Origin of the sequence: Cytobacillus sp. FSL R5-0569 (genome assembly GCF_038007265.1) — a bacterium.
Classification (GTDB): domain Bacteria; phylum Bacillota; class Bacilli; order Bacillales; family Cytobacillaceae; genus Cytobacillus; species Cytobacillus kochii.
In genome coordinates this window covers 3,517,956-3,633,298 of sequence record NZ_JBBOWW010000001.1, presented here as the reverse complement: position 1 = coordinate 3,633,298, position 115,343 = coordinate 3,517,956, and the positions used below count along the sequence as shown (strand labels likewise).

105 protein-coding genes, 3 pseudogenes and 1 other annotated feature (2 of these 109 cut by a window edge) are annotated in these 115,343 nt (G+C 36.3%); of the genes and pseudogenes, 73 read left to right on the top strand and 35 right to left on the bottom strand.

From position 1 onward, the window contains the following. The 4 genes from MKX78_RS18300 to MKX78_RS18285 form a co-directional block, all read left to right on the top strand. Positions 1-115 carry the end of a hypothetical protein gene (locus MKX78_RS18300; protein WP_341051827.1) on the top strand. The gene continues 323 nt to the left of window position 1, outside the view, so the window shows 115 of its 438 coding nt (coding positions 324-438); the start codon falls outside the window, past its left edge; its stop codon occupies positions 113-115. An 87-nt stretch (positions 116-202) separates the two neighbouring features. Next, positions 203-919: an ABC transporter ATP-binding protein gene (locus MKX78_RS18295; RefSeq protein WP_307316675.1), complete on the top strand. Its 717-nt coding sequence runs from the start codon at positions 203-205 to the stop codon at positions 917-919. Further along, positions 919-1,653 carry an ABC transporter permease gene (locus MKX78_RS18290; RefSeq protein ID WP_233435207.1) on the top strand — a complete coding sequence of 245 codons (735 nt, stop codon included), beginning with the start codon at positions 919-921 and terminating at the stop codon, positions 1,651-1,653. The genes MKX78_RS18295 and MKX78_RS18290 overlap by 1 nt, the downstream gene beginning before the upstream one ends. Positions 1,654-1,662: 9 nt before the next feature. After that, positions 1,663-2,400, top strand: a complete 738-nt coding sequence (locus MKX78_RS18285) for a MerR family transcriptional regulator (protein WP_340975993.1) — start codon at positions 1,663-1,665, stop codon at positions 2,398-2,400. Here the strand turns inward: MKX78_RS18285 and MKX78_RS18280 are convergent. Beyond that, positions 2,397-2,753 (bottom strand): DUF3221 domain-containing protein, encoded by a 357-nt coding sequence (locus MKX78_RS18280; protein ID WP_095372183.1) that lies wholly within the window; start codon positions 2,751-2,753, stop codon positions 2,397-2,399. The two genes, MKX78_RS18285 and MKX78_RS18280, sit on opposite strands and share 4 nt — an antisense overlap. Before the next feature lie 88 nt (positions 2,754-2,841). Between MKX78_RS18280 and MKX78_RS18275 the strand changes: the two genes are divergently transcribed. Then, positions 2,842-3,024 carry a sporulation protein Cse60 gene (locus tag MKX78_RS18275; protein WP_095372184.1) on the top strand — a complete coding sequence of 61 codons (183 nt, stop codon included), beginning with the start codon at positions 2,842-2,844 and terminating at the stop codon, positions 3,022-3,024. Between the two features lie 13 nt (positions 3,025-3,037). Here MKX78_RS18275 and MKX78_RS18270 read toward each other — a convergent pair whose 3' ends face one another. Next, positions 3,038-4,318, bottom strand: coding sequence for a BaiN/RdsA family NAD(P)/FAD-dependent oxidoreductase (locus MKX78_RS18270; RefSeq protein ID WP_341052789.1), 1,281 nt, complete (start codon positions 4,316-4,318; stop codon positions 3,038-3,040). Positions 4,319-4,560: 242 nt separating this feature from the next. Between MKX78_RS18270 and MKX78_RS18265 the strand changes: the two genes are divergently transcribed. Further along, positions 4,561-6,177 (top strand): putative polysaccharide biosynthesis protein, encoded by a 1,617-nt coding sequence (locus MKX78_RS18265; protein WP_095372185.1) that lies wholly within the window; start codon positions 4,561-4,563, stop codon positions 6,175-6,177. Between the two features lie 150 nt (positions 6,178-6,327). Here the strand turns inward: MKX78_RS18265 and MKX78_RS18260 are convergent, their stop codons facing one another. The 4 genes from MKX78_RS18260 to MKX78_RS18245 form a co-directional block, all read right to left on the bottom strand. Further along, a complete protein-coding gene (locus MKX78_RS18260) occupies positions 6,328-6,618 on the bottom strand; it encodes a hypothetical protein (RefSeq protein WP_341051823.1) in 291 nt (96 codons plus the stop codon). Positions 6,619-6,699: 81 nt separating this feature from the next. Continuing rightward, positions 6,700-7,995, bottom strand: a complete 1,296-nt coding sequence (locus tag MKX78_RS18255; RefSeq protein WP_095372187.1) for a CitMHS family transporter — start codon at positions 7,993-7,995, stop codon at positions 6,700-6,702. Positions 7,996-8,041: 46 nt separating this feature from the next. Further along, positions 8,042-9,241, bottom strand: coding sequence for a CaiB/BaiF CoA transferase family protein (locus tag MKX78_RS18250; protein WP_341051820.1), 1,200 nt, complete (start codon positions 9,239-9,241; stop codon positions 8,042-8,044). 30 nt (positions 9,242-9,271) lie between these two features. Next, positions 9,272-9,916: a GntR family transcriptional regulator gene (locus tag MKX78_RS18245; RefSeq protein ID WP_095372189.1), complete on the bottom strand. Its 645-nt coding sequence runs from the start codon at positions 9,914-9,916 to the stop codon at positions 9,272-9,274. Between the two features lie 229 nt (positions 9,917-10,145). Here MKX78_RS18245 and MKX78_RS18240 point away from each other — a divergent pair, with 229 nt between their 5' ends. Beyond that, positions 10,146-11,936, top strand: a complete 1,791-nt coding sequence (locus MKX78_RS18240) for a cation:proton antiporter (protein ID WP_095372190.1) — start codon at positions 10,146-10,148, stop codon at positions 11,934-11,936. Positions 11,937-12,074: 138 nt separating this feature from the next. Beyond that, positions 12,075-12,197 carry a hypothetical protein gene (locus MKX78_RS18235; RefSeq protein ID WP_341051818.1) on the top strand — a complete coding sequence of 41 codons (123 nt, stop codon included), beginning with the start codon at positions 12,075-12,077 and terminating at the stop codon, positions 12,195-12,197. A 114-nt stretch (positions 12,198-12,311) separates the two neighbouring features. Here the strand turns inward: MKX78_RS18235 and MKX78_RS18230 are convergent, their stop codons facing one another. Then, positions 12,312-12,509 carry a hypothetical protein gene (locus MKX78_RS18230; protein WP_095372191.1) on the bottom strand — a complete coding sequence of 66 codons (198 nt, stop codon included), beginning with the start codon at positions 12,507-12,509 and terminating at the stop codon, positions 12,312-12,314. Positions 12,510-12,605: 96 nt separating this feature from the next. Between MKX78_RS18230 and MKX78_RS18225 the strand changes: the two genes are divergently transcribed. After that, positions 12,606-13,334, top strand: coding sequence for a pseudouridine synthase (locus MKX78_RS18225; protein WP_095372192.1), 729 nt, complete (start codon positions 12,606-12,608; stop codon positions 13,332-13,334). Positions 13,335-13,403: 69 nt separating this feature from the next. Here the strand turns inward: MKX78_RS18225 and MKX78_RS18220 are convergent, their stop codons facing one another. Beyond that, positions 13,404-13,625: a DeoR family transcriptional regulator gene (locus MKX78_RS18220; RefSeq protein ID WP_095372193.1), complete on the bottom strand. Its 222-nt coding sequence runs from the start codon at positions 13,623-13,625 to the stop codon at positions 13,404-13,406. Positions 13,626-14,032: 407 nt separating this feature from the next. Between MKX78_RS18220 and MKX78_RS18215 the strand changes: the two genes are divergently transcribed. From MKX78_RS18215 to ytvI, 6 genes and pseudogenes are all read left to right on the top strand, one after another. After that, positions 14,033-14,989: an ABC transporter ATP-binding protein gene (locus MKX78_RS18215; RefSeq protein WP_341051817.1), complete on the top strand. Its 957-nt coding sequence runs from the start codon at positions 14,033-14,035 to the stop codon at positions 14,987-14,989. Further along, a pseudogene (locus MKX78_RS24530) lies at positions 14,982-15,612 on the top strand (ABC transporter permease); the annotation flags it as partial. The gene MKX78_RS18215 and the pseudogene MKX78_RS24530, both read left to right, overlap by 8 nt. 62 nt (positions 15,613-15,674) lie before the next feature. Next, positions 15,675-16,496 (top strand): annotated as a pseudogene (locus tag MKX78_RS24525) (glycine betaine ABC transporter substrate-binding protein); the annotation flags it as partial. 230 nt (positions 16,497-16,726) lie between these two features. Then, entirely contained in the window at positions 16,727-18,142 is a 1,416-nt protein-coding gene (gene pepV, locus MKX78_RS18205; protein ID WP_341051812.1) for a dipeptidase PepV, read from the top strand. A 91-nt stretch (positions 18,143-18,233) separates the two neighbouring features. Next, entirely contained in the window at positions 18,234-19,100 is an 867-nt protein-coding gene (dat, locus tag MKX78_RS18200; protein ID WP_341051810.1) for a D-amino-acid transaminase, read from the top strand. Between the two features lie 423 nt (positions 19,101-19,523). Further along, a complete protein-coding gene (gene ytvI, locus MKX78_RS18195) occupies positions 19,524-20,654 on the top strand; it encodes a sporulation integral membrane protein YtvI (RefSeq protein ID WP_341051807.1) in 1,131 nt (376 codons plus the stop codon). A gap of 43 nt (positions 20,655-20,697) precedes the next feature. On the opposite strand, the gene MKX78_RS18190 is transcribed toward ytvI, so the two are convergent. The 3 genes from MKX78_RS18190 to MKX78_RS18180 all read right to left on the bottom strand — a co-directional run bounded on the left by MKX78_RS18190 (position 20,698) and on the right by MKX78_RS18180 (position 22,174). Next, a complete protein-coding gene (locus tag MKX78_RS18190) occupies positions 20,698-21,174 on the bottom strand; it encodes a GNAT family N-acetyltransferase (RefSeq protein WP_095372199.1) in 477 nt (158 codons plus the stop codon). Next, on the bottom strand, positions 21,152-21,508 hold the full coding sequence (locus MKX78_RS18185) for a DinB family protein (protein ID WP_307316702.1): 357 nt from the start codon (positions 21,506-21,508) through the stop codon (positions 21,152-21,154). Before MKX78_RS18185 ends, MKX78_RS18190 begins: the two co-directional genes overlap by 23 nt. A gap of 156 nt (positions 21,509-21,664) precedes the next feature. Beyond that, positions 21,665-22,174 carry a GNAT family N-acetyltransferase gene (locus MKX78_RS18180; protein ID WP_341051804.1) on the bottom strand — a complete coding sequence of 170 codons (510 nt, stop codon included), beginning with the start codon at positions 22,172-22,174 and terminating at the stop codon, positions 21,665-21,667. Positions 22,175-22,420: 246 nt separating this feature from the next. On the opposite strand from MKX78_RS18180, the gene MKX78_RS18175 reads away from it, so the two are divergent. From MKX78_RS18175 to MKX78_RS18160, 4 genes are all read left to right on the top strand, one after another. Beyond that, positions 22,421-24,358 carry an FUSC family protein gene (locus MKX78_RS18175; protein WP_341051802.1) on the top strand — a complete coding sequence of 646 codons (1,938 nt, stop codon included), beginning with the start codon at positions 22,421-22,423 and terminating at the stop codon, positions 24,356-24,358. Between the two features lie 208 nt (positions 24,359-24,566). After that, positions 24,567-26,609 carry a catalase gene (locus MKX78_RS18170; protein ID WP_307316711.1) on the top strand — a complete coding sequence of 681 codons (2,043 nt, stop codon included), beginning with the start codon at positions 24,567-24,569 and terminating at the stop codon, positions 26,607-26,609. A gap of 455 nt (positions 26,610-27,064) precedes the next feature. Beyond that, positions 27,065-27,298: a hypothetical protein gene (locus tag MKX78_RS18165; protein WP_341051798.1), complete on the top strand. Its 234-nt coding sequence runs from the start codon at positions 27,065-27,067 to the stop codon at positions 27,296-27,298. A 24-nt stretch (positions 27,299-27,322) separates the two neighbouring features. After that, positions 27,323-28,579, top strand: a complete 1,257-nt coding sequence (locus MKX78_RS18160) for an MFS transporter (protein WP_341051795.1) — start codon at positions 27,323-27,325, stop codon at positions 28,577-28,579. 78 nt (positions 28,580-28,657) lie between these two features. Here MKX78_RS18160 and MKX78_RS18155 read toward each other — a convergent pair whose 3' ends face one another. Continuing rightward, on the bottom strand, positions 28,658-29,530 hold the full coding sequence (locus MKX78_RS18155) for a TetR/AcrR family transcriptional regulator (protein ID WP_095372205.1): 873 nt from the start codon (positions 29,528-29,530) through the stop codon (positions 28,658-28,660). Between the two features lie 153 nt (positions 29,531-29,683). Here MKX78_RS18155 and MKX78_RS18150 point away from each other — a divergent pair, with 153 nt between their 5' ends. Then, the gene (locus MKX78_RS18150; protein WP_095372206.1) at positions 29,684-31,204 is read left to right on the top strand and encodes an MDR family MFS transporter; all 1,521 of its coding nucleotides are present in this window, start codon (positions 29,684-29,686) and stop codon (positions 31,202-31,204) included. 371 nt (positions 31,205-31,575) lie between these two features. Here MKX78_RS18150 and cysK read toward each other — a convergent pair whose 3' ends face one another. Beyond that, entirely contained in the window at positions 31,576-32,505 is a 930-nt protein-coding gene (gene cysK / locus MKX78_RS18145) for a cysteine synthase A (RefSeq protein WP_095372207.1), read from the bottom strand. Positions 32,506-32,686: 181 nt separating this feature from the next. Here cysK and thpR point away from each other — a divergent pair, with 181 nt between their 5' ends. The 4 genes from thpR (at position 32,687) to MKX78_RS18125 (ending at position 37,982) form a co-directional block, all read left to right on the top strand. Next, positions 32,687-33,247: an RNA 2',3'-cyclic phosphodiesterase gene (gene thpR, locus MKX78_RS18140; protein WP_307316718.1), complete on the top strand. Its 561-nt coding sequence runs from the start codon at positions 32,687-32,689 to the stop codon at positions 33,245-33,247. 12 nt (positions 33,248-33,259) lie between these two features. Next, positions 33,260-34,207 carry a nuclease-related domain-containing protein gene (locus MKX78_RS18135; protein ID WP_095372209.1) on the top strand — a complete coding sequence of 316 codons (948 nt, stop codon included), beginning with the start codon at positions 33,260-33,262 and terminating at the stop codon, positions 34,205-34,207. 710 nt (positions 34,208-34,917) lie between these two features. Then, positions 34,918-37,044: a type I pullulanase gene (pulA, locus tag MKX78_RS18130; protein ID WP_341051792.1), complete on the top strand. Its 2,127-nt coding sequence runs from the start codon at positions 34,918-34,920 to the stop codon at positions 37,042-37,044. A gap of 146 nt (positions 37,045-37,190) precedes the next feature. Beyond that, entirely contained in the window at positions 37,191-37,982 is a 792-nt protein-coding gene (locus MKX78_RS18125; protein ID WP_095372211.1) for a phosphotransferase family protein, read from the top strand. On the opposite strand, the gene MKX78_RS18120 is transcribed toward MKX78_RS18125, so the two are convergent. Next, positions 37,970-38,248: a YtzH-like family protein gene (locus tag MKX78_RS18120; RefSeq protein WP_307316725.1), complete on the bottom strand. Its 279-nt coding sequence runs from the start codon at positions 38,246-38,248 to the stop codon at positions 37,970-37,972. The two genes, MKX78_RS18125 and MKX78_RS18120, sit on opposite strands and share 13 nt — an antisense overlap. 216 nt (positions 38,249-38,464) lie before the next feature. Between MKX78_RS18120 and trmB the strand changes: the two genes are divergently transcribed. Both trmB and MKX78_RS18110 read left to right on the top strand, forming a co-directional pair. After that, positions 38,465-39,103: a tRNA (guanosine(46)-N7)-methyltransferase TrmB gene (gene trmB, locus MKX78_RS18115; RefSeq protein ID WP_095372213.1), complete on the top strand. Its 639-nt coding sequence runs from the start codon at positions 38,465-38,467 to the stop codon at positions 39,101-39,103. A gap of 419 nt (positions 39,104-39,522) precedes the next feature. After that, positions 39,523-40,365 carry a YtnP family quorum-quenching lactonase gene (locus tag MKX78_RS18110; protein ID WP_095372214.1) on the top strand — a complete coding sequence of 281 codons (843 nt, stop codon included), beginning with the start codon at positions 39,523-39,525 and terminating at the stop codon, positions 40,363-40,365. Positions 40,366-40,431: 66 nt separating this feature from the next. Here MKX78_RS18110 and MKX78_RS18105 read toward each other — a convergent pair whose 3' ends face one another. Beyond that, positions 40,432-40,743: a PepSY domain-containing protein gene (locus MKX78_RS18105; protein WP_095372215.1), complete on the bottom strand. Its 312-nt coding sequence runs from the start codon at positions 40,741-40,743 to the stop codon at positions 40,432-40,434. A 200-nt stretch (positions 40,744-40,943) separates the two neighbouring features. Here MKX78_RS18105 and MKX78_RS18100 point away from each other — a divergent pair, with 200 nt between their 5' ends. Next, positions 40,944-42,017: a M42 family metallopeptidase gene (locus MKX78_RS18100; RefSeq protein ID WP_095372216.1), complete on the top strand. Its 1,074-nt coding sequence runs from the start codon at positions 40,944-40,946 to the stop codon at positions 42,015-42,017. Between the two features lie 112 nt (positions 42,018-42,129). Beyond that, complete coding sequence (locus MKX78_RS18095; RefSeq protein ID WP_095372217.1) at positions 42,130-42,642, top strand: DUF84 family protein; 513 nt, start codon at positions 42,130-42,132, stop codon at positions 42,640-42,642. Between the two features lie 134 nt (positions 42,643-42,776). Here the strand turns inward: MKX78_RS18095 and MKX78_RS18090 are convergent, their stop codons facing one another. Further along, the gene (locus MKX78_RS18090; protein WP_095372218.1) at positions 42,777-43,223 is read right to left on the bottom strand and encodes a YtoQ family protein; all 447 of its coding nucleotides are present in this window, start codon (positions 43,221-43,223) and stop codon (positions 42,777-42,779) included. 516 nt (positions 43,224-43,739) lie between these two features. On the opposite strand from MKX78_RS18090, the gene MKX78_RS18085 reads away from it, so the two are divergent. The 7 genes from MKX78_RS18085 to MKX78_RS18055 all read left to right on the top strand — a co-directional run bounded on the left by MKX78_RS18085 (position 43,740) and on the right by MKX78_RS18055 (position 51,925). Further along, on the top strand, positions 43,740-44,774 hold the full coding sequence (locus tag MKX78_RS18085) for a PTS transporter subunit IIC (protein ID WP_095372219.1): 1,035 nt from the start codon (positions 43,740-43,742) through the stop codon (positions 44,772-44,774). After that, complete coding sequence (locus tag MKX78_RS18080) at positions 44,771-45,082, top strand: thioredoxin family protein (RefSeq protein WP_095372220.1); 312 nt, start codon at positions 44,771-44,773, stop codon at positions 45,080-45,082. The genes MKX78_RS18085 and MKX78_RS18080 overlap by 4 nt, the downstream gene beginning before the upstream one ends. A 338-nt stretch (positions 45,083-45,420) precedes the next feature. Next, entirely contained in the window at positions 45,421-46,230 is an 810-nt protein-coding gene (locus MKX78_RS18075; protein ID WP_224938783.1) for a DUF1444 domain-containing protein, read from the top strand. A gap of 163 nt (positions 46,231-46,393) precedes the next feature. After that, entirely contained in the window at positions 46,394-48,916 is a 2,523-nt protein-coding gene (locus tag MKX78_RS18070; RefSeq protein ID WP_341051790.1) for a DNA translocase FtsK, read from the top strand. 29 nt (positions 48,917-48,945) lie between these two features. Further along, complete coding sequence (locus MKX78_RS18065) at positions 48,946-49,623, top strand: hypothetical protein (RefSeq protein ID WP_095372222.1); 678 nt, start codon at positions 48,946-48,948, stop codon at positions 49,621-49,623. 273 nt (positions 49,624-49,896) lie between these two features. Beyond that, a complete protein-coding gene (gene murC / locus MKX78_RS18060) occupies positions 49,897-51,192 on the top strand; it encodes a UDP-N-acetylmuramate--L-alanine ligase (protein WP_095372223.1) in 1,296 nt (431 codons plus the stop codon). Positions 51,193-51,511: 319 nt separating this feature from the next. Then, complete coding sequence (locus tag MKX78_RS18055) at positions 51,512-51,925, top strand: acyl-CoA thioesterase (RefSeq protein WP_322910358.1); 414 nt, start codon at positions 51,512-51,514, stop codon at positions 51,923-51,925. An 80-nt stretch (positions 51,926-52,005) separates the two neighbouring features. On the opposite strand, the gene MKX78_RS18050 is transcribed toward MKX78_RS18055, so the two are convergent. After that, positions 52,006-53,121 carry an aminopeptidase gene (locus MKX78_RS18050; RefSeq protein WP_095372225.1) on the bottom strand — a complete coding sequence of 372 codons (1,116 nt, stop codon included), beginning with the start codon at positions 53,119-53,121 and terminating at the stop codon, positions 52,006-52,008. A gap of 317 nt (positions 53,122-53,438) precedes the next feature. Between MKX78_RS18050 and MKX78_RS18045 the strand changes: the two genes are divergently transcribed. The 3 genes from MKX78_RS18045 (at position 53,439) to ytxJ (ending at position 54,883) form a co-directional block, all read left to right on the top strand. After that, positions 53,439-53,924 carry a DUF948 domain-containing protein gene (locus tag MKX78_RS18045; RefSeq protein WP_095372226.1) on the top strand — a complete coding sequence of 162 codons (486 nt, stop codon included), beginning with the start codon at positions 53,439-53,441 and terminating at the stop codon, positions 53,922-53,924. A 23-nt stretch (positions 53,925-53,947) separates the two neighbouring features. Beyond that, complete coding sequence (locus MKX78_RS18040; RefSeq protein ID WP_095373626.1) at positions 53,948-54,430, top strand: YtxH domain-containing protein; 483 nt, start codon at positions 53,948-53,950, stop codon at positions 54,428-54,430. Between the two features lie 129 nt (positions 54,431-54,559). Next, positions 54,560-54,883 (top strand): bacillithiol system redox-active protein YtxJ, encoded by a 324-nt coding sequence (ytxJ, locus tag MKX78_RS18035; RefSeq protein WP_095372227.1) that lies wholly within the window; start codon positions 54,560-54,562, stop codon positions 54,881-54,883. Between the two features lie 31 nt (positions 54,884-54,914). On the opposite strand, the gene MKX78_RS18030 is transcribed toward ytxJ, so the two are convergent. Beyond that, positions 54,915-57,149: a cell division protein FtsA gene (locus MKX78_RS18030; protein WP_328198801.1), complete on the bottom strand. Its 2,235-nt coding sequence runs from the start codon at positions 57,147-57,149 to the stop codon at positions 54,915-54,917. A 239-nt stretch (positions 57,150-57,388) separates the two neighbouring features. Between MKX78_RS18030 and MKX78_RS18025 the strand changes: the two genes are divergently transcribed. The 6 genes from MKX78_RS18025 to MKX78_RS18000 all read left to right on the top strand — a co-directional run bounded on the left by MKX78_RS18025 (position 57,389) and on the right by MKX78_RS18000 (position 62,930). Next, complete coding sequence (locus MKX78_RS18025; protein WP_285840908.1) at positions 57,389-58,462, top strand: bifunctional 3-deoxy-7-phosphoheptulonate synthase/chorismate mutase; 1,074 nt, start codon at positions 57,389-57,391, stop codon at positions 58,460-58,462. 350 nt (positions 58,463-58,812) lie between these two features. Further along, complete coding sequence (gene ccpA / locus MKX78_RS18020) at positions 58,813-59,811, top strand: catabolite control protein A (RefSeq protein ID WP_224938773.1); 999 nt, start codon at positions 58,813-58,815, stop codon at positions 59,809-59,811. A 214-nt stretch (positions 59,812-60,025) separates the two neighbouring features. Then, positions 60,026-60,847, top strand: a complete 822-nt coding sequence (gene motP, locus MKX78_RS18015) for a flagellar motor protein MotP (protein ID WP_322910356.1) — start codon at positions 60,026-60,028, stop codon at positions 60,845-60,847. Further along, positions 60,834-61,580, top strand: coding sequence for a flagellar motor protein MotS (motS, locus tag MKX78_RS18010; RefSeq protein ID WP_341051784.1), 747 nt, complete (start codon positions 60,834-60,836; stop codon positions 61,578-61,580). The genes motP and motS overlap by 14 nt, the downstream gene beginning before the upstream one ends. A gap of 150 nt (positions 61,581-61,730) precedes the next feature. Beyond that, positions 61,731-62,375 (top strand): hypothetical protein, encoded by a 645-nt coding sequence (locus tag MKX78_RS18005; RefSeq protein ID WP_307316757.1) that lies wholly within the window; start codon positions 61,731-61,733, stop codon positions 62,373-62,375. Positions 62,376-62,390: 15 nt separating this feature from the next. Next, positions 62,391-62,930 carry a GrpB family protein gene (locus MKX78_RS18000; RefSeq protein WP_307316759.1) on the top strand — a complete coding sequence of 180 codons (540 nt, stop codon included), beginning with the start codon at positions 62,391-62,393 and terminating at the stop codon, positions 62,928-62,930. A gap of 26 nt (positions 62,931-62,956) precedes the next feature. Here MKX78_RS18000 and MKX78_RS17995 read toward each other — a convergent pair whose 3' ends face one another. After that, positions 62,957-63,844 carry a LysR family transcriptional regulator gene (locus tag MKX78_RS17995; RefSeq protein WP_095372235.1) on the bottom strand — a complete coding sequence of 296 codons (888 nt, stop codon included), beginning with the start codon at positions 63,842-63,844 and terminating at the stop codon, positions 62,957-62,959. Between the two features lie 143 nt (positions 63,845-63,987). Between MKX78_RS17995 and MKX78_RS17990 the strand changes: the two genes are divergently transcribed. Continuing rightward, complete coding sequence (locus MKX78_RS17990) at positions 63,988-65,208, top strand: MFS transporter (RefSeq protein WP_341052786.1); 1,221 nt, start codon at positions 63,988-63,990, stop codon at positions 65,206-65,208. Between the two features lie 296 nt (positions 65,209-65,504). On the opposite strand, the pseudogene MKX78_RS17985 reads toward MKX78_RS17990, so the two are convergent. Beyond that, positions 65,505-66,415: pseudogene (locus tag MKX78_RS17985) on the bottom strand (LysR family transcriptional regulator). A gap of 118 nt (positions 66,416-66,533) precedes the next feature. On the opposite strand from MKX78_RS17985, the gene MKX78_RS17980 reads away from it, so the two are divergent. The 5 genes from MKX78_RS17980 to MKX78_RS17960 all read left to right on the top strand — a co-directional run bounded on the left by MKX78_RS17980 (position 66,534) and on the right by MKX78_RS17960 (position 69,431). After that, positions 66,534-67,088, top strand: a complete 555-nt coding sequence (locus MKX78_RS17980; protein WP_095372237.1) for a flavodoxin family protein — start codon at positions 66,534-66,536, stop codon at positions 67,086-67,088. Positions 67,089-67,090: 2 nt separating this feature from the next. Next, on the top strand, positions 67,091-67,456 hold the full coding sequence (locus MKX78_RS17975) for a cupin domain-containing protein (protein WP_095372238.1): 366 nt from the start codon (positions 67,091-67,093) through the stop codon (positions 67,454-67,456). Between the two features lie 21 nt (positions 67,457-67,477). Next, a complete protein-coding gene (locus MKX78_RS17970) occupies positions 67,478-67,933 on the top strand; it encodes a DinB family protein (protein ID WP_095372239.1) in 456 nt (151 codons plus the stop codon). Between the two features lie 399 nt (positions 67,934-68,332). Continuing rightward, on the top strand, positions 68,333-68,779 hold the full coding sequence (locus tag MKX78_RS17965) for a DUF6376 family protein (RefSeq protein WP_307316769.1): 447 nt from the start codon (positions 68,333-68,335) through the stop codon (positions 68,777-68,779). 52 nt (positions 68,780-68,831) lie between these two features. Beyond that, positions 68,832-69,431: a hypothetical protein gene (locus MKX78_RS17960; RefSeq protein WP_341051781.1), complete on the top strand. Its 600-nt coding sequence runs from the start codon at positions 68,832-68,834 to the stop codon at positions 69,429-69,431. 324 nt (positions 69,432-69,755) lie between these two features. Here MKX78_RS17960 and MKX78_RS17955 read toward each other — a convergent pair whose 3' ends face one another. Genes MKX78_RS17955 through MKX78_RS17945 form a run of 3 tightly spaced genes read right to left on the bottom strand, consistent with a single transcriptional unit; the run spans position 69,756 to position 72,218 of the window. Further along, positions 69,756-70,913 carry an acetoin utilization protein AcuC gene (locus MKX78_RS17955; protein ID WP_180316943.1) on the bottom strand — a complete coding sequence of 386 codons (1,158 nt, stop codon included), beginning with the start codon at positions 70,911-70,913 and terminating at the stop codon, positions 69,756-69,758. A gap of 5 nt (positions 70,914-70,918) precedes the next feature. Continuing rightward, entirely contained in the window at positions 70,919-71,560 is a 642-nt protein-coding gene (locus MKX78_RS17950; protein ID WP_307316775.1) for an acetoin utilization AcuB family protein, read from the bottom strand. Between the two features lie 25 nt (positions 71,561-71,585). Then, positions 71,586-72,218 (bottom strand): GNAT family N-acetyltransferase, encoded by a 633-nt coding sequence (locus MKX78_RS17945; protein WP_095372243.1) that lies wholly within the window; start codon positions 72,216-72,218, stop codon positions 71,586-71,588. Positions 72,219-72,682: 464 nt separating this feature from the next. Here MKX78_RS17945 and MKX78_RS17940 point away from each other — a divergent pair, with 464 nt between their 5' ends. The 4 genes from MKX78_RS17940 to MKX78_RS17925 all read left to right on the top strand — a co-directional run bounded on the left by MKX78_RS17940 (position 72,683) and on the right by MKX78_RS17925 (position 76,154). Further along, entirely contained in the window at positions 72,683-72,823 is a 141-nt protein-coding gene (locus tag MKX78_RS17940) for a hypothetical protein (RefSeq protein WP_307316778.1), read from the top strand. 236 nt (positions 72,824-73,059) lie between these two features. Further along, entirely contained in the window at positions 73,060-74,778 is a 1,719-nt protein-coding gene (gene acsA / locus MKX78_RS17935; RefSeq protein ID WP_095372244.1) for an acetate--CoA ligase, read from the top strand. Positions 74,779-74,893: 115 nt separating this feature from the next. Continuing rightward, positions 74,894-75,346: an HIT family protein gene (locus MKX78_RS17930; RefSeq protein ID WP_341051774.1), complete on the top strand. Its 453-nt coding sequence runs from the start codon at positions 74,894-74,896 to the stop codon at positions 75,344-75,346. Further along, positions 75,339-76,154 (top strand): protein phosphatase 2C domain-containing protein, encoded by an 816-nt coding sequence (locus MKX78_RS17925; protein ID WP_341051771.1) that lies wholly within the window; start codon positions 75,339-75,341, stop codon positions 76,152-76,154. The genes MKX78_RS17930 and MKX78_RS17925 overlap by 8 nt, the downstream gene beginning before the upstream one ends. A 66-nt stretch (positions 76,155-76,220) precedes the next feature. Here MKX78_RS17925 and MKX78_RS17920 read toward each other — a convergent pair whose 3' ends face one another. Beyond that, positions 76,221-79,139 carry a transglycosylase domain-containing protein gene (locus MKX78_RS17920; RefSeq protein WP_307316783.1) on the bottom strand — a complete coding sequence of 973 codons (2,919 nt, stop codon included), beginning with the start codon at positions 79,137-79,139 and terminating at the stop codon, positions 76,221-76,223. 179 nt (positions 79,140-79,318) lie between these two features. Then, positions 79,319-79,542: a binding site (T-box leader), on the top strand. A 65-nt stretch (positions 79,543-79,607) separates the two neighbouring features. Between MKX78_RS17920 and tyrS the strand changes: the two genes are divergently transcribed. Next, entirely contained in the window at positions 79,608-80,858 is a 1,251-nt protein-coding gene (tyrS, locus tag MKX78_RS17915; RefSeq protein WP_095372248.1) for a tyrosine--tRNA ligase, read from the top strand. Positions 80,859-80,903: 45 nt separating this feature from the next. Here tyrS and MKX78_RS17910 read toward each other — a convergent pair whose 3' ends face one another. The 6 genes from MKX78_RS17910 to MKX78_RS17885 form a co-directional block, all read right to left on the bottom strand. After that, the gene (locus MKX78_RS17910; RefSeq protein WP_095372249.1) at positions 80,904-81,413 is read right to left on the bottom strand and encodes a glycosyl-4,4'-diaponeurosporenoate acyltransferase CrtO family protein; all 510 of its coding nucleotides are present in this window, start codon (positions 81,411-81,413) and stop codon (positions 80,904-80,906) included. Then, positions 81,410-82,543, bottom strand: a complete 1,134-nt coding sequence (locus MKX78_RS17905; protein ID WP_095372250.1) for a glycosyltransferase family 2 protein — start codon at positions 82,541-82,543, stop codon at positions 81,410-81,412. Before MKX78_RS17905 ends, MKX78_RS17910 begins: the two co-directional genes overlap by 4 nt. Positions 82,544-82,548: 5 nt before the next feature. Next, the gene (locus MKX78_RS17900; RefSeq protein ID WP_307316789.1) at positions 82,549-84,039 is read right to left on the bottom strand and encodes a phytoene desaturase family protein; all 1,491 of its coding nucleotides are present in this window, start codon (positions 84,037-84,039) and stop codon (positions 82,549-82,551) included. Positions 84,040-84,051: 12 nt separating this feature from the next. Next, on the bottom strand, positions 84,052-84,915 hold the full coding sequence (locus tag MKX78_RS17895; protein ID WP_341051769.1) for a phytoene/squalene synthase family protein: 864 nt from the start codon (positions 84,913-84,915) through the stop codon (positions 84,052-84,054). Between the two features lie 12 nt (positions 84,916-84,927). Next, positions 84,928-86,454, bottom strand: a complete 1,527-nt coding sequence (locus MKX78_RS17890) for a phytoene desaturase family protein (RefSeq protein ID WP_095372253.1) — start codon at positions 86,452-86,454, stop codon at positions 84,928-84,930. Between the two features lie 288 nt (positions 86,455-86,742). Further along, the gene (locus MKX78_RS17885) at positions 86,743-88,131 is read right to left on the bottom strand and encodes a sigma-54 interaction domain-containing protein (RefSeq protein ID WP_095372254.1); all 1,389 of its coding nucleotides are present in this window, start codon (positions 88,129-88,131) and stop codon (positions 86,743-86,745) included. A gap of 213 nt (positions 88,132-88,344) precedes the next feature. On the opposite strand from MKX78_RS17885, the gene MKX78_RS17880 reads away from it, so the two are divergent. From MKX78_RS17880 to MKX78_RS17845, 8 genes are all read left to right on the top strand, one after another. Continuing rightward, positions 88,345-89,667 (top strand): aminotransferase family protein, encoded by a 1,323-nt coding sequence (locus MKX78_RS17880; RefSeq protein ID WP_307316798.1) that lies wholly within the window; start codon positions 88,345-88,347, stop codon positions 89,665-89,667. After that, the gene (locus MKX78_RS17875) at positions 89,664-91,100 is read left to right on the top strand and encodes an aldehyde dehydrogenase family protein (RefSeq protein ID WP_307316800.1); all 1,437 of its coding nucleotides are present in this window, start codon (positions 89,664-89,666) and stop codon (positions 91,098-91,100) included. Before MKX78_RS17880 ends, MKX78_RS17875 begins: the two co-directional genes overlap by 4 nt. A gap of 11 nt (positions 91,101-91,111) precedes the next feature. Then, a complete protein-coding gene (locus tag MKX78_RS17870) occupies positions 91,112-92,503 on the top strand; it encodes an APC family permease (RefSeq protein ID WP_370873355.1) in 1,392 nt (463 codons plus the stop codon). Between the two features lie 250 nt (positions 92,504-92,753). Further along, positions 92,754-93,095, top strand: a complete 342-nt coding sequence (locus MKX78_RS17865) for a hypothetical protein (protein WP_095372256.1) — start codon at positions 92,754-92,756, stop codon at positions 93,093-93,095. 105 nt (positions 93,096-93,200) lie between these two features. Continuing rightward, positions 93,201-94,163, top strand: coding sequence for a ketoacyl-ACP synthase III (locus MKX78_RS17860; RefSeq protein WP_307316843.1), 963 nt, complete (start codon positions 93,201-93,203; stop codon positions 94,161-94,163). A gap of 381 nt (positions 94,164-94,544) precedes the next feature. After that, positions 94,545-94,907 (top strand): hypothetical protein, encoded by a 363-nt coding sequence (locus MKX78_RS17855; protein WP_307316803.1) that lies wholly within the window; start codon positions 94,545-94,547, stop codon positions 94,905-94,907. A 427-nt stretch (positions 94,908-95,334) separates the two neighbouring features. Then, the gene (locus tag MKX78_RS17850; protein ID WP_095372258.1) at positions 95,335-96,375 is read left to right on the top strand and encodes an NAD(P)-dependent alcohol dehydrogenase; all 1,041 of its coding nucleotides are present in this window, start codon (positions 95,335-95,337) and stop codon (positions 96,373-96,375) included. Between the two features lie 455 nt (positions 96,376-96,830). Continuing rightward, positions 96,831-97,244, top strand: a complete 414-nt coding sequence (locus MKX78_RS17845; protein WP_095372259.1) for a MerR family transcriptional regulator — start codon at positions 96,831-96,833, stop codon at positions 97,242-97,244. Positions 97,245-97,502: 258 nt separating this feature from the next. Here the strand turns inward: MKX78_RS17845 and rpsD are convergent, their stop codons facing one another. Further along, complete coding sequence (rpsD, locus tag MKX78_RS17840) at positions 97,503-98,105, bottom strand: 30S ribosomal protein S4 (RefSeq protein ID WP_095372261.1); 603 nt, start codon at positions 98,103-98,105, stop codon at positions 97,503-97,505. A 624-nt stretch (positions 98,106-98,729) separates the two neighbouring features. Between rpsD and MKX78_RS17835 the strand changes: the two genes are divergently transcribed. Next, complete coding sequence (locus MKX78_RS17835) at positions 98,730-100,586, top strand: sensor domain-containing diguanylate cyclase (protein ID WP_233435210.1); 1,857 nt, start codon at positions 98,730-98,732, stop codon at positions 100,584-100,586. 287 nt (positions 100,587-100,873) lie between these two features. Beyond that, positions 100,874-102,061, top strand: a complete 1,188-nt coding sequence (gene megL / locus MKX78_RS17830) for a methionine gamma-lyase (RefSeq protein WP_307316808.1) — start codon at positions 100,874-100,876, stop codon at positions 102,059-102,061. Between the two features lie 60 nt (positions 102,062-102,121). On the opposite strand, the gene MKX78_RS17825 is transcribed toward megL, so the two are convergent. Next, entirely contained in the window at positions 102,122-102,601 is a 480-nt protein-coding gene (locus MKX78_RS17825; RefSeq protein WP_095372263.1) for a GAF domain-containing protein, read from the bottom strand. Between the two features lie 178 nt (positions 102,602-102,779). Here MKX78_RS17825 and refZ point away from each other — a divergent pair, with 178 nt between their 5' ends. Next, positions 102,780-103,421 (top strand): forespore capture DNA-binding protein RefZ, encoded by a 642-nt coding sequence (refZ, locus tag MKX78_RS17820; RefSeq protein WP_095372264.1) that lies wholly within the window; start codon positions 102,780-102,782, stop codon positions 103,419-103,421. On the opposite strand, the gene hisJ is transcribed toward refZ, so the two are convergent. Further along, on the bottom strand, positions 103,407-104,213 hold the full coding sequence (hisJ, locus tag MKX78_RS17815; RefSeq protein ID WP_322910344.1) for a histidinol-phosphatase HisJ: 807 nt from the start codon (positions 104,211-104,213) through the stop codon (positions 103,407-103,409). The genes refZ and hisJ overlap by 15 nt on opposite strands. A 309-nt stretch (positions 104,214-104,522) precedes the next feature. Here hisJ and ezrA point away from each other — a divergent pair, with 309 nt between their 5' ends. Further along, the gene (ezrA, locus tag MKX78_RS17810) at positions 104,523-106,220 is read left to right on the top strand and encodes a septation ring formation regulator EzrA (RefSeq protein WP_307316816.1); all 1,698 of its coding nucleotides are present in this window, start codon (positions 104,523-104,525) and stop codon (positions 106,218-106,220) included. A 184-nt stretch (positions 106,221-106,404) separates the two neighbouring features. Here ezrA and brnQ read toward each other — a convergent pair whose 3' ends face one another. Beyond that, on the bottom strand, positions 106,405-107,748 hold the full coding sequence (gene brnQ, locus MKX78_RS17805; protein ID WP_095372267.1) for a branched-chain amino acid transport system II carrier protein: 1,344 nt from the start codon (positions 107,746-107,748) through the stop codon (positions 106,405-106,407). Between the two features lie 380 nt (positions 107,749-108,128). On the opposite strand from brnQ, the gene MKX78_RS17800 reads away from it, so the two are divergent. From MKX78_RS17800 to MKX78_RS17790, 3 genes are all read left to right on the top strand, one after another. Next, positions 108,129-109,271, top strand: coding sequence for a cysteine desulfurase family protein (locus MKX78_RS17800; protein WP_307316820.1), 1,143 nt, complete (start codon positions 108,129-108,131; stop codon positions 109,269-109,271). Beyond that, the gene (thiI, locus tag MKX78_RS17795) at positions 109,271-110,476 is read left to right on the top strand and encodes a tRNA uracil 4-sulfurtransferase ThiI (RefSeq protein WP_224935750.1); all 1,206 of its coding nucleotides are present in this window, start codon (positions 109,271-109,273) and stop codon (positions 110,474-110,476) included. Before MKX78_RS17800 ends, thiI begins: the two co-directional genes overlap by 1 nt. A 117-nt stretch (positions 110,477-110,593) precedes the next feature. Further along, positions 110,594-110,794, top strand: coding sequence for an alpha/beta-type small acid-soluble spore protein (locus tag MKX78_RS17790; protein ID WP_066191274.1), 201 nt, complete (start codon positions 110,594-110,596; stop codon positions 110,792-110,794). Between the two features lie 53 nt (positions 110,795-110,847). On the opposite strand, the gene MKX78_RS17785 is transcribed toward MKX78_RS17790, so the two are convergent. Beyond that, positions 110,848-111,732 (bottom strand): LysR family transcriptional regulator, encoded by an 885-nt coding sequence (locus MKX78_RS17785; protein ID WP_307316827.1) that lies wholly within the window; start codon positions 111,730-111,732, stop codon positions 110,848-110,850. A 154-nt stretch (positions 111,733-111,886) separates the two neighbouring features. Between MKX78_RS17785 and hutG the strand changes: the two genes are divergently transcribed. The 3 genes from hutG to mbcS all read left to right on the top strand — a co-directional run. After that, complete coding sequence (gene hutG, locus MKX78_RS17780) at positions 111,887-112,855, top strand: formimidoylglutamase (RefSeq protein WP_341051752.1); 969 nt, start codon at positions 111,887-111,889, stop codon at positions 112,853-112,855. Then, positions 112,852-114,057 (top strand): sodium/glutamate symporter, encoded by a 1,206-nt coding sequence (gene gltS, locus MKX78_RS17775; protein WP_095372272.1) that lies wholly within the window; start codon positions 112,852-112,854, stop codon positions 114,055-114,057. Before hutG ends, gltS begins: the two co-directional genes overlap by 4 nt. Positions 114,058-114,362: 305 nt before the next feature. Further along, positions 114,363-115,343 carry the 5' portion of an acyl-CoA synthetase MbcS gene (gene mbcS, locus MKX78_RS17770; RefSeq protein WP_095372273.1) on the top strand. 606 nt of this gene lie beyond the right edge of the window, so 981 of the gene's 1,587 nt are visible here — the first part of the coding sequence; the start codon lies at positions 114,363-114,365; its stop codon lies beyond the right edge, outside the window.

The following is a 115,343-nucleotide window of genomic DNA, read 5'->3' as shown; positions in this document are numbered from 1 at the left end:
ATATGATGAAGCAATCGCCATTCACTACAAAAACAAAAAACCTACTTTTTATAGAGTCCTAAATAAAGAACCACTCACACAAATCATCGATATCCTATTATCAGAAAATAAATAAAAGAGTTTTAAAAACCCTCCAATATACCACCACCCTTCATTTCTTTTGCTATGATGTGAATCTATTCTTAGAAAAGGGAGTGAGTTGATGGTTCTGAAGGTAAAAGAATTGTCCGTTAGTTATGGAGAGAAAACGGTAGTTGATAAGATTAGTTTCTCCCTTCAAAAAGGAGAGGTACTCGGAATACTAGGAGAAAATGGCGCAGGAAAGACATCGTTGATAGAAGCTGTGCTAGGAATTAGGCCTGCTGTTTATAAGGAAGTCGCTATATTAGGACAATCTCCAATTCATAATAGAAAGCAAGTTTTTGAGAAAGTGGGTGTGCAATTTCAGGAATCGCATTTTCCAGATAAAATGACCGTTTCTGAAGCATGTCAGCAATGGAGTGTGTTATACAAGGCAACCGCGCCATATCAATTTTTATTGACCAAATTTGGCCTACAAGATAAGGAGAAATCATTAGTTAAATCATTGTCAGGCGGTGAAAAGCAAAGATTAGCGGTGTTATTAGCATTGTTACCCAACCCAGAATTAGTCTTTCTAGACGAATTGACTACAGGTTTAGATACGAAAGCAAGAAAAAAATTGTGGCAAACGCTAAGAAATTATAAGCGTGAGGGATTATCTATTATCCTTACCTCTCACTATATGGATGAAGTTGAAGCACTTTGCGACCGCATTATGATTTTAAAGGGCGGACATATCATATGCGAAGGAACGATAGCAGAAGTGATCAATTATTCAGGACAAGCTTCGTTGGAAGCTGCCTATTTAACTTTAACAGATGAAGAGGGGGAAGGATGATGACATTCTATACTTTAACAAAAATAGAAGCGAAACTCGTTTGGAGAGGTTTAGATATACTGATCTTCGGTATCATTTTTCCAATCATTGTTGCCTTATTATTTGGTTATATTATGAATAATGAACTGTTTACCCAAGGAAATACTATGTTCCTCCATTCTTATCCGGCAGTTGTAACTATTAGTATATTAGCTACAGGTGTAATGGGACTGCCCCTTACCATTGCTGATTACCGTCATCGCCATATTTTAAAAAGGTTTCAGGTGACCCCAGCTTCGCCTTTAACTTTGCTTTGTGCGCAGGCATTGGTTCAGTTTATTGCCTCTATGTTGTCTTTCCTAGGGGTGACTGCGGTATATCTTTTTGTTTTCAATTATGAAATGGCTGGTTCCTTTGGTTTGTTTCTTTGTAGTTATTTATTTGTTTTAATGGCTATGTATAGCATTGGCATACTCATCGGGAGTATTGTTCCAGATCAAAAAGCAGCGAATTTATGGGGGTCGTTAGCCTATTTCGGCATGCTTCTTTTTTCAGGTGCTACTATACCTTTTGAGATTTTTCCACAAATTTTACAGAATGTCTTTGCATTCCTTCCTTTATCACAAGGTATTCAGTTGCTTAAGGAAGTAAGTTTAGGCGGAGTTCTAAGCGACATGATTTTTCCAATAGTGACAATGATGGCTTGTGTATTCATTAGTGGATTCCTTTCGATTAAATATTTTAGATGGAAGTAGTGAGATATCTTGGTTTATTCAACTAAAGAAATCGCTGATAGTATGGGCGTTCATCCTAATACTGTGAGAGTTTACGAGGAATGGGGATATCTTTCCCCTGCTCCTCGTGCTGATAATGGATACAGACAATATGATGACATACATCTTTTTCAATTAAAAATAGCGAGGTTCGCTTTTCGGTGTGAAATCATTCAAGGCAGTATTCGTAAAAATGCAAGAGAGATTGTGCTCCTTAGTGGTCAGAAGCAATTTCTGAAAGCGTACGAGCAGGCTGAAAAGCATTTACTGCATTTAACCAAGGAATATGAAAGAGCGGTTGAAGCAGCTGAGATTGCAGAGAGTTGGTTATATTCACCTAAGGAAATACAAAGTGAAGGATTGTCCAGACAACAAGTAGCTGAAAAAATTCAACTTCATCCAGAGCTAATAAGAAATTGGGAAAGAAACGGATTAATTACTATTCCTCGTAATGAAAAGGGGTATCGTGTTTTTACAGAAAAGGAAATTAATATGCTAAAGGTGATTCGAGTATTAAGGATGGCTCATTATTCTTATGCATCTATTTTACGCCTAGTCCAACAAGCAAAAATGGCTCATCCAATTCATGTCAGAAAGGTATTGAACATATCAGAAAATCAGGAGGATATTGTATATGTTACTGATCGCTTATTAATGTCTTTAAAAGAAGCAATCGCAGATACAAAAAAGATTCTTACCATGTTAAGAGAAAAAAATGACGGAGATTAATCAATTTTTTCTACGTCTACGATATTTATTCTCCCAGGATAAGACTCTAAAATGCTTGTATACCAAATGCGAACTTGATCCCCTGAATCGAATGAGTGGTAATCAAGCAAAAATGTCGGTCCATTCGGTATATAGTCAGGTTGATAGGTCGTGTTAGATGATGCCTCTTCATTTATCTGGACAGTGGGCCGTTTTTCTTCGTCGATAAAGTAAATCATGCCTTTTTCTTTTATCAAAATGGCGTCGATAAAACCAGCACCATTGTATTTAGTAATTGAATTACTGATATCTCCAATTACCCACAAGCCATAAAGACAAATGGTAGTTAAAAGTATTCGTTTAACGAAGCTCATTTCATCACCTCCTACCTATGTATATATTATGAATTTTCTGTTAATAATAAATAAAAATACTTATTCCCATGAAGGGAGTTTTCATCAAATGATCAAGGTAAAGTTATTCGACCAAGAGCATGAAAAAGATTTAGAGGTTGCGATGAACCGTTTTTTAGAAAAGGTGGAAGAACAAAAGCTTGTTGATATTAAGTATAATATTGCTGCGATGCAAGAAGAGGATGAAGAGCAAATTTACTGTTTTTCGGCGATGGTCATTTATAGAGCGTAACTACTTTTACTTATCAAGTAGTTACGCTTTTACATAGAGCCGCATTACTGCCAGCTAAACGTCCAGTTACAAGGGCTGAGGTAATATTGTAGCCACCGGTATAGCCATGAATATCAAGAATTTCTCCGCAGAAATATAAACCAGCCATTTTTTTTGACGCCATTGTTTGTGGTTCAATTTCTTTAACAGAAACGCCGCCACCAGTTACAAAGGCCTTTTCTAATGGTAATGTCCCATCGATTTCAACACGGAAATCATGTAGACGGCTAACGAATAAACGTAGCAGTTCATTCGTGATACTCACTGCTTGTGCCGTCGGATCAATACCCACTTCTTCTAAATGGAAGAGAAGATATCTCTCTGGAACGATCCCTTTTAGCAAGTTTTTGATACTCTTTTTTGGCTCTGATTTTTTTAGTGATATGATCTCTTGGAAGGTTTTCTCGCCATTTTGCCCAGGTAAGGCATTGATGCGTACGTTTACCTTTTTTAGCTTCCATTTTTTCATGGCTTTGACAACGAATTGACTACATCTTAAAATCGCAGGACCACTCAGTCCGAAATGGGTGAATATCATATCCATTTGATGTGTAATCAACGGCTTGTCTTTAGGGTTCAATACACTTACTTCTACATCGCGTAAAGAGAGTCCTTGTAGCGCTTTGTTCTTAATAAATAATTCACTTGACGTTAACGGGACTTCTGTAGGGAATAAGTCTGTAATCGTATGTCCAGCTTTATCTGCCCAACCATAGCCATCTCCTGTAGATCCTGTATGAGGAACAGATTTGCCTCCCACTGCTAGGACAACTGCTTTTGCATGAAACTGTTCACCGGAATGTAATTGGACTGTATGGCTTTTCTCCGGTTGGAATTGAATATCAGCAACAGGACTATTTGTTTTTATCGTTACTTTCAATTCGTCTAGTCGCATAAGTAGTGCATCGACAACGGATTGTGCTTTATTACTTACTGGGAACATTCTACCGTGGTCTTCTTCTTTCAAAGCAATGCCTAGGTCCTCGAAAAAACGGATGATATCTTCATTACTAAAAATAGAAAAGGCGCTATGTAGAAAGCGACCGTTACCAGGAATATGTTTAATGATTTCATCGATTGGGAGTCGATTAGTCACGTTACAACGACCACCACCTGAAATCGCCAGTTTTCTACCTAATTTATTGCCTTTATCAATAAGTAATACTTTTGCTTTATTCTCTGCAGCACCAATGGCAGCCATTAGTCCAGATGGTCCACCGCCAATGACAATGACATCATATTGTGTTTGTTTCATTTTCTTCACCAACTTTTTCCCTTTCAATGAAAATAGCATACCTTTGCTATTATAAAGCAAAAGATAAAACATCTAAACATCTTCTTAAAAAATCATCAAGAATGAAAAGGGTCTTCTGAGATAAAAATATGTCTATTATTGTCGTAACATATGGTAGAATGAGAAGTTGTATAGTTTAATTTTGCGAATGATAGAAAACACCACGCTTTTGGTAGCGCTTGGACAATAGAGGAAGGGATTATATGTCGTCTAAGCTTTTACGAGGAACATTTATTTTAACTCTTGGTACATTCATATCTAAGTTTCTTGGATTATTTTATGTGATTCCATTTTATCAAATCGTTGGAAACGAAGGAACAATCCTTTATAACTATTCTTATGTACCATACACAATCTTTATCAGTGTGGCGACTGCGGGTGTACCGCTTGCCGTCTCAAAGTTTATTTCAAAGTATAACGCATTAGAGGAGTATGCAGTTGGTAGGAAGCTATTCAAATCCGGTTTAATTATTATGCTTTGTAGCGGAATTGTCTGTTTCTTAATCATGTATATGGGAGCGCCTACTCTAGCAAAGATTTTTGTGGACCCAGAAGATGTAGCAATGCTACAAGATATTGTCTCCGTTATTCGAGCGGTCAGCTTTGCCTTAATCATTATTCCGTTTATGAGCTTAATTCGCGGATTCTTCCAAGGTCATCAATCCATGGGACCTTCAGCCGTATCTCAGGTCGTTGAACAAATTGTACGAATTGCCTTTCTACTTGCTGGGGCATTTGTCGTCCTTTATGTAATGGATGGCGATTTAGTTACAGCAGTCAGTGTAGCTACTTTTGCAGCCTTCATAGGTGGTATCGGTAGTTTAGCTGTTTTGTTTATTTATTGGTACAAAAGAAAGCCTTATTTAGATCAATTATTAGCTAAAGATAAAGGTACAATGGATATCTCTCTTACAGATATGTATAAAGAAATCATTCTTTATTCGATCCCGTTTGTCCTTGTCGCATTGGTTAATCCGTTATTCCAAATGATTGATTTATCAACATTTAATAAAGCGATGCAATCGATAGGATACTCTGGTAAAGAAGCAGGAGAAGCCCTTTCCGTATTGAACTATCAAACGCATAAATTAGTGATGATTCCTGTTACGTTAGCAACAGCATTTTCATTAACACTTGTGCCAACGATTACGAATTCCTTTATGAAAAATGATCGCTTGACGATGAATCGTCAGTTGAATCAAACGTTTCAAGTGATCTTGTTTTTAATTTTACCGGCAGTTGTTGGTCTTGCACTACTGGCAGAACCAGTATACACATTGTTCTATGAGCATAGTGAGTTAGGTACCGCTGTACTTCGAGCTTATGCCCCAGTGGCGATGTTATTTGCCCTTTATGCAGTGACAGCTGCTATTCTACAAGGGATCAATGAGCAGCGCTTTACCATTCTTAGTTTATTAGTAGGAATTTTAGTTAAGCTTGCATTAAATATACCCCTGATTAAGTGGTTAGAAACAGAGGGAGCAGTTCTAGCAACAGCACTTGGTTATGCTGTGGCGATCTTGATTAACTTAATTGTCATTAAAATATTCTCAGGCTATCAATTTAGATTAGTATTCAGACGCAGTTTATTAATTGTCATTCTTACGTTGGTTATGACGGTTATTACTTGGCTATTGTATCAAATGCTAATGATTTTCTTAGATCCAACATCCGGATGGCATGCAATAATGATTGTTTTTATTTGTGGAGGAGTAGGTGCAAGTGTATACTTCTATCTTGCAAATAGGATTCGTCTATTGCCCTTATTATTCGGAGACAGAATCGAGCGGATTTTAATTAAATTGAAGTTGAAGAAATAGTAATTTTTTTAGGCACCCGGCGTATGTATACTGGGTGCCATTGTGTTTGTTGATGTAGCCTTTTGACAAAAAGATAAGCGAATAGGGGTATAATTGTCGCAGACTTTGAGTAGGTCCAATCAATATATCCTTAGCTTTTTACGGCTTCAGTTAACAGATAGTAACTTCACTTGTAATGATTTTACCGCTTTGGTGGTTCATATGTTCAACCCCGCTTTCACAATTCTCTGGATTCTCCCATTTGATTATATATTTATTCCCTTTCTGTTCAATTGAAACGATAGTTACACTCCCAATTGTTCTTGTGTTTTTTTCAATAACGATGGACTTGGCTTGTTGTTCGGAAATTTTAGGTTCTGGTGCTGCTGAACAGCTACTTAAGAAGAGTAGTAATAGAAATAGCAGTAGACGAAATAGCAGTAGACGAGATGTTTTTTTCATCAAGTTCATTCCCCTTTTTATGAGTAGACGGAATGATGAGATGGAAGTTTCATAGGAGTTGGGAAATACTGAAAATCTTTACTAAAAGGAAATGGCACCCGTAAGTACGGCAATAATCGTCATCACAATCGTGGTCCCAAACGCCCACTTAAATAGGAACTTCTGATGCTCACCAAAGTCTACACCAGATAGCCCGATGAGAATAAAGGTCGCAGGAACTAAAGGAGACAGAGGGAAGCCTGTTGTTGAATGACCGAGTAATGCTGCTCTACCTATTTCCACTGGGTCGATGCCAAAGTTGGCTGCTGTTTCACTTATAATTGGTAAAATGCCAAAGTAATAAGCATCAGGTGGGAAAACAAATACTAACGGTAAACTCGTTATCGCAACGAGGACAGGGAGGTAAGGGCCAAGGCCTTCAGGTATGACAGAAACAATGGAAACAGCCATCGCGTCCATCATTTGCGTTCCATTTAGGACACCTAAGAATATCCCTGCAGCAAAGATTAATGTACTGATTAATACAAAGTTATTTGCATGACTTAAAATTTGCTCTTGTTGCGCTTTTGGATCCCGGAAGTTGACAAAAAGTGCGATAGAAAAAGCAATGGCAAATAAAATTTGTAATGGCAATACGTCCATAATAAGCATGATCATTAATGCGATTGTCAAAAGTAAATTAAACCAGAATAATGTGGGGGACGTTTTTTTCTGTTCTATTGTACTCGATTGTTCTGTGAAACTCTCAGTGTATATTTGAATGACACCGATTCTTTCTCTTTCCTTTTTACCTAGAATATAAGCAGAGAAAAATGTCCAGACTAGTCCGCCGATCATCGCTGGGATGAGAGGGATAAATAAATCACTCATTTCCACATTTAAACTAGCAGCGGCTCTAACTAAAGGACCTCCCCAAGGTATCATATTCATTACCCCTGCAGCTAAGGCAACAACACATGACAAAATAAGGCGGTTCATGCCTAACTTCTTATAAAGAGGTAGCATCGCTGATATGGTAATCATGAAAGTTGATGAGCCATCCCCGTCTAAACCAACAATCATTGTAATAAGAGCTGTAGCTATCACTATTTTTAATGGATCCCCTTTGACATACTTTAAAATACGTGAAATCATTGGGTCAAATAGCCCTACATCAATCATTAATCCAAAATATAGGATCGCAAAAACAATCATTATCGCTGTAGGGGTTACTTGGATAATCCCATCCATCATCAGTTGGCCCATTTCGTTGCTGAATCCTCCGATAATGGCAAAAGCAACTGCAACAAAGACAAAAGCAACAACAGGTGAAAGTTTTTTAGTCAGAACTAGAAGAAGAAAAGATATCATCATGCAGAAGCCTAATAGAGATAGCACGTTTACATTCACTCCTTTTTTATTTATAAGTTGATGTGTTTTACTTCTATATAATCCCTTTTTCTCTTAATTTTGCGATTTGTTCTTTTGTGAGCGATAATTCTGACATTAAAACATCTTCTGTATGCGACCCTAAGTTTGGACCGGCCCACTTAATCTCACCAGGTGTTTTACTCATTTTCGGTACGATTCCTGGCATTTTCAAAGTTCCGATTCCATCAATAGGTACTTCTTGTATCATATTTCTGTTTTGATAATGTGGATCATTTACAATATCTTCAATTGAATAAATCGACCCAGCTGGTACACCAGCCTCATCTAAGAGCTCTTTGACTACAAGTAGTGGGTGCTGACTCGTCCAAGCTTCAATCAGCTGATCTAAATACTTTGCATGTTTAGAGCGACCGATATTATTTTCAAAGCGAGAATCTTTTGAAAGCTCTTCTCTGCCAATGGTTTTCATTAACCTTTTGAAAATCGTATCCCCATTCGCACCAATGACGATATATTTGCCATCCGAACAAAGGTATGTATTGGAAGGAGTAATACCTGGTAGTGTGCTACCCGTACGCTCTCTGATTACCCTATTTCTTCCGTATTCAGGTAGGATGCTTTCCATTAAACTAAACACTGATTCATAAAGGGCTACATCAATGACTTGTCCTTCTTTTGAATGAGTTACGTCACGGTGATAAACCGCCATTAGTGCACCAATTACTGCATATAGAGCAGATAGGGAATCACCTATACTTATGCCTACCCTCACTGGAGGGAGGTCGGGATAGCCCGTTATAAAGCGAAGTCCACCCATTGCTTCTCCAATTGATCCAAACCCAGGTTTATCTTTGTAGGGTCCATCTTGTCCATAACCAGATACTCGTACCATAACCAATCGTGGATTAATTTTTTTTAATTCCTCATATCCAATACCCCATTTCTCTAGGGTACCTGGACGAAAGTTCTCAATTAGAATATCAATTTCTTTTACTAATGCGCGGAGAACTTTTTGACCTTCCTCTTTTTTTAAATCCAGTGTAATTGATTTCTTATTCCTAGATTGCACATACCACCAAAGGCTAGTCTCATCTTCTATTACTCTCCAAGTTCTAAGAGGGTCTCCTTTTGTAGGAGGTTCAATTTTAATGACATCTGCACCGAATTCAGCTAATAATTTCGATGCGAAGGGTCCAGCGATTAACTGTCCCAGTTCAAGAACTTTTAAACCAGATAACGCTTTATTGGACATTTTTTTCACCTCTATGATTAATAAATAAATTTACTTATAGATTGCTTGTAAAGAGAGTAAATCTTGTTCAATATGATTGTACATTTCATTGGCTGCTTTTAAGCTATCTCGTTCTTTAAGTGCGGCTAGAATTTGAGCGTGTTCCTCGATACAACTCTCGTCTCGTATGCCGATTTTAATCCCACTATTTCTGAAATAGGTTACTTTATCACGAATGGTATTAGTTAATGAAACTAAATGATCATTTCCAGATGAGCTTAAGATGATTTCATGAAACTGTATACTAAGTCTTACGACATCCTCTTTCGCCTGAGATAACCATGCTTGTTTCGTTTGATCAATAATGCTTTCTAAAAGTTCTAAGTCGGAATTTTCAATATTTTTAGCAGATAATTTTGCTGCGAACGACTCCAATTGCTGTCTAATTTGATAAATTTGTATCATATCCGTAAGGGAAGGGCTAAATACTTTAAGGGTGTTTCCGTTTTGTACAACTAATTCTTCTTGGATGAGCATTTTTAATGCTTCACGTACTGGCCCTCGGCTAACGTTAAATTCTTCAGCGATTTTTACTTCTATTAATCTTTCCCCACCAGGATAATATCCGTCTAATAATCTCTTTTTTAAATGCTGATACACTTGTACAGTTAATGTTTCTCTCATAATGGAAATCAAGTAAACCACTCCTTTCAACAAAAAAATGTAAGCGTATTCAATATGTACTTATCATAAGAATATAAATGTATACTGTCAACAGTAAATTTTCAGTATATTTAATATTTTCTAACTAAAGCATTCTTCCTACTTTTTATTGATAATGTGAATGAAAAACAAAATGAATTGTAATTACTAAAAAGGGAGAGAAGTGTATCCTTCGCGTATTTCGTTGAAAGAAGTGAATAAAATGGAATCATTTGGATTATTAGGAATTATTCTCGTTATTGCCTTAGGGGTCTTTTCTCAGTGGTTATCATGGAAAATTCAATGGCCTTCAATTGTGATTATGTCGATTGCTGGATTAGTAATCGGTCCAGCGCTCGGACTATTGAACCCAGAACAAGATCTAGGAAGTCTTTATAGCCCTATTATTTCTTTAGCTGTAGCTGTCATATTATTTGAAGGTAGTACAACGCTTGATATTCGTGAAGTTCGTAGTATTTCCAAATCTGTTTTTCGGGTAGTTACTGTTGGGGCTTTTCTTGCTTGGATACTTGGATCTTTGGCAGCTCACTATATCGCAGGCTTGAGTTTAGAGGTGGCTTTTATCATCGGTGGATTATTTATCGTTACAGGGCCAACTGTTATAATCCCTTTATTAAGGCAGTCCAAACTTAAACCACGAGTGAGTGCTTTATTAAAATGGGAAGGTATTATTGTCGACCCAGCAGGACCACTTCTAGCCTTATTTGCTTATGAGGTTATTAAAGTATTAGTAAGTGATACATTAGGCATGATGGAACTCGGAAAATTCTTGTTAGCTTCATTATTAGCGATAGTGATCGGTTACATATTTGCAAAGGTTTTGAGCTGGATGGCTAACAAAGGGTTGTTTCCAGAATACTTGAAATCCCCTATTACTTTATCTCTTGTGTTCATTTGTTTTGGCATAAGTGAAGTGATTATGCATGAAACAGGCATGCTTGCTGTGACAGTGATGGGACTTGTGCTAGCTAGAGAGAAGAAAAGAGTATCTGCCCTTGGGAATATTAGTCACTTCATTGAAAATGTCTCTGTAATCTTAACATCTACAATATTTATTCTATTAACAGCTTCTTTAACAAGAGAGACGATTGCAGAAGTGTTTAGTATCCAAATTATTGGCTTTGTAATCGTGATGTTATTTGTTGTTCGTCCACTATCGATTTGGATATCAACAATAGGGACAGAGCTAACCAACCGAGAGAAAACTTTAATTGGATGGATTGCCCCAAGAGGAATTGTGGCATTAACGGTCTCTGGTTATTTCGCAACTATATTAATGGATGATGGTTATCGAGAAGCAGGATTACTTACAACATTAACTTTTGCTCTCGTTTTTATTACGGTTTGTGCTCATGGTTTTACGTTAGCACCGCTGGCAAAAAAATTAAAATTAGCATCTGAATCAGAGCCAGGTGTACTGATTGTTGGAGCAAGTAGTTTTTCAATTGCTTTAGCATACAAGTTAAAAGAGTTGGGTAATCCTGTACTGATTAGTGACACATCAAGTGGCAAGTTAAAGCTTATCCGAAAAAAGGGGATTGAAACTTACTCGGGACAAATTCTAGATGAGCATAGTCAATTCGAAATCGACTTAACTCCTTACGAATTCATCCTGGTATTGTCTGATGACCCTAATTATAATGCCCTGGTTACACAGTCATTTCTTCCGGAGTTTGGCTATAATAAAACGTTTACCATTGCGACTGAGCGGATGGATGAGGAAAAGGATGGAGGGTTTCCCACAACTGTGAAAGCTCATATGCTTTTTGACGAAGAGCATGTGTTCACAGAGTTAAATAAGAAGATAAATACAACTTATTCGATAGAAAGTAAGCAAGCTAACGACAATTATGAAAAAATAGAGGAAGCACAAGTGGGCGGTTATCCTTTATGTGTTCGTAAAAAGGATGGATCGATTGCTTTTAAGACCTTAAAGGATTCACCTTCTGTTGATAAAGAAGACATTATCATTTATTTGGAGGAAGTAAAATAAGCATAAGATTGCATGATGAAACCATGCAGTCTTGTTTCATTTTCTATTGTTTTAATCACTTATTGAAGGACTTACATAGAATATTTAATAAAACTGAATGAAGAGGTGAGGAAAATGTTAGTTAACAGGAGAAAACACATGTCACATCACTATGGGCAACAGAAATTAGGTTCCCTTTGTCATTTAAATGAAAACAGACAAAAGCATGGAGATAACAAAGAAATAGAGAAAGGTCCTCTAACAAATAGTAAGGGTGTATGAGCCAGGATGTATGTGTAAGTTACATTATGTTAGGTAGATGATATACTAGGAGTAACTGACATAAAGAGGATATGTAGAAAGAGGAAAAACTTCCTCTTGGTCTTTCCTCCTTCCTTAATAAGGGCGAGGAGAGGGTGGCGGATGACTAATACCAATGCGTCGTTCCACTCTTTCTAATCTTCTTTCTAAACGATCGAATTGTTGCTCTAAGCGTTGTACTTGATTTTCTAAACGCTCTATTCTACGGTTGGTGTTGCTCGGCGGGAAGCCTGGAATAGGGAAAAACGTTGGTTGTTGACGATAGTAATACATGTTTCTTGCACTCCTTTATCGATAAACTATGATGTTAGTCTATGTTGATAAGAGCAATATGTGCGTAGGAACGATGATATAAAAGGAGTAAGTAAGATGAGAATAGATAAAATGTTAGCAAACTTAGGTTATGGAAGTAGAAAAGAAGTAAAGCAATTATTAAAGCAAGGAGCAGTAAAGGTAAATGGGGCGCAGATTAAAGATGCTAAACAACATATTGATCCAAAACAGGACGAAGTGGGTATTCATGGGGAGATAATTGAGTATAAAGAATACATATATTTAATGATGAATAAGCCTAACGGGGTAATTTCTGCCACAGAAGATACGATGCATCAAACTGTCATTGATCTATTAGAGCTGGAAGATATCGTTTATTCTCCATTTCCTGTAGGTAGACTGGATAAGGATACAGAGGGACTATTACTAATAACGAATGATGGGAAGCTTAGTCATCAGTTATTGTCACCAAAAAAACATGTGCCAAAAACATATTATGCCATTATTAATGATAGAGTAACAGAGGCTGATATTCATTCCTTTGCTAAAGGTGTGAAGCTTGATGATGGTTATGAAACGAAGCCAGCAAAACTAGAAATATTAAAAAGTGAGACAAACTCTGAAATTTATTTAACGATTACAGAAGGGAAGTTTCATCAAGTCAAACGCATGTTTGAGGCAGTAAATAAAAAGGTGATTTATTTAAAAAGGCTTACAATGGGTCCGCTTCAACTTGATGATTCTCTTGCGTTAGGAGAATATCGAGAATTAACGGATGAAGAATTAGAAGAATTATTATCTTATGATCCAAGTAATGAAATGTAAGTACTAAATATACTTTGTAACAAAAAAAGAAGCCTGAATAAGAGCTTCTTTTTTTCGCTTGTCATTTTCTTATGATGACATCTTCACTTTCTTTTGTGTAATAGTCCATTTTCCTCGGCTTGGACTTTTCACCAAGTCATTATAAGCTAAAACATTTAAATCTCGCTGTATCGTACGAGGAGTGATACCGAATTCCTCTACAAGCTCCTGAGTTGTTACAGTTCCGTTTTTCCGAATAAACATATAAACGGATTTGATACGGTTTAACATCCGGTTAGTCGAAGGTTTCAAAAAACCACTCCCTATCCAATTTATAAACCCATGGCAAGTGCCTGCAACCGACAGTTTCAGTTAAGAAACATGTCCTTTCAGTTATATGTAGTCTTCTTTTTCCCGAGACAACTCCTTTTTTGGTTTAACAGAAGAAATAATCAAGATGTCATACTAATTATTAATATTGTAAACCTATTTTCAGATAATTTCTAGTCACTTGCATGATTTTACATTATTTTTCTCTTTTTCCTCCTAAATATACAAAAGCATCCTCCATTCTTTTTAACATCATATATATGGCTAAAGGAGCCTGTTTTATGTTCTAAATATTCAAAAAAATAAAAGAAAAAACTTTTTTATTGGTTTAAAGAATGAAATGTTAGGGAAGTTATTATAGATTGAAATTATCTAGTTGGAGGAAACTCATGATTACATTTGCTGGTGTGTCTAAGGCTTTTGGAGAAAAAGAAGTCGTCACTTCTTTGGATTTCTCCATAGAAAAAGGGGAACTATTTGTATTAATAGGTCCAAGCGGCTGTGGTAAAACAACAACACTAAAGATGATTAACCGCTTAGAAGAAACAAGTGGTGGATCAATTACAATAAATGAAAGGAATATTAGTGATTATGCTCTTCATGATTTACGTTATGACATCGGCTATGTGTTGCAACAGATAGCTCTCTTTCCGCATATGACAGTAGAAGAGAATATAGCCATTGTACCAGAATTAAAAAAATGGAAAAAAAGCAAAATTCATCAACGTGTGACAGAATTATTAGACTTAGTGGGATTGGATGCAGGTACGTATCGGAACCGAAAGCCAGCTGAGCTATCTGGTGGTCAGCAACAAAGAGTAGGTGTCGCCCGTGCTTTAGCTGCCAATCCTGAAGTGATATTAATGGACGAACCATTTAGTGCGCTTGATCCGATTACGAGAGTGAAGCTACAAGATGATTTATTGTTAATGAAGAGAAATATAAATAAAACAATTGTCTTTGTGACACATGATATGAAAGAAGCGCTAAAGCTAGGTGATCGCATTGCTATTATGAATGAAGGAAAAATGGTCCAAATTGGTACACCCGAAGAGCTGAGGTATCAACCTGAAAGTCAATTTGTTGAAGAGTTCATCACTTCAACTGGCCAAACAGTTGATCGATTTGCCATTAATCATGTGATGATTCCTTTTGATACGAGCGATGTATCAATCACTGAAACAGTAACGTCAAACATAAGTAAAGAGCAAGTGCTAGATCAACTGGTCACACATGAAAAAATAGCAGTGGAAGAAAATGGTGTTATCGTTGGGATGATTACAAGGGAGAGTGTCATTCAGTTTTTAGCCACTCAAGCGAAAGATGTGGGTGGAGAGCATGAATGAAATTATAAACGTTTTATCAGAGAGACAAGACCAATTGCTCAGTGCATTAATTGAGCATATGCAAATTTCGTTTATTAGTTTATTATTTGCCGTGATTATTGCAATCCCATTAGGGGTTATCTTAACGAGGAATGAAAAGGTAGCAGAACCCATTCTTGGCATTGCGGCAGTTATTCAAACAATCCCTTCTTTAGCCTTACTTGGCTTATTAATTCCCTTATTAGGTATTGGTAAGATCCCAGCTATTATTGCTTTAGTTGCCTATGCTCTTTTACCAATCTTAAGAAATACATATACAGGAATTAAAGAAGTTGATCCAGCCTTAAAAGAGGCGGCCAGTGCGATGGGAATGAAATCTGCACAACGGTTGATGAAAGTTGAACTCCCTCTAGCGATACCTGTCATTATGGCTGGAATCCGTACAGGTATGGTTCTAATTATAGGAACGGCAACTCTAGCAGCACTTATAGGTGCAGGAGGCCTAGGAGATATTATTTTACTAGGGATTGACCGCAATGATTCTACACTAATTGTAATTGGCGCTATTCCAGCGGCCCTTTTAGCTATTTTATTTGATTTTATTTTAAGAAGGTTCCAGAAATTATCATTTAAGAAAGCGCTAGTAGGTGTCAGTATTGGAGCTATAATTGCCTTGTTTGTAACGGTGTCTCCTTATATCTTTCAACAAGAGAAAGACTTGAAGATTGCCGGAAAACTTGGATCAGAACCTGAGATTCTTATCAATATGTATAAATTATTGATTGAAGAAGAAACAGACTTAACGGTTGAGCTCCAGCCAGGACTGGGTAAGACTTCTTTTGTATTTAAAGCTTTAACTTCCGGTAGTATTGATATTTATCCTGAATTCACTGGTACAGTGATTGCTGAGTTTTTAAAGGAAGAAGCAGTAAGCACAGACCAAACAGCCGTCTATGAACAAGCGAAAGAAGGAATTCAAGAGGAATTCGATTTAGTTCTATTAGAACCAATGGAATATAATAATACCTATGCATTAGCTGTGCTTAATGAATTTGCCGAAGAACATGAACTTCAAACAATATCCGACTTAAAAGCAATTGAAAGCATGATGAAACCAGGATTTACACTCGAATTCTCTGATCGAGAAGATGGTTACATCGGTATTCAGGAGTTGTATGGCTTAAGTTTTTCTGAAGTGGTGACAATGGAGCCTAAATTAAGGTATACCGCTTTGGAAAATGGTGAAATCAATCTTGTTGATGCCTACTCAACTGATTCTGAGTTAGAAGAGTATGGACTAACTGTTCTAGAAGATGATCAATCACTATTTCCTCCTTATCAAGGTGCACCGTTATTGAGACAAGAAACAATTGAGAAATATCCGGAAATTGTTGATCCTCTCAACCAGTTGGCAGGGAAGATAACAGACGATGAGATGCGAAAAATGAACTATGCAGTGAATGTTGATGGGAAAAGTGCCAAAGAAGTAGCAGAAGAATATTTAAAAGAGAAAGGTGTTATCCAGTAGCGAACAAGAAAGATAAGAAAGTCCGAACAATGTGATGTGTTGTTCGGACTTTGAACGTTTATTAAAGAAATAATCAATAATGAATATAAGATGTAGACTTTGAAATAGAAACATACCGTACATATCGTTATATTTTTAAGGGTAGTGTTATAATAACCATGAAAGCACTTACTTTATTAATCCTTTTAAAAGAGAAGGATGTTGATTACATATAGCAGGAGGTTTTTACATTGGGTGATATTAATTGGCAAGAAGAAGTTATGAAAAGGAAGGACGACTTAATTAAAGATACACAAAAGTTATTGCAAATTAAAAGTGTGCTAGATGAGGAAAATGCCACATCTGATGCACCCCTCGGTAAAGAGGTAAAAGAAGCGTTAACCTATCTATTGAATTTAGGTGAATCCGATGGATTTATAGCAAAAAATGTTGAGAATCTTGCTGGTCACCTAGAGTTTGGACAAGGTGAAGAGTTACTCGGTATTCTTTGTCATGTCGATGTTGTTCCTGAGGGAGATGGCTGGTCCAGTGATCCTTATGGTGCCGAAATAAGAGATGGTAAAATCTTTGCTCGTGGAGCGATTGATGATAAAGGACCAACAATGGCTGCGTATTATGCAATGAAAATTGTCAAAGAGTTAGGTCTGGATATGAACAAGCGAGTAAGGATGATTATTGGTACGGATGAAGAGAGTGATTGGCGTTGTGTGGATCGATACTTTGAAGTAGAAGAAATGCCAACTTTAGGTTTTGCCCCAGATGCAGATTTTCCTATTATTTATGCAGAAAAGGGGATTGCTGACTTTGACCTTGTGCAAAAAGAAATTATTCGTGGTGTCGCTTCCTCACAAGTAAAAGTGCTCTCACTCCATTCAGGTAAAAGATATAATATGGTTCCTGACTATGCTAAAGCATCACTTATGGTTCAATATGAGCCAACCGAAGTTGTACAAATGTATGTTGACTTCTTAAAGGAAAAAGAACTTCAAGGTAAATATTATATGGACAATGGTGAACTTATTCTTGAGCTTGAAGGTGTATCTGCACATGGGATGGAGCCGAATTTGGGTAAAAACGCCGGACTATTATTAGCAGATTTTCTCTCAAGTTTAAAGCTAGATCAACAAGCAGACCAATTTATCGGTTTCATAGCGAAGCATTTTGCTAATGATTCTAGAGGTAATCAGTTAGGTATTGCCTTCTCGGACGATATCACGGGAGACTTGACAATCAATGTAGGTAAAATCTATTACAAACAACAAACTGGAGGTAGATTGGGTTTAAATATGAGATATCCAGTTACTACTGATATTGAATCTACATTGAAGAAAATTGAACAAAAAGCTCAAACATTGGGGATGCTATTTGAAAACCTAGATGATTCAAGACCACATCACGTAGATGGTGACTCTTTCCTCATTCAAACATTAAAAAAAGTGTATACAGAACAGACTGGGGAAGAAGCTGAATTACTTTCGATAGGTGGAGGAACCTATGCGCGTTCATTAAAAGCTGGAGTAGCTTTTGGTGCGTTATTCCCTGGGAGAGAAGATGTAGCCCATCAGAAAGATGAATATATGTATATTGAAGATTTATTGAAAGCAACAGCCATCTATGCAGAAGCAATATACGAATTAACAAAATAATCTATTGATAAATGCTGTTTTCCTTGATAAGATAGCGTTGAAGTTTAGCACTTTAAAGGAAAAATGAAATCGTTGAAGGAGATGCTCTATCATGAATTATGTCATTTTTAATGGCAATATCATTGAAAGATCGGAAGCAAATGTTGATATTGAAGACCGTGGTTACCAATTTGGTGACGGAGTGTATGAAGTCATTCGCGTCTATAATAGCAAAATGTTTACAGCGACAGAACATTTGGAGCGAATTATTTTAAGCGCAAAAAAAATTGGCATGGAGTTAACTTATACTGTTAAAGAAATGAAAGAGCTGTTAACACAATTAATAACAAAAAATTCATTAGAGCATGGAACGATTTATATGCAATTCTCAAGAGGAGTAGCTCCACGTAATCATCCATACCCTACTTCTGATGTAGCTCATTCATTTGTGGCTTATACGAAGGAAGTAGCGCGTCCGCTTGCGAATTTAGAAAATGGTGTCAAAGCCATATTAAAAGAAGATATTCGCTGGTTACTTTGCGATATTAAAAGCTTAAATTTACTTGGTAATGTAATGGCTAAACAAGAGGCTATCTCAAAAGGATGTTATGAAGCGATTCAACATCGTGGCGAAGTTGTAACAGAAGGTAGCTCATCTAATATTTCTATTATTAAAGATGGAACACTTTACACACATCCTGCTTCCAATCTGATTTTAAATGGCATCACTCGTCGTAAAATGATTGAGGTTTGTGAAAAGGATGGTATTCCGGTAGTGGAAGAGCCGTTCTCGTTAAATGATTTAAATACAGCGGATGAAGTATTTTTATCTAGCACAACTTCAGAAATTACACCTATTATTCAAATAAATGAAAAACTAGTAGGTGAAGGTGTACCTGGCGTTTTAACGAAGAGAATTCAAGGATTATTTGATGCAGCGATTGAAAGCGAATGCGGAAGATTAACAACGACAGTGTAATGATTATCAATATAAAGGGAAGATAGAATTCTTTCTAACGATAAGTAATATCAAAAACTGCACCCCACTTGTTAGACGGTATCTACAAGTGGAGGTGCTTTTTTATTGCTAGTAGGGCCTTTTCATGAATAAAGTCAGCTAATACCTTTCTTGATTGCACACAAATCATTAATCGTCTTCATGAGTATGAAGAATGGGCGTGGGGCTGTTTCTTTAGCTGCATAGAGATGCTCAAGGAATTTTTCACTTTCAAGGACATTATTGTAAAGTTACTAACTTTAATATCTCTAAATATCCAGCACTTTTCAAAAAAACGCACCAAATTTTTCATGGTTTTCGAGTGTAGACTTTTTGTTCTTTCAGAGGACTAGTATATAATTATGACATGATAAACAGTAGAATTGAATGAAAAGAGGATGTTTTATGAAAAGAAGTCATGCTTGGATGATTGTACGAGCTGGCGTGCTTATACTCACTTTGGTGTTGGTCGGCTGGTTCGTCATAAAAACATTCACCCTTACCTATCCTTTCTGGTTGGCTGCCTTATTTGCCTGGTTTTTACAGCCCCTTGTTCGGTTATTACAAAGTAAATTACGCTTTTCTTCAGGATGGGCAAGCTTCGTTGGCTTGTTAGGCGGTGTTCTTGTTATATGCGGTATGATTACTGGCCTACTGTTCTTACTAATCGCCAATTTTAAAACCTTTTTCTTGCAAATCCCTAACTGGATAGAGGGCGCTTCTATTAATGTGCAACACTTTTTTAATACGGTTATTTTACCTTTTTGGCAAGATGCGTCAGGGTTATTTAACTCAATTGGTTCGGGTAATAATCAGGCCATGAAGCAAGGAATAATGGAACTTGGTTCACAGGTTGGTTCTATTTTAGGAGATATTGGTCAAGGGGTTGTTGATTGGTTATCTCAGTTGCTACTCAGCTTGCCTACTTTTTTTGTTGCCTTTATTTTTTTCTTATTAAGCATTTACTTTATGGGAAAAGATTGGGGACAATATAGAAGTTTTTTTAGGAAAATCCTCCCTTTTCGTATGAGAGTGAAGGCAAAAGAGTTTAACTTTGCCATAAGAAACCGACTGTTTGGTTTTATACGAGCGCAGTTTATTCTAATGATCGCAACAGGAATTATTGTCTTCATTGGTCTTGCTATTTTGCGAGTAGAAAATATATTTACACTAGCGGTTATTATAGGTATCGCAGAACTTCTACCTTATTTAGGCACAGGGACAATCCTCATTCCTTGGAGTGTTTATCTTCTCATTACAGGAGATGTCAGACTTGGGGTTGGCATTGCCATTGTTTATGGTGTGACATTAGTCGTAAGACAATTGTTAGAGCCCAAAGTTTTATCGAGCAGCATGGATTTAAATCCGGTTGCTGTGTTAATCTCTCTTTTTGTTGGTCTCCAATTATTCGGAGCATTTGGCTTATTTATTGGTCCAGTCACACTTGTATTGCTTATCATTCTTCACGATATAAAGATTACACATAGTATTTATTACTTTATAAGAGATGGGTTTAAGAATGAAAAAGCTGGTTAGTTTGGTGAAATAGAAAAAACGAACAATTTGTTCGTTTTTTCATTTACAGTGGCTTTATGTACCAACGATCCATAGCTGAATGTTCTGACCCTTTTAGTGGCTCATGAAGTAATTCAAACCCATATGATTGGTATAGGCGATCCGCAATTGTTAGTGTATTGTGTGTTTCTAAATAACAATATTGATAATGTTGTTTTGCGAATGTCAGCGCAGTATCCATTAACTTTTTGGATAAGCCCAGTCCTTTAGCTTTAGGTGATACATATAGTTTTTGTAATTCACATATTCCTTCGTCTAAGTCAAAAGGAGCAATGCCGATACCTCCAATGATTTCTTTTTCCATTTCAACAATCCAATAGGCTGAGCCTGGGGTTTCTTCATAGTATTGATGGAGCGAATCTAATTGAGGATCGTAATAAGCCGTTCCTGGAATAGCTAAATTGGCTGACTCTAATGCTTCTTTTATAATTGCTGCAATCTTTAAGTTATCTTTCTGCTTAATTTTTCGAATATTGGTCATAGGAACCTTCCTTAATTAAACGGATAATTATATTGATTGTTTGCATGTGGATTCCCTCAGGACAGATGGTTCTGATGAGGACATCCTCAATGGTGCACATACCCATATCAATAGGTTGATATTCGCGATTTAAGATATCACCATAATGCTGTTCAATAACTGTCGGTTGGTCACGAAGTAATCTGATAAGATCTTCATAAGAAGGGGTGCATTCATTGAAATCAGTTGGTGTTGTACCGAAACCAAAGAATGAATGATAGGCTGATAAGTCTATGCTAACCTCTCTTGTTAACGATTGTATCCATAAAAACTGATCAAGGTAAATATGCCCCATATGTCATCTGATGTTATTGCGGAAACCGGCAGGAATGATTTCTGCTTGCTATGCAGATACATTCTTGAGGATTGATAGCACTTCCTCACGATACGTGTGTAATTGATTCAAAAGAACAGTAAGACGTCTTATCAACGGAATCACCTCGTAATATTTTTAAACCATCTTGTACATTAAAACATCGTCAACATACACATCATGACTAAGTTTAATATCTTTTATTTTTCGTCCTTCTTCCACAAAGCCCATTTTTTCATAAAGATGGATAGCAGGGTAATTAGTAGAAAACACTCCTAAAGATAATTTTTCAATGACAGGATGTTCTTCAGCCCATTTAATCAGTGTTTGCAATAATTGCATACCAATGCCTTTTTTACGATAGCTTGAGTCAACATATATACTAAAACTACCATGATGAGCTAGTCGGGCTATGGATGATGAGCGAAATATAATACATCCAACGACTCTTTGATCAGACTTAGCGACAAAGACAACCGAGTGTTTTTTGCTATTTGTGATGATTGCAGATAATCTTTTTCTTTCTTCATCTATATTTGCTAAAAATTCTTCGTTTGTAGTAATGAAAAATTGATTTTCTTCAACGATCCCTTTCTGCAAAGTAAGAATATCATCTACATCAGCTAACAACGCTTGGTGTACTTTCAACAGCAACCACACTCCTTACTTTTTCTACAATCAATAAAAGTATACGAAATATTCATACAAGTAGTAAAGTGAAAATGTACCATGAGGATTGCCACATAAGTATTTTGGCAATATGTTATACTAATATATATGTCAGGAAATTCCCTTTTAAAGGGATTTATTTACGTTCTATAGAACATGGGCATCTAGTGTGAATAGATGCTCTTTATTGTTTTTATTTTAAGGTTTTTAAGTGAGGTTTTATAAATGAGTGGAAATACAGATAAAGGAAATGCATCCCTTCTTCAACAAGCTCTAAAGGTGAACAAAAAACCTTTTCCACGGGTAAAGGCTTTTCTAGCTGGATTAGCTGCAGGTCTTCCAGTTATTATTGGTATCCTTTTTGGAGAGCTAGAGTATGGTTTATTAACAGGTATGGGTGGGTTTACCTATCTTTATGTATTTAATATCCCTTATGCCCAAAGAGCAAAAAAACTATTTTTCGTTGCCATAGGAATTACTTTATCATCCTTCTTAGGGACAATTGCTGCACCGTTTCCACTTGCTGTTGCAATCATTATGGGTATAATTGCTGCAATGGCCACGTTTGTCTTTGGAGCGTTACGCTTTACCGGGCCAAGTGCGATCTTTTTTGTATTAGTGTTCGCAATGACTTCTGGAATGCCTACAGAGCCTGAGCTAGCGTTTCAGCGTGCTGGGTTTGTGTTTTTAGGTGGTGCACTGTCATGGTTGATTGCGATGGCAGGCTGGTTTGTGAATCCTTTTGGACCTGAAACAGATGTCGTTAAAAGGGCTTATAATGAATTAACCATTTTGATAAAAAGCATTGGTACAGAGCAGTTTGATGAACAGAGATATAAAGTCATGTCCTCCTTAAATGATGTCGAGGATATCTTAATTGCTGGCTACCTACCTCTTAGAAGGAAGAAGAGATATGATCGTTTATATGTGTTAAATGATCATTTGAATCGCATTTTTCTAGAGGTGATTAAAAACTTTTTAAATGAAAGAACAGCGCCACCACAAAAATTAATAGAACAGCTTCAAGTTTTATCGAATTCAGTTGATAAAAATAGATTGGATATAATTGAAATCGAAGAAGATGAAGTAAGAGGCTGGCACGCCAAGTATAAGCAATTATATGCAATTATTAAACGCCTCGATTGGGATACAGAAGATATATCTTCGCATGTGAAAGAAGAAATAGAGCTTTCTAAGCCCACTGTTAGAAAAGCTTTACTTCATTCATTTGATAAGAACTCGATTGTATTACTGTCTGCTTTGAGAATTGGAATTATGACAATCATTGCAGGGATTATCGCTTACCAATTTCATTTTGAACGTTCATTTTGGGTACCTCTTTCTTGTGTAGCTGTCATGTCTGGAGCAACAGTCGTTGCCACTTATCATCGTGCAATTCAACGTGGAATTGGAACAATAGTGGGAATCTTAATCGCTAGCTTTATACTTAGTTTTCACCCTACTGGACTTGTCATTGCCTTATTAATCTTTTTACTTACCTTTATTACAGAATTATTTATTGTGAAAAACTATGGATTAGCGGCAATCTTTTTTACACCTAATGCGCTGTTGATGGCAGAAACAGTAACGCCAGGTGATTTTGCTTTTACTTATTTCGCACAAGCAAGAATAATTGATGTTTTTATAGGCAGTATCATTGGTTTATTAGGTGTTTTAATTATTGGGAGAAGCTCAGCCTCTAGTAGGCTACCCCACCTTATTTCAAAAACAATTCGTAGCCAAGCTCAGCTCATGTTTACAATGTTTTCAACCCATACAAAAGATGGTCATGAATCAGAAAGAGAACTATCTAAATTGAAAACAAATATTCAAGGCTTAAAGACTGTATATAATACAGCAGCTGGTGAGATCCCGATCGATCGCAGCGCATTAACCTATTATTGGCCAGTTGTTTTTTGGTTAGAGCAAATCACCTATTTTCTTGAAAAAACAGCAGAAGAGAAAGCGCACCAAGTGAAATTATCTGATGAGGCTTTAGCACAACTCTTGTATTCTTATGAATCTTTAGCTAATGCAGCTTACAGAGAGCACGCTCCAGCAAATTTGTCCTTTCCTAAAATGCAAGGTTTATCTAACTTGAAAAATGACATGATTCATCTTCAAAGATCATTACAAATGCACGAAGAAAAGCATCCATCATAGGGTGCTTTTTTTTTATGATAAAACGCTAGTATGTCATAAAAGAAACCTGTAAATAGGCGTTGGCTTAAAATAATCAATGTGTTGATTCCATCTTTTTTATAATTATTATTTTAAAAAAATGATTATTTTTGTTTTAGAAAAAATATGGAGGGTAAATAAAAACAACTATTCCTTAAAAATAATTACATAATAAAAGGAGAGAATTACTATGTCTAAAAATGATAAAGACAAACAACTTGAAAATTTTAGAAGTAATGACAATAAGGATAAAGACTTAACAACAAACGGAGGAGTAAAACTTTCAGAAGATGAACATTCTTTAAAAGCTGGTACAAGAGGTCCAACATTACTAGAGGATTTCCATTTACGTGAGAAGTTAACGCATTTTGACCATGAAAGAATTCCTGAGCGTGTTGTTCATGCTAGGGGATTTGGGGCTCACGGTGAGTTTCAAGTTTATGATGATTCAATGAAGGCATTCACGAAAGCGAAATTTTTAACTAATCCTCATACGACAACGCCTGTTTTTGTCCGGTTTTCAACAGTTGTTGGTTCGCGTGGTTCACTTGATACGCCGAGAGATGCCAGGGGATTTGCTACAAAATTTTATACAGAAGAAGGAAATTATGATCTAGTAGGTAATAATATTCCTGTATTTTTTATCCAAGATGGTATTAAATTTCCTGATTTAATTCACGCAGTGAAACCTGAACCGCATAATGAAATGCCACAAGCGGCTTCTGCACATGATACTTTTTGGGATTGGGTTTCGCAAAATCAGGAATCTGCCCATATGGTGATGTGGGTGATGAGTGACCGTGGTATTCCGCGAAGTTATCGAACAATGGAAGGATTCGGTGTTCATACATTTAGATTGGTTAATGATAAAGGGGAAGGTCACTTTGTTAAGTTTCACTGGAAACCAGTATTAGGCACACATTCCCTTGTTTGGGACGAGGCACAAAAGTTAGGAGGGAAAGACCCTGATTTCAATCGCCGTGATTTATGGGAGTCTATCGAAGCAGGCGACTATGCTGAATACGAACTTGGTGTGCAAATTTTAGAAGAGAAGGATGAATTTTCGTTTGATTTCGATATTCTGGATCCAACGAAGATTTGGCCAGAAGAAGAAATTCCTGTTCGTAAAATTGGTAAAATGACACTGAATCGCAATGTAGACAATGTGTTTGCTGAAACAGAACAAGTGGCCTTCCAAGTTGGAAATGTAGTACCTGGTATTGATTTTACGAATGATCCATTATTACAAGCAAGATTGTTTTCCTATACAGATACCCAACTCATTCGTTTAGGTGGTCCAAATTTCCATGAGCTACCTATTAATAGACCTGTTTGCCCTTTCCACAATAATCAAAGAGATGGTTATGGTCGCCAAACGATTAATACAGGACAAGCTGCTTATCATAATAATACCCTAGCAAATGGTTCGCCGAATACGGTTGAAGAATCTGAAGGTGGTTATGCTCACTATCAAGAAAAAGTAGAAGGTAGGAAAATTAGAGAACGAAGTGATAGTTTTGAAGATCACTTTAGTCAAGCTACACTGTACTGGAATAGCTTGAGCGATATAGAAAAAGAACATACGATTAGTGCTTTTCAATTCGAATTGAGTAAAGTGGAAAGCCAAGCTGTAAAAGAGCGTGTAGTCGAAATGTTTAGTCACGTAAATAGTGATCTTGCTAATCGCATTGCTGAAAAAGTGGGTGTAGATGCAGTTGAGAATAAAAATGAGACAACTACAGCGAAATCATCACCTGCACTAAGTCAACAAAACACAATCTTTTCCGCAGCTACACGTAAACTAGCAATCATTGTTACAGATGGGTTTGAAGGTGAAAAAGCAAAGTCAATCATCAATGATTTGCAAGAAGCTGGTGTGAACCCATGTATTATAAGTGACCGTCTTGGCACAATTAGAGGGAGTGGGGGAGTAGAGTTACAAGCAAAACATACATTTGCTAGTGACAGTTCAGTGGTATTTGATGGTGTGTATCTCATTGGTAGTGATGAAGTTGATGCAACCTTTAAGCATGATGCATTGCTGTTTATAGATGAAGCATACCAACACTTCAAACCAATCGCTGCTACTGGTGATGCCATCTATTGGATTAAAGATTTAGATTATCCTAGTGAAGAAGGCATTTTACTAGAAGAACAATCAGGTAATGATTTTGCGAAACAAATAATTGATGCTTTGTCCGCTCACAGATTTTGGAATCGGTCGCAAGTATAATGACTAAGAAGGAAAACAGAGACGTCATCTAATGGTGTCTCTGTTTTTTGCGTTCAATAGTAAATTTTTTAACTACATGTATCATCTTTTCTATCATACATAGTTGTTTTATAGAGAATTTCTTCAATGATTATGATGTATTGTTTTTGAAATAGTTGTACCCTCAATTTTATTAATCAAATCATCCGTTATCTTCTCTTGTCTGTTAGATCCAGTAAAGACGATTAGTGCCATCTAAACGTCGTAATAGGGTCAATTATAAAAACTCCTTTATAAAATCAACTCCTCTCATGTATTACTTATTATGCTTGAAGATTAATAAATGGTTGAATACCTTAAAATAAGGTGTTATGAAAGCTTTTACTAGCTGAATGATAATCAAATCATTGCTCCCATTTACCAAAAATAGAGTAAACTAGTCAATAATGGTTATAACCAGAGGGGATGGAATAAAATTGAGTAAACATCAAATGTCTATCATTGATTTTGCGAGGAGGGGACAATCTATTTATATTGTCCTACAAGGGTACGATGCACAATCCGATAAACCATTTGCAGGAGAAGTGAGAATTCTAGGGAATAACATATATGGTGATATGATTCATCCGGATAAGTCACTTTTATCTGAAAGCTGCCGACAGTTTATTAAGGATACAATACTAATAAAACTTCAAAATCAAGAAATATAAGATTTAACAAAGTGAGGGGAAGAAATGGGAGAACCGATTCAATCGAGTTATAGTGAGAGTGAGAGAGAGAGATTATATAAAAGAACTTTAACGGTTGTGAGTATTTCTCAGTTGTTTGGTGGAGCAGGTTTGGCTGCAGGCATTACGGTAGGAGCGTTATTAGCAGAGGATATATTAGGAACGGCTTCATATGCAGGCTTGCCAACAGCTTTATTCACGATTGGATCAGCAGTTACTGCTTTTATAGTAGGGAAAGCTTCTCAACATTATGGCAGAAGAATTGGACTTACTATAGGTTTTATTGTAGGTGGACTAGGAGCATTAGGGGTTGTTTTGGCAGCTATATTACAGAATATTTTTCTATTATTCTTTTTTTTATTCCTTTACGGCGCAGGTACGGCAACCAATTTACAAGCGAGATATGCCGGCAGTGATTTGGCTAATGAGAATCAAAGGGGAAAAGCAGTAAGTTTAACAATGGTTATGACCACATTTGGAGCAGTATTAGGGCCCAATCTAGTTAATATTATGGGGGAGGTGGCAGGCCGATTAACCATTCCTCCTTTAACTGGCCCGTTTTTATTATCTGCTCTTGCATACATAGCTGCTGGGATTGTATTGTTTATTTTATTACGTCCAGATCCATTTATCTTAGCGAAGCAATGGGTCGCTGAAGAAGAAAATCAAATGAGTAATTCTGTTATTGCTACCAAAAATGTAAATAAATATCATATCGTTGTTGGGGCAACAGTAATGATTTTAACACAGTTAATTATGGTAGCGATTATGACGATGACCCCTGTTCATATGCTTCATCATGGTCATACACTACAAGCAATCGGAGTGGTAATTGGCGTTCATATTGGTGCGATGTATTTACCATCTCTATTTACAGGTGTTCTAGTTGATAGATTAGGTAGATATTTTATTGCAATTGCTGCAGGTGTTACATTATTGTTATCTGGAATTACCGCTGCTAGTGTGCCTGAGGATTCTTTATTTGGATTAATCTTAGCTTTAGCTTTATTAGGGTTAGGCTGGAACTTCGGTTTAATCAGTGGAACGACATTAATTGTTGATGGAACAACCAATGAAAACAGAGCTCACATTCAGGGAAAAGTCGATGTGTTTATTGCCCTATCTGGTGCGACAGGTGGGTTGCTTTCGGGCATGGTTGTTGCTCATTCTAGTTATGCTACTTTAAGTATAGTTGGTGGATTGATTTCATTCATTTTAGTACCAATTGTCTTCTGGCCAAAGTTAGCAAAAGCAAATAGCTAATGGGAAATAAATAACCACGAACCAAATTCATTTGGCTCGTGGTTATTTTAGATAAAAGCAAAACTGTCCAAGCTGTTTTTATTTTGTTTGTAAATAGTACCAAATCAAATTTGTAAACGTATGAGCTTGTAGTTCGATCTCTGTCTTGTCTAGTGAGGTTTGGAAAGGTTTAAGTAAAGGTAACAGAACAGGTTTACGAATTCGGTCTGCTTTTAATTCTGTTAATATCGCATCAAATAAATCTTGTTGATCTTCATCAAATTGGTGCTGTTCTTGCAATTGCTGAGCAAACTCAAAAATTTCTTCAATTTTGATAATCCGTTTATTTATATGAGTTCTTAGCTGATTAATAGCTGAATAATTGAGAAGAGAAACGCCACTAGATTTCATCGTTTGTAAAATCATCTCTAAATAAGATAGTGTCACATCAATAAGTTGTTTTAAATCATAAACATTATTCGTAATTCTTTTCACAAAGAGAAGGTGTTGGAGCATTCCAGTAAATAAGACAACTCCTTCAAACGCATAATCTCTAGTGTCTTCTCCAAATACCTCAATAACTCTAAAAGTTAACCATTCCATATCGTACACTCTATGTTGTAAAACGAGTTTCTTTAAATCCTTTTCATTGGAATGCAATATCGCTTCAAATAATCGATGAAGATTACTGGCTTCTTGTAGTGTGTATAATAGGGAGATTTGATCTATAAAGACGTCTCTATCTTTTGTATCTTTCCCCACTTGTAGTGCAATTCTTCTTTGACTTGCTTCATAGCGCAAATCCTCTAATATCTCAGCGATACAATCATTTTTTGTGGCGAAATAATTGTAAAATGTCCCTTTGGAAATATTTGCTGAATCAATAATATCTTGTACAGATGTTTGTTGAATTCCCTTTTCTTGAAACAGTTTCAATGCTGCATCTGCCACTTTCTTCTTCTTGTTATTCATCGTGTATTCCCCACCCTTATGGCTTTAATTATAAATTCTTAAGAAGAGAAATACAATGTAATTGAACTTTTAGTATAAATATGTTGACCGATTTATACTTTGGGTTTAAAATGGTTCAGTACTCGAAATAAAAAATAAAAAGGATGAGAAAGTATGGATTCAAGTTTACAACCTCAAAAACCTCCGTATTTAATGCTTGCAATATTATTTGTCGGTGCGTTTGTGTCTTTCTTAAATAATTCATTATTAAATGTGGCGTTGCCTAGTATTATGGTCGATTTAAATGTAGAAAATTATTCTACAGTACAGTGGCTGGCAACTGGGTATATGCTAGTTAGTGGCGTGCTTGTTCCTGCTTCAGCATTCTTACTAACACGTTTTAAAAATCGTAGCTTATATATTTTCTGTATGTCTGTATTTACAATTGGTACAGCTATGGCTGCATTTGCACCAAACTTTGGTATGTTATTAGCAGGTCGTATGGTTCAGGCTGCAGGTGCATCCGTTATGGGGCCTTTATTAATGAACGTCATGCTTGTTAGTTTTCCTCGTGAAAAACGCGGTACTGCAATGGGTGTGTTTGGATTAGTTATGATTACTGCACCAGCCATTGGTCCGACTTTGTCTGGGTATATTGTTCAATATCATGATTGGCGTGTTCTTTTTGAGATGATTTTGCCATTAGCAATCATCAGCTTATTACTATCTATTTGGAAATTAGAGAACGTTATGCCTCAAAATAAAAATGTGCAACTTGATTATTTTTCAGTCGTGCTATCTTGTTTAGGTTTCGGCGGCTTGCTTTATGGTTTTAGTTCTGCAAGTGCTGATGGTTGGACAGATACATGGGTACTAACGACTTTAATTGTTGGTGGCATTTCACTTATTCTCTTTATTATTCGTCAAATGACAATGGAAAAACCACTATTAGATTTACGTGTATATAAATATCCGATGTTTGCACTGGGATCAGTGATTGCAATTGTTAATGCGGTCGCCATGTTTTCAGGTATGATCTTAACTCCAGCATATGTACAGAGTGTTCGTGGAATATCGCCGCTCGATTCTGGTCTGTTAATGCTTCCAGGAGCAATTGTGATGGGAATTATGTCACCAATCACTGGTAAGTTATTTGATAAATTTGGGCCGCGTATGTTAGCTGCTGTTGGTTTAATAGTGACAGCTATTTCAACTTATATGTTAGCTAATTTACAAATCGATACATCCTATAGTCATATTGTGATTATCTATGCGTTGAGAATGTTTGGTATGTCAATGGTAATGATGCCAATTATGACAAATGGTATGAACCAAATTCCAAATCGCTTAAACCCACATGGAACAGCAATAAATAACACAGCTCAACAAGTTTCGGGTTCAATCGGTACAGCTATATTAGTAACGATTATGAATAGTGTCACACAATCTAAAGCAGAAAGCTTAATGACAGGTGTAGACCCTACAACAATGACAGAAGCAACAACTGCTGCAGTTACTCAACAGGCGTTACTAGCAGGTATACAATATGCCTTCTATGTATCACTTGCAATTAATATTGTTGCACTTATACTCGTATTATTTATAAAACGAGTGGATACAAGTGAGGAAGCAGTACGTAAGTTAGAAGAAGAGGAAGACAATAGGCATTCAAAACAAGTGAGTGCTGAAGTATAAGAGAAAGGCCATTCGATAAATCGAGTGGCTTTTTTTGTTGTTCTAAACAGCGGGGAACACGCGAAAGAAATATGGAAGGGTTTCTTTAGGGCATATTGGAAGCACAAGGTACTTATTAAATGTGTGGTTTGCATATTACTCCGAAGCGAGAATGGAAATGAAAGCCGAGCAATGCGAACTTGCAAGTCATTTAGCAGGAAAGACACAAATGAAAACTAAAATAGGAAATTAGGGAATTAAATTGGGTACACACGAGGTGTGAAAGCTTGGTAAACTTGGTTAACGGGGGATCGGTTTTTAATTTAGGAGTGTAATAATAAAAAAGCCTGACAAATCTACGATAGCATTCGTCCGGCTTTCTAGCTCTATATTCAAATTTTAAATAAATCACTTGATAAATATCTCTCACCTGTGTCACAAACAATGAATACAACGACATCATCTGATGTTAAACCTTTAGCGACCTGTATCGCTGCGAAACAAGCTGCTCCAGATGATGGACCGACAAGGATGCCCTCTTTTCGTGCGAGGTCTCTTGTTGTTTGATAGGCGTCTTCGTCTGTAATTTGATGTATTTCATCATAGACATTTGTATTTAAGATTTCTGGTATAAAGCCAGGACTTGTCCCTACTAATTTATGTTTTCCTGGTTCTCCACCGGAAAGCACAGGCGAACCTTTTGGTTCTACAACATGGACTTGGAGTCCCTCATAATAATCTTTCAATACTTCCCCGGTACCTGTAATGGTTCCCCCTGTCCCTGCAGTAGCAACGAATGCAGACAAATCCTTACCTATTTGTTTCATCCCATCAATAATTTCAATAGCAGTTGAATGCCTATGGGCATCTGGGTTAGCATTATTTTCAAATTGCATAGGGATAAAGCTATTAGGAATTTGTTTAGCTAATTCTTTTGCTTTTCTGATTGAACCAGGCATTTTTTCATCTCCTGGTGTGAGAACAACTTCTGCACCGTACGCTTTTAATAAATTGATTCTTTCTTTCGTCATCGTATCGGGCATTACGAGTATACTTTTATATCCTCTAGCGGCAGCATTCATAGCAAGACCTATGCCAGTATTTCCGCTTGTGGGTTCAATAATTGTAGCCCCTGGTTTTAATAACCCCGCTTTTTCAGCTTTTAGAATCATATTATATGCTGCTCTGTCCTTTACGCTTTTGCTAGGGTTAAAAAACTCTAGTTTTCCATAAATAGTAGCCCCATTTTTAGGCCCAATTTTATTTAATTTCAATAGAGGGGTGTCTCCTATTAGTTGCGCTAAGTTTTCAACAACCTTCATTCAAGTCGCATCCTTTCTTCAATGCTTTACTCTTTATTATAGTTATATCATATTTAACTTATCAGTTATAAAGGAATTGCTTAAAGGCAAACATGACATCATACCTATGGAAAAATACTGAAATTCTTATCTGTTCTGATAAAATAGATATAGATAATCAAAAGGAATTGGGAGGATAAAGATGATGGAAAAGAGAAATCCTCATTACTTTTATGCGATTAGTATACCAAGAAATATACAATTAATCATAAAACAAAAATGTCTGGCAGTAGAGGCTGATTATCCGTTTAAAGATTGGGTACATGAATGTGATTATCACATTACTCTTGCTTTCTTAGGGAGTGCTTCTTTAGAAGTATTGGACGAAATGAACCAACTGATAGTTAATGATTTAAAAAATACTTCCCCATTTACGCTGTATCTTGAAGGTGTTCAAACTTTTGGACTTAAGGAACGCCCTCGTATTCTATGGTGTGATATACATAAAGAAAAGCAATTACATGAAATTCAATCCATTGTTAATCAAGTCTGTGGAAAGTATGGTTTCTCACGTGATAGAAGAAATTTCACACCACATATTACATTAGCTAAAAAATGGCAAGGTAAAAATCAATTCACACATTTTCCGCCTATTATGGAAACACCGTTATCATTTGAAGCTACTGAAGTGGGTCTTTATGAAGTAAATACAGAGAGTAAGCCGAAATATAAAAGAATAGCAACATTCTCATTAAAAAGTTAAGGGGGTAGTAGGGTGGGGCAGTTAATAAAAATTGTCGATTGTATTTCACGATATGAGCAGAATATTTATTTATATCCATCTAGATTTGTAAAATTAAAAAAACAACAATGGGAACTGTTATTGACCCGTTTTGAAGAAGAAGGAAAAGAGTACCAACTCATAGAGGAAGAACCAGCTCAATATCATAAACCACGCTTGAAGGATAAACTGCTCAATATTGTAAAAAGAAACAAGGAGACAATGATTGAAGAGGTGGCTGAAGAGGAAACGAATCATAATGAAGATTCATTTTCGTTTACCGCGGACTATCATGTGAGACCTACCTCAACAAAGGAACTTAAGCAAATGTACCTCGATCAATTATTTCGTACACAATTAAAGTGGGCAAGCTCAACCTTGTTTTCTGAATCATCTCTACCAAGAAGTTATTATTATAATGAACAGTTAAAATACTTGTTACAAAGGTTTCCAGATACATTCCTTGTCCTATTCCAGCCGATACTAAAGTTAGGTCAAGCACCGGTTTCTCTTGATACAATTATTCTCACACCGACGGAAGTAATCTGTCTCCATTTTTTAGACGGTGCTGAATTAACGGCTTATACCGGAAGTGCTGGCCGATTTTGGTTAGCTAAAAAAGAAAATGAACAGAAAATTTTAAACCCATTGATCTCATTAAACAGAACAGTCACAGTAGTCAAGAAAATTTTGGACAAACATGATGTCACTTTACCTGTTCAAAAGGTTGTTCTTTGCCGAGAAGGATATATTGATTATCCTTCAGTACCCTTTGATGTTACTTTAATTGATCGGAAAGAGTATCCGTCTTGGTTCATAAATAAAAGACAAACAAAAGCACCGTTAAAAAGTCAGCAGTTATTAGCAGCACAAGCCTTGTTGACTTATGCGGAAAGTATATCATTCGAAAGATCGGAATGGAGTGACATAGGGGAAGGGTAACGAATAGGCGATTAATCATTATTGTCTATCCATACGAAAAAAATGAAATGAGTGTGTCTCTCGTTCAGGCAAATTTAAGACAGCCAAGTCAAATACTCTTGTCCAGTAACTGGTCCGAATAAAAAGTGTTATTGGTTTGTAAGGAAGTGTTTGTACCATTCATGAACTGCATGGATGGAATAAGAGCTCGGCTGTTAAACTGGCCTTTTTCCATATAGATCGGGTAATGATTTGATAAGAGGTATTTTGAAAGTCTATTCAGCTAAACAAGCACTTAAATCACTGGTGAATAATATAGATAATGAAGAAGAGTTTTGATATTGGGTGAATTTGCGGATTAAATAACTCTATTTGCTATTTGTAAAAATAATGGGCTGTGGTTTGATGCTTAAGTTGCCTATAAGGTGAATCGGTTTATAAACCGATAGGAATAGAACCTGAGACTTTTTGTTGGCGTTACATATGATTTCCGCAAATGTCGTAGGAACTGTGGTGAGTACAGAGATGGACATTATTTATAATTGATTAGTATGCTCACATTGTAAAGGAAAGTAGGGAAGTATAAAGAAGTGATGTCACTTCTTGGACTTTCTATTCTCCCGTTCATTTGATGTGCAGGATAGAGGGGAGAATGGCTTATCATTTCGCCTAAGAGATATTTCCAATCTAGCAAAGAGGACAATAATTAAATGAAGGGATGGGGGAGTAATATGAATGATAGTAAGAAAGCATTTTATGCGTATTTAGATCGATTAGATTTAGTCACATTATTACTTCCTTATGATTATCACCAGGGTCATTCAAAGTATTTTACTTATATCCATCGTGATGAAAGTTACGAGCTTGTGATAGAAGGAATAGAAGAAATTAATGATTTTCGCAAATACTATTGTTCTTTTCCTCATCCTTTTCCATTTGGGGCGATATGTTATATAGAAAGTGAACACGGAGATGTGATTGAGGTCGATATTGGGTCGGTGACAAGAACACCTGAATTTGATGAGCTTTTCAAATATGAAGGGCCTCTTGGATATGAATATCAACCGCATGCTACGACTTTTAAAGTATGGGCACCAACGGCAACTGCCCTACGATTAGAGTTACATCATGGCAATGATTCAGAAATGATTGAACTGAGTAGGAAGCAAGAAGGTGTTTGGCAGGTTACTGTATCAATGGATGTACATGAATGGTGTTATTGCTACCACATATGTGTGAACGGGGTTTGGAGAGAAGCTGTAGACCCATATGTAAAAGCAATTACTCCAAATGGGCAATTAGGTGTCATTATTGATGAGAATCGATATAAACATCCAAAAACAGCACGCCCATCCTTCTCAATGATGACAGATGCTATTATTTACGAAACGCATATTCGGGATTTGACCATTCATCCAAATAGCGGTGTCCGCCACAAAGGTTTATATAAAGGCATAGCTGAAGAGAACACTGCTAACGTAAAAGGAGACTCTACAGCGCTCAATTATATGAAAGAATTAGGTATAACACATATCGAATTTTTACCATTGAATCATTTTGCTGGAGTTGATGAGACTAGACCAGACGATTGTTATAATTGGGGATATAATCCTCTTCATTTTAATGTGCCACAAGGAAGCTATGCCTCTAATCCTGCCACTCCTTATACAAGAATAAATGAATTAATCGGACTCATTGATGTCATTCATCAAAAAGGTATAAGGGTCATTTTAGATGTTGTCTATAATCATGTGTATGAAAGAGAAACTTCCTCTTTTGAAAAAATTGTACCAGGTTATTATTTTAGACATGATCTAAATGGTACTCCATCAAATGGTACAGGTGTCGGAAATGATATCGCATCTGAAAGGCATATGGTAAGAAAGTTTATTGTTGATTCGATTACTTATTGGACCAACACTTTTAAGGTTGATGGTTTTCGATTTGACTTAATGGGTATTTTAGATGTGACAACGATGAAACTTATCCGGAAAACGTTAGATGGCATTGATTCGACAATCCTTGTTATCGGTGAAGGTTGGGACTTAAATACACCTCTCGCTAAAGAAGAGAAAGCGAATATTCATAATCAAGATAGGCTTGGTGCCATTGCACAATTTAATGATCAGTTTAGAGATGGAATAAAAGGGAATACATTTAATCTATACGATTGTGGATATGCACTTGGTAATCACTATTATTATCAAACAGCTAAAACAGTATTGAAGGGGAGCATTGGTCAACAAGGGATATTTAATGAACCATTTCAGACGGTTAATTATGTGGAAGTACATGATAATCATACATTATGGGATAAAATCCATATATGTTTTCCTGAAGACACAGATGAAAGTAAAAGACTAAGACATCGATTAGCAACAGCGATGGTTCTTCTTGCACAAGGGATTCCTTTCTTGCACAGTGGTCAAGAGTTCTTTCGAACAAAAAACGGTGAAGGGAATAGTTATCGTTCACCTGATTGTGTGAATCAATTGGATTGGATGGCTAGGAGTAAATATAAAGAGAATGTTGAATATGTAAAAGGATTAATTGCTTTCAGAAAAAGGTATGCGATTTTACGTTTATCCAGTACGAAGCAAATTAATGAAGCGGTAAGTTTTCTAGATATTGAAAAACCACTACTGGCGTATTTACTTTCACATCATAAGTTTAATGAGGATGTATTATGTTATTTTAATCCAACTGAAAAGGAATATGAAATGTCCTTACCATATGGGCAATGGAAATTATATGTCACTCAAAATCAAGCCTCTCCTCATTCGTTAGGTAACTATTCTAATATTACTTTGCCTCCCTTTTCCTGCTATTGTTTTGTTCAGGAAAAAGTAACTTGCTAAAAACTCTTGAAAGAGATAAAATTTATAAAGATAGCTATTGTTGAATTTGTATCAATAGCTATTTTTATTTTCAATTGAAACTTTAAGTGTGAAATTGTTTAATACAGCTATTCATAAATGGCGTAGTAAATTGCAGGTGAACTATTTTGGAAAATTTATTCGGGGATGACTGGCGGATTATCCCGGCTGGTGGTGCAACTGGAGAAGCCTATTATGCACAACATGATGAACAGCGATTATTTTTAAAAAGGAATTCTTCTCCTTTTCTAGCCGTGCTTTCTGCAGAAGGAATTGTCCCGAAGCTTGTTTGGACGAAAAGGATGGAGAATGGAGATGTATTTACTGCTCAGCAATGGATGAGTGGTAGTGAGCTTAGGCAATCGCAAATGAATAGCGAGAGAGTAGCCAAGCTGCTAAAGAAGATTCACTCATCAAAACCATTGCTTGCCATGTTAACTAGATTAGGGAAATCGGCCATCCATCCAGAGACAGTATTACAATCACTATTAACGGAATTGGATCAAGACTTATTGGAAATTCCATTAGTAGCTGAGTCACTAACATTTTTAAAAGACACAGTGAATGCGATTGAAACGGATGTAACGACTGTGTGTCATTGTGATGTGAATCATAATAATTGGCTATTATCCGAGGATAATCAGTTGTTTTTAATAGATTGGGATGGAGCAATGATCGGTGACCCGGCTATAGATATTGGTACATTATTATATGCCTATATTCCATATGAACAATGGAGTGAGTGGCTTCAGTTATATGGCATGGTGTTGACGGAAGATTTGCGATTGCGCATGAAGTGGTATGCATTGTTCCAAGCCTTGGATAGTATTCAATGGCATAAAAGTAAATTCCGTTTTCAGGAAATGAATAATCTAATCCAAGGGTTGGAAAGAAGGCTTCATTTAGATTATATTAGTTGATTCATTGTGTCGACCCATTGAGCGAGTTCATCTTTGCTAGAAGAAATATGCTCGTTTAGGTCAGATGATTCTATACCGTTTTTACTATATTGGTCAACATCATTTAATAAAGGAAGTAAATCTTGATGAATAGTTTCTTGGTTTTGTAGGGATTGTACAAGCCTAGCAATTTGTTCACATTCTGATTTGGAGCCACAGGTATCTGTGTGATGGTTCCTTAATAGATCCTGCAGCAATGTTAATTGGTCTTTTTGACTAATTGGCATTTTACTCACCTTTTTTCTTTTTATGGAATCACAACTAGATTGTGATTCCTTTCGTTTTTTATACATGCAAAAAACCGTAATGACAAAAGAGGTTTCACCATGGGAAGTAGTGAGTGTCTGCAAAACTGCATAGTAAGCTACCCTTTTAAAGGAGCTTGCACACTTTTACATTGCATGTTATCTTTTGAAAGATGAATTGAATATAGAGGTGTAATTATGCGACAAAGAAATAAACCGTGGGCGAGAGAAAAACTTGCCAATTATCCACAATACATTATCCAAGAGCCAAAAGAACAAAAAGGAAAGTGGCAAGTGTGCTTTGGTAATAATCGTCCACTTCATATCGAAATTGGTACGGGAAAAGGTCGTTTTATTACTGGAATGGCAAAACAGAATCCTGAGATTAATTATATTGGTATTGAATTAGCGGAGAGCGTCATTGTAAGTGCGCTAGATCATATTATTGAAGAAGAATTACCAAATGTAAAACTGATGAATATCGATGCAGCAGAGTTACGGGAGGTATTTGAGAAAGGTGAAGTAGATCGGATTTATTTAAACTTCTCAGATCCGTGGCCTAAAAAACGACATGCAAAAAGAAGACTAACTTATCAAACATTCTTATCTCTTTATGAAGATATTCTACCTCCTCAAGGAGAGATTCATTTTAAAACAGATAACCAAGGTCTTTTCGAATATTCTTTAATGAGTTTCTCTCAATACGGAATGATATTGAAATATGTCAGCTTAGACCTTCACCAGAGTGATTATGAAGGAAATATAATGACAGAGTACGAAGAAAAGTTCTCGAATAAAGGTAGTCGTATTTTCCGATGTGAAGTGCAATATCGATAAGGTGAAAATGCCGCTTCACTTAAGAAAGGCTCAGAAAATAGTAACAGGTCTTTATCGTCATGTTGTGTTGGTGATAAAGGCCTTTTTCACTTCTCTAATCATGTTTCTTTGAGTAGACTGCATATCAAGAGTATGTGTTCAAAAAAGCGAAGAGAATACGAGTTCCGTACAAAATCGAATATATGAAAAATTGAAGAATTGTAAGCACATCGATCCTGTAACGGAAGTCAACGGAAAGAGAGTTTCTATGTGAACGATGAATCTCTATTTCTCCTCCTGATTTCAGAACTTTTTAGTGACTATACCCAGTGGCTTAACTGAACTTGTTTTTTCTTTAATTAATGGAATATTGCTTAATAATAGATTTCTTAATATTGCGTAAATATGATAGACTAATGGTGTGAAAGGGAGGGAAAAGAATGGAGACTTTACAAATAGACGATATAAAATTAACTTGGCTTCGTGGTGGTGTCAATCATCTAGATGGGGGAGCGATGTTCGGTGTCGTTCCGAAACCATTATGGTCCAAAAAGTATCCTAGTAATGAAAATAACCAAATTGAGCTACGAACAGATCCTATCCTCATACAATGGAATAATCAATTGCTGTTAGTTGAAAGCGGTTTAGGGATTGGGAAGTTTACAGATAAACAAAAGCGGAATTACGGTGCATGGGAAGAATCGTTTATAGAGGAAGACTTAAGGCAACTAGGTTTTACGACGTCGGATATTGATTATGTTCTTATGACTCATATGCATTTTGATCATGCTTGTGGTTTGACTAAATTAGAAGGAGAATCCTATCATTCTGTATTTCCGAACGCGAAGATTATTTGTTCACAAATCGAATGGGATGAAATGAGAAATCCGAATATTCGCTCACGTAATACATATTGGAAGGAAAATTGGCAGAGTATACAAGAACAAGTAATAACATTTGATAAAGAATGGAGTATGGGACCTGTTCAAATGATTCATACAGGCGGCCATAGTGATGGACATAGCATCATTATCATTGAGGGAAAAGAAGAGTTGCTTATACATATGGCCGATATTATGCCAACACATGCGCATCAAAATGTGCTATGGGTATTGGCGTTTGATGATTATCCGATGGATTCTATCTCTGCAAAACAAAAGTGGATGAAGATAGGATTAGAAAAAGAAGCTTGGTTTAGTTTTTATCATGATGCCTTTTATCGAGCAGTTAAATGGAATCAAGAGGGGAAAGAAATCATCGCAGAAATTAAAAGAGCCAAATAAATAATGAATGCCTGTGCCCATCAACGCATCTGCGTCGATGAGGCTCAGCGCTCATTTAGGAATAAATTAAATAGGATAAGCGTCAATAATGACACCTGTTTTTGCATCGGCAACAAATTCATATTGTTTTACGTCTTCACCAGTATATCTGGATATGCCGCCTTTATACACTTCATAATGTAATTCTTCCTTTTGATAAGGTTCTTTTTCCATATGAATCCATGAACCACTTATTTCCCCATTCTCTTTGAAGGCATCTTTTGCATTTTGTAATGCCTTCTCAGGTGACGCTGCTATTTTCTCTGTCATTACCTCGCGCGTAATATATCCTCCAACAAGACCGACCCCTACACCTAAAACAAATGATTTCCAACTCATAATTAAACCTCCATTATTAAAAAGTATCTACATAATCTTTTAGATGTTTTGCTATGCTAATTGCTTCACTTTTATCTTAGCAAAGAATTGAATATTTAAAAACTAATTAACTTTCCTAATGGTGGCACCCGTCATAAAAGTTATGTAGAATGGTAATATACATAGGATTCAATATAGTCAAATAATAGGAGTGGGAAATAATGAATGAGAAGACTTTAGAACTATTTAAAACATTAACAGAACTTCCCGGAGCAGCTGGTAACGAACACTTAGTTAGAAATTTTATGAGAGAAGAGCTTAGTAAATATTCAGATGAAATTGTTCAAGATCATTTAGGAAGTATTTTTGGTGTGAAAAAAGGTGCTGAAACAGATCCTACGATTATGGTTGCAGGTCATATGGATGAAGTAGGTTTTATGGTAACTGCTATTACAGATAATGGCATGATCAGATTTCAAACATTAGGTGGCTGGTGGAGCCAGGTATTATTGGCACAAAGGGTGCAGATTATGACTGCTAACGGACCGGTAATTGGGGTGATTGGTTCTATCCCTCCTCATTTATTAGATGATACGGCAAAAAATAAGCCGATGGATATAAAGAATATGTTGATTGATATCGGGGCTGACAATAAAGAAGATGCAAGAGAAATCGGTATCAAACCGGGACAACAAATTGTTCCTATTTGTCCATTTACACCAATGGCGAATCCGAAGAAAATTTTGGCGAAGGCTTGGGATAATCGCTATGGGTGTGGTCTTGCTATCGAATTACTTGAGGAGATAAAAGATGAGAAACTACCTATTAATTTATGGTCTGGTGCGACTGTACAAGAAGAAGTAGGCTTAAGAGGTGCAAAAACAGCTGCTAATATGATTAAACCGGATCTTTTCTTTGCGCTTGATGCAAGTCCTGCCAATGATATGACTGGTAAAAAGGACGAGTTCGGACAGTTAGGGAAAGGTACATTATTAAGAATACTTGATCGCTCAATGGTTACACATCGCGGTTTGAGAGAATTTATTCTAGATACGGCTGAAAGTCATCAGATTCCATATCAATACTTTGTTTCTCCTGGTGGAACGGATGCAGGCAGTGTTCACTTAACAAATAATGGTGTCCCAAGTGCAGTTGTTGGTATTTGTTCAAGATACATTCATACGCACGGTTCAATTATCCATATAGATGATTATGCTGCTGCGAAAGAACTACTTGTCACATTGATAAAATCACTTGATCGCACAACAGTTGAAACCATTCGTCAAAACAGTTAGAATTTCAAATAAGTAACATGGGACTTCTTTAAAAGAGGTCCTTTTTAAGTTTTGCATTGGCAATGAGTATATCAGGATGATTTTTAATATATTTATTTTAGGAGGGGCTATCATGAAGATCTATATTGGATCGAAAAACCCTACAAAAGTACAGGCCGTTAAAAATATTTTCATTGAAAATAGTGATGTTATTGCTGTTGATGTTGCATCTAATGTAGCTAAACAACCAATGACTGATCAAGAAACGATTCAAGGAGCAATTAACAGGGCGAAGGGTGCCTTATATGAAGGCGATGGAGTCATTGGCATTGGCCTAGAAGGTGGTGTACAGCAAACAGATTATGGTCTATTCTTATGTAATTGGGGTGCACTTGCAGTAGAAGGGCATACGCCAATTGTTGCAGGTGGAGCAAGAATTCTTTTACCAGATTCTATAGCGCAGCGTCTGATTGAAGGAGAGGAACTGGGACCAGTCATGGATGATTTTACGAATAAAAATAATATCCGTAGCCAAGAAGGAGCAATAGGGGTATTTACTGAAAATCAAATCAACCGCGAAGAAATGTTTACCCATCTTGTTAAGCTATTGTATGGTCAATGGCAATATCGCAATAGAGGTGAATAAAGCCTTTTGCAATAAATTAACCAGCCCATTTCATTTTAGGGCTGGTTTTTATTTAAGATGCATATGATGTGTTTTCTGCAAAAGTCTCAAAAATATACCCACCACATGAATGGTGGCAGGTAGGGAATAGTCTACTATTTTTCCTCAAAAATATAAGAAAGTACTTTAATGGCCTGATTAACCGTTTCCACTGTAACATTTGCTTTGCTTGATAATTCTTTCAGAGGGTGGTGGAGTTCTTCTGGCCGAATGAGGATAAGCGGTTTGTTTTGGTTGATTGCTGCACTTGCATCCATAGCAGTATTCCATTGCTTATACTTTTCGCCAAATAAGGCAATCACTAAATCAGATTTTTTCAATAAAAGCTCAGTGCGTAAATTATTGATATTTGAAGCTGCTTCGTCTTTGAAAATAGCATTAGGCTGCTTACCAAGGATTTCCTCCCCAATGAAGTCACTGCGATCGTGATTCTCCATAGGTCCGAAAAAATGAACCGGTAACTGTAGTGATTTGGCTTTATCCTTCAGTTCTTCACGCCAGTTAGAATGAATTTCCCCAGCTAAATATACATTCAGTTCCATTGTCTTCCTCCTCTACACTTTTACTTATTCTAACATCAAATGGATTGATAGTGAAAATATGTGCACTGCTTATTTTGTTTGATACTGTATGTGCTAAATGGCTATTTTCTGTTCCGATGCTTAACTCCTTTCTAAAAATAAAAGTTACCCTTTACTTAATGTCGTTCATCTATTGAAGAACAGATCTTTCGAACAATCGCGCATTAAGATAGTCTATTTCATTTCATTATTAGAAGGCTTGTATGGCGGCTAATTCTAATGGTATTAACTATTTCATCAAATGAAGTATGAATATGAGAAGATGAAGAAAGAATGTGGACAAGTATCTACTGAACGTTTTTGAAGAAATACAAATGGTCATACCATTCATTTTATTTTTGAATGGTATAAAACTTTAAGGTTGTAACTCCCTCTATTAACATCTTAATGAAATAAAAATTAAGATATTACATATGTCTTTACATGTGATAAGATAATATGGTGTTAAATGAACATAATGATGGAGGAATTATACTTATGAACGCTTTTCTTAATAAGAAGGGAGTAAAACTGTCTCTAAAGGTATATTTTATAGACGCTATGGGGAGTATGGCTTTAGGATTGTTCTCCACTTTAATTATAGGGTTGATTATTAAAACTATCGGTGAACAATTACAACTAGGCATGATTTCTAATGTAATGATTGAAATGGGTACAATGGCAATGGGGTTAATGGGTCCTGCGATCGGGGTTGCTATTGCGTATAGTCTAAAAGCGCCTCCTCTCGTCTTGTTTGCTTCTTTATTAAGTGGGGCAGCTGGTGCGGTATTAGGTGGACCAGCAGGTAGTTTTGTTGCAGCAATCATCTCTACTGAACTAGGCAAACTAATTAGTAAGGAAACAAAGCTTGATATTATTGTGACACCTTTTGTTGTTGTGTTTTCCGGATATAGTGTAGCGTCTTTAATTGGTCCTTTTATAGATCTTGGAATAAAAAATCTTGGAGCATTGATTATGTGGGGGACAGAGCAGCAACCACTAGTGATGGGAATGATTGTAGCTGTACTAATGGGTCTAGCTTTAACAGCCCCTATATCAGCAGCAGCTATTGCGATGATGCTTGATTTAAATGGTATAGCTGCAGGAGCAGCAACAATTGGTTGTGCTGCTCAAATGGTTGGATTTGCTGTCTCGAGTTATAGGGAGAATAAATTTGGTGGCCTTGTTGCACAAGGGCTAGGAACTTCTATGTTGCAGGTGCCAAATATTATGAGAAATCCATTCATACTCATCCCACCCACAATTGCAGGGCTTTTACTTGCGCCAATTGGCATTATTATTTTTAATATGGAAAGTATTGCTGCTGGTGCGGGAATGGGTACGAGTGGCTTAGTCGGCCAAATAATGACTTTTACAACAATGGGATTTAATCTTACTGTACTATTAAAAGTGATTGTAATACATTTTATTGGACCTGCAATCATTAGCTTGATAATATCAGAATATATGAGAAAAAAAGGCTGGATTAAATTCGGCGATATGAAGCTTGATATGGGAGATGAAAAACAATGAGAAAATTAGCGTCAATGGAAGAGTATGAGCAATTAAAGGAAAACGGAAAATATATTTTAATGTTTTCAGCACAGTGGTGCGGGGATTGCCGGTTTATTGAACCGTTTATGCCTGAAGTAGCTGATAAGTATAAAGAGTTTACATTTATTTATGTAGATCGCGATGAGTTCATCGATCTTTGTGTGGAACTTGATATTTTCGGCATTCCGAGCTTTGTAGCTATCGAAAATGGTAAAGAGCTTGGTCGTTTTGTCAGTAAGGATCGTAAAACACAAGATGAAATTGAGGAATTTATTGCAGCGCTTTAAAAATAGATTTGCACGGCTCCTTATAAGGGCCGTTTTTTTATTTTTACAATACGAATTTGGAGATCATCGGTGTTATTTCTTGTTCACACCACGAATCAATGACAATCTTGTTTGAATGGCAAATGAATCCACCCTGTATATCAATAAAAGGTATTTTGTTCATTCCTTTATATCGTTTTTCCCACGAAATAGTTTGGTTGTTTTGATAGGATAGATGGAGATATTTGTTCTACATGGATAATAGCCATATCATCGGTTATGGAAGCGGGACACTTTTGTTTCTGCTCATTTTAGTGTAAACTAAGTACCGAAAATCTTCCCTGTAAGGAGGGATAAGAATGAAGAATAAAATGACAAGTAAGCGTATGAAAGAAGAATTAGAAAAGCGTCTTCATAAAGAGGATCGCCTAATGACTTTCGATAGAGAAAAAGATCAATTACGTATAGAAAATAAACATACTGGCAAAGGGATTACGATAGAATTGCCTGGCATTGTCGCGAGATATCAAGAGCAAAAGGAAAAAGCAATTGATGAGGTTGTTTATTATGTAGAAGAAGGCTTAGAAGCCATGACAGGAGAACAACGTTTTTCCGGTAAAGAGAAAAACATTTTTCCCGTTATTCGCTCAACTTCCTTTCCACTAGAAACAGGTGATGAAGTACCATTTGTATATGATGAGCATACCGCAGAAACGCGAATTTTTTATGCGCTTGACTTAGGGAGCACTTACCGATTAATTGATGAAAAATTGCTTCAAAAAGAAGGCTGGGAAAAAGAGCGAATAAAAGAAGTTGCTCAGTTTAATGTTCGGTCGCTTTCTACAGAAATGAAAATAGATCAAGTAGCTGGTAACGATTTTTATTTCCTCAATAAAAAAGATGGGTATGATGCTAGTCGTATCTTAAACGAGTCTTTTCTCAAAAATATGGCGACAAAGGTCAAAGGAAATATGGCTGTAGCTGTTCCTCATCAAGATGTATTAATTATTGCTGATATTATGAATGAAACAGGATACGATATCCTGGCACAAATGACAATGAGCTTTTTTGCAAGTGGTCATGTACCAATTACAGCTCTGTCTTTCTTATATGAAGATGGGGAGTTAGAACCAATATTTATTTTAGGCAAGAATAAAAAGAAACAATAACCATGGAAATGGGTCGCTATAGGCGGTCCATTTTTCATTTGTGTGTCATCTTTTTCAATGATATCAAAAACTTATCAAAGATAACTCAGATTACATAATTGCTATCATTCTTAGTAGGTTTACTGATAGAATGTAAGTTAGAACAGAAAAGGAAGTTGATAGAATGAATTGGTTTAAAAGAATAAAAGCCTACTTTAATGGCTATGATGCCGATGAGTTCAAGGAATATGATCCAACGAATACAACTCAAGAAGATAAACCTACAAATAACACTAATAAAATTCAAACTAAAGAACCATATGAAACACATAGAGAGATAGAAGCAAAAGTAATTTATCAATATCCAAAAGGTGAATTCCGTTTTCCTCTCATCCCAGATGAGACACGGGAAAGAAGAAAGCCAAGAGAACGTGAAAATAAATTAGCAGACGAAAAGCCAAAAGATAGTAAAAATCTTCAAACAAGACAAAGAAGAAGTCATTCAACAAAAGAAAATATTGAAAATCAGCAAGAAAATCATCGTCCATTAGAAAAGAAACAAATAAAAAAAACGGAAATTAAGCTGAATGCAGGGCCATTTAAACCATCAGAAATTCCTTCTCCTATATATGGTTTTGGTCAAAGAAAAAGTCAAATAAAAGAGGAAACGAAACTTGAACAGTATGAAAGAATAGAACCTACTGAATATGACCTTGGTATTGCTCGTGGCAGAAAAGAATCTGCTTCACTTGAAGAACAATCCAATCAATTGTCTCTTTACGATGAGCCGGAACAAGTGAATGTGAGGGTGGAAGAAGACCCGATAGTGACGACTAACAATGAGCCGGAACAAGTGGATGAGAGGGTGGAAGAAGCCCCGATTGTCGCGACTAACAATGAGCCGGAACAAGTGATAGCATCCTTTCAGGTCGAAGATGAGCTAACAGTTTCACAAAATCAAACTGCTGTCGCACTTGAAAAATCCATTCCTTATTCGAACCAGTATGAAGAAGTTGAAGAAAAACGGATGTATGAAGATGTGGCACAGGATGAAGGTCAAACAAACATACATAGCATGGAAGATGCTCACGCTAATGTGGAAGAAGAGTTAGAAACTGAAACGTCGTCTCATCAACCACAGAAGCGGAGTCATCTGCCCTTTAATGTAATGATGTTGCAATCGGATAGGAAAAAGTTAAATGTCAATGAGACACCAGAATTCCATCCATCGTCACAGGTAAAAAAAAATGACTTTTATAGAGATGAGGAAATAGAAGAAAATTTGCCTAATTATGTCTTCCCGTCTATGAGGTTGTTAGATCCTCCAGTTAATATGGACACAGATGAAGAATGGTTATTAGAACAAGAGGAATTATTAAATGCCACCCTACATCACTTCAATGTCCGAGCGCATGTGATACAAGTAACGAAAGGTCCTGCGGTTACTCGTTTTGAAGTGCAACCAGAGCCTGGAGTGAAAGTAAATAAAATTACAAACCTAGCTGATGATATCAAACTCAGTCTTGCTGCAAGGGATATTAGAATAGAAGCACCTATCCCTGGAAAACACGCGATAGGCATAGAAGTGCCTAACCAAAAGAGTAGACCTGTACAAATTAGCGAAATCATTCATAGTGAAGAGTTTATGCAATCAGAGTCACCACTAACTGCTGTATTAGGTCTAGATATTGCTGGTGATCCAATTGTCACAGATTTACGCAAAATGCCCCATGGTTTAATTGCAGGTGCAACAGGATCTGGTAAAAGTGTTTGTATTAATTCTATTCTTATTAGTCTTTTATACAAAGCTGATCCTGAGGAGTTAAAGCTCTTGCTCATTGATCCTAAAATGGTAGAATTAGCACCATACAATCAAATACCACATCTTGTTAGTCCGGTCATAACCGATGTAAAAGCAGCAACAGCCTCACTGAAGTGGGCGGTAGAAGAAATGGAAAGAAGGTATGAATTATTTGCTCATTCGGGCGTACGAGATATTAATCGTTACAATGATTATGCAGAGGCAAATAAGCAATACCATCAAAAACTGCCGTATATTGTCATTGTCATAGATGAATTAGCCGATTTAATGATGATGTCTCCAGCGGATGTTGAGGAAGCCATCTGTCGTATCGCTCAAAAGGCAAGGGCCTGTGGGATTCACTTAATTATTGCGACTCAAAGACCATCAGTTGATGTTATCACGGGTCTCATTAAGGCAAATGTACCAACAAGAATTGCTTTTTCTGTCTCTTCACAAGTGGATTCGCGGACAATAATAGATATTAGTGGTGCTGAAAAGCTATTGGGTAGAGGAGATATGCTCTTTTTAGAAAACGGTTCATCAAAGCCAGTTCGCTTGCAAGGAACTTTTGTTTCTGATCAAGAAATTGATGATGTCGTAGCACATGTTAGGAAAGAGCAGAAACCACAATATTTATTTGAACAAGAAGAGTTATTAAAGAAAGCGAAAGTAACCGAAGAAACAGATGAATTATTCTTTGAAGCATGTTATTTTGTGATTGATCATCAGGCGGCATCGGCTTCTATGTTACAAAGAAGGTTTAAAATTGGTTATAACAGAGCAGCACGCTTAATAGATATGATGGAGGAACAAGGCTTCGTATCTGAAAATCGGGGCAGTAAGCCAAGAGATGTCCTCATTACTGAAATGGAACTAAATGAAATTGAACAAAATAGTGAATGATGTTAGAAGAAAGGTAAGGAAGGGTCATGATGGTTGAAAATGATACACCCATCGTTCATTTGCACAAGTTTCGTGATAAAAAGCAACTGCAAGGTGAGGAAGCTAGTTTTCAGTTAATTGAAAAGGTTAAAAGGTACAGTGAACGCCACTTAAATATTCGTGAGATGGTCCGTGCAAAGCATATTTTTAAACTACACCTCCAATTAAAGGAGGAGGATGAAATTCCATCAAGTATGTACCAGCTATTTACGGATTGGTTAATTTTTGACTACCAAACCATTCATGGGGTTAGCGTGTTTCAGCTATTTTTACAGAGACAAAGAACTCAGATGCATGAATATGAAATGATTCAAGCTGCCCTATGTATGGCTGCTGTTATGGAACCATTGTTAATTACAAACTATGATGGAAAGACTATAGTTGGATATGATTTAAATGAGGAAGAACAAGTTGTATCTTTAAATAAAGTGGAGCATTCTTCTTTAACTATCGTCAGAGGAACGGTTGTTTTTTTAAGGAGAATTCCTGGTATAAAGAATAATTTCGCTTTCACCCCTCTCCTACTATGTCAAGATGTTCATCCTTTTAGTGAATTACGTACAAACTATCAAAGAATGGGCAAAAAAGATACATTGAGATCTTTTTTAAAGCACAGAGCATTGGACATATTACCAGAAAGCCAATATTGGGAAGTAGTGAGTCAATAGTCCTCGTTCTTATTGCCTAAAAACAAACAACCTTTTTAGGTAGAAAAGGCTGTTATACTGTACTGTAGGTAAGAAAATGCTAATGCTGTATAAGTTGAAAAAAATTATAATGATCGGGACAAGTGATACATAGTTTTTCAAAGGGAATAATGATATAATGTTTAAATGTGAATTAAAAAGAACTATGGAAACTTGAAATAAACGATTATGAGCAAAAATAGATATATGTCATATACTGTTTTACAGATATACGATGGTTGGAGGTTTCTTTATATGACTATTTACCATTTCGTCGGTATTAAAGGGTCAGGGATGAGTGCACTTGCACAAATTCTACATGATATGAATTATAATGTTCAAGGATCAGACGTTGAAAAGCACTTCTTCACACAAGTGGCACTTGAGGAAGCTGGAATAAAAATTTTGCCATTTAATAAAAATAATATACAACCTGGCTTAACAATCATTGCCGGTAATGCATTCCCTGATACACATGAGGAAATAGAAGAAGCGACAAGACTTGGTTTACCAATCATTCGCTATCACAAGTTCCTCGGTGATTTCATGAAGAATTTTACAAGTATCGCTGTTACAGGAGCACATGGTAAAACTTCTACGACTGGGTTGCTTGCACATGTACTTACAGGTGCGAATCCTACTGCTTATCTGATTGGTGATGGTACTGGGAGAGGAAATAAACTGGCCGAATATTTTGCTTTTGAAGCATGTGAATATCGCCGCCACTTCTTGTCATACCATCCGGATTATTGCATCATGACAAATATTGATTTTGATCATCCAGATTATTTTGCAAGTCTTGATGATGTTTTTTCTGCGTTTCAAGAAATGTCATTACAAGTGAAAAAAGGGATTTTCGCTTGTGGTGATGATGAACAATTACAAAAAGTGCAAGCAAAAGTACCTGTTGTTTTTTACGGTTTTGGTGAAGAAAATGACTTTCAAGCAAGAAATGTCATCAAGTCAACAAGCGGTACAACCTTTGATGTATTTGTAAGGAATACCTTCTATAATACGTTCACGATCAAATCATACGGAGATCATAACATCTTAAATGCTTTAAGCGTGATTGCCGTGTGTCATTACGAAGATATTGATGCTTCGATTGTTCAAGAGCAGCTCCTCACTTTTGGAGGAGTAAAGAGACGATTTACAGAAAAACAAATTGGTGATCAAGTCATTATCGATGATTACGCTCACCATCCGACTGAAATAAAAGCAACAATTGAAGCAGCGCGTCAAAAATACCCTGATAAAGAAATCATCGGTGTTTTCCAACCGCATACCTTCACAAGGACACAAACATTCTTAGATGATTTTGCTTCAAGTTTAAACTTGGCAGACCAAGTGTATCTATGTGAAATCTTTGGATCCGCTAGGGAAATCCACGGAAAGCTTTCTATTGAAGATTTACAAGCAAAAGTCGATGGTGCTGTTATTTTAAACGAAGACGATACGAATATCTTAAAAGATCACCACGATGGTGTCTTAATCTTTATGGGTGCAGGCGACATTCAAAAATTCCAGAAAGCATACGAAATGCAACTATAAGCGAGTAGTTCCTCATGTGAGTGGGGGACTATTTTTTGTTTTATAAATTCAATTTGTGGTTCAATTCCATTAGAGCAAAAAAGGAATTTGTGCGTGCAATTGAAGTGAAATCGGCAAAGATAGCTGCGTAATTTTTGAGTTGCACTCACATCAGGCCGTCGAAAACGACACAACAAGCATTTTTTCTTCAAATACTCTCCTTAATCAATTACTTTGAACTAAGTAAATTTGAATGATGAAAGTTGATGGTATTCATTTTCTTACTATTTTGATAAAATATAATATAAAAAAATGACGGATAAATTACGGGGGAATGAATATGCGAAAAAATATATTAAAGGTATGTGTTCAACAAGATGATATTGATCATTTAGGACATATGAATTATATGAAGTATCTTGTCTATTTAGAGAAGGGAGTATCTAACTGGTATAGAGAAATTGGCATTGGAAGAGAGCAATTAGATCAACAGCATTTAGGAACAGTAATGGTTAACTTTGATGTTACCTATAAAAAAGAGGCACGGGTGAATGAAGAACTCACAATTTTCACAGAATTGCGTAACGTAGGTAATAAAAGCTTTTATATTTATCAAGAAATATATAATGAGAATCAAGAGCTATTAACAACATGTAAGAAGACATTTGTCATGTTTAATACAATTACAAGACAGGGTGTACCTGTTGTTAAGGAAATTACAGAATTAGTAAATAAGGAAAATTATAACAATTAAATCCGAAGAATATGGCAATACATAAATAACCACGAACAAAAATTTGTTCGTGGTACATGGAAAAAGTCGAATTTGTTAGCTTATTTTAAGTTTTCTGGATTGAGAGCTTCTAATTCTGCAATTACAAATTTGCCGTCTTTGCGGATTAATTGATCATCGAAGTAGATTTCTCCACCACCATAATCAGGACGTTGGATATTGACTAAGTCCCAATGGATATTTGATTTGTTCCCATTATATGCTTCGTCATAGCATTGTCCTGGTGTGAAGTGAAAGCTACCGTCAATTTTTTCATCAAAAAGGATATCTTGCATTGGGTGTAGAATATAAGGGTTAACACCAATAGCAAATTCTCCAACAAAGCGAGCTCCCTCATCTGTATCGAATATTTTGTTAATACGCTCAGTATCATTAGCAGTGGCCTCAATGATTTTACCATTCTCGAAAGTTAGTTTTACATTTTCGAACGTAAAACCGTTATATGGAGATGGTGTGTTATAAGAAATAACTCCATTCACTGAATCACGCACTGGAGCGGTATAAACTTCACCATCTGGTATATTCATTTGTCCAGAACATTTAATAGCTGGGATATCTTTAATTGAAAAACTTAAATCAGTCCCAGGTCCTGTTAAGCGAACTTTATCTGTTTTATTCATCAATGAAACGAGATTGTCCATGGCTGCATCCATTTTACTGTAGTCTAAGTTACATACATCAAAGTAAAAGTCTTCGAATGCTTCCACGCTCATTTTAGCTAATTGAGCCATTGAAGCGTTTGGATAGCGGAGTACGACCCATTTTGTTTTTGGCACGCGAATTTCTCTATGTACCTTTTGGCCGATTGTTGATCCGTGAATACGCATTTTTTCATCTGGTACATCTGCTTGTTCGTTAATGTTATTTCCAGAACGTAAACCAATATAAGCATCCATTTGGCTCATGACATTTGCTTCAAATGAAGCCATCATATTATATTGTTCTTCATTTGCGCCGAATAAAAGTGCGCGGTCAACTGTATTATCTTTTATCGTGACAAAAGGGTGACCACCAGCGGCGTAGGCTTCTTTTACAAGAGCAGTTACAAGTTCTTTTTGTAAACCGAAGTTCTCAATGAGAACCTTTTCTCCTTTTTGTAAACCAATTGAATAATTAATTAAGTTCTTAGCTAATTGTTCAATACGAGGATCTTTCATTACATATCCCTCCGAATAAAAAATTGATTACTACCTTCTTATTGTAACCTAAAGTGGGATGTTTGTTCGAAAATAACTAGAGAAAAAGACAGAATAAATGATTTTCTTAGGATAAAATAGATAAGTAAGGTTCCCGTTAGGTCTAATCGCTTCATTTAAGTAATTGTTTATATTATGATAATATTTACAGATAAAATAAAAAGGATTATTTGGAAAGAGCGTTTATTCTCTCATAATTGGGGAAAAGCAATAATAAATTAAATACTTTGCTCTTTTCTTTGAATCATTCTTATTTTGAAAATACGGAGGTGTGCCTAATGGAAATTATCTTGTATTTGAGTGTAGCGGTTATTGCCATTGCTTTTTTAGTTTTAGTCATCTACCTTTCTAAAACACTCTCATCGCTACAAGTAACGTTAACAAGTGTATCTAAGACATTAGACGGGTTAGAAAAACAGCTTGATGGAGTGACCAAGGAAACAACAGTACTCTTACATAAAACGAATGCATTAGCAGAAGATATTCAAAAGAAATCTGAAAGCTTGAATAATGTTGTTGGTGCCGTAAAAGAAGTAGGGGACTCAGTAAGAACCTTTAATGGTTCTATTCAAAATATATCATCTTCAGTCAGTCAGCAGCTAGAGTCGAATAAAGAAAAAGTTGCACAAGCTATTAGCTGGGGTAATGTCATCTTAGAATTAAGAGAGAAATATAAACAACGTAAGCAAGCACCAGCGCAAACCTATACAGCTGAGGATCCTATCCCAGTTCCTAGCAAGAAAAGAGAAAGAGCAAGGTCATAAATTCAATTTGGAGGATGATAATGATGAGTAACCAAGATCGTCAAGAAAATGAATCAAAACAAGTGGCCAAAAATGAAGATAGCATCAATACAAAGGATTTCGTCATCGGAGCACTAATTGGTGGTATTGTAGGTGCTGGTACAGCATTATTACTTGCACCTAAATCAGGTAAGGAACTAATAAGTGATATTAATACACAAGCTTCTCAATTAAAGGAAAAATCTAGCCATATCGCTGATACTGCTAAAGTAAAAGGTACTGAATGGGTTCAGGTTGCTAAAGAAAAAAGCAATGAAATTGTCCAATCAGCAAAAGAAAAATCTAGTGACTTACAACAAACAGTCTCAAAGCAGTCTGCAGATATGAAAGATAAAATTAAACAAATGACTGCAAAAGATGACGCAGTAGCTGAAGAAAATGCTCCAACATCGGAAGCAGAAGCACAAAAGAGATTAGAAGAAACGAAAGTAGCTTTTGACCAAACAGAAGAAAAAGTAAATCAATAGTATTCAATAAAGCGGTAAAGAGCCATCTATTCTTTACCGCTTTATTATGATCTCGATTTGTCATAGGTGCTTCTTTTTTAGTAAAATAATGTGAGGTATACCATAATTATAATAAGAGAGGTAATTCAAATGGAAAGATTAAATACAAAAGAAGCATTTAAACAAGCACTGCAAGAGAATGAGAAGATGTTATTACTTAAGCACAGTAACACTTGCCCAATCAGCGCAGATGCTTACGAGCAATATGAAAAATACACAAATGAAAATAGTGATGTGAAAGCTTATTACTTAGTTGTTCAAGAAGATCGCCCATTGTCAAACGAGATTGCAGAAATATTTGAAGTAAAACACGAATCTCCACAAGCTTTTCTTTTTGTTAATAAAGAAGTGGCTTGGCATACATCCCACCGTAAAATTACATATGATACCCTAAATGAGGCTGTACAAGCTTAAGGAAGTTATCTATCCCGAACGATTTATTTGTCTAATATGGACGTGAGTCGTTCGGAACATTTTTTAAATTGGTTGAAGGAGTTATGTGTTTTTTCCGCACGAGTGTGTAATTTTTAGTTGACCAGTGAATTTTTAAATTGTCCCCCTCTTGTATTTCCTCTAATAAAGAGGACTTCTTGCCGTTTTTAAATAATGTACATTGAAGTTTACCATGATAAGGAATTTGAACTTTTGCAAATTTAATCACATCATGAAAATAAAACCTTGCTTGGTCATCTTCCTTTATTATTTCTAGTACATCTCCTGAATGTATAAGTGATTCCTCAACTAATTTCTCTTTTTCTCTGATTATGTGCAAAAGTTGTTTATAAAGCGTAACTTCTTTATTATTGACACTAATCGTTATACTGGCCTTGTATTGTAAAGATTTATATTTTATGAATTCTACCAGTGTTAATGGGCGCGGCTCAATGATCTCTAAACGATCTAAATGGTTGACATGACTAGTTAAAGATATCGAATTTCCATTGCAAATAACTTTTCCGTTATGCGGTGGAATGATTGTCTGCTTCCCATTGATGATCAGTTGATATGGCTTTACGCTCTCTAATAGATGTGTCAAATCTAATGAATGAAAGATTTCTGTAATTGTCGATGGGATCATATATTCAATATGATCACCGTCCTCGAGTAGCTGTTGAGTGGATGCTGTTACTTGATTCACCTTTATTAAGGGCATAATGGTGTATTTTGCATCGTGAATATAAATACTTTTATTCTCGGTTTCTCCGACACAATCAGATACTCTAATAGTCGCTGGCTCCCCACTCATTCCTCTTACGACACTTATTTCATCATGAGCGTGAACGGCATCATTTAATTTTGCCTTTTTACCGTTCAAATAAATATATGGCGGTTTTCCGTGACTTCCTGGAATGGTCATTTGTTGTTTGTTAACGGTAATTACTTTTGGAGAGCCAATTTTTCCATACCAATTCCTTGTGAGATATTTTGCAGTTAATAAGACATCCTTTACTGTGAGAGTCTTGATTTTTAGCAATCGTTCTGTCTCTCCATTGATTGTAATAGGAACAAATCTGAGCGGAGTTTCGTTGGCTGCAATTGCGATTGCAAAAGGTGTGACATACATCGGGTGAGAAGCTAGCTCTTCTGGAAATGATAGATGTTTTAAGCTATTTAAAGTTTTAAGCATGACTTGATGAGGAGGCAAATCTAATTGGTCTCTAAGTAATTCTTGAATGCCTGGTGTTAAGCTTCCACCGCCAATTATTAGGAGGGCAAGAGGTGACTTTTTATTATTTAGCTGTTGTATTTTTTTTGAAAGTGAATGAGCAAGTTGTTCGATAAAGGGAAAAAGCCTACTCATTAAGTCTTTTGAGTAGATATGTTGTTTTGTGTTATTTAATGTTTCAAATGTGAAGGATTCATGGTCGACCAAATGCCGCTTGATCCGCTCTGCTTCATGGAAATCGGTTAGTGTTAATTGCTGAATGAACTCTGTCACTTCATCACCTGCCTGTGGCACCATCCCATAAGCAGTAATTGTTCCTTCATTAGTAATGGCAATATCAGATGTACCTGCTCCGATATCTAATACAGCTATATTCAAATGTCGTAAGGATGGAGGAATTAAAGTTTGTACACAAGCAATAGGCTCGAGTGTTAGTCCATCGATCGTTAACCCTGCTCTTTGTACAGTTGCTTCTAGAGAGGTGATAACAAGCTTAGGTAAGAAGGTGGCAATAATTTCTATACTCGCTTGAGCACCTTGTTGATGTAATAAACTCCCAATAGGCTGTCGGTCAATAAAATAATACAGTGGTGTATAGCCTACAAAGGTATAATCTGTTTGGATTTCTGTATGATGAGTTTTATTTGTAATAGTAGATTGTGCTTTTTGAAGAGCTTGCCATTCTAAATATTGAATATAGTCAGCAGTTAAAGGAGGGTAATTTCTTATATCCATACTAGCCATTATGCGTTCGGTTCGTAATGATCTACCAGCTGCAGCAATAAATACTTTTTGAAGGGGACCATGTTTTTTTTCAAAGTATTGTTTAATAACAATAACTGTTTCTGCAACCGATTGGATATTGTGAATTTGTCCATCCATCATTGCCCTATCATCATGTTCCTTTACAAAGTAATCAACACAATTATACTCACCTTCTTCAAAAAGAATAAAGAGACCAATGACTGACCTTGTTCCTATATCTAAGACAAAAAATTGTTTCTTCTCACCCAAAAGAATCACATCCTTTTGAATCAATTTGCTTTATTGCTTAAAAGCGTCTAATTAATAAAGATAAAATTAGTGACAGAAGCGTATATTTCATATATAATAACAACAATTATAAAAAATGTATTATAATTATCACCAAAACAAATAAGTGATATCTGAATGAAGCAAGAAAGTATTGTACTCATCTTCGCTTTTTCGGAATTAAGCTTTAATGTAATAACAATTGAGAGGATGGGACTATTATGGGTAAAGAACTAGAGCAATTGCGTAACCGAGTGGATGAAATTAACCTTCAGTTGCTTTCTTTAATTAATGAGAGAGCAGAACTTGTACAAGAAATCGGAAGGGTAAAGGAAACACAAGGAGTCTATCGTTATGATCCTGTCCGTGAAAGAGCGATGTTGGATCTAATCAAAGAGAATAATAATGGACCTTTTGAGAACTCAACAATTGAGCATATGTTCAAGGAGATCTTTAAAGCTGGTTTAGAATTACAAAAGGATGACCATCGCAAAGCATTATTAGTATCCCGTAAGAAAAAATCTGAAAATACAATTGTTGATATAAATGGAGAGCAGATCGGTAACGGACAGCCGCATCTTGTCTTTGGGCCATGTGCAGTAGAATCATATGAGCAAGTGGCATCAGTTGCTGAAGCTGTGAAAGCTAAAGGCTTGAAGTTGTTACGTGGCGGCGCATTTAAGCCTAGAACTTCTCCTTATGATTTCCAAGGTTTGGGTGTTGAAGGCTTGAAGATCTTAAAACGTGTAGCAGATGAATATGGTTTAGCTGTTATTTCAGAAATCGTAAGCCCAAATGATATGGAAACTGCAGTGCAGTACTTAGACGTTATTCAAATTGGAGCTAGAAATATGCAGAATTTTGAATTGCTAAAAGCAGCAGGACAAATCAATAAGCCTGTACTCTTAAAGCGTGGTATGTCTGCAACGATTGAAGAATTCATTAATGCAGCTGAATACATCATGGCACAAGGAAATGGCCAAATTATTCTTTGTGAACGAGGTATAAGAACATATGAAAAAGCAACAAGAAATACGTTAGATATTACGGCTGTTCCAATTTTAAAACAAGAAACACATTTACCAGTTATGGTTGATGTCACTCATTCAACTGGAAGAAAAGATTTATTACTTCCAGCTGCAAAAGCAGCACTTGCAATTGGTGCTGATGGGGTTATGGCAGAAGTACATCCAGATCCTGCAGTGGCGTTATCTGATTCCGCTCAGCAAATGGATTTAAATCAATTTGATCAATTCATGAACGCACTTAAACTTCCTTCACAAATTCAAGTGTAATGGTATAATAAAGCTGATTTAAGGGGAATGGTAGCCGTCCCTCTTGAGTCGGCTTTTTTATATCTTTTTAAAAAAATTTGTAGTAAGCTGGTTGTGGTTTCTAATTTTTTTACAAGATTATGTGAGGAATTGAACAATAGGATAGAACTTTGGGATATCAGTTATGTAGGTTAGATTCTAACTATTTTTTGACTTTTTCATAAATATTTCAGCATGAAGTTGCGAGGGAAGAGAAAAGTATCGTATGATTATACATAATTACAATTCTTGCTGAACAAATAAGGTTTGTAGAAGAATGACATACATAAATACATTTTATTAATATAGAAAAAGTAGAAGGAGTGTGTGACATGAATATTACGATTTATGATGTAGCACGCGAAGCAAATGTTTCAATGGCTACTGTTTCAAGGGTTGTCAATGGGAATCCTAATGTCAAACCGACAACAAGAAAAAAAGTATTAGAGGTAATTGAACGTTTAGGCTATCGCCCTAATGCTGTTGCAAGGGGACTTGCTAGTAAAAAAACTACGACAGTAGGGGTGATATTACCCGATGTATCGAGTACTTTTGTCGCGGAGTTAGCTAGAGGAATCGAAGATATCGCAACGATGTATAAGTATAATATTATTTTAAGTAACTCAGATCAAAATATGGACAAGGAGTTACATCTATTAAACACGATGTTAGGAAAACAAGTGGACGGGATTGTTTTTATGGGCGGTAATATAGAGGAAGCACATGTGACGGAATTTGAGAAATCTCCTGTACCTATTGTACTTGCTGGTTCTATTGAAAAGTCGCAAACCATTCCTTCTGTTAACATCGATTATGAACAAGCAGCTTATGATGCCACGGAAGCCTTTATTCAAAAAGGTCACGAAAAAATTGCCTTGCTGATTGGCCCTTTAAGAGAACCAATCAATGCAGAGAAAAAATTAGAAGGCTATAAGAGAGCTCTTCAAGACGCGAGTATTCCGTATCATGAAGAATGGGTAATTGAAGGGGACTACACATATGACTCAGGTTTGGAAGCATTTGAACGGTTGTTAGAGTTAGATAGCAAGCCAACTGCTATATTTGCTGGTTCAGATGAAATGGCATTGGGCATCGTTCATGGGGCGCAAGATAAAGGGTATCACGTACCTCAGGATGTAGAAGTGATTAGCTCTGATAGCACAAGATTAGCTTTAATGGTGAGACCACAACTTACATCTGTTGTACAACCGTTATATGACATAGGTGCAGTTGCAATGAGATTATTGACGAAGTATATGAATAAGGAAGAAGTCACAGATCACACAGTAGTACTTCCGCACCGAATTGAACAGCGTAACTCAACAAAATAATCATCCGACCGATATGAGAAAAAGAGGGAAAGACATGTAAAGTGAGTTTACCGAGTTTACAAGGTAATTCTCACTTTTTACATGTTAAGGTAAGAAAAAATGGTCAAGTGAGAAGATAAGTGTCTTTGCAGCTAATAAGGAACAACTTGTCTTCACCTCTTGCAAGACTCGCCAATAGGCGAGTTTTCTAATTTCGTCATTAGGGAGAGAGAGAATGAGAAAGTTAGACAAGTTAACACCAGTTGGTTTAATGGTCGGTGTAATCATGATTATCTTTGGAATTGTTGCTTCCGGTGGGTGGACTGGGGTCAAGTATTTTTTTGATTTCTCTTCCATCTTTATTGTCATTGGTGGGATAGTTGCAGGTCTTTTTATATCCTTCCAAATGAAGGATTTACGAAAGACTTTTATAGTAATGAAAAAAGGCTTTTCTAAAGAAGAAAGGTCAATCGAGAGCCTGATTGAGACCTTTGTTAAGTTAGCAGACCGTGCTAGAAGAGAAGGTATATTATCTTTAGAGTTAGAAGTTGTAAATGAACCAAATCCTTTTATCCGTAAAGGTGTGTTGTTGGCGGTTGATGGAATTGAACCAGAAATGATTAGGGATATACTTGATGCCGATATTGATGCAATGGAAGAGCGCCATCGAAAAGGGAGGAATATTATTGAAAAAGCAGGGGATTATGCACCAGCTTGGGGAATGATTGGTACATTAATTGGACTAGTCCTTATGTTGAAAAATATGGATGACCCCTCAGAACTTGGTTCCGGAATGGCAATTGCTCTTTTAACGACTTTATATGGCTCTTTACTAGCAAATCTTTTTTTCAATCCTTTAGCTGCGAAACTTGAATCACAAACGGATGATGAAATTTTTTATAAACAGGTTGTGATTGAAGGAGTAATTGGTGTTCAAACGGGACAGAACCCAACGATTTTACGAGAGAAATTAAGTGTTTACTTGTCCGAAACTGAGAAAAAATCTATCGAGGGGCGACTAGAGCTAACGGAGGACTTTGAACATGAGGCGCAATAACCGCCGTTCTAAAAGAGATAGGAACAATAAAAAGGGTGCTCCCCTTTGGATGGTGACCTATTCAGATCTTGTTACGCTCGTTCTCGTTTTTTTCATCCTTCTGTTTTCGATGTCACAAGTGGATATGACGAAGTTTAAGGCTGTCTCAGATTCATTTAATAAAGTAGGGATATTCAAATCTAGCTCATCAATATTACCTGATGATGGACGTGAATCTGTGCCAGATGAAACAGAGACAGGTACACCACATTCACTTGATTCACTTGTTCAGGAAGTTGAGAGTTATCTAAAATCTAATGGGTTGGAAAATGTGATTACAGCCAATCGAAATGAAAGAGGTGTTGTGCTCATTCTGCAAGAGCAAGTATTGTTTGAAACGGGCCAAGCCGATCTTATTGAAGATTCATTTGGTTTTCTCGAAAGCTTAGGGGTCATGCTCAAAGAAATGCCTAATCTTATCCGAGTCGAGGGCCATACAGATAATCGCCCAATTGAAACGTATCGCTACCCATCGAATTGGGAATTATCTTCAGCTCGAGCAAGTAGTGTTATTCGTTATTTAGTGGAGAATAATGAAATAGAACCGTCTCGTTTTACTGCAGTAGGATACGGTGAAACAAGGCCGATTGCCGCAAATAATAGCTCAGAAAATTGGGAGAAAAATCGCAGAGTAGAAGTTATTATTCTTGATCCTGAGTATAAACACAATGAAGCTATGGAATCATCTAATTGATTCTATAGCTTTTTTCATTTTTTTGGTCCCAAAAAAAGCTATGCCTACTCCTTACCATATAATATTTAACTGTTTTTTCTCAACCTATAGACTGACTTTTAAACAGCGGTCATTTTGTATAATGAAAGAAACGGTAAGGAGGAGAAACGTATGCAAATAAAAGAGCTGACAATATATGTAGGTAATTACAATGAAACGAGAAAATTTTATGAAGAAGTGATGGGTTTAAATGTATATAAAGAATCTAAACAACAGATTACATTTCAGGTCGGTACAAGTCTGTTAACCATTCAAGAGGAGATTGAACAGGCATCTTTTTATCATTTTGCTATTAATATTCCACCTAACTTACTTCAATCAGCGAAAGTTTGGTTAAGTAATAGAGTTAAATTGGCAATGGAGGAGGGGGAAGATGAGGCAGACTTTAAGGAAGCGAAAGCAAAAGCGATCTATTTCGAGGATCCATCCGGTAATATCGTTGAATTGATTGCAAGAAAAACGTCAGCAGTAGCTAGTGAATCGCATTTTCATAAGGCTCATTTTTTAAATATAAGTGAGGTAGGTATCGCTACAAACCATATAATAGAGCTTGCTCAGCAATTACAAGATAAAGGAATACCAGTGAGAAACAACGAATCAATTAAACACGAGAAATATTTAAACTTTTTCGGAGAATATGATGATGGAGTTTATATTATTGTTGCTCCTGTTGGTAGAAGGTGGATTTTCTCAAATAAATACGCTAAAGAAGCGCCAATCGTTATTCGAACAGATAGAGGGACTATTCAATCCTAGGAAATGGAGGTAATCATGAGGAAAGTAGAAGTACTTAATTATGATAGACAATGGTCTACGGCCTTTGAAGTAGAGGCACAGAAGTTAAAACGAGTCTTCAAAGATAAAATGATAGTCATTTTTCATATCGGTAGCACCTCAGTACCAGGTCTTAAAGCCAAGCCGATTATTGATATATTACCGGTTGTCAAAGATATTACAGAGGTTGATGATTACTTAATTGAAATGAATGCATTAGGGTATGAGGCAAGAGGAGAGAATGGTATAAGAGGAAGAAGATATTTTCAAAAAGGACATGATAATCGTACGCATCATCTTCATTTTTTTGCAAAAGACAGTAAGGAGATTATTAGACATCTTGCCTTTCGTGATTATTTACGGACTCATCCATTAGAAGCTGGAAAATATGGTGCCTTAAAAGAATCGTTGGCCATCAAGCACTCGACAGATATCCATGCCTATATAGAAGGAAAAAATGCTTATGTGAAAAAAGTTGAACAGAAGGCATTAGCATGGTTTGAAAGGTTCGGGAATCTTCATCAACATCGGTTTTGAATATATCTTTCTGGATGGCTTTGTTTTTACCATCCAGAAGAGATATATTGGTCTGTCACAAATTTTTTAAACGTTTTAGTAATGGGTGACATATAACGGCTTTCTAACCAGGCAATACCAATCATACGGAAACAATGTGGTCGACTAATTGGAATTTGTATAATCTTACTTTTGTTGATACCTTTCAAATCAGGTAAAACTGAAACCCCAAGCTCTGCAGCAACTAACCCTGCGACTGTATCTGCCTCATCTCCTTCAAACGTAATTTTTGGCGTGAGGCCTGCATCTAAAAAGAGCCCCTCAACGGTTTCTCTTAAAGAATAACCTTTCTTTAAATGGATGATTGGTTCATATTTTAGTTCTTCGAGTGTAATAGATTTTTTCTTTGCTAGCCGATGGTTTTTAGGTACGACAGCAAAAAGTTCTTCCTCCCATAACTTCATCCAGCCTACCTGATCATCTTTTTCATTAGGTGCAATAAAACATAAATCAATTTGCCCATTATAGAGTTGCTCTAACATGACATGTGAAGCTCCCTGACTAAGTCGGAAATGTGTCTCAGGGTAAGAATCACGGAATTGTGAAATCATATCGGGGATAATGTTGGTACTTAATGTGTGGAGAAAGCCAAGAGAAATCGTTCCAGTATGCGGTTGAATAAGGTCTTGAATTTCTTGCTTAGCTTCTACATATTCTTGAATGATTTTCTCTACTCTTCGCAAAAAAATAACCCCATAAGCATTAAGGTGAATAGCACGCCCTTGTCTTTCAAATAATGGCACGCCTAATTCATCTTCTAACCTTGCAATGGAACGACTTAATGCAGACTGAGAAATCAATAGTTTCTCTGCTGATTGTGTCATATGTTCTGTTTCCGCAAGAGTTCGAAAATAAAGCAGTTGTTGAATATCCATAGACTCACTCTTTTCCATTACATTAATGCATTATTTTTATTATTATAATGCATTATACATATCGATTCAAAGGTGGTACGATGTTTAATATTAAAGAATATGTTAGAAGAACTATTCTAAAAGAAAGAAGAGAACATGAATTGATGAACGGCATACAGCAAGGTACCAACCTTTTTAAAAAAGTGAATATCGCATTTTTTGCAGCGGGTTTTAATACTTTTGCCATACTCTATTGCATGCAACCATTACTACCGGAGTTTTCGAAGATTTTTTCTATTACCCCAGCAGAAGCAAGTCTCTCCCTCTCCCTGACAACAGTAGTTTTAGCGATTAGTATGTTATTTTTTGGGTCTATATCAGAGGTGTGGGGAAGAAAACCGATTATGGTTTATTCCATGTTCATTTCCTCATTTCTGTGTATTTTGACAGCATTTAGTCCTTCTTTTGAGATATTACTTATTTATCGTGTGCTCATTGGTGTGACACTTGCAGGCTTGCCTTCTATTGCAATGGCTTATTTATCTGAGGAAATGGATCCGAAAAGTTTAGGAAAGGCAATGGGCCTTTATATTAGTGGGAATGCCACAGGCGCTGTCTTTGGGCGTGTGTTTACGGGTGTTATTACAGATTACTTCAGCTGGCAAATTGCTATCCTTGGCGTGGGACTGATTGGCTTTATTGCCACAATGTATTTTCAACGAAGTTTACCTGATTCAAAATTCTTTAATCCGAGATTATTAAACCTTCGTTCATTATCCAATTCTTTAATTGACCATCTTAAAGATCCAATGTTGTTAGGTTTGTTTTTTATCGGTTTTTTACTATTAGGCAGCAATGTGGCATTGTTTAACTATGTTGGTTATTTATTAATGAGCGAGCCATTTTCATATAGTCATGCAACGATTGGCTGGTTATTTCTTATTTATTTAATCGGTGTAGTTAGTTCTACAATTAACGCAAAACTTGTTCGTTCTTACGGTAAAGAGAAGATGTTAGTTAGTTATTTCACCTTGGCCATAGTAGGTACAGTTTGTACGGCTATACCTCATATCATCGGCATTCTTTTAGGTTTATCCATCTTTATATTTGGCTTTTTCGGGGCACACGCCATTGCTTCAAGTTGGGTTGGCCAACGAGCAACACATGACAAAGCACAAGCCTCTTCGCTCTATTTATTTCTTTATTATTTCGGCTCTAGTGTCGGTGGCACAGTTGCTGGTTTCTTTTGGTCGCGCTACGAATGGCATGGAGTCATCGGCATGGTTGTCATTTTTCTTATGATAGGATTTGCGCTTGTTGCAAGTCTACAATATATGCAAAAAAACCATGTAGTGTTGAAACAACAGTGGCATTCTTATAAATAAAAATGATTGATGATTGAGCGCTCAATCAAATATTTTTATGAGAGTAATAGGCGATAGTAAAAACCCAATCTGATCAAATCGGATTGGGTTTTTTCATATAAGGAAATGATGGACAAGAGTGGAAAAGCAGAAGTGAAAGCCGAGCGATGGTGGTGTTAGCCTTTTCATTAGTAAATTTTGTTTCCTTGCGCAAATTTAGATTGTTTGCGTTACAACTTGTTACGACATTATTTCACATAGTGGAGACGATCATTAAATAGTAACTGCCAAGCTATCGATAATAGGATTAACTCTTATTAATAAGAACTAACAGCTTTTTTTCTCTCCTCTTTAAATACGTTTCTAGTTAAATCAATAAATGCTTGTAGTGGTGGTGTCATTTGTTTGTTTTTATGCCAAGCTATTTGTGTATAGAGTTGAATGTGTTCGTTTGGCCAAATAACTTCTTTTAATTGACCGTTGTGAAGCTCTTTATTGACGACCATGGCGGGAAGAAAAGCCACACCTAGTCCAGCTATTACACATTGTTTAAGGGCCTCTATACTCACAAACTCAATACTGTTATGCAAAAAGACATTTTCCCCCGCTAAAGTCTGCTCCAATAAAGTGCGATAGGCACATCCGATTTCGGTTAAGAGAAATGATTCATTTTGTAAATCTTTTAGGGTAACGCTTGATTTAATTGCATACTCTGGCGCTGCCACCATTTTTAACTCTTCAATTATTAATGTCTCTGTCAGTAAGGTCTCAGGGGTTTTTCTCACATCCATGATAAAGGCAAGGTCGAGTGTACCATCATCTATAAGTGCTCTTGCTGAATCATCAGAATGGGCAGGTTTAAACGTCAATTTTACATGAGGAAACTGTGATTTAAATAATTGTAAAACTCGTGGAAGTCGGTAAGTACATTGACTTTCTTGTGCGCCAATTGTTAAGGAGGCTGTTCTAAACTGTTTGTCACTTATTTTTGTAGTGCCTCATCATTTAACCTTAACATTTGGTCAACATACTTCTTGTATTCTTTACCGGTAGCGGTCAAGACAAGCTTTTTTCCCAACCTTTCAAAAAGTGGGTGTTGCAGTTCTGCTTCTAATGCTTTAATTTGAGCGGTTACACTTGATTGTGCAAAATTCAGCATTTTTGCAGTTTTTGTAAAATTCAAAGTAGTGGCCGCTGTTTGAAAGGTCTTTAATTGCTTCATATCCATTTTTTCACCTTCTGCATTGATCGTATTTTTCGATTGATGATATCTATATTATCATCTGTATCTATTAATAGAAACAGATTAAACTTAATATGATAGGAAACTAGAGGAGTGAATCGTAATGAAAATAGCAGTTATATATGGTGGAACACGTAAAAGCGGGAATACTGAATGGTTGACGAAACAAGTGATAAATGGGGTGAAAGTTAAGGAATTTCATTTATCTAACTATCAAATAGATGCTATAAAGGATCATCGACATAGTGAAGGCGGTTTTCCTCTAGTGGATGATGATTATCAACAATTAATTCAAGAAATAATGACATATGAAACGTTAATATTTGCTACACCTATTTACTGGTATAGTATGTCCGGTATGATGAAGAATTTTATCGATCGTTGGTCCCAAACACTCAGGGATCCCGAAATGAAACACTTTAAGAAGTGCATGGAAAATAAACAAGCTTATGTCATAGCTGTTGGTGGAGATCAGCCAACGATCAAGGGATTACCAATGATTCAACAATTTCAGTACATCTTTGATTTTATGGGAATGAAGTTTTTAGGATATATATTGGGTGAAGGAAATAAACCGAGAGATATCGAAAAAGATACGAAGGCAATCAGTGCAGCAAAAGAAATGAATAAAGTTATTTCACAAGGAAATGAGGCATAAAAATGAACAATCAACCCATTAACATTCAAGAAAAACTAACAAAATTTCATACGTTTTGGTCTCCAAAAGTTGTTGCAGAAATGAATAATTATCAATTGAAGGTCGCTAAATTCTCAGGGGAGTTCGTGTGGCACAAGCATGATGATACAGACGAAGTATTTTTGGTAGTTAAAGGTGAATTAACGATTCGCATGAGAGAAGAAGATGTGGTATTAAAGAATGGTGATTTATTCGTTGTCCCTCAGGGAGTAGAACATTGTCCATATGCAAAAGAAGAGTGCCATGTCATATTAATTGAACCGAAAGGAGTGATTAATACAGGAGAGGTGAAATCATCATTGACGGCTGAAAATGATGTTTGGATATAAGATGCAAAAGGGGGCAAAGTGATGGAATTAAGGGAGGTATTAAACGAGCAATTAAATGCATCACATCATGAAAATGGGTGGTTTGTTAGTTTGCTGAATAGCATAACAAACTTGAGTGATGAAGAAGCAAATTGGAAACCGAACGAAGACGTTCATAGTATCCATGAAATCACGACACATCTTCTTTATTATAATGAAAGATACTTGCATCGCTTCAAAGAAGAGCCAGTTGATGAAGCTAAAGAAAATACTTTTCAGTTGGCTGAAGGGGTAACTTTTTCTCACACGAGAGAGAGGATTCATCAATTATATAATGATTGGAAAAAAAACCTAGAAGCAGCGGATGATTTAGTGATGAATAATGCCAGTGAGGCATTGAGTCATCTTTATTTGCATACGGCGTATCATACGGGTCAAATCATCTTGTTGCGCAAATTACAAGGAAAGTGGGATGCATCCCAAGGAGTGGAAGGCTAAGCTTGATTGGGCTACTGTCATCGACTTGTTCTTTCAGATGAAGGTTGCAATCAGTTGCAGGTTAAATATGGGCATGGTATAATTGGTGAAACTTAAATATACAACTACCTTTTGTCTAAAGGGGAGTAGCAGTTACAGTAAAGTCGTCAATACAGGGGCTCTCCCTCGGCTTTATTGGCAACATTCGTTGTTTGCGAGACCTTTACCAAGTTTCTTTGGTAAGGGTTTTTGTCGTGCTTTTAAAAAAGAAACACTAACTCATTTATGAAGGAGTGAAGACTAATGGCTGTGAAAAAATTACTAAAGAGACTCATTCAAAAAGAAGGCGTGAAGTTTTTGAAGAAGAAAGCAGTGCCAATCATAAAAGAACAGTTAAAGAAAAGAAAGGGTAGATAAGGGATGAAAACAAAAGTTTACCTTGCAGCTTTTGGTATGTTGTTAAGCTTGTCTGCGTGTTCGCCAATTGAAGATACAAAAAATACGTTGGCTTACGTAAATGATGTGGAAGATTATATGAATGAGATTACACAGTTTGCCAACGAATTTCCGGAACAAGCAGAGCAAGCGATAACGGATGAGAATGTTGCAGCATCACTGGAAAAAAATGTAGAGGATTTACAAAATGCCATCGATACAATTGAAAACACTGAAGCACCAGAATTAATTGATAGTCTGCATGCTGAGTTGGTGCAACAAAATGAAGCATTATCTACGCATTTAGTTAAGCTTGAGGAAGGTTTGGAGAAAGGGACATTATCTGAGGCATTCATCGAGGACCAAGAATTTATGCAAACAATTAATGACATCACATCTATTTACAATGAAATTGAGAATCTTGGAGAATAGACTCCCGTGATCCTATTAAGTTAAAACAAGCAGAGACTGGGACAAAACAGAGTTGAGCGCTTCGCAAAAGGGAATAGCAAGTCACTCAGAAGGGAAACCGGAGCTGAGCGCTTGGCAAAAGATGTTAGCAAGTCACTCAGAAAGAAAACCAGAGCTGAGCGCTTCGCAAAAGGGAATAGCAAGTCACTCAGAAGAAAAACCAGAGCTGAGCGCTTCGCAAAAAGGATTAGCAAGTCACTCAGAAGGGAAACCAGAGCTGAGCGCTTCGCAAAAGGGAATAGCAAGTCACTCAGAAGAAAAACCAGAGCTGAGCGCTTCGCAAAAGATGTTAGCAAGTCACTCAGAAAGAAAACCAGAGTTGAGCGCTTGGCAAAAGGGAATAGCAAATTACTCAGGAACAAAACCAGAGTTGAGCGCTTCGCAAAAGGGAATAGCAAGTCACTCAGAAGAAAAACCAGAGCTGAGCGCTTCGCAAAAGATGTTAGCAAGTCACTCAGAAGGGAAACCAGAGCTGAGCGCTTCGCAAAAGATGTTAGCAAGTCACTCAGGAACAAAACCAGAGCTGAGCGCTTCGCAAAAAGGATTAGCAAGTTACTCAAAAGGAAAACAAGATCTGAATGCTTCGCAGGATTTTTTTCTGCCGGAAAAATAAGAATATAACAGTAAATATAAAAGAATACGAATCATAATATGTGTTTCTTACTGTCAGCGCCCAGCAAGCTGCTTACACTCTGTTACAATGTTTAGCTACTTCTTCATAAAAGAGAAGAGGTTAGGACAAAAGGTTTGCAGCAACTCAACTAAAAAGGCCGAACTATGATTAGACAAGCTCACACATCGGGAACATGCTACAATAGTTCAGCTTTCTATATTGATAATTTAGCTCATAGATCAATAGGTGATGTTAGTTATGTTTCCTAACCTTTATCATTACTTAATAACTTCTGTCCCAAAACTTTGCGCCTTACTTCATTTTTCATTCATTTTTTCCTCTTAAGGGATAAAGCGCTTTTTCCACCGTTTTAGCGTTTTTTTCAGTGATTTCATTTTTTCTTGGAATGGGATCATATATATCCGATGAATCTTCCCAAGTTTGTGGCAACTTAAATGGAGATTCCTTTTCCCACTTTTCAATCCAATCAGAAGGTAATGGTCCTGTTCCGCTTGAATTTTCAATCATTTCTAACCAAATAAGTGACCAAGCTCTCGGAACTACCCGCCAGATATCATATCCACCCCCACCAACGGCTATCCATCTTCCTTCACAATATTGATGAGCGAGTTGGTGAGCGAGCCTTGGTATTTCTTTATATATTCTCATTGTTGCCGAAAGATGTGTTAACGGATCAAAGTAATGCGCATCAGCACCATTTTGGGTGAAAATAATATCTGGTTTAAAAAACGCTGCTACTTCTTTAAAGGACGTTTCGTATGCATGTAGCCACGAATCATCCTCTGTAAAAGCGTCTAAAGGTATATTAAAAGAATAGCCATATCCATGACTATGACCTCTTTCGTTAATATTCCCTGTTCCGGGAAATAAGTATCTACCGGTTTCATGGATAGATAATGTACATACATTTGGGTCATCATAAAACGCCCATTGTACACCATCACCATGATGAGCATCCGTATCAATATAAAGGACACGGGCATTGTACTTTTCTCGTAAATATTTGATTGCCACTGAGCTGTCATTATAGATACAAAATCCAGATGCCTTACCTCTAAAGCCATGATGAAGTCCCCCGCCTAAATGAAGGGCGTGTTCTGCCTTCCCTTGCATGACATAATCAGCGGCAGTCAATGCGCCTCCAACAAGTAAGCTACTGGCCTCGTGCATTTGAGGGAAAATAGGTGTATCCTCGGTTCCAAGCCCGTAACTCTCTGCCTGCTCTTGGGGAAGCTCATCATTACCTGCTAACTTTACAGCACGAACATAACCTGGATCATGAATGAGTAATAATTCTTCTTCTGTTGCTATTCTAGGTGCAATCATTTGCGTGTCTTTTATCGCATGGATAGATTGTAGTAAATCTAAAGTTAATTTTAAGCGTTGCTGATTAAAAGGGTGCTCAGCATTAAAGCGATAGTTAAGTAATGCATCAGAATATAAAAAAACAGAACGGTCCATGATGTTCACTTCCTTGGATCTATAGGCCAGAGTACAGAATGTCCTTCCTCACGTAATTTGTCTACAAGAGAAAGCGGATTCATTGTTTGGACTCTAAGGACTATAATTTTATAATTACTATCCTCTTTATCTGGATAGACGAGGACACTAAGAATATTGGCTTTTAAATTACGAAATACGGAGGTAACCTCAAAGAGCTTACCTGTACGATTAGGCACTCTTACTTCGATTTGTGACCCTGGCTGATGGGCACCTGTTAATTCTACATAAGTATGAAGGAGGTCTGTCTGAGTCACAATGCCGACTAATTGGTTATCGTTGAGAATGGGCATACAACCGATGCGGTGCTCGTAAAGGGTCGCAGCGATATCCTCTACAAAGTCTAATGGGTGTCCAGAAATAATGTCCGTTTTCATAATTCGTTTAATTGGTTGTGAGAGGCCTTCTTTTAATTGAACTGTATCTAGTATAGAAGGCGTCGCATCCCGTATATCTCGATCTGTTACTAAGCCGATCAGGTGATTGGCTTCATCGATAATGGGCAAATGGCGGATTTTTTGATCACGCATGAGTTGGAGTGCATCAGCAATGAGGTGATTTTCTGTAAGTGTAAAGATTTCCTTCTTCATCATTTCTTCAACAATCATTTAAAATCCCCCTTTTTAAGAAAAACTAATACATAAAGCGATTCATAAATCGAAGTTTATCGAACTGTTGAATGGAATCTGTGCTTACCCGATTACCAATCCGGGCCATTAGACAATTAGCGGGATGGGAGCTGATTTCTGGATCATCGGTAGCAAACCAAACAAGTCCCCCTGCATTCATCATCTTTTCCATGATTTTGCGATACTCCCATACGTTTAAACCAGTTCCTTTTAAGTCCCAATGCCAATAATATTCGGTAGTAATAACAATATAATCTTCCATCGCATCATCCATCATCGATACGCGTAAGATACTTTTTCCAGTTCCCGTTCCTCGAAAGGCAGGAATCACTTCTATTGCCCCTAGTTCTATGAGATTATTCATTTTCCCTTCTGACCATCTTTCTAACGGATCTGGATATAAATAAGTTGCATAGCCTACGATCGTATCTCTAAATCTAGCAATAATGATTCTTCCTTCAGGTAAACCAGCAATCTCAATTAAGGCCTTCCTCTGTTGCTCTGGAGGTCTGAAAGCAACAAGATCATGATGAAAGTCATAGGTTTTTAGAACGTCGGCAGATATCGGTCCTTCAATGATTAATTCTCCGTTTGCCGTATTCAGTTTCATCGCATTATACGTTTTCAGATGCTGCAATTCATTCACCGCCTAAAACAATTAATCTTTCTATCTATTATACATAAACTACTGAAGCGCTTTCATATAAAAAACATCAATTTAATGACAATTTAAAATAATATGTAGATTATATAAAAATTTTAGTGGGAATTGAAACCTTTTTATTTTAATTGCCCTATATTTGATCAATGGAAAGGGAGGATTTAACATAATATTTACGTCAGCCTTTTTAGATTACTCTTAACAGGCAATGTAGCCGTGAAGAAAATCATAGCAATAAAAGAAGTAAGAACGTTTGTTAAAGCTATCAGTATAAAATTAAAAACCCAGAGTAGCTTCAACACCAGATGAAGTAATGGAGAATGTAAAATCTTACTTCACAGTAGGTAAGTATAAAAAAACAGCTAGCTGATCGAACTGTTGACATTTTTGAAAAAAGTGGCTGCACAAGCAAATAAGCATATCTCTAGAGCAGATAGCAATTGGTAGGTGAGAGTAAATCTAAGTATATTTTAGATTTAGTATTTACTAGTAAAAATGAAGATGTAACGATAGCAAGACAAGAAGAATGGAAGAAGGATAGACCATTTTTTAGTTCAGATGTACGAGCCCTGGTAGCTTAACATCCTTACCAATTTCCCTTCAGATGTACGCCTGAATCTCCTTTATTCATCTAACCGTGATTGGAAAAAATCATATCAATAACACAGAAGGTAACAACTTTTAATGGTTATCCAATCTTAACTTACAGTTTAATAAGTCTTTATAGATAATTTACTGCCTTATAATTTAAAAAATTGTGAAAAAAAAGTATTTATATTATAATAGTTTAAACAAGTTTAAAGGGGGATAAATGAACATGAAATTGGAAGCGCTGCCAGCAATACAAGGTAACCATAATTTGAAAAATTATGAGGAAGCGTATAATAGTTTTGATTGGACAGAAGCGAAAAAGCAATTTTCTTGGTACGAAACAGGGAAAATGAATTTGGCGTACGAGGCAATTGACCGCCATGCTGAAAGTGATAAGAAAAACAAGGTAGCGCTCTATTATCGTGAAGGTGAGAATAAAGAGAAGTATACCTTTAAAGAGATGAAGGACTTTTCAAACCAAGCGGCTAATGTACTAAAAGCACATGGAGACGTTGAAAAAGGTGATCGCGTATTTGTTTTTATGGGACGTTCACCAGAACTTTACTTCTCAGTTCTTGGCGCAATCAAGCTAGGTGCCATAGTCGGACCACTATTTGAAGCCTTTATGGAGGGAGCAGTAACAGACCGTTTAGAGGATAGCGAAGCAAAAGTCCTTATTACGACTCCTGAACTATTAGATCGTGTACCCGCTGATAAATTACCAAACTTAAAACATATTTTTGTTGTTGGTGAGAATGTAGAAGAAAATGGAAAATTATTAGATTTTCGTAAATATATGCAAAAGGCTAGTAAAGAATTAGAAATTGAATGGGTAGAACCGACAGACGGTCTAATTTTACATTATACTTCTGGTTCCACTGGTAAACCAAAAGGTGTGCTGCACGTTCACAATGCGATGATTCAACATTATCAAACGGCGAAATGGGTATTGGACTTAAAAGAAGATGATGTTTATTGGTGCACGGCTGACCCAGGTTGGGTAACAGGAACTTCTTATGGTATTTTCGGACCTTGGTTGACAGGAACATCAAACCTTATTGTCGGAGGCAGATTTAGCCCAGAAACATGGTACCAGGCGATTGAAGATTATGGTGTTACGGTTTGGTATAGTGCACCAACAGCTTTTCGTATGTTAATGGGCGCTGGGGATGAAGTAGTGAAGAAATTCAACTTAAGCACTCTACGACATGTGTTAAGTGTAGGTGAACCATTGAATCCTGAAGTGGTGAGATGGGGAGTGAAAGTATTCAATAAGCGTATTCATGATACGTGGTGGATGACTGAAACGGGTGCTCAACTCATTTGTAACTACCCAAGCCTAGAAATTAAACCTGGCTCCATGGGTAAACCAATTCCAGGGGTAAAAGCAGCCATTGTCGATGACCAAGGGAATGAACTACCACCAAATCGCATGGGTAATCTGGCCATAAAAAAAGGGTGGCCATCTATGATGCACACCATTTGGAATAATAAAGAGAAATATGATTCTTACTTTATGCCAGGTGACTGGTATGTTTCAGGTGATTCCGCTTATATGGATGAAGATGGATATTTTTGGTTCCAAGGGAGAGTCGATGATGTAATTATGACGTCCGGCGAACGGGTAGGACCATTTGAGGTAGAAAGTAAGCTCATCGAACATCCAGCTGTTGCTGAAGCTGGTGTCATAGGAAAACCGGACCCGGTTCGTGGCGAGATTATAAAAGCCTTTATTGCGCTAATCGATGGTTATGAAGCAACAGATGAACTGAAAGAAGATATTCGTCAATTCGTTAAAAAGGGGTTAGCTGCACACGCTGCACCTCGTGAAATCGAATTCCGCGACAAACTGCCAAAAACACGTAGTGGTAAAATCATGCGCCGTGTATTAAAGGCTTGGGAATTAGATTTACCTACGGGCGACTTATCTACAATGGAAGACTGAGCAAAGAGGTGAGTTGCGAGTCAATGATTGAGGTATTCCTCTCTAATTGACTCGCTTTTTTATTGTTTTTTCAAGTATAGAGAGTGTTGTTTAGAAAAAAGGGGGGGAAGTAGCTATGAGTGAATGTTTTATATGTAATAAACATGCTGGAAAAATTGCAACTGCTGGAGTCATAATTTATGAAGATGAGTATATCTATGTGGGGCATATTGATAGTAATGGAAAGCCTAACTACTTAGGCCATATTATGATTGATTTAAAAAGACACGTACCGACACTCGCTGAAATGACAGGAGAAGAAGCTAGGGCATTCGGGGTTATAATGGCTAGAGTTAGTAAAGCACTAAAATATTCAGAAAGCGCTGAACATATCTACTCGCTTGTTTCGGGGAATTTTGTTCCACATCTTCATATGCATTTAATCGCTCGTTATCCGAATACGCCAGAAGAATATTGGGGTCCGCTGGAAGTTTACAATTGGGATGAGGCTCCAATGGGCGAAAACAAAGAAGTAGTGGAACTTTGTAATCGTCTGAAAACATATTTAGAGAATAATCCTCATGAATAACCACATGAAAGAATTTAGTTGGGTGGGAAGTCAAGAAGACTTTGTAGATAGACAAAATATTACCTATGTAAACCATATAATAGTAGGCCGATATGGAGGAAATTCGAATGCAGGTCAATATAAGAATGAAGATGGATGCTTAGTATGGCTTAACGAAAAGGAAGATTGGGAGTTCGTTATTGTTTTAGATGCACATAACACAGCCGAAAGTGCTGAAAAAGTGTTAGGATTGTTTGAGGATGGAAAGGCTCAAATAAAACCTTTATTGTCTATGACTGCATCTCAGAAAACTTTTAAGATGTTAGAAGAAAACATAATAAGTATGTTTCAATCTAAGAAATTTTTATCTATCTGCCAAAAGACACAGGGAGAAACAGCTTGTTTGATTGTCGTTAGGAAAGATAAATATATTTGGTGGTTTTCGGTTGGGGACTGTGTTCTTTATTTATTTCATCCAGAACTTTCCTCATTAGGACAATACCAATTAAACCAAAGGCAATTCTATGAGTGGATAGGACAAGTCAATACTTTTGAACAAGAAGTACCTTGCTACAGTGTTGGTATCAGAGAGTTAAGACAAGGAGAAAATCACCTCTTGCTGACCACAGATGGTTTATTAGAATGTCCGAATGAACCCTATTCAAACCCTCAAAACATTTATCATGCTTTCGCCAGTTCGAAGGAAGAAGAAAGCATGAAAACATTGTTTCGATGTATCGAAGAAAATAATGTAAGAGATAACACGACAATTATTTCTTGGAAAACATCTATTTTAAAGAAAGTTACTTTACCAAGTGATCAAACGTAAAAATATAAAGATAAATAAAAAAGAGGTGCGAATGCACCTCTTTAAATCTCTAAATTTCTCATTGTTCTATTCTTCATCACTCGTATCCGGTTGATCTTCTTCCGCAGGAGGATTTTCTGTTTCACCTTGAGGCTTTTCCTCTTCCGGTTTTTCTTCTGGTTTGCTATCCGTTTCTGTTTCCTTATCTGTTTGTTCCTCTTTAGGCTCGTTTTCTTTTACTTTGTCCTCTTGTTTTGGCTTCTCTTCTTCCTTCACTTTGCCAACTTGGACTTTGCTTGAAGGTGAAGATTCATTACCGGCAATATCAACTGCTGTAACATGGTACTCACCATTGCCACCTTTATAGCCTAAGGAGTCACCGGCTTTTATACTGGCTACTTTTTTACCGTCTTTATATACACGATAACCAATGACGTCATTTTCAGGATGTTGCCCCCAAGTGATGGAGTTACCTGATGCTTTAGCATTTGGTGCAGCTGGCTTTTTGCCATTTTCACTCATTTTATCGGCTGCAACGAGTACTTTAGCCCATTTATCCCTTTTCGGCAATAAATCACTTGGGTTCGCTCTAATGCCAAATAGTTTTTCAATATAATCGGCATCTATGACCATACCAGGCTCAGAAAATTCCGCTGGTGTGGATTCAAGTGCCAAATACTTTTTATCCCCTATATAGACAATTCTACCTGTTCCAAGACTATCATCTGATTTAGACGGAACATATTTTGCATTAAAGATGTCAGTATCAACAAGTCCTGCTTCAGAGCAAGCTTGAGAAGGGATTAAACCACTAATTGCACAGAATGAGCGACTGACTATACCATCAGGTCGTTTAAAGGTTTTATCTGGCTTCATGAGTTCAGGATTTACATCATAAGCAGCGTTCATCAAATCAGCCCATAAGTAATTATTACGTGCGCTATAAGATAAACTACCACTTGCTTTTAGAGACTTAGGCGTATCGTAGCCACTCCATAGACCAGCGGTTACATTTGGGTTAGACGCGACGAACCATGCATCTTCAAAGTTATTACCTGTCCCTGTTTTTCCTGCCCAATCGGCACTAAATTTTAAACGGTTTTTAACAGCAGTGGCTGTCCCACTATTAATAACCCCACGCATCACATCTATTGTTAAGTAAGCTGTTTGCGGAGTAAAGACTTCTACTTCCTTCGTTTCATGCTCGTAGATGACATTGCCTTCTTTATCAGTAATCTTATCAATCATATAAGCATCTACGAATTTACCGTTATTAGCAAATGTAGTAAATGCATTCGTATTTTCCTCAACGGAAACACCATTTGTTAATGAACCTAATGCAGCTGATCTATTCGTTTTATCTTCTGCGGTTAATGTGGTTATACCCATCTTTTCAAGATATTGTGCCGGATTTTGGCTCAAAATATCGGTATAAAGTTTAACCGCTGGGACGTTATAAGATTGTTCAACGGCATACCTTGCTGAAACTAAACCATGGTAGGTAAAAGAATAGTTTTTTGGCCAATAGTCACTTGAACCTGGATTTAAGCGCAGTGGCACATCGGGAAGAATACTTCCTGGTTGTGCTGCACCAAGTTCGAATGCAGGACCATAAACAAGTAATGGTTTCATGGTTGAGCCGTTTGGTCTTAACGTATCGGTTGCATGGTTAAGGTCTTCATTTAAGGATACACCCTTGCCACGACCACCAACAAAGCTCAGAATTTTCCCTGTACTGTTTTCAATAAGTTGTCCACCAACCTCCACTGGTTCCATTACTTCTTTTTCTTCACCATCGATTACATAGGTTGCACTTTTGGCTGGGCCGTAGTTAGGATAATCTTTAACAACTTTTTGCCAAGCTTCATAAATATCTTTATCAATAGTTGAGTGAACATGATAACCATTCTGTCTTAATGCTCGATCAGCTAAAATAAGATATTCGTTTTTAAGGTCACCAGTTAAATCAGCTTCTTCATAGCCATCTTGTTCTGCTAAGATGGATGCTAAAAGCTCCTTGGCGCGGTCTTGAATTTCATAAGTTAAATAAGGGTATTTTTCAATTGCATCATCATTTTTCGGTTTTCTAAAGTCAGCAACAATATCATACTCACTAGCTTCTTTATATTCTTTTTCAGTAATTCTTTCATCATCGTACATTCTCTTAAGTACGACTTTCATACGATCAATGCCTGGTTGTAGAGACTCTTCATCCTTTAAGCCACCACCTTGTTGGAATGGTGTATAACCAAAAGGTGACTGAGGCATACCAGCAATGAAAGCTGCTTGAGGTATAGACACATCTTTAGCATCAACACCAAATAAACCTTGGGCAGCAGCCTGAACGCCAGCGATATTTCTACCTTCCGCATTGCGGCCAAAAGTAGAGACATTTAAATAAGCTTCAAGAATCTCCTCTTTATCGAAATAATTCTCTAACCTTAATGCGAGTAAGATTTCTTTTGCTTTTCGATCAAAAGAAACTTCGTTTGTTAAGATCTGGTTTTTTATCAGTTGCTGAGTTAATGTACTTCCTCCAGATTGAGTAGAGGCGTTAGTTACTTCTTGAAACAGTGCACGTAGGATAGCTTTTGGCACTACACCTTCGTGCTCATAAAAGTACTCATCCTCTGTGGCAATAACAGCATCTCTCAAATATGGTGAAACATTTTCTAGCTTCACTTCTTCTCTTTCAAGGTCCGTTCTTACATTTCCTAAATATACATCACCAGCGAAATATAATTTTGAGGTTTCCTCATAATTATAGATATCTTTTTGCATATTTTCATAAGAACGAAGGGGTTCATCTTTAACAAGAGAAGCAAAATAGCCAATACCTGTGGCACCTGCAAATGCCCCACCTAAGATAACGGTAATTGCAAGTATTAATAATAAGTTCCATATAACTTGATATGTAATACGTGCGCCTTTTTTGGTTTTATTATGAGTTAAAAAACCGAACGCGGCTTTTGCTTTTTCTTTTATCTTGCTGAAGGTCTCATTCATTCGTTCATCCCTCCTAAAATCAAATACATTATAGCATAACCTAACAGGTAATATGACAAGGTTCGTCATAAAGTACAAAATTCATATTTTTCCTATTGGGATGAAAAAAAGTTAAAAAAACGTCATATTGACATTGGTTATTCTTTTATGATAAAAATGCATTATTACGATTCAATTTAATATTAGCGTTGATGGGTCATAAGTAGTCATTCTATCCCTGTTTTCAGAAAGTCGACGGTTTGCTGTGAGTCGATACAAATAGAAGTGCGAAATACCTCCCGGAGCTTTTACTGCGAATGAATATATCTAGTAGTAGTAAACGGTATTTCCGTTATCAGTGAAGAGTGGAGAATAATAGTGTTCTCAAACTGGGTGGTACCGCGCAAAGAAATGCGTCCCTGCAATGAGCAGGGGCGTATTTTTTTTGGATAAAAATTTATCTTTTATGAAATAAAGGAGGAAAAGTGGATGAATTTATTAGAAGATTTACAGTGGAGAGGCATTATTTATCAACAAACAGATGAAGAGGGGATGAAGGATCTTTTAGAAAAAGAAAAGATTTCCTTATATTGTGGGATGGATCCGACTGGTGATAGTATGCATATTGGTCATTTATTACCCTTCTTAACATTGAGAAGGTTTCAAAATGCTGGGCATCGTCCGATTGTGTTAGTAGGGGGGGCAACTGGGTTAATTGGTGATCCAAAGGCGACAGAAGAAAGAACACTACAAACGATTGAGAAAGTACAAGAAAATGTTGCTTCTTTATCACAGCAATTAGAACGTATTTTTGATTTTGAAGGAGATAATGGAGCGACATTAGTCAATAATTACGACTGGACATCGAGTATGAATATTGTCACTTTCCTCAGGGATTACGGTAAACATATTGGGGTTAACTATATGTTAGCTAAAGATACGATTGCTAAAAGATTAGAATCAGGTATTTCTTTTACGGAATTCACTTATACGATTTTACAAGGGATGGACTTTAAGCATCTTTATGAAAATCATCAATGTAAAATTCAAATTGGCGGCAGTGATCAGTGGGGTAATATTACAACTGGGCTTGAGCTTATCCGTAAAATGGTTGGAGAAGGTGCAAAAGCATACGGTATGACCATTCCGCTTGTGACAAAAGCTGACGGTACGAAGTTTGGAAAAACAGAAGGTGGAGCCATTTGGTTAGATGCCGAAAAAACATCACCTTATGAGTTTTATCAGTTCTGGATTAATACAGCAGATGCAGATGTCATTAAATACTTGAAATACTTCACATTCCTATCACGTGAAGACATCGAAGCTTTGGAAGTAGCTGTCCAAGAAGAGCCTCATTTACGTAAAGCACAAAAGGCATTAGCAGAAGAAATGACGAGACAAATACATGGTGAAGCAGCATTGAACCAAGCGCTGAAAATTACTGAAGCCTTATTCAGTGGACAAATTAAAGAGTTAACCGCTGCGGAAGTAAAGGAAGGGTTTAAGGATGTTCCTTCTTATCAACATACTGGAGAGGGCAATATTGTTGACTTACTTGTAGAGGCTAAAATTTCGCCTTCTAAAAGACAAGCGAGAGAAGACGTAACGAACGGTGCAATCTACATTAACGGTGATCGTATGCAACAGGTTGATTATCAGTTGAGTGAGCAAGATAAAATAGAGGGTCAATTTACAGTTATTCGTCGCGGGAAGAAGAAATATACATTAATTCAATATTAAAATGAAGTAGCCTATTTCTAAAAATTAGAGATAGGCTACTTATCTTTAGTAAACAGTTTTTCTGCATTTTTTTAATGCTATTAAGCGTATTAAGCGTGGCCGATTATAGCGTTGTACGATAATAATAGGTAAATTAAATATTAATGCATAGGCAATCATTACCCAACCTGCCCAAATGGGGTTCCAAATGAAAAATAAACATGCAGGTGGTATGGATAGCCAGTGGGTGAGCTCTGCTCTTCTAGATTCATATAAGAAAACTTCAAGGTCTGACAGAGAAACACCCTGTAAGTTTTGTTTTTCGTATCCTTTAGAAATAATATGCTTACCATCTGGAATTTTATGTTTCCACTGTCTTACCTTAACCAGCCATTGCCAAAGCTCTCCGTTTTTCTCCCATTTTTTTGATTGATAAAGATGAGAATCATTTTTAAACCAACGGAGTGGTAGAGAAGCTAGTAAAAGAGATAAACTGATGTGAATGAAACCCCATGCAAGAATATTAACTGTCAAAAGAGCGAGTGGTGTAAGGGTGAAAATCGGAAAAATATTCATACTTTTACCTTCCTACCACGCCAGTTCACCCTTTTTTTAATTCGCGTTAAATAAAGAGAATATACAAATGTTAGTGTAAAGAAACAAAATAAAAATGGATAAAGGACAATACTCGCTATATGAAAACGACCGATTTTTTGAGACTGCAAAATAAGATGATAGATGTAAAGAAGATAAAATCCTAATGAAATAAGTAATAAGCTAAGACTGCTTTGCCATAGTGACAATAAGATGAATGCAACGGAAGAAAAGGCACCGGCAATCCATAAACTTATTAGTATGGTAATAAAAGAATGAGTAGCCTTTGAAGCTGTAGCAAAGCTTTTAGTCCAACCTTCAATCAAACCTTTGATCCCCTCTGGGTACATACGAAAGCTGATAAGGTCTTTACCGCTAATACAATGGACTGGGAATCCCTCTTTACTAAAAATTCCTCCTAACACAAGATCATCCATAATCGCTTCCCCGACTTTTTGATGCCCGCCTGTCTGTAGATATTCATGTGTATTACATAAGATACACGGACCGAATGCACCTGCAGGTGGTATTTTTTGACGAAAAATGGTAAAGACATTCATGCCTGCAAAAACAATCATATTAAATAGTAAGGATAAGTTTTCATAGGATTTTTTAATACGATGAAAAGGCTGTACAGAGAGAATACCGGTTTTTCCGTATCGTTCATATGTTTGCATTAAATTCTGCAAGCTATCAGGATGTTCAAAGAATGTATCAGCATCAAGGAATAATAAGAAATCACCATTCGCTTCGTTCGCGCCAAGCCAGCAGGCCGCTGACTTTCCTTTCCAATTTTCTCTTAATGTGTTGGTATTTAAAACCTTTGCACCGTAATGCATAGCAATAGAAGCTGTGCTATCTACCGAACCATCATCGATGACAATAATTTCTCTTGGCTGCATAATTTGTTGCTGTAATGAAGTGAGTAAGTTCGGCAATCGTTTCGCTTCATTTCGTGCGGGTATAATGATAGATACCTGTTCTATAAGTGGTGAAACCAGTTTTGTACTTTTTTTTTCAGCAGTGGGAATTTCCCATAACATTAGCTTCCCAGAAAGGAGGCCAAATATAATGAACAAGACAAGTACGGTGAGAATACCGGTCAGAACCATGAATGTTACGCCCTTTCTTTTTCAGCAGTCATTATTTTATCACGCACTTGCATACCGCTAAGTGTGACCATCGGCATACCGCCACCTGGGTTTACGGTTCCGCCTGTGAAAAATAAATTCTTATACTTTTCACTTTGTTTAGGGTGTTTAAAGCCTTTGTTTTTGCTCTTATCAGAAACGGTTCCATAGATAGAACCACGATGAGAGTTGTATTTTTCTTTGATATCTTCAGGCGTCCAAAAATCCTCTGTAACAATGGATTGGCGTAAATTAGTCAATCCCATTTCTTCTAATTTAATGAGTACAGTCGTCCTTAAGTGCAAATAATCCTCTTTTGTGAAGGGCTGATCTTGGATATACGGGATATGTGGCAGTACTTTAAGATTTTCATGGCCAACTGGAGCCTGACTTGGGTCTGTTTTATTGACATTGACTAAATAGATCGTTGGATCATCTGGTAGTTGTTTTTTATGAAATATTTTATTCATCTGTGTCTTTAAATCTCTTGAGAAAAAGAAATTATGATGACGTAATTGTGGGTATTGGTTTTTAACACCAAGATGAATCACTAAACCTGAGCTAGAGGGCTCAAACTTTTTTTCAAGTTTATTAATGTAGCCTATGTTTTCATTCAATAAAAATTGATAGGTTGGAATGACTTCCATATTGGAAATATAATAATCAGCCTTTAGGGTGGTACCATCTGCTAGAATGGCTTCTGTGACTTTATTTTTGCTAGTAGATAATTTTGTTACCTCTTGACCGTGGTAAATATGAACACCAATTTCTTGAGCAAGTTTTGTTAAACCTTCTGCAATTTTGTGCATACCACCAGGCACATACCATACCCCTTGCTTATGCTGCATATAAATCATCATATTAAGTATAGCTGGTGCATCATAAGGTGAAGAGCCAACATATTTGATAAAATAAGAGAGCATTCTCTTGAGATGATGATGACTAATATGATGCTCGATGGCATCATACATCGTGGAAAATAAATCAAACCCTCTAAGTGAGCGGATGATTCCGTGATGTTTGATTACTTCTAATGTTGAATCAAGCCCATGCTTATAGTAACCTTCATTAGTCATTTCATATAACCCTTTACAATAATGAAGGAACTGCTCATATTCTTCTATATCCTTGGATGTTAAATCATCATTTTCAGTGAGCATTTGTTCTAAATTTGAGAAGAGATCAAGCATTTTTCCATCTGGAAAGAAAGCACGCCATTGGTGTGCTACTTCCTTTATTGGAATATATTCAGACATCTGTTTGCCACTGCCGTTAAACAATCTTTCAAAAATATGCGGCATGGTTAAAATACTTGGTCCAAGATCAAAACCAAACCCATCTTGCTCAAGCCTATTTAATTTTCCACCGAGGTGAGCATTTTTTTCATATAATGAAACTTGAAAACCGCTCTGTGCTAAGGAAATACTAGTGGACAGTCCGCCGAGTCCACCGCCGATGACAATGGCTGTTCGCTTCATTAATTATCCCCCTTAATTAGCTAAATCCATTCTTGTATTATTTAATATATCCGCCACATCATCATAGATCATCGCATGCTTTTCTTTAAAACAGTTATATTGTTTGTTTCTAATTTGTGCTAAGTAGCTTCTATAAACTCTTGCAGCGGATAATACTTGGAATTGAGAGTCACGATCAAATAGATGATAGCTCGTTTCAAAGCTGTCATATTCGTTTTCAGCCTTTTGGGCAAGTTCCTCCCAAATTGAAATAAATGAAGGGTTAATCACACCTCTTGAAAGTTCTCCAGTTGAATATTGATATTTTACTAGCAAATTTTCTGGGATATATATACGTTGATGATTGCGATAATCTTCACCAATGTCTCGTAAAATATTTGTTAATTGCATAGCATTTCCTAATTTAATAGCTATTGGTCTTAGTTGTTGGTAATGCGCCTTAGCGATAATAGGTAGCAGCATAAGGCCGACAGTTCCGGCTACATGATAACTATACTTCAACAACTCATCTATTGTACGAGGGGCTTTGAAGGAAATATCCATTGCTTGTCCTTCTAATTGTTCAAAAAAAGGTTGAATATTCATTTCATAGCGGTTAAATACATCTCGTAATGCTCTCCATAAAGGTAAATCTAGCTCCTTATTATGTTGAAACAGGACAAGTTCATCGTGTAGTTGCTCCAGACGGGTAACTTTTTCCGCCGTACTGTCATGAAGGTCGACTGCATTATCTGCCATTCTACAAAAAGCATAAATGGCATACACTGCATTCGCTTTTTCCTTCGGTAGATGAGAAAAGGTATAGTAAAAACTATTTGAATAGTTTTGGATGATTTTTTCACAATAATAATAATCGGCTAATAGCTGCTGATTCATTACATGCCCCCCTTAAATTTTCTCGTATGCTTTCTCGTCATCTAATATAAGCTCCTCTGAGGCAATTTTTGCTGATAATAATACAATCGGTACGCCTGCGCCAGGATGTGTACTACTACCGGTAAAGTAAAGATTTTCACAATAAGTAGCTTTACTTTGCGGGCGTAAGTGATTGCTTTGGGTCAAATTTGGTCTTAATCCAAAACACGCTCCATTATAAGCGTTAAATCGATGTTTGAAATCCATTGGAGTGATATGTGTTTCAGAAATAATGTGTTCTTCAATATCTTCGAATCCAGGCATGGTTGATAATTTTTTCATGACTTGCTCGCGGTAGTGTTGCGAGGTTTCATGCGTCCATTCATCCTTAGCTGTAGAGAGCTCAGAAACAGGAACAAGTATATAGAGACCATCTTTATCTTTAGGTGCCATTGTTTCATCAAGTTTTGAGCCGATATAAACATAAAAAGAGGGGTCATTTAATTGGTTACCTTCGAATATATCGTCAATGTTTCTCTTTAAAGATTGACTAATATAAAAATTATGGACAGTGTCTAGTTGCTCCACTTTTTTATCCAACCCTATATACATGAGAAAGCAGGAACATGAATATTTCATTTGATCAATCTTTTTATCTGTATATTTCTTTCCTTTAGTGCGCTGATCTTGAATGAGATGTTTCATGGCATGAGGAAAGTCTGCGTTGCACATAACATAATCAGAATGGACAACTTGGTTGTTTGCCTGTATACCATATGCTTTTCCATTTTTTATTAAGATCTGTTGCACGTCGCAGTTGTAATTAATTTTACCTCCTAGTTCTAAGAAAAGTTTTTCCATTGATTTTGCCATCGTATGCATTCCACCTTTTATAAACCAGACCCCATAAAGTATTTCAATCATTGGGATAATCGTATATAAAGATGGTCCAGTATAAGGAGAAACCCCAATATATAATGTTTGGAAGCTCAGCATACTTTTTATTTTGTCATTTTTGATGTACTTTCCAATAAATGAATCTGCACTATCTAATGTTCTTAATTTGAGAGCTTGCCTCAATACTTTGGGGTTGTAAAAATCTTTTCCATTCCTAAAAGGTTTTTGTAGAAAGTGTTCTTTGGCAACTAAAAACCGTTTGTATATTTTTTCTAAATAGGTGAGGAATCCTTGGGCATCTTTCTCATCAATATCTTCAAGTGTTTTCATTAATTCAACTAAGTTTGAGGATATTTCATAATGATCTTGAGACTGTTCACTGAAGAAAACAGCGTACATCGGATCGAGTTTTTGCATAGGAATATAATCATCAGGATCTCTTCCGGCAAGTTCAAATATCTCTCTGTATAGTTCGGGCATCATCACGATAGTCGGCCCGAGGTCAAATGTGAAGCCATCTTTTTCGATACGATTCATTTTACCTCCAGGATTACTATCTCTTTCATAAATTTCTACATCATAGCCTGCTTTTTGTAATCGTATCGCACTAGCTAATCCTGCAACACCTGCTCCGATGACTACAACACTTTTTGTCTTTTCCATTGCTTCGCTCCTTTTTTTTCTGTACCTAATGAAAAGGAGAAAGTCTAGAATTTAAGTGACACATATGTCACTTAAGTTAAAAAAAAACCTTTCCTTTTACAATAGATAAATATCCTTAATAGTCTTATTTCAAACCTTTTTTTAAAAATTTATTTATTCTAAGATTTTTTCCCTTTTATCTCATATCATTTTTAATATTTATCTCTTTATCTATATATGTTGCTGAATAAAAAAATAGTAGAAGAAATTGAGTGGACCTGTTTTGTATAGTAAAAAAGCAAATAGAAGCTATAGCTCTCTATTTGCGCGATATTTCTTTAGCTTCCTAGCAGCAGATGCTTGGCTAATTCCTAGTAATTCAGCTACTTTATAGCTTGAGGGATATTGTTTATACGTATGTAAGAGAATATGTTTTTCAATTCTTTCTATTCTCTCTTTTAAGCTTTCATTATTCTTTTGTAGTGGTAAGTCAATAAGGTCTGGTTCGATTTGCTTGTTCTTAAAGAGTGCTTGGGGTAGGTGACTTGGGTAAATAATGACAGAATCAACTGTTAAGACAAGTCTTTCTATTAAATTCTCAAGCTCGCGCACATTTCCTGGCCAATGATACTCTGTTAAGTATTCGTAAGTCTCATTATGAATCTCTTTCTCCATATGATATTTATTGTTCATGATGGACAGATAATGACTTACTAAAAAGATGATGTCTTCTTTCCGTTTTTTTAAAGGGGGAATTTCAATGGGAATTACATTGATACGATAATAAAGGTCAAGGCGGAAATCACCTTTATTGACCATTTCCTCTAATGGGCGATTCGTGGCTGTAATCAGTCTGAAGTGACTCGTTCGCTCTGTATTACTGCCAACTCTTTTAAACTTCTTTTCTACAAGTACTTTTAATAATTTGACCTGTAAGGATAACGACAATTCTCCAATCTCATCTAAAAATAATGTGCCATGATGTGCTTGTTCAATTAACCCTTTTTTTCCATGCTTATGGGCCCCAGTGAAGCTCCCTGGTTCATAGCCAAAAAACTCCGTTTCGAATAAACTTTCTGGAATGGTACTGCAGTTAACCTCAATGAATGGTTCTTTTTTTTCTTTACTTAGTTGATGGATTTTTCTTGCCCACATACTTTTTCCAACACCAGATTCACCTAATAATAAGACGGTTGCGTTTGTATTGGCTACCCGATGAATCGTTCGTTTGATTTCTTCCATTTTTTTGTTACGATATTGGGCATTTTCTTGTTCTCTAAGTGCTTTTACGACCTGCTGATAATTTTGGATTTGTCGCTCTAGCTCTTTATATTGTAAATGAAGTTTATTTATTTCTGTTTGATCTTGAGCATAGCTCACTACGAATTGTATTTGATTGTTATTATCAAATATTGGGTAGGCGGTAGTCATAATGATTTTTCCTGTTAGCGTTTGCTGCATCAGTTCTACTTGTTGTTTCTTTTTTATTACTAGTGCTGTAATTGAAGGGTTAAATACGCCTTTTGCCTCTAATTCATAAACTGTTTTACCTAAGCAATCTTCTTGCCTTACACCATAAACAGACCAATGTTTTGGATTGAAATATAAGATTTCGCCTACGCCATTTGTAATTGTAATATTATTATTGGATGTGAGAACGATTGTTTCTATTAAATGATGAAGTGATGAATTTTCCATATAAAAACTCCTTTGCATATAAACCTCTCTTTAATTATACAATAATTCAAAATATAATTAATAATTAATTTATTGATTAAAAAAGTCAAAAATGAATTATTAAATTCATTAATGATAAAGAAGTTTCTTCATTTAATAAGTTTTATAAATTTGGCATAAGAATTGCATTATAAATAATAATATTCTAAATAATCACATAATGGAGGAATTGACATGACGACATTATTAACCACAGAGTTATCTGAATTAGACAAGAAGCATTTTATCCATCCAACTAGCTCAATTGCCCAGCAACAGGCGGAAGGTCCGAGCCATATATTTACAGAGGGTAAGGGCGTATATTTGACAGATACAAACGGACATAAAGTTATTGATGGTATGTCCTCGCTTTGGAATGTCAATATAGGCCATGGTGTGAAGGAAATGGCTGAAGCAGCTTATGAACAAATGTCTAAACTCGCCTTTACATCTAATTTTAGCACTTTTAGTAATGAGCCAGCGATCCGCTTAGCAGAAAAGTTGTCAAAAATACTACCAGGAGATCTGAATGCTGTCTTTTTTACATCAGGGGGTTCCGAATCAAACGATACGGCATTTAAATTAGCAAGACATTATTGGATATTAAAGGATCAACCAGAGCGCCAAAAAATTATTTCCCGGAAAATGTCGTATCATGGTGTTGCAATGGGGGCTACAAGTGCTACAGGGTTAAAACCGTTTCGTGATTTTACAAATGCTAATGCGCCCCATTTTCACTATGTAAATTCGAGCGTAGAAGAATTCCGTACATTAGTAGAGAAGGAAGGACCTGAGACAATAGCCGCTTTTATTGCTGAGATTGTTCAAGGTGCAGGCGGAGTCAACCTCCCACCAGAAGGCTACTTTAAAGAGATAAGAAAAATATGTGATGAATATGGCATCTTAATGATTATCGATGAAGTCATTACTGGCTTTGGAAGAACAGGAAAATATTTTGCCATTGAACATGAAGAGATTCAACCAGATATGCTTTGTTTTGCCAAAGGTGTAACAAGTGGATATGCCCAATTAGGTGGAGTTGCATTTAATGATCGCCTACACAATGATTTTAAGACTCTCTCAAAGGGCACTCTGTTGCATGGTTATACGTATAGCGGTCATCCAGTGGCTTGTAATGTTGCTTTGAAAAATATTGAAATCATTGAGAGAAATGGTCTTATTGAGAACGCGAAAAAAATGGGAGAGGAATTGTATAAAGGGCTAAAGTACTTAGAAGAAAAACATGAAATCGTGACAAATGCAAGAGGGTTTGGTTTACTTGGTGGCATTGACATTGTCAAAGATAGTCAATCTGGTGAGCGTTTTGCTGAATATTTAAGTCCACTCATTGTGAAGGAAGCTGCGAAGCTAGGGTTGATTTTGCGAACAGTTACGTATGATCATGACTCGATTGTTTTTTCACCGCCGCTCATCATAAACAAAGCAGAAGTAGAGCAGATGGTTAATATCCTTGACCAGGCGATTTCGAATGTAAAGAGAGAGGTGTTAAAAGGTTGAAGATTGATACAAATAAAAAAAAGTATATGCGCTACAACCCTGCTAATACTGATGAATTAATAGGAGAAGTAGAAGAATCATCCCTAGCGGAGGTAGACTTAGCGGCTACTTCTGCTAGGCAAGCCTTTTTAAAATGGAAAAACAAGCCTTCAATTGAACGTGGGGAAATTTTACGAGTAGCTGCAGATCTATTAGAAGCAAATATGGAAGAACTGGCTATACTTGCGACAAAAGAAACAGGAAAGGTTATAAGAGAGACGAGAGGTGAAATAGGAAGAGCAGCAGCGATTCTCCGATATTATGGGCAAGAAGGATGGAGACAAATTGGAGAGCATATTCCTTCTGCGTTTATTGGAAAAACTCTCTACTCTTCTAGAGTGCCGATTGGACCGATAGCTGTTATTTCTCCATGGAATTTTCCAATCGCCATCCCAATCTGGAAAATGGCCCCAGCATTAGTTTTCGGAAATACAGTTGTTTGGAAACCATCAGAGGAATCTACATTAACAGCAATAAAACTAGCAGAAATTCTGTGGCAAGCAGGGTTACCTAAAGATGTGCTACAAATGGTTAATGGTTCAGGAGCAACGATTGGAGAGGCATTAGTTCGTCATAAAGAAATAACTGCAGTTACATTTACAGGGTCAAACCAAGTAGGCAATCAAATTGCTGTTACTGCTGCATCTCAGCAAAAGAAGTACCAACTTGAGTTAGGCGGGAAAAACCCTGCGATTGTAATGGCTGATTGTGATTTATCTTTTGCTGCGCAATCATGTATAGACGGTGCAATGAAACAATCAGGGCAACGCTGTACAGCAACGGGCATCGTTTATGTTGAGGAGGCAGTCTATGATTCTTTTAAAACGATATTGGAGGATACAATCAATGAATTGAAAATAGGAGATCCATTATCAGAGATGACAGATATTGGTCCGGTGGTATCAAAGAGACAATATGAAAAAGTACAATCCTATATCCAAAAAGGATTGGGAGAAGGTGCAGAGCTTGTTTGCGGTAGGAAGTCGCTTGCTGATACATATTGGCAAAATGGTTACTATATTCAACCGACAATTTTTGAAAATGTGAAAGAAAACATGAGGATTGTTAAGGAAGAAATCTTTGGCCCAGTTCTTTGTTTAAGGAAAGTAGCGAATTACAAGGAGGCATTAGAAGCAACGAATTCCTCTAAATATGGCCTAAGCGCTTCTATTTTCACGAATAATCTTCGCCAAGCATTTCATTTTATTCAACATGCTGAAGCAGGTATGGTTCAAGTCAATGGAGAGACTGGAGGTGCAGAACCCCAAGCACCATTTGGGGGAATGAAGGCATCAAGCTCAGGTAGCAGAGAACAGGGACAAGCAGCAATTGAGTTTTTTACAGAGATAAAAACAGTATCTATACAAACTTTTGAAACATTAGATGGCAATTAAATCTGAAAGGGTTGAATTTTATTAACAAGAATAAAGTCCTGTCTCGATTCGATGTGTTGTTTTTGTCTTTTGGTGCAATGATTGGCTGGGGGTGGGTTGTGCTTTCAGGCAACTGGGTTCATACTGCTGGTTCTGTTGGAGCAACGATTGCCTTTATTGTTGGCGGTATTTTAGTTTCTTTTGTCGGACTTGCTTATGCAGAATTATCATCAGCAATGCCGACAAATGGGGGAACGATGATTTTTGCAGAAAGAGGTATTGGACGTAAGTCTGCTTTTATTGCTGCCTGGGGGTTAGCACTTTGCTATATATCAGTCGTCGCTTTTGAAGCAGTTGCCCTGCCGACCGTTGTAGAATATTTGTTTCCTAATTATAAAGTTGGTTATATGTACACCATCAATGATTATGATGTCTATCTATCCTGGGTTTTAGTAGGAGTCGCAGGTGCCCTATTTGTTACCATTTTTAACTTCTTTGGTGTGAAATCAGCTGCCTTTTTACAGATGGTATTGACGATCGTGATTGCTTTAATTGGTGTCATGCTCATTGCAGGTGCCGGTGTGACTGGAAGCTTAGCAGATGCTGAACCACTTTTTGTAGGGGGCGTTTCAGGTATTATTGTTGTTCTAGTGATGACTCCATTTATGTTTGTCGGTTTTGACGTTATCCCACAAACGGCTGAGGAAATGAATATACCTCCAAAATCGATTGGACGCCTTTTAATAATGTCAGTTGCCTTTGCTGTTATATTCTATATTGGAGTAGTCATAGCAGTAGGAATAGCAGTAGATAAAACAACTCTTTCGACATCGGTTTTACCAACCGCGGATGCGATGGCAATCATATATGGTTCTGATCATTTTGCCACCATTTTGATTCTTGGAGGAATTGCTGGGATATTGACGAGTTGGAATGCCTTTATTATTGGAGGTAGTCGTATTCTTTGCTCAATGGCAGAGAAGGAAATGATTCCCGCTTGGTTTGGTCGCTTACATCCGAAAAATAAAACGCCAACGAATGCGATTCTGTTTATTGGTGGACTATCAATGTTAGCGCCACTCTTAGGTCGTCCAATGCTTGTATGGTTAGTAGACGCTGGTGGGTTGGCCGTTCTCTTTGCCTATTTAATCGTCTCTATTGCCTTTTTGCAATTACGTAAAAATGAGCCAGATATGCTTCGACCATTCAAAGCAGGGAATTCTAATATTGTCGGATGGTTAGCGGTTCTATTAAGTATTGGCTTTATTATCCTCTTTTTCCCAGGAATGCCTGCTGCATTAATCTGGCCATATGAATGGGTCATCTTTGCAGGCTGGTGGGTTATAGGTGGTCTATTAATCTATCTTAAACGGGAAACTTATATGAAGAGTAGCAAAGATATATCTAGTTCAAAAACAATGTAACCATTCATTTGTTTACGAATGTAGCAAGAAATTTTTTCAAAGAAGATTTTGCTAGCATATGAGTGATAAAAGTATTTTGCACCCTAACAGGGTGCTTTTTTTTTTGTGCCTATTTTCCTATATTCTAGTAAAATTTTTATTAATCATCCGATATTATTATAGTAGACTAATAGTTTGATATAGTCTTATAACTTGTTTATGGGTGTAAAGACCTATTTGTAAGTAAAAAATAATAAGGAGTTATAGGAAAATGAAAAAAGCAACGATTCATGTGAATGAAGCAAGTAAAATAGTAAATATGTCTGTAGCAGGGCAGATGACGATGGAGGATGCAAAGCTTTTTGTTGAGGAATATGTGGCAAAAATCGGTCCGATCAATGGTCCGGATTATGACCTTTTTGTTGATTGTACGGAAATGAAGCTTTTATCTCAAGAGCTGTCTGATAATTTGACAGAAGTGATGAAAATGTATAAAGAGACAGGCTTCAAGAAAGTCATCTATACGATTAAGGAAAATGTAGTCCTCAAAATGCAATTGGCAAGAGTGGCGAGAAACGCGGGTCTTTTACAAGCGAGTGTTGAAGAGGCTTAAATAAGTATGAAGAGCTATTCTATTTGGGTAGCTCTTCATACTTATTTATATGGAAAATAAATCATATCAAGAGGAGAATTGAAAGTGACAGAACAGAATATTAAAATGCGTGCAATAGCTATTTATCATCCTGAGAATGTTGTGACAAATGATTTTTATATTGAACATTTTAAGAAACAAGGGAGGGATATTACACATTTCCTTGAAATCATGGGTAGAAAAGAGCGATACATCATTGATAACAGTAAGGAGAATAGCTTATCAATGGGAATAGAAGCAGCGAAAAGGGTATTAACTAAGGCTGAAATGGCTGGAGGGGATATAGATCTGATCGTTTTTTCCACACAGGTACCTGAAAGGACGTTTCCAAGTCATGCGATGTATGTACATGAGGCCATTGGTGCCAAGAATCATACAATGATATATGATAGTAATGCAAATTGCGCAGGTATGACTTTAACAGTGGAAAATGTGTCACGTTACATGATGGCCAATCCACGTGTGCAAAAAGCATTGGTGATTGGATCGGATGCGAATAGCCTCATATCTCACCCTCAGCAAGAGATTACCTTTGCCAACTTTGCTGATGGAGCAGCAGCTCTTATTTTAGAAAAAACAACAGAAGAAACAGGTTTTATTGATGCCATATTCGAAGTGGATTCTGCGAATAAAGATAATATTGTCTATCCGCAGGCAGGTTTTTCTCAAACGAGAGGACAAGCAGAAAATATTGTTTTCCTACCTTTTGATGGAGCAATGGCCATTCCAGTTGCTTGTGAAATGATTGAAGAGTTGCTTGAAAGAAATAACCTAACAATAGGAGATGTAGATGCTTACTGTTTCTCTCAATTTGCTTTATCAAACATTAAGAAAATACAATCACATTTTGAAATCAACCAGGAGAAGATCATCTACATAGGTGATAAGTACGGTTATACCACTACAAGTAGTCCTTTTATTTGTTTATATGAAGGTATTGAAACAGGAAGGATTAAAAGAGGCGATACGGTGTTATTTTGGACTATTGGTGCGGGGCATGAGATGGTTGCCATGTTGTTTAAGTATTAAGCAAGGAGGTATATCATTATTAAATAAAGAAAAACCAACATATAGTAGTGACTCCTAAAAGTTAGAGCTTTATATTAAGTAACTATTTGGCAGGTATGAATATGGTATTGAACCACTCATACCTGCCATTTTTTCTTTATGCGTTTATTTATATAATGAATGATCTACTCTCCTTTAATTTTCTCAAATGAGTAGCGTGCTTTTCTGAAATACATTACCTGATATAGTAATCCAAAAAAGTTCTCCATATGTGAATTGCCTAAGCAGTTTCCTTTGGGGGAAATACTCTGGAACTCATGTATTAGGTGAAGTTTACGGCATGGTTAGATATAAAAAGAATGAAAGTAAAATGTTAAGCTCCAAAAAAAATGGGGGGATTGAATGAGTTGGAAGGATTTAGATATAGAGAAAATTAATACAATTGAAAAGTTAGTGGCTGAGTTTGAAGTATCTGCTTTATCTTTTTTTGAAGAAGTATATAAAGGTGACCAAATTCCTTTTGGTTCCTTTAAAGTGAGAATCTATGAACAAAAAGAATCTAATACCTTTATTGGTTATACAAATCTAAAACTAAAAGATCCTTTAGGTGGTTTTGAAGGAGCAGTAGGATATGGCTTAAAAATTGAGGATGCCTTAGTAGACATTATAAAAAACTTCAAGAACAATGTTTGTGATTATAGGGATATTTGTAAAAGGAAATTAAATAAGGATGACTTTTCCTTAGTAAGTTATGACGAGTTTTAGTAAAAAGCCCCTTCTCAATCGAGAGGGGCTTTTTACCTGAACAGCTGTTTGTTTTAAAGAACATCTTTTCACAAATTAATTACTAATTAAGTAAATTCGCTTCTAGCCAGTTTGTCTTAACGAATTGCTTTAGCGAAATCTCTTTGGTTCAAACCTCGCTCCTTTTCTAAATTCATCAACTCTGTTTATCAAATACATCTCATCTTTCTTTTTACAAGTATTTACATTTTTAGCTTGTTCACAATGGAAAGGTATATTCCTACAAAACACTCCACATAAGGAGTATCACTATTATATAATTTTGCTGGCTTGATTCTGCATATAAACTTATACCTTGACTTAGAGTTAACTAGAGGGGTTATTCTAGTTTTGTAAGAAACAAACAGGTCAATTCTCTTTAAAATCAAATTATTGGAGGTTTAAACAAATGATAACAGCTAAAGCAAGAGCAGTAGACGGTCCAGACAAACCATTTAGAGTTGCAGAGATTAAAAGACGTGATCTTGATTCACAAGATGTTCTGATAGAAATTAAATATGCGGGCATATGTCATTCTGATATTCATACTGCTCATGGTGAATGGGGTCCAGTGAACTATCCACTTGTACCCGGACACGAGATTGCGGGAATCGTCACAGATGTTGGAGCCGAGGTGACAAAGTATAAGGTTGGGGACCGAGTAGGAGTCGGATGTATGGTTGATTCTTGTGGTGAGTGTGAGAACTGCCGTAAAGGAGAAGAGCAATATTGTTTAAAAGGAAAAGTCGATACTTATGCAGGTGTTGATAAATACGGGGAGCCCACTCAAGGTGGCTATTCAACCCACATTGTCGTATCGGAAGATTTCGTACTCAGAATACCTGATAATATTGAATTTGACGTAGCAGCACCATTACTTTGTGCGGGTATTACAACATATTCTCCGTTAAATCATTGGGGAGCAGGTCCTAACAAGAAAGTAGCAATTGTTGGTATGGGGGGGCTTGGACATATGGCTGTTCAAATTGCACATGCAATGGGTGCTGAAGTCACTGTTCTGTCTCGAACATTGAAGAAAATGGACGATGGTCTGAAGTTAGGTGCAGATCATTACTATGCAACAAGTGACCCAGAAACATTCGAGAAACTTGCTGGATGCTATGACTTAATTATTAATACGGTAAGTGCAAAGATTAATCTGGATGCCTATTTAGGACTACTCAATCTTGATGGCGCGCTAGTAAACGTAGGCGCTCCTGCAGAACCACTGTCACTAAACGTGTTCAATCTAATCGGTCATCGTCGTTCATTTGCTGGGTCTATGATTGGAGGCATCCGGGAGACACAGGAAATGTTGGATTTTTGTGCTAAACATAATATTACTCCTGAAATTGAAGTGATTTCAGCTGATCAAATTGACGAAGCTTATGAACGAGTAGTAGCTTCCGATGTGAAGTATAGATTTGTAATTGACATCAGTACAATGTGAATGACGTAAGCGATATTTATGGGGTACAGCCAATGGCGGTACCCCTATAAAAATTAAATATTAGTAACTAAAAAGACGTCTTTATTTGTTCGTTAAGACCTATGTTCTGAATTTTTCTTTACAAATCCCAATTTTTGCTTTTCATCAATTTACTGTATTCTTCAAAATATACCTTTTCTGAATCTGACGCTCTATCATTCCTAATCCATTTTTTATAACACTTATACCAGATTAAACTAAGAACTCATCTTAAAATAGCCTCTATTCATATCAAATCTTGCTTTTTTTCTCTTATATATTACAGTTAACTCTAGCTAAAATGACCCATTTATTCTTTTTACCCAATTTCTAATGAACAGATGACTTTGCCAATCAACAAATACCATGATATAATTTCTTTCATTTCTAGAGTTAACTCGAAATCTATATCGTAAATAAAGAAACGGGGAGTAATAATGAAGACATATTCTATCAGCGAGGTTGCTAAAGAATTGAATCTTACCGTATATACCTTGCGCTACTACGACAAAGAAGGACTTATGCCATTTATAGAACGTACTGCTAGGGGAACAAGACAGTTTAAAGAATCCGATATCGAAGCTTTAAAAATAATTGAATGTTTAAAAGCCACCGGAATGCCTATTAAAGAAATAAAAAATTTTATTGATTGGTGTTCTGAAGGAGATTCCACCTTGCAACAAAGATTTGATATGTTCATGGAACGAAAAGCTATAGTGGAATCACAACTAGAGGAATTAAACAAGACAATGGAACTCATCAAGCATAAATGTTGGTATTACAGAACAGCTTTGGATTCCGGAACTGAAGATATTCATAAAAATAATAAAATAGAAATTCCTTTTAACTAAATATAGTTCTAAGACAAAGTCATTCTGTAAGTTCTTTTATTCCTTGTGAACCGTCAAGCACGATGTTCGGGATTTGAAGAATGAGTAATAATATGAAGCAAACGGGCACTCTTCCTATTATTTTTTGGCCCCAACTTGGTCCCAAAAGGCATTATCTTACCCTGTTTTGCAAAGTAAATAAAAACGAAAAAACCCCTGAAATGTTGATCTAACAACATTTCAAGGGTTTTATTAGCATTAAAATGCTTAATGCTAATATTAACGAGAGTAGAACTCAACGATAAGAGATTCGTTAATTTCTGCTGGAAGTTCAGAACGCTCTGGTAAACGAGTGAAAGAACCTTCAAGTTTATCTGCATCGAAAGATACGAAATCAGGAACAAAGTTGCTAACTTCAACTGCTTCTTTCACGATATCTAGGTTACGAGATTTTTCGCGAAGAGTAATTGTTTGACCTGGTTGCATGCGGTAAGAAGGGATATCTACACGCTTGCCATCAACTAAGATGTGACCGTGGTTCACAAGTTGACGTGCTTGACGACGAGTACGAGATAAACCTAGACGATAAACAACGTTGTCTAAACGAGATTCTAAAAGAATCATGAAGTTTTCACCGTGTTTACCAGTCATTTTACCAGCTTTATCGAATAAGTTACGGAATTGGCGTTCATTTACACCATACATGTGACGAAGCTTTTGCTTCTCTTGTAATTGTAATCCGTACTCAGATAATTTTTTACGTTGGTTAGGACCATGTTGTCCAGGAGCGTAAGGACGCTTTTCTAATTCTTTACCAGTGCCGCTTAGAGAAATACCAAGACGACGAGATAATTTCCAGCTTGGGCCAGTATAACGAGCCATAATATGACTCCTCCTTTTTGTTTTTATTTGGGTAAAATAAAAACAGTTGTGGTCATCTTTACGCACATTTTGTTTTCAAGTATCTTCGCCCTCGCAGCAGAGGGTTACACAATACCCCATCAACAAAGATTGTTAGAGGAACAAAATGAAACATTAAAGTACACACAAAAGCTGCGATATTTTACACAAAGACTATTATACAATCTTTATTCATTAGAAGTCAATGTTTTGCTGAGTGTAATATGTAGTCAATCAGTAATCTTCAATGTCGAGGTTGTAAGTTGAAAACAATTAATGAAAATGAGTCAATTCCTTATGAACATAGTAAAAACTATAATAAAGAATGATTGATATTGTAAAATATATGATATAATATAGTTCTAAAGTATCTGTTTTGGAGTAGGTTAAAAGAACTATAGTATAGAAAAAAATAGCTAAGTGTAATAATAAATATATTTAAGTGTGATTATCTTTTTTTGTCATTTGTTAAGTCATAAAAATGACAATCTTCATACCATTTAAGAGACGATTAATTATGTCTGTTTTATACATCTGGATTTAGTACATATTCTATCTAAAATGTGGGTGATAAACAAACCACTTTTGAATATAGGTGATATAACTATGGATAAGGAAAATGAAGTAAAAGCGTTACTAGAAATAAAAAGTAAAATATTGGACCTTATATATAAAGGGAACATTTCTAAGAATCAATTTGATGATTTTGTTAAAGAGGTTGCTACTAGTTTAGGATGTATAGCAGCGGGATTTTATTTCGTAAATGAGTGGAAAAGGGCATATCTCATTGAAGGAGAATACCATGCTGAGTTATTGTCTTTACCTGCTATTATTCCTATCGATGAGGTTTATCGTGAAGATCATCCATTCTATATTAATAAAAAACAGGGAACTTATTCGAGTAAAGATGGATGCTTACTCATCTTCTTCCTTCAGCGGTTAGATGGTTTACCAGAGTATTTGGTTTTGCTAAGGGAGGATCAGCAATTTATGTTGAGCCAACCATTTATGAATGAGCTTACAGAAGTCTTGAGTTCCTATGTGTTATTTAAAGGTAAAATAAATGAGCTATACGATGAAAAACTGCATTACACGGAATTGTTCGCATTTGTCGAACGTTTTAGTTTTCATAGAATATTAAAATTGGACGTATTATTAAGTGAAATGTTAAAAATTCTGGATAGGCTATATCCTTCTTTTCAATATTATTTATTGTTGACACATGATTATGAAGAAATCAATCAATTACCAGTGAGGGATCTAGATTATCAGGAGGAAAACAGTCTCGCACTTGAAGCGTATGTATCAGGCGAAGTAACAATAGAACAAACATCAACTGACATTGTCCTATATGCTCCTTTTTTAGGAAGCCAGGGGGTGTATGGTGTTCTCCAAGTGATTACTAAAGGGATATATGCCATTCCTAAAGCAGATCAAAAGTATTTTGGTTTAATTGCGAAAATGACAGGAGCAATCATTGAAAATATTCAATTACATCAACAGTCACAACAATTAATTGGTGATTTGCAATTTATAAATGAAACATCACAGCAATTAAATGCTGATTTGCGTTTTACAGAGACGATTCATTTTATGACAGAACAAATAAAGAAATCATTTCATGCAGAAGAAGTGGGTTTTTTCTTGTCTCAAGATGGTGAAAAATGGACTCCATTAAGTGGTAGCACAAGTTTCTTCTTTGCAAAGAAATCGAAAGCTTTTGTAACATATGTGCAAAAACTGATGTTAGAGAAGAAAGATGCGCTCTTTATTGGCGATTTAACGATTCCCTATATGAAAGCTAGTTACCGTTCTCTTATGGCCGTACCAATGGGAAACTTAGGGGATATGTGGGGGTTTGTCGTGATTTTGCACCCTATGCCTTATTACTTTCCGTTTGATTCATTTAAATTACTCCAAGCATTAATTCATCATACAACACTTGCATTTAAGAATTCGTTATTAAGAGAGGAATTAGAAAAGTTAGTCGTAACCGATCACTTAACGCAACTTTTTTCACGAAGTTATTTGGATAATCAAGTGGAACACTCACTAAAAAGTGATGAAAAAGGTGTTTTAATATTAATCGATATTGATGATTTTAAAATGATTAATGATGAATATGGTCATCAAGTCGGCGACGATATTCTTATTCAAGTAGCAGATATCATCATTCATCATATTAGAGCGAGTGATGTGGGCGCGAGATGGGGAGGAGAAGAACTGGCGATTTATCTTCCAAATGTAGATGCGAAGATCGGTGTTTCTATCGCTAGAAGGTTAAAGGAAAAAGTGAGTCGATTAACGAGTCCAAATGTGAGTATTTCCTGTGGAGTGTCACATTGGAAAGCTAATGAAGAGGAGAGCTATGCAACCTTATTTCACCGTGCTGATGTAGCATTATATGAAGCGAAAAATGCAGGGAAAAATAAAGTTGTTTTTTTAGAAAAAGATAGAGACTAAGAGGTTGATTAGTTTAGTTGGATAGAAATTAAATAGATGGGGTTTAGAATGAGAACTTTTAATGTCCAAACTGGACACTTAGTTCACAAACGCCCAATCCTATTTAGTTAACGCCACTTATACCAGCCTCTTTGTTTAATTAGACACCGATAAATAATAATAATCGTTGAAAATTCTTGTGTGGTAGCATATTCTGAATTATAAGAATCTTTTTTATATTTAAACGGTAATGTTTTGTACTTTTATTATTGTAAGCGTTTTCAATCATAATCCTGGAGGAGATAACCTTGGAAGGTAACGAGAAAAGAATAGAGACCAAATGTATTCATTCTGGTTATGATAGTCAATTATATAACGGCAGTTTAATACCACCTTTATTTCAAACAGCTACATTTACATTTTCAAGTGCAGAGGAAGGTGCTCGCAGGTTTGCCTCTGAAGAAGCAGGGTATGTCTATTCACGTTTAGGGAACCCGACTGTTGAGATCTTAGAAAAACGAATGGCAGAATTAGAAGGGGCAGAAGCGGCATTAGCATTTGGATCTGGAATGGCAGCTGTTTCATCTGTGTTAATGACATTAACGAAAGCGGGAGACCATATTTTATGCTCACAAGGAGTATATGGATGCACATATGGTCTATTGCATTTATTAGAAGAAAAGTACCAGATTTCACATCAGTTTTCTACTATGAGCTCTAGAGAAGAGTTAATGAGTTGTATTACACCAGAAACCACTTGTATTTACATTGAAACACCGATTAATCCAACGCTTGATATTGTTGATCTTGAAATGGTCGCAGCAATAGGTAAAGAAAAACAAATCCCTGTTGTAGTAGATAACACCTTTTGTTCCCCTTATTTGCAAAATCCAATTTCATTTGGATGTGATATTGTTATCCATAGTGCAACAAAGTATTTATGTGGCCATGGAGACGTCATTGCTGGCATTGTGGCAGGTAAAAAAGTGTGGATGGACGACATTGCGAGACATACAAGAAAGGATATAGGTGGTATTATATCTCCCTTTGATGCTTGGTTATTATTAAGAGGTATCAAGACATTAGCTATTCGATTAGACCGACACAGTCAACAAGCTACTATTCTTGCCGAATTTTTACGAAATCATGAAAAAATTGAGCAGGTTTATTACCCAGGTTTTGCTGATCACCCACAAGCTAAGATTATCGCAAAACAAATGAAGCAACCCGGGGGGCTTATTTCTTTTAAAATTAAAGGAGGACAAAAAGAAGCGCAGGCATTGATGAATCATCTAAGTCTAATTAAAGTGGCTGTGAGTTTAGGTGATGCAGAAACTTTAATTCAACATCCGGCAACGATGACACATGCTGTCGTTCCTAAAGAAGAGAGAGAAAAAATGGGGATTGGAGATAATTTATTACGGCTTTCAGTGGGATTAGAAGCAATCGAAGATATTAAAGCAGATCTCTCTGAAGCGTTAAATCGATTCAAATAACATCATCTAATCAAAATGCGAACAAATGTATATATCCTTATTTGTTCGCATTTCTTGAAATTATAAGAACTTCACTAATTCTTTTACAAATGCTTCTAGCATCTTTTCATCTATTTCATCAAAGCGGTCTTTTTCAGGAGAATCAATATCTAAGACACCTAATAATGTTCCATCTTTTACGATAGGAATGACAATTTCCGATTGAGAAGCCGCATCACATGCGATATGGCCAGGAAAAGCATGGACATCTGCAATTCTTTGCGTCTCTTGTCTAGAAGCAGCAGTGCCGCAAACACCTCTACCAACTGGGATTCTTACACATGCGGGCAATCCTTGAAATGGTCCGAGAACAAGTTCTCCGTCTTCCATTAAATAAAAGCCAACCCAATTTGTACGGTCTAAAAATTGATTTAATAAGGCAGAAGCATTACTTAAGTTGGCGATTGTATTTTTTTCACCTTCTAATAATGCAGCAAGTTGCTTAATTACTAGTTGATAATTTTCTTCTTTATTTCCTTGATAATTTTCGACGTTAAACATCATACATCACCATGCTTTCTTTAAGTATTTAAGGTATTATGCCATAAAATAGGTTAAAAGGGGAGACTTTGTCGACAATTAATAAAAGGAAAATCTCTTTTATGCAAGAATAGATTTATTATAACAAGAACAGAGGATATTTGAACAAAAATCTTGTTATAGGGAGGCGAAAGAGCGCATGAAAGAAAATGCTAAAGTGGCAATAATTGATGCAGCTATCTATCTCTTCAACCATAAAGGGTTTAATGGAACATCTGTCAGGGATATCGCCAGTAAAGCAAAAACAAATGTTGCTAATATATCCTATTATTTTGGTAATAAAAATGGTTTGTTAGAGCAATGTTTAACGGAATATTATGAAGCATATATTCAAGAAATTGAGAAAGGGTTTAATCTCTTAGACCGAGGACCGACACATTCCCTAAAGGCCGTTGCTGAAAATATCCTTTATTTCCAATTTGAAAATGTGCAATTAACGAGACTGATTATTAGAGAAATGTCGATCGATTCGCAAATGGTCCGAGAAATTATGTCCACTTATTTAACAAAGGAAAAGTATTATCTAAATAGAATCTTTGAACAAGGATTCAAGACGAAAGAATTCTACTTAAACACGACGGCGTATTTAATCCTACAATGGAAGAGTCTGCTTACTATGCCGTTTCTTAATAGTCATTACTTAACAGAAGTGCTTTACCTTGTTCCCCATGAAAGTTATTTTGTGGAGAAGTATGTACGTGAGACTCATGCTTGGATTGATCATTTTGTTTGTAGAAAAGAGCCAAAAGAGCAGCAGGTGACATTGCTAAATGTTTTGTAACTGGGAATTTAATTTACTCCAACCGTATCCCACAAGTTTTGCTTGATGAGCGTCGGAGCCGTATACAAGTGGAATGCCCATACTCATTGCTTTTTGTGCGACTGATGCAGGAGGATAACTTTCAAGACATAGCGGCTTAATGAGCCCAGCGGCATTATAGTCCAGTTCGTAGTGCTTGTCTTTAACAGCATTCAAAATATCACTAAGTTCCTTTTCAAATTCCTGTTCAACGGGAAATTTTTTTTGGAATTTTTTAACTAAAGTAATATGTCCAATTCTCGTTGGTTTATACTGACCAAGGTCGCTTAAGATGGACTTTTGAACTGTACGAAAATAATGTTGATATACGGCATCGATAGACCCGTATTCATTAATCATATCTTGGAAGACATCAGGGCTATAATCTAAACAATGATAACCATTTTCCCCTTTTAGGAAATGAACAGACAAGATGGCGTCATCGATACTTGGGCCGATTTTATTCAAAAATGCCGTTATTTCGTCTTCATACCCTTCAATATAATCCACTTCTAGTCCGATATGGATATTGAGTTCCTTTTTATATTGTTGTTTTAACTGCTCAACTTCGTCTAAATAATTGGCAATATCACTATTTTTCATAGCACTATCTTTGGCTGGCGCCGGGTCAATAAAATCAATAGGTAAAGGGGCATGCTCAGTAAAAGTGATATCAGTAAAGCCTTGCTCTATCGCTCTATTAATATAATGTTTCATATGATCCTTTGTTCCATGAGGGCAATAAGGCGTATGAATATGACCATCTTTTTTCACGTGAAAGCTCCTTTTTATAGCGAAATAATTGTTATTTCGTGCGATATATGAGATAAATAAAAATAATCATTTATACGTGCAGATTTAACTTTATTCAGTTATTTTTACGGGGAAATAGAAGTTTTTCTGGTCAATTTAAGATGTAAAAAGATTGATTATACGAATTTTGTCCAATTATTTCAATAAAATCTTAAAATAATAGTCAAAAAATGTCGTTTACATGGTATCATAAAAGCATTGAAATGAACAAGAAAATGATTAATTTAAGTATATATATTTGGTTCGGTAACAGAACAGGGGGCTTTACAGATGGGATATGTAATTGGTGTACTCATAGTTTTCATATGCATTTATTTTACAGGGTATTTTTTTAAGAAGAAATACTTCAAGGAAGTGGATCGACTAGAGACATGGAAGCTTGAAATTATAGATCGCCCTGTTTTGGATGAATTATCGAAGGTGAAGGCACTAAATATGACAGGTCAAACAGAAAAATTATTTGAAAAATGGCGTAGTGCTTGGGACGAAATCGTCACATCACAGCTTCCTGAGGTTGAAACGACATTATTTGATGCGGAAGAATACATAGATAAATATCGGTTCAATAAAGCAAAGGAAAGCTTAAATAAAATTGAAGCGGAATTGAACCTAGTAGAGGAACAAATCGACCAGATTTTAATAGAGCTAAAAGAGTTAGTAGGAAGTGAAGAAAAGAACCGCCTCGAAATGGAAGCGTTAAAAGATACATACCGCAATTATAAAAAGCGATTACTAACACAACGTCATGCCTATGGCAAGCCGGGGGAACAACTCGAAAATAGGCTAGGTGAAATGCATAATGAATTCGAGTTATATACTCAAAAAACAAATGAAGGAAACTATCTTGAGGCACGAGAATTAGTTCTTGCTTTAAATCAAAAGATGGAAGAAATGAATGATCATATAGATCAAATTCCTGTATTACTAGTTGAAGTCAATAATAAATTGCCTAATCAGTTAGCAGAATTAAAGGATGGGTTTGAGGAGATGAAAGAGCAAGGGTACCTACTCGAACACCTCCAAGTAGAAAAGAATATAACTGAAATCGAAGAAGAAGTTAAAAAAATAATTGAGTTAGTTGAAGAGATAAACGTGAAAGCTGCTTCTGAACTCCAAGATGAAATTAAGGAACGAATTGATAGTTTATATGAACAGCTAGAAAAGGAAGTTATGGCGAAACACTTCGTTTCTAAAGAAGAAAGCAACGCGAAAGATCTCTTGATTGATAGTAGTGAAAGACATATGGATTTAATAGAAGAAATGCGAGTTATTTCCGATACATATCATGTACCAGACACGGAAAGTGATACACAGGACAGACTTCAGAAGCTACTCACTAATGCCATCAAAAGATATGAAGTATTGGAAGATAAAATCAAGGAACAAAAAGTCCCCCATACAGTTTTAAAAGAAGAATTGACAACTGTAAAAGAAGAATTAGATATGATAAAAGAGGAACAAACTCGTTTTAGTGAAAAATTAGAAGCTTTACGTAAAGACGAAATGGTAGCTAGGGAAAAAATTAATGATTTAAAAAAGCAGGTTAGTGACGTAGCTCGCTTAGTATCAAAAAGTAATATTCCGGGTTTACCAGAAGAATATAAATTTGTAATGAAAGAAGCAAACGATCAGATTAAAGAGGTCATCTTACGACTCGAAGAAAAGCCACTAAATATTGCTTCTGTTAACGATTATATGGAAATAGCCTTAATATCAGTAGAGAAAGCAGTTGAATACACGGAGGATATGATAGAGACATTTTCGTTAACTGAAAAGGTCATTCAATATGGTAATAGATATCGCAGTCGTCACCTAGAATTAAAGGAAAAATTTACGAATGCCGAGCTTGCCTTTAGGAATTATGAATACAAAGCAGCACTTGAACTGGCAGCAACCGCGATTGAAGAAGTAGAACCAGGAGCGTTAGAGAAAATTAAAGATTGGATAAATGAAGAGGAAAAAAACTGATGTGGCTACATCAGTTTTTTTTGTTTGAATTCGCTTGCTATAGTTGTTTCATTCGTTTATAAGTGATTACGAACTTAATTTAGTGCACTGACTGTCTGAACAAAACTCAAAAGAAATGAATAGCAATAAGAAAAAAGCGAAGGCCCCTTTTCCTTCGCTTTTCTTAGTGACTATTTCTTTTTTTTTAATCTTCTTGAGTTTGTAACTGTTCTTTCGGGTTTGTATTGAAAGCGATAATAAAACCAACAATTGCACCAATGATAGCAGGTACAAGCCATCCAATACCTACACTAAATAACGGCAAGATAGAAAGTGTGTTATTTAGTCCTTCGCTCCCAAGACCAGCTGCATTTAATCCATCAATTATGCTAATGATTCCTGTTGGAATGAGTGCGCAAATATATACAATAGATGCTCCTTTAAATACATTGTTTATTAGTGTGAGAAGGATAAGCACAATAGCTAATGGATAAAGGAATGTTAGCACTGGTACTGAGAAATTAATTAATTGTGTCAAGCCGACGTTTGCAATGGCCATACTAAAAATTGAGAAAATAATAACGAACTTTTTATATGAAATACTTGGTACAAGTTTATTAAAGTAAGCTGCGCAAGAGGAGATTAATCCCACAGATGTTGTTAAACAAGCGAAAATGATCGCAAATCCGAGAATATAACCACCTGCAGAACCAAATAAAAATTGTGCGGCTACTGATAATAACGCACCGCCATTTGGTTGTACACCTAATGTATTTGGAGATGTAGAACCAATATAAGCAAGTGATACATAAATAATGGCTAGACCAGCTGCGGCAATAAGTCCAGCGGCAATACAAATCTTTGTAATTGAAGCTTTTTTCGTAACACCAAAGCCTTTGATTGAACTGATCACGATAATACCAAATACAAGAGCGGCAATCGTATCCATTGTCAAGTACCCTTCAATAAACCCTTTAAAGAAGGCACTGTCTACATAAGCGCCTGTTGGAGCTTGAGGGTCTCCTATTGGTGAAATAATCGCTTTTATTACAATTACAGCTAGAATAATTAATAGTAGTGGCGTTAGAATGTTACCGATTACATCTACAAGCTTACCTGGATTCATAGCTAATAAAGTCGTAAGCACGAAGAAAACAATTGAGAATATTAAAAGTGGCCAAATTGAATTGGCAGCGTTTTCAGATAAAAACGGCAATACTCCAATCTCATAAGAAACTGTTCCTGTACGAGGAATGGCAAATAGTGGACCAATGACTAAATACATTGCCACAGTAAAAATTAATCCATACAATGGATGAACTCGATTTGCCATTGTCTGTACATCACCAGATTTTGCAATGGCAATAACAGCAATGAGTGGTAGTCCAACACCAGTAATTAGGAAACCAATAATTGCTACCCATACAGAAGTACCAGCTTCTTGTCCCAAAAATGGTGGAAATATCATATTCCCTGCTCCGAAGAATAGAGCAAAGAGCATTAAACCTATTGAAAAGATTTGTTTGAACGAAAGTGTGTTATTATTCATACAATTTACCCCCTAAGTCGCTCGTCAATAGTCACTATAAAATTTTCAACAGAAACTATAGTACCATGGTTTTGACGAAATGTGTCGAATTATAAAAATGTTGTAATTTTGGGTATATTGAAATAACGGTGGCAAACTTTGAAAGGAATAGATTTTCGGAGTTTTTTTAAACCAATTATTTTCATTATAAATTAAAAACCCAAAATTATAAAGCAAAACCTGTATTAATACACAAATTTTTTTTCGGTTGTGTATCGTAATAATTTGTTTTTACAAAATAGTGAAATTACATTTCGTCTTTATACAAATAACATTTCTATCTAAGCGAAAATTATGCTATGATTAAAAATTGCATAAGTGTTCTTCAAGGAGGAGCCGTAATGATTTATCTAGATAATAGTGCAACAACTCAACCATATAAAGAAGTAATTGATGCGTTTGTAAAAGTTTCTTCTACCTTTTTTGGTAATCCATCATCCCTCCATGGAGTTGGTGAGAAAGCTGAAAAACTATTGCAACAAGCGAGGAGACAGATAGCACAATTGCTTAAAGTAAAAGAAAAAGAATTGCTGTTTACTTCAGGTGGTACGGAAGGTAATAATATGGCAATTAAAGGAATTGCTAAACAATATCAGCATCGTGGCAATCATTTAATTACAACAACCATTGAACACCCTTCTGTAATTGAGACAATGAAGCAGTTAGAAAAAGAAGGATTTGAAGTGACTTATCTACCTGTAGATGGGGATGGGAGAATTTCTCTAGATGATTTACAAGTAGCTATAAAGGAAGAAACGATTCTTGTCTCTGTTATGCATGTCAATAATGAAATAGGGACCATTCAACCAATTAAAGCTATTGGAACTTTATTAAAAGAATATCCTAAGGTTTTCTTTCATGTCGATGCTGTTCAATCAGTAGGCAAAGTCCCACTGGAGTTATATGAATTTGGTATTGATGCATGTACAATGTCAAGCCATAAATTTCATGGCCTAAAGGGTTCGGGTATTTTATATTTACGACAAGGAGTAACCCTAATGCCCCTCCTTGCAGGTGGTAACCAAGAAAGTGAATTAAGGAGCGGCACAGAAAATACTGGTGGAATTGTCGCGATGGCTAAAGCGTTGAGGATGACAAATGATTATTTCAACTCTAGCTCTAAACTTTCTCATTTAATGAATGAAATTAGAATAGCATTGAGTGAAATAGAAGATGTCATTATCCATACGCCAATAAAGGCGACAGCCCCACATATTCTTAATTTCTCTGTTAAAGGCTTTAAGTCAGAGGTTTTTGTTCATGCCTTGGAAGAGAATGATATTTATATTTCTACCACGAGTGCGTGTTCATCTAAACATGCTCAAGCGAGTAGTACATTACTTGCTATGGGTGTAAAAGAAGAAATTGCCTTGAGTGCTGTTAGAGTGAGTTTAAGTTATCATACAACGGCTGATGAGGTAGAAAAGTTTATTCATGAAGTGAAACACACTATATTTCAACTGAGAAAGGTAATGAAAGCTTAATGAAATACGATAGAATATTAATTCGTTATGGAGAAATTTCAACTAAAGGAAGAAATCGTAAAAATTTTATAGATAAATTAAGAAAAAGCGTAAAGAGAGTACTACATGATTTTCCTGAAATCAAGGTCGAGGGGCAAAGAGATCGCATGTTTGTTCTGCTTAATGACCAACCACATGAAGAGATTATTGAGAGATTAAAGGGTGTCTTTGGTATCCAGTCTTTTAGTCCGGTTTTGAAGGTTGAAAAAGATTTAGATACAATGAAGGAAAAGGCATTACAATTAATTCAAAAGGTTTATCAAGAAGGCGATACGTTTAAAATCACTGCGAAAAGAGCAGATAAAAGTTTTGCATTAGATACGTTTGGTATTAACCAAGCATTTGGTGCACATATACTAACAAATATGCCTTCTATCTCAGTTGATGTGAAAAAACCAAGTATAAACTTAGTTATTGAAGTGAGAAAAGAAGCAAGTTATATTTCATGTGAGAATATTAAAGGAGCTGTTGGCTTACCAGCTGGTTCAAGTGGGAAAGGTATGCTCATGTTATCTGGTGGGATTGATAGCCCTGTTGCAGGGTATTTATCCATGAAAAGAGGAATTGAAGTCGAGGCTGTTCATTTTTATAGCCCTCCATTTACAAGTGAAAGATCAAAACAAAAAGTCATTGATCTAGCGGAAAAGCTCTCTCGAATTAATGGTGGCGTGGCGCTTCATATTGTTCCTTTTACTGAAATACAACAGCTGATACAAAAACAAATTCCTGATAACTATACAATGACAACGACAAGAAGGTTAATGCTTAGAATAACAGACGCGCTACGAGAAAAATATCAAGGATTATCCATTATTACTGGTGAGAGTCTTGGGCAAGTTGCCAGTCAGACGATGGAAAGTATGTATGCTATTAATGAGGTGGTTAGCACACCCATTTTAAGACCTCTGATTATGATGGATAAAGCGGATATAATCGACATAGCTCAAACTATTGATACGCATGATATTTCTATTCGTCCATTTGAGGATTGTTGTACCGTATTTGTACCTTCATCACCTAAAACGAAGCCGAAGCTTGAAAAAGTTCAACACTTTGAAAGCTATACAGACTTCGAGCCGTATATTCAAAAAGCAGTTGAAAATACCGAAAAACTTGTTATTATGCCGAATTCAAACATAGAAAAAGAGATGGAAGATCTTTTTTAAACGACCTTTATTACAAAAAGATTACAAAAAGAAATTTAAATGAAACAATTACCAAATATTTATTGCATAGTGCCATGTGATTCTACACATTCTATACTCACAAGGAGGTGAAATCACATGGCAAACAACAGCTCAAATAACCTTGTAGTACCTGGTGTACAACAAGCTCTTGATCAAATGAAATACGAAATCGCAACTGAATTTGGTGTAAACCTTGGTGGAGAAACTACTTCTCGTGCTAACGGTTCAGTTGGTGGAGAAATCACTAAACGTTTAGTTCAAATGGCTGAACAACAATTAGGTGGTTACCAAAAATAATTTAATATGATGGCTACAAAAGGGCGGAGTACTCACTTCGCCCTTTTTTATATTTAAAAAACTTCAAATTGACGTATTTTGTTTAAAAGTTTTTGAATGGCAGGCGTCATTGATCTGTCTTTCAAATAAGCAAGGTAAACAGTTCTATTAAGAAAAATAGAAGTGATTGGCAAGCCAATAATATGAGGTGTAGGATTATAATCTAAATAGCTTTTAGGCAAAATAGTCACGCCTAAACCTTCTTCAACCATTTTACAAGCAGTTTCTAAGCGCTCGATTTCATATTCAATTTTTGGATAAAGCTGTTCCTTCATAAAAGCTTGCAGCACATCTCCTCTCGTTTGGAAACCCTCACGACTAATAATAAATGCCTGATTAGCAATATCGGTGAGCTCTACAGAATTTTTACGAGCAAGTGGGTGTGTTTCGTAAACTGCTAACATAAAAGGCTCATGATAAAGCGGGTGTGAAGTTATTAATTGATTATGCATAGGCTGATTGGTAATCGTAAAATGAACATCCCCTTCTAATATGGAAGAAATAACTTCTTTTTGGCCAAGTACTTCATTAAATTGAAAGTGTATATCAGGATAGGTATTTTTAAATTCCTTTATGACTTTGAATAGCCAAAACTTGGCAGATTCAATAATGCCAATATTAATATGACCGTCACCTGTTTCGGCCATTTCTGCAACTTCTAGTTGAAAATGTTCGAATTGTCTTACTATATGTAGAGCTCTTTGATAAAAAACCTTTCCGATATCTGTCAAATAAATGCTTCTTGTATCTCGTTTAAATAGCGCCATCTTTAAATCATTTTCCAATTTTATAATGGCATTACTTAATGATGGCTGTGATATATGTAAAATTTGTGCTGCCTTAGAAAAACTCTGCTCATCAGCTACTGTAATAAAATACTTTAATTTCCTTATTTCCATTTTTTCACCTGCTTATAGTTAAAAGCTATAGATATATATATATTTGGTATTGGTCATTATAGCATAACTCTTTATATACTTTTTTTATACGAAACGTTTCTAAATGTATCTACACAGAAAGTTCAGAAATTTAATAAAAATGAGGGAGTTCGCAATGTACAGTCAAGGAAGGAAAGATCAATGGATAGGCAGAATTGACTCTTTAGAAGATCGAAAGAGTTTTAGATACCATCAGGTTATTAAAACGGAAAATCTTCTCACACCGAGTGATAAAACGCAAATATCTAGCTATGGACTTATCGGATTCGAATGTGAAGAAGGAGTAAGAAGAAACAACGGTAGACTAGGAGCGAAAGAGGGACCAAATGCTATAAAACAAGCAGTTGCTAAATTACCTTTTCCATATGATGTTGATACCAATATTTATGATTTTGGTAATGTGGTTTGTGATAGTCAGCAGTTGGAAGAAGCACAAGTAGAATTAGGGGATTTTGTTCGCTTAATTCTCGATAAAAAATCTACACCTATCATATTAGGTGGTGGTCATGAGACACTTTACGGTCATTATTTAGGTGTTAGGAAGTCGATAGGTAAACAAAAGAAATTAGGTATCATTAATATTGACGCACATTTTGATTTACGATCATATGATGAAGCGCCGTCATCGGGTACGATGTTTAAACAAATATTAGATCAAGACGAAAATGCAAATTATTTATGCCTTGGTATACAAAAACAAGGAAATACTGCTTCTCTTTTCGAGACTGCCTCCAAACTAGGTGTAACCTATATTCTAGAAGAAACCATTCATGCGGAAGGTTTAAAAGAAACAAAACAAGTAATAAATAATTTTATTAAAGAATGTGATGTGTGCCTGATAACTCTGTGCATGGATGCAGTTAATTCTGCCTACGCACCAGGTGTAAGTGCACCATCTCCATTTGGCTTAACTCCATTTGAGGTAAGGGAAATTGTTCGATTGGTTACAAATAATGATAAGACGGTTTCGTTTGATATATCCGAAGTTAATCCTTCATTAGACAGAGATGGACAAACAGCAGCAGTTGCAGCTCAATTGGTGAGTGAAGCAATCAGCGCATTTCACAGGAGGACAAAGAGATGAACATCACTTTAGATTCAATTTCAACATTGTTTCTTGCTGTCGCCCTTTTGTTAATCGGTAGCGTATTAATAAAAAAGGTGACATGGTTAAATCGTTATTGTATACCTGCACCAGTAGTGGGCGGATTATTATTTGCTCTACTTATTTTAATTTTAAAACAAACAGGGCTAATGAACATTGAATTAGATACATCACTACAAAGCATTTTTATGCTTACCTTTTTTACGACGGTTGGTTTAGGGGCTAGTTTTAAATTAGTGAAGCTAGGTGGCAAGCTACTTATCTTCTACTGGATTGCCTGTGGCGTACTTGCCTTGTGTCAGAGTGCAATTGGTATTTCTCTAGCAACCGCTCTTGGTCTGGAACCGTTACTAGGTGTCATGATGGGGGCTGTTTCTATGGAAGGTGGACATGGTGCTGCAACGGCATTTGGCGGAACCATTGAGGAATTAGGAATAGAGTCTGCACTATCCACTGGATTAGCTGCTGCTACGTTTGGTTTAATAGCTGGTGGTTTAGTTGGGGGGCCGACAGTTAAGTATTTAATCAATAAATACAAATTAACACCTAAACAATCAAGTGATTCAGCCAGTGAAATTGCTCCAACATTAGAAGAGGAAAAAGATCATTCACCAACTTCTACTAATCATTTTATGGTACAAGTTCTCATTATTACTTTTTGTATGACGGTTGGATCATTATTAGGAGAGTTATTCTCCAATGCAACAGGTTTTGTATTACCAAGCTATGTTGGAGCAATGTTTGTTGCTGTAATCGTAAGAAATATTGTCGATAAAGTAAATGGACGCATCATTGATATGAAATCAATCAATTTCATTGGTGATATTACATTAGGTATATTCCTCTCAATGGCGCTGATGAGCATTAAACTATGGGAAATTGCTGATCTTGCTCTTCCGATGCTATTCATTGTATTTATTCAAGTGGTCTTTATCGTATTGTTCTCTATCTTTGTTCTATTTAAGCTATTTGGAAAAGATTACGATGCTGCTGTAATGGTCGGTGGTTTTACGGGTCACGGTCTTGGGGCAACACCCAACGCGATGGCGAATATGTCTGCCATTACTGAGAAATATGGACCATCCCCAAAAGCGTTTTTAATTGTACCAATTGTAGGGGCTTTTCTCATAGATGTCTTTGCTATGCCGATTATCATTACGAGCATCAATTTATTATCTTAAACAAACATACTGTACGAAGAATCCGAGCAATTATTCCATTCAGGGGATGAGAATATAGCTCGGTTTTTTTTTGATAAATTTAATTTGGACTCAGATATTGGTAATTAAGAGAATTTAAAGTGAAAAAGAAAAGATAGTGTTAAGGGGGATATTTACCCATATTTCAGAGAGGGGAAGTTGGTGTTTATCAACTAACTATTGAGATAGAGAAAGATAAATTATTTTAATTATTTAAATAATTTAGTATAATTATTAGTGACATCTTGAATTCCGCATAGATCTTGAGAAAAAGGAGAGATTTTTGGATGAAACGAGAGGATTTATTAGCACCCGAGGTTTATAACTTAGTCTCAGAGGTTGAGCACTATGCGCAAAATAGTGATAAACTGGCGATTCAATGGGAAGATGAGCAGGGTGAGAAAAAGGAAATTACATATAAGCAATTAATGAACAAAGCGAACAGAATTGGAAACGTTTTCGTGGATAAAGGCTTAGAAAAAGGCGATGTTGTTCTAGTAATCATTCCTCGTCTTGTAGAAGCTTACCAAACATACTTAGCTGCGCTTAAAGCAGGAATGGTTGTCATCCCTAGCTCAGAAATGTTAAAAACTAAAGACTTAAAATATCGTATTAACCATGGTGATGTCAAAGCAATTATTAGTTATGCACCTTATGTATCTGAATTCAACGAGATAAAAGAAGCGGAAAATCTGCCAAAATTCATTATTGGAGGAAATGCGCAAGGGTGGATTTCTTTAGATGAAGAAATGGAAAGAGCGAATGAGTCGTTTAAAATAGTAGAAACGAAGAAAGACGATATGGCTTTTCTTTCCTATACTTCGGGAACAACTGGCAACCCAAAGGGTGTCGTTCATACCCATGGGTGGGCATTTGCTCATTTAAGAACTGCAGCTACACATTGGCTTGGTATTGAGGAAGGGGATACCGTATGGGCAACTGCAGGCCCAGGTTGGCAAAAATGGATATGGAGCCCATTTCTTTCCGTATTAGGATCAGGCGCAACAGGGTTTGTTTATAACGGAAAATTTGAACCGGAAAAATATTTACAGCTCTTGCAGGATTATGAAGTGAATGTGCTTTGCTGTACACCGACAGAATATCGTTTAATGGCAAAAGTAGATCGTATTGGTCAATATAATTTATCAAAGCTTCATAGTGCTGTTTCAGCAGGAGAACCTTTGAACCGAGAAGTCATTGATATTTTTGAAAAACATTTCGGGCTTGAAGTAAGAGACGGATATGGACAGACGGAAAATACATTGCTT

Bases quoted from the DNA above. Each gene is read 5' to 3' on its own strand.
- MKX78_RS17785 (WP_307316827.1), bottom strand. From the start codon at position 111,732: ATGGAAATAAGGAAATTAAAGTATTTTATTACAGTAGCTGATGAGCAG.
- MKX78_RS18065 (WP_095372222.1), top strand. From the start codon at position 48,946: ATGGTTGAAAATGATACACCCATCGTTCATTTGCACAAGTTTCGTGAT.
- MKX78_RS18105 (WP_095372215.1), bottom strand. From the start codon at position 40,743: ATGAGTTGGAAATCATTTGTTTTAGGTGTAGGGGTCGGTCTTGTTGGA.
- MKX78_RS17850 (WP_095372258.1), top strand. From the start codon at position 95,335: ATGATAACAGCTAAAGCAAGAGCAGTAGACGGTCCAGACAAACCATTT.
- murC (WP_095372223.1), top strand. From the start codon at position 49,897: ATGACTATTTACCATTTCGTCGGTATTAAAGGGTCAGGGATGAGTGCA.
- MKX78_RS18185 (WP_307316702.1), bottom strand. From the start codon at position 21,508: ATGGGGCATATTTACCTTGATCAGTTTTTATGGATACAATCGTTAACA.
- MKX78_RS18150 (WP_095372206.1), top strand. From the start codon at position 29,684: ATGGATTCAAGTTTACAACCTCAAAAACCTCCGTATTTAATGCTTGCA.
- MKX78_RS18075 (WP_224938783.1), top strand. From the start codon at position 45,421: ATGAAGAATAAAATGACAAGTAAGCGTATGAAAGAAGAATTAGAAAAG.
- MKX78_RS18295 (WP_307316675.1), top strand. From the start codon at position 203: ATGGTTCTGAAGGTAAAAGAATTGTCCGTTAGTTATGGAGAGAAAACG.
- MKX78_RS18170 (WP_307316711.1), top strand. From the start codon at position 24,567: ATGTCTAAAAATGATAAAGACAAACAACTTGAAAATTTTAGAAGTAAT.
- MKX78_RS18215 (WP_341051817.1), top strand. From the start codon at position 14,033: ATGATTACATTTGCTGGTGTGTCTAAGGCTTTTGGAGAAAAAGAAGTC.
- refZ (WP_095372264.1), top strand. From the start codon at position 102,780: ATGAAAGAAAATGCTAAAGTGGCAATAATTGATGCAGCTATCTATCTC.
- MKX78_RS17930 (WP_341051774.1), top strand. From the start codon at position 74,894: ATGAGTGAATGTTTTATATGTAATAAACATGCTGGAAAAATTGCAACT.
- trmB (WP_095372213.1), top strand. From the start codon at position 38,465: ATGCGACAAAGAAATAAACCGTGGGCGAGAGAAAAACTTGCCAATTAT.
- MKX78_RS18090 (WP_095372218.1), bottom strand. From the start codon at position 43,223: ATGGAACTGAATGTATATTTAGCTGGGGAAATTCATTCTAACTGGCGT.
- MKX78_RS17890 (WP_095372253.1), bottom strand. From the start codon at position 86,454: ATGGAAAAGACAAAAAGTGTTGTAGTCATCGGAGCAGGTGTTGCAGGA.
- MKX78_RS18005 (WP_307316757.1), top strand. From the start codon at position 61,731: ATGCAAATAAAAGAGCTGACAATATATGTAGGTAATTACAATGAAACG.
- MKX78_RS17880 (WP_307316798.1), top strand. From the start codon at position 88,345: ATGACGACATTATTAACCACAGAGTTATCTGAATTAGACAAGAAGCAT.
- MKX78_RS18070 (WP_341051790.1), top strand. From the start codon at position 46,394: ATGAATTGGTTTAAAAGAATAAAAGCCTACTTTAATGGCTATGATGCC.
- MKX78_RS18230 (WP_095372191.1), bottom strand. From the start codon at position 12,509: ATGTATTACTATCGTCAACAACCAACGTTTTTCCCTATTCCAGGCTTC.
- ytxJ (WP_095372227.1), top strand. From the start codon at position 54,560: ATGGAAAGATTAAATACAAAAGAAGCATTTAAACAAGCACTGCAAGAG.
- dat (WP_341051810.1), top strand. From the start codon at position 18,234: ATGAATTATGTCATTTTTAATGGCAATATCATTGAAAGATCGGAAGCA.
- MKX78_RS18270 (WP_341052789.1), bottom strand. From the start codon at position 4,318: ATGAAACAAACACAATATGATGTCATTGTCATTGGCGGTGGACCATCT.
- MKX78_RS18085 (WP_095372219.1), top strand. From the start codon at position 43,740: ATGAACGCTTTTCTTAATAAGAAGGGAGTAAAACTGTCTCTAAAGGTA.
- MKX78_RS17895 (WP_341051769.1), bottom strand. From the start codon at position 84,915: ATGAATCAGCAGCTATTAGCCGATTATTATTATTGTGAAAAAATCATC.
- gltS (WP_095372272.1), top strand. From the start codon at position 112,852: ATGAACATCACTTTAGATTCAATTTCAACATTGTTTCTTGCTGTCGCC.
- MKX78_RS18265 (WP_095372185.1), top strand. From the start codon at position 4,561: ATGTCGTCTAAGCTTTTACGAGGAACATTTATTTTAACTCTTGGTACA.
- MKX78_RS18260 (WP_341051823.1), bottom strand. From the start codon at position 6,618: ATGAAAAAAACATCTCGTCTACTGCTATTTCGTCTACTGCTATTTCTA.
- cysK (WP_095372207.1), bottom strand. From the start codon at position 32,505: ATGAAGGTTGTTGAAAACTTAGCGCAACTAATAGGAGACACCCCTCTA.
- MKX78_RS17970 (WP_095372239.1), top strand. From the start codon at position 67,478: ATGGAATTAAGGGAGGTATTAAACGAGCAATTAAATGCATCACATCAT.
- MKX78_RS18040 (WP_095373626.1), top strand. From the start codon at position 53,948: ATGAGTAACCAAGATCGTCAAGAAAATGAATCAAAACAAGTGGCCAAA.
- MKX78_RS17790 (WP_066191274.1), top strand. From the start codon at position 110,594: ATGGCAAACAACAGCTCAAATAACCTTGTAGTACCTGGTGTACAACAA.
- MKX78_RS17835 (WP_233435210.1), top strand. From the start codon at position 98,730: ATGGATAAGGAAAATGAAGTAAAAGCGTTACTAGAAATAAAAAGTAAA.
- MKX78_RS18045 (WP_095372226.1), top strand. From the start codon at position 53,439: ATGGAAATTATCTTGTATTTGAGTGTAGCGGTTATTGCCATTGCTTTT.
- MKX78_RS17910 (WP_095372249.1), bottom strand. From the start codon at position 81,413: ATGAATATTTTTCCGATTTTCACCCTTACACCACTCGCTCTTTTGACA.
- MKX78_RS17860 (WP_307316843.1), top strand. From the start codon at position 93,201: ATGCGTGCAATAGCTATTTATCATCCTGAGAATGTTGTGACAAATGAT.
- MKX78_RS18100 (WP_095372216.1), top strand. From the start codon at position 40,944: ATGAATGAGAAGACTTTAGAACTATTTAAAACATTAACAGAACTTCCC.
- MKX78_RS17885 (WP_095372254.1), bottom strand. From the start codon at position 88,131: ATGGAAAATTCATCACTTCATCATTTAATAGAAACAATCGTTCTCACA.
- MKX78_RS18080 (WP_095372220.1), top strand. From the start codon at position 44,771: ATGAGAAAATTAGCGTCAATGGAAGAGTATGAGCAATTAAAGGAAAAC.
- MKX78_RS17980 (WP_095372237.1), top strand. From the start codon at position 66,534: ATGAAAATAGCAGTTATATATGGTGGAACACGTAAAAGCGGGAATACT.
- MKX78_RS18235 (WP_341051818.1), top strand. From the start codon at position 12,075: ATGTCACATCACTATGGGCAACAGAAATTAGGTTCCCTTTGTCATTTA.
- MKX78_RS18250 (WP_341051820.1), bottom strand. From the start codon at position 9,241: ATGTCCAATAAAGCGTTATCTGGTTTAAAAGTTCTTGAACTGGGACAG.
- MKX78_RS17990 (WP_341052786.1), top strand. From the start codon at position 63,988: ATGAACGGCATACAGCAAGGTACCAACCTTTTTAAAAAAGTGAATATC.
- MKX78_RS18050 (WP_095372225.1), bottom strand. From the start codon at position 53,121: ATGAAAGATCCTCGTATTGAACAATTAGCTAAGAACTTAATTAATTAT.
- thpR (WP_307316718.1), top strand. From the start codon at position 32,687: ATGATGGAAAAGAGAAATCCTCATTACTTTTATGCGATTAGTATACCA.
- MKX78_RS17975 (WP_095372238.1), top strand. From the start codon at position 67,091: ATGAACAATCAACCCATTAACATTCAAGAAAAACTAACAAAATTTCAT.
- thiI (WP_224935750.1), top strand. From the start codon at position 109,271: ATGAAATACGATAGAATATTAATTCGTTATGGAGAAATTTCAACTAAA.
- MKX78_RS18290 (WP_233435207.1), top strand. From the start codon at position 919: ATGACATTCTATACTTTAACAAAAATAGAAGCGAAACTCGTTTGGAGA.
- ezrA (WP_307316816.1), top strand. From the start codon at position 104,523: ATGGGATATGTAATTGGTGTACTCATAGTTTTCATATGCATTTATTTT.
- MKX78_RS18095 (WP_095372217.1), top strand. From the start codon at position 42,130: ATGAAGATCTATATTGGATCGAAAAACCCTACAAAAGTACAGGCCGTT.
- MKX78_RS17900 (WP_307316789.1), bottom strand. From the start codon at position 84,039: ATGAAGCGAACAGCCATTGTCATCGGCGGTGGACTCGGCGGACTGTCC.
- MKX78_RS18000 (WP_307316759.1), top strand. From the start codon at position 62,391: ATGAGGAAAGTAGAAGTACTTAATTATGATAGACAATGGTCTACGGCC.
- MKX78_RS18280 (WP_095372183.1), bottom strand. From the start codon at position 2,753: ATGAGCTTCGTTAAACGAATACTTTTAACTACCATTTGTCTTTATGGC.
- MKX78_RS18120 (WP_307316725.1), bottom strand. From the start codon at position 38,248: ATGCCAATTAGTCAAAAAGACCAATTAACATTGCTGCAGGATCTATTA.
- MKX78_RS17950 (WP_307316775.1), bottom strand. From the start codon at position 71,560: ATGATTGTTGAAGAAATGATGAAGAAGGAAATCTTTACACTTACAGAA.
- tyrS (WP_095372248.1), top strand. From the start codon at position 79,608: ATGAATTTATTAGAAGATTTACAGTGGAGAGGCATTATTTATCAACAA.
- MKX78_RS17905 (WP_095372250.1), bottom strand. From the start codon at position 82,543: ATGGTTCTGACCGGTATTCTCACCGTACTTGTCTTGTTCATTATATTT.
- brnQ (WP_095372267.1), bottom strand. From the start codon at position 107,748: ATGAATAATAACACACTTTCGTTCAAACAAATCTTTTCAATAGGTTTA.
- MKX78_RS18160 (WP_341051795.1), top strand. From the start codon at position 27,323: ATGGGAGAACCGATTCAATCGAGTTATAGTGAGAGTGAGAGAGAGAGA.
- MKX78_RS18275 (WP_095372184.1), top strand. From the start codon at position 2,842: ATGATCAAGGTAAAGTTATTCGACCAAGAGCATGAAAAAGATTTAGAG.
- ccpA (WP_224938773.1), top strand. From the start codon at position 58,813: ATGAATATTACGATTTATGATGTAGCACGCGAAGCAAATGTTTCAATG.
- hutG (WP_341051752.1), top strand. From the start codon at position 111,887: ATGTACAGTCAAGGAAGGAAAGATCAATGGATAGGCAGAATTGACTCT.
- motS (WP_341051784.1), top strand. From the start codon at position 60,834: ATGAGGCGCAATAACCGCCGTTCTAAAAGAGATAGGAACAATAAAAAG.
- MKX78_RS17920 (WP_307316783.1), bottom strand. From the start codon at position 79,139: ATGAATGAGACCTTCAGCAAGATAAAAGAAAAAGCAAAAGCCGCGTTC.
- MKX78_RS18240 (WP_095372190.1), top strand. From the start codon at position 10,146: ATGGAATCATTTGGATTATTAGGAATTATTCTCGTTATTGCCTTAGGG.
- MKX78_RS18025 (WP_285840908.1), top strand. From the start codon at position 57,389: ATGGGTAAAGAACTAGAGCAATTGCGTAACCGAGTGGATGAAATTAAC.
- MKX78_RS17845 (WP_095372259.1), top strand. From the start codon at position 96,831: ATGAAGACATATTCTATCAGCGAGGTTGCTAAAGAATTGAATCTTACC.
- acsA (WP_095372244.1), top strand. From the start codon at position 73,060: ATGAAATTGGAAGCGCTGCCAGCAATACAAGGTAACCATAATTTGAAA.
- ytvI (WP_341051807.1), top strand. From the start codon at position 19,524: ATGAAAAGAAGTCATGCTTGGATGATTGTACGAGCTGGCGTGCTTATA.
- MKX78_RS18110 (WP_095372214.1), top strand. From the start codon at position 39,523: ATGGAGACTTTACAAATAGACGATATAAAATTAACTTGGCTTCGTGGT.
- MKX78_RS18155 (WP_095372205.1), bottom strand. From the start codon at position 29,530: ATGAATAACAAGAAGAAGAAAGTGGCAGATGCAGCATTGAAACTGTTT.
- MKX78_RS17865 (WP_095372256.1), top strand. From the start codon at position 92,754: ATGAAAAAAGCAACGATTCATGTGAATGAAGCAAGTAAAATAGTAAAT.
- MKX78_RS17965 (WP_307316769.1), top strand. From the start codon at position 68,333: ATGAAAACAAAAGTTTACCTTGCAGCTTTTGGTATGTTGTTAAGCTTG.
- MKX78_RS17855 (WP_307316803.1), top strand. From the start codon at position 94,545: ATGAGTTGGAAGGATTTAGATATAGAGAAAATTAATACAATTGAAAAG.
- MKX78_RS18175 (WP_341051802.1), top strand. From the start codon at position 22,421: ATGAGTGGAAATACAGATAAAGGAAATGCATCCCTTCTTCAACAAGCT.
- motP (WP_322910356.1), top strand. From the start codon at position 60,026: ATGAGAAAGTTAGACAAGTTAACACCAGTTGGTTTAATGGTCGGTGTA.
- MKX78_RS17995 (WP_095372235.1), bottom strand. From the start codon at position 63,844: ATGGATATTCAACAACTGCTTTATTTTCGAACTCTTGCGGAAACAGAA.
- MKX78_RS18225 (WP_095372192.1), top strand. From the start codon at position 12,606: ATGAGAATAGATAAAATGTTAGCAAACTTAGGTTATGGAAGTAGAAAA.
- MKX78_RS17925 (WP_341051771.1), top strand. From the start codon at position 75,339: ATGAATAACCACATGAAAGAATTTAGTTGGGTGGGAAGTCAAGAAGAC.
- MKX78_RS18190 (WP_095372199.1), bottom strand. From the start codon at position 21,174: ATGACCAATATTCGAAAAATTAAGCAGAAAGATAACTTAAAGATTGCA.
- MKX78_RS17955 (WP_180316943.1), bottom strand. From the start codon at position 70,913: ATGGACCGTTCTGTTTTTTTATATTCTGATGCATTACTTAACTATCGC.
- rpsD (WP_095372261.1), bottom strand. From the start codon at position 98,105: ATGGCTCGTTATACTGGCCCAAGCTGGAAATTATCTCGTCGTCTTGGT.
- MKX78_RS17800 (WP_307316820.1), top strand. From the start codon at position 108,129: ATGATTTATCTAGATAATAGTGCAACAACTCAACCATATAAAGAAGTA.
- pulA (WP_341051792.1), top strand. From the start codon at position 34,918: ATGAATGATAGTAAGAAAGCATTTTATGCGTATTTAGATCGATTAGAT.
- MKX78_RS17825 (WP_095372263.1), bottom strand. From the start codon at position 102,601: ATGTTTAACGTCGAAAATTATCAAGGAAATAAAGAAGAAAATTATCAA.
- MKX78_RS18055 (WP_322910358.1), top strand. From the start codon at position 51,512: ATGCGAAAAAATATATTAAAGGTATGTGTTCAACAAGATGATATTGAT.